General features: G+C 50.8%; 83 protein-coding genes and 2 tRNA genes (1 of these 85 cut by a window edge). 20 read left to right on the top strand and 65 right to left on the bottom strand.

Annotated features, from left to right (window positions below; genetic code table 11):
- The 12 genes from DQG23_RS10175 to DQG23_RS10235 all read right to left on the bottom strand — a co-directional run.
- On the bottom strand, positions 1–265 hold the 5' end (the start) of the coding sequence (locus DQG23_RS10175; RefSeq protein ID WP_158560382.1) for an extracellular solute-binding protein. Its footprint begins 1,397 nt before the window's first position; only the first 265 of its 1,662 coding nucleotides appear in the window; the start codon lies at positions 263–265; its stop codon lies beyond the left edge, outside the window.
- A gap of 76 nt (positions 266–341) precedes the next feature.
- Positions 342–1,622 carry a response regulator transcription factor gene (locus DQG23_RS10180; protein ID WP_113030709.1) on the bottom strand — a complete coding sequence of 427 codons (1,281 nt, stop codon included), beginning with the start codon at positions 1,620–1,622 and terminating at the stop codon, positions 342–344.
- Complete coding sequence (locus tag DQG23_RS10185) at positions 1,616–3,400, bottom strand: sensor histidine kinase (RefSeq protein ID WP_113030710.1); 1,785 nt, start codon at positions 3,398–3,400, stop codon at positions 1,616–1,618. Before DQG23_RS10185 ends, DQG23_RS10180 begins: the two co-directional genes overlap by 7 nt.
- Before the next feature lie 106 nt (positions 3,401–3,506).
- The gene (locus tag DQG23_RS10190) at positions 3,507–5,186 is read right to left on the bottom strand and encodes a type 2 periplasmic-binding domain-containing protein (protein WP_113030711.1); all 1,680 of its coding nucleotides are present in this window, start codon (positions 5,184–5,186) and stop codon (positions 3,507–3,509) included.
- Between the two features lie 65 nt (positions 5,187–5,251).
- Positions 5,252–6,133, bottom strand: coding sequence for a carbohydrate ABC transporter permease (locus DQG23_RS10195; RefSeq protein ID WP_113030712.1), 882 nt, complete (start codon positions 6,131–6,133; stop codon positions 5,252–5,254).
- 21 nt (positions 6,134–6,154) lie between these two features.
- On the bottom strand, positions 6,155–7,072 hold the full coding sequence (locus DQG23_RS10200; protein ID WP_113030713.1) for an ABC transporter permease: 918 nt from the start codon (positions 7,070–7,072) through the stop codon (positions 6,155–6,157).
- Between the two features lie 314 nt (positions 7,073–7,386).
- Positions 7,387–9,837, bottom strand: a complete 2,451-nt coding sequence (locus DQG23_RS10205) for an Ig-like domain-containing protein (protein WP_158560383.1) — start codon at positions 9,835–9,837, stop codon at positions 7,387–7,389.
- A gap of 20 nt (positions 9,838–9,857) precedes the next feature.
- Positions 9,858–10,898, bottom strand: coding sequence for a mannonate dehydratase (locus DQG23_RS10210; protein ID WP_202865897.1), 1,041 nt, complete (start codon positions 10,896–10,898; stop codon positions 9,858–9,860).
- A gap of 23 nt (positions 10,899–10,921) precedes the next feature.
- Complete coding sequence (locus DQG23_RS10215; RefSeq protein WP_158560384.1) at positions 10,922–11,779, bottom strand: NAD-dependent epimerase/dehydratase family protein; 858 nt, start codon at positions 11,777–11,779, stop codon at positions 10,922–10,924.
- 96 nt (positions 11,780–11,875) lie between these two features.
- Entirely contained in the window at positions 11,876–12,751 is an 876-nt protein-coding gene (locus DQG23_RS10220; RefSeq protein ID WP_113030716.1) for an SMP-30/gluconolactonase/LRE family protein, read from the bottom strand.
- Between the two features lie 173 nt (positions 12,752–12,924).
- On the bottom strand, positions 12,925–13,971 hold the full coding sequence (locus tag DQG23_RS10225) for a mannonate dehydratase (protein WP_113030814.1): 1,047 nt from the start codon (positions 13,969–13,971) through the stop codon (positions 12,925–12,927).
- A 1,223-nt stretch (positions 13,972–15,194) separates the two neighbouring features.
- A tRNA-Leu gene (locus DQG23_RS10235) sits at positions 15,195–15,281 on the bottom strand.
- A gap of 230 nt (positions 15,282–15,511) precedes the next feature.
- Between DQG23_RS10235 and DQG23_RS10240 the strand changes: the two genes are divergently transcribed.
- The 4 genes from DQG23_RS10240 to DQG23_RS10255 all read left to right on the top strand — a co-directional run bounded on the left by DQG23_RS10240 (position 15,512) and on the right by DQG23_RS10255 (position 20,585).
- A complete protein-coding gene (locus DQG23_RS10240; RefSeq protein ID WP_113030718.1) occupies positions 15,512–16,630 on the top strand; it encodes a glycosyltransferase family 4 protein in 1,119 nt (372 codons plus the stop codon).
- 76 nt (positions 16,631–16,706) lie between these two features.
- Positions 16,707–17,825, top strand: coding sequence for an ROK family transcriptional regulator (locus DQG23_RS10245; RefSeq protein ID WP_158560385.1), 1,119 nt, complete (start codon positions 16,707–16,709; stop codon positions 17,823–17,825).
- 277 nt (positions 17,826–18,102) lie between these two features.
- Positions 18,103–19,287: a hypothetical protein gene (locus tag DQG23_RS10250; protein ID WP_146762280.1), complete on the top strand. Its 1,185-nt coding sequence runs from the start codon at positions 18,103–18,105 to the stop codon at positions 19,285–19,287.
- Positions 19,288–19,331: 44 nt separating this feature from the next.
- Positions 19,332–20,585, top strand: coding sequence for a DegT/DnrJ/EryC1/StrS family aminotransferase (locus DQG23_RS10255; protein WP_113030721.1), 1,254 nt, complete (start codon positions 19,332–19,334; stop codon positions 20,583–20,585).
- Positions 20,586–20,782: 197 nt separating this feature from the next.
- On the opposite strand, the gene DQG23_RS10260 is transcribed toward DQG23_RS10255, so the two are convergent.
- The 27 genes from DQG23_RS10260 to DQG23_RS10390 all read right to left on the bottom strand — a co-directional run bounded on the left by DQG23_RS10260 (position 20,783) and on the right by DQG23_RS10390 (position 51,252).
- A complete protein-coding gene (locus DQG23_RS10260) occupies positions 20,783–21,022 on the bottom strand; it encodes a hypothetical protein (protein ID WP_113030722.1) in 240 nt (79 codons plus the stop codon).
- Positions 21,023–21,074: 52 nt separating this feature from the next.
- A complete protein-coding gene (locus DQG23_RS10265; RefSeq protein ID WP_146762281.1) occupies positions 21,075–21,749 on the bottom strand; it encodes a hypothetical protein in 675 nt (224 codons plus the stop codon).
- Positions 21,750–21,754: 5 nt separating this feature from the next.
- Positions 21,755–22,243 carry a VanZ family protein gene (locus DQG23_RS10270; protein ID WP_158560386.1) on the bottom strand — a complete coding sequence of 163 codons (489 nt, stop codon included), beginning with the start codon at positions 22,241–22,243 and terminating at the stop codon, positions 21,755–21,757.
- Between the two features lie 17 nt (positions 22,244–22,260).
- Positions 22,261–22,473 (bottom strand): hypothetical protein, encoded by a 213-nt coding sequence (locus DQG23_RS10275; RefSeq protein WP_113030725.1) that lies wholly within the window; start codon positions 22,471–22,473, stop codon positions 22,261–22,263.
- Positions 22,474–22,666: 193 nt separating this feature from the next.
- A complete protein-coding gene (locus DQG23_RS10280; protein WP_202865899.1) occupies positions 22,667–23,371 on the bottom strand; it encodes an acyltransferase in 705 nt (234 codons plus the stop codon).
- Between the two features lie 10 nt (positions 23,372–23,381).
- Positions 23,382–24,470, bottom strand: a complete 1,089-nt coding sequence (wecB, locus tag DQG23_RS10285) for a non-hydrolyzing UDP-N-acetylglucosamine 2-epimerase (RefSeq protein ID WP_113030815.1) — start codon at positions 24,468–24,470, stop codon at positions 23,382–23,384.
- A gap of 2 nt (positions 24,471–24,472) precedes the next feature.
- On the bottom strand, positions 24,473–25,594 hold the full coding sequence (locus tag DQG23_RS10290; RefSeq protein ID WP_113030727.1) for a DegT/DnrJ/EryC1/StrS family aminotransferase: 1,122 nt from the start codon (positions 25,592–25,594) through the stop codon (positions 24,473–24,475).
- Positions 25,566–26,207, bottom strand: coding sequence for a sugar transferase (locus tag DQG23_RS10295; protein WP_113030728.1), 642 nt, complete (start codon positions 26,205–26,207; stop codon positions 25,566–25,568). Before DQG23_RS10295 ends, DQG23_RS10290 begins: the two co-directional genes overlap by 29 nt.
- Positions 26,208–26,211: 4 nt before the next feature.
- Positions 26,212–27,384, bottom strand: a complete 1,173-nt coding sequence (locus DQG23_RS10300; protein WP_113030729.1) for a DegT/DnrJ/EryC1/StrS family aminotransferase — start codon at positions 27,382–27,384, stop codon at positions 26,212–26,214.
- Between the two features lie 33 nt (positions 27,385–27,417).
- The gene (locus tag DQG23_RS10305; RefSeq protein WP_158560387.1) at positions 27,418–28,005 is read right to left on the bottom strand and encodes a GNAT family N-acetyltransferase; all 588 of its coding nucleotides are present in this window, start codon (positions 28,003–28,005) and stop codon (positions 27,418–27,420) included.
- Positions 27,941–29,257 carry a glycosyltransferase family 4 protein gene (locus DQG23_RS10310; protein ID WP_113030731.1) on the bottom strand — a complete coding sequence of 439 codons (1,317 nt, stop codon included), beginning with the start codon at positions 29,255–29,257 and terminating at the stop codon, positions 27,941–27,943. Before DQG23_RS10310 ends, DQG23_RS10305 begins: the two co-directional genes overlap by 65 nt.
- Before the next feature lie 15 nt (positions 29,258–29,272).
- The gene (locus DQG23_RS10315) at positions 29,273–30,394 is read right to left on the bottom strand and encodes a glycosyltransferase family 4 protein (RefSeq protein WP_238177828.1); all 1,122 of its coding nucleotides are present in this window, start codon (positions 30,392–30,394) and stop codon (positions 29,273–29,275) included.
- A 28-nt stretch (positions 30,395–30,422) separates the two neighbouring features.
- A complete protein-coding gene (locus DQG23_RS10320) occupies positions 30,423–31,592 on the bottom strand; it encodes an O-antigen ligase family protein (protein WP_113030732.1) in 1,170 nt (389 codons plus the stop codon).
- Positions 31,589–32,875: a lipopolysaccharide biosynthesis protein gene (locus tag DQG23_RS10325; protein ID WP_146762282.1), complete on the bottom strand. Its 1,287-nt coding sequence runs from the start codon at positions 32,873–32,875 to the stop codon at positions 31,589–31,591. Before DQG23_RS10325 ends, DQG23_RS10320 begins: the two co-directional genes overlap by 4 nt.
- A gap of 192 nt (positions 32,876–33,067) precedes the next feature.
- Positions 33,068–34,144, bottom strand: a complete 1,077-nt coding sequence (locus DQG23_RS10330; RefSeq protein WP_146762283.1) for a hypothetical protein — start codon at positions 34,142–34,144, stop codon at positions 33,068–33,070.
- A 29-nt stretch (positions 34,145–34,173) separates the two neighbouring features.
- Complete coding sequence (locus tag DQG23_RS10335) at positions 34,174–35,514, bottom strand: nucleotide sugar dehydrogenase (RefSeq protein ID WP_113030735.1); 1,341 nt, start codon at positions 35,512–35,514, stop codon at positions 34,174–34,176.
- Positions 35,515–35,518: 4 nt separating this feature from the next.
- A complete protein-coding gene (locus tag DQG23_RS10340) occupies positions 35,519–36,538 on the bottom strand; it encodes a Gfo/Idh/MocA family protein (RefSeq protein ID WP_113030736.1) in 1,020 nt (339 codons plus the stop codon).
- A 34-nt stretch (positions 36,539–36,572) separates the two neighbouring features.
- The gene (locus tag DQG23_RS10345) at positions 36,573–38,444 is read right to left on the bottom strand and encodes a polysaccharide biosynthesis protein (RefSeq protein WP_113030737.1); all 1,872 of its coding nucleotides are present in this window, start codon (positions 38,442–38,444) and stop codon (positions 36,573–36,575) included.
- Positions 38,445–38,685: 241 nt separating this feature from the next.
- The gene (locus tag DQG23_RS10350) at positions 38,686–39,369 is read right to left on the bottom strand and encodes a CpsD/CapB family tyrosine-protein kinase (RefSeq protein ID WP_113030738.1); all 684 of its coding nucleotides are present in this window, start codon (positions 39,367–39,369) and stop codon (positions 38,686–38,688) included.
- Positions 39,350–40,105 (bottom strand): YveK family protein, encoded by a 756-nt coding sequence (locus DQG23_RS10355; protein ID WP_113030739.1) that lies wholly within the window; start codon positions 40,103–40,105, stop codon positions 39,350–39,352. The genes DQG23_RS10350 and DQG23_RS10355 overlap by 20 nt, the downstream gene beginning before the upstream one ends.
- A 79-nt stretch (positions 40,106–40,184) precedes the next feature.
- Positions 40,185–41,987: an S-layer homology domain-containing protein gene (locus DQG23_RS10360; protein ID WP_113030740.1), complete on the bottom strand. Its 1,803-nt coding sequence runs from the start codon at positions 41,985–41,987 to the stop codon at positions 40,185–40,187.
- 377 nt (positions 41,988–42,364) lie between these two features.
- Positions 42,365–44,587 carry a helix-turn-helix domain-containing protein gene (locus tag DQG23_RS43735; RefSeq protein ID WP_420330221.1) on the bottom strand — a complete coding sequence of 741 codons (2,223 nt, stop codon included), beginning with the start codon at positions 44,585–44,587 and terminating at the stop codon, positions 42,365–42,367.
- Between the two features lie 1,054 nt (positions 44,588–45,641).
- Complete coding sequence (locus DQG23_RS10370) at positions 45,642–45,899, bottom strand: DUF3951 domain-containing protein (RefSeq protein ID WP_113030741.1); 258 nt, start codon at positions 45,897–45,899, stop codon at positions 45,642–45,644.
- Between the two features lie 527 nt (positions 45,900–46,426).
- Complete coding sequence (locus tag DQG23_RS10375) at positions 46,427–47,509, bottom strand: Gfo/Idh/MocA family protein (protein ID WP_158560388.1); 1,083 nt, start codon at positions 47,507–47,509, stop codon at positions 46,427–46,429.
- Between the two features lie 316 nt (positions 47,510–47,825).
- Positions 47,826–48,089: a hypothetical protein gene (locus DQG23_RS10380; protein WP_113030743.1), complete on the bottom strand. Its 264-nt coding sequence runs from the start codon at positions 48,087–48,089 to the stop codon at positions 47,826–47,828.
- A 728-nt stretch (positions 48,090–48,817) separates the two neighbouring features.
- Positions 48,818–50,578, bottom strand: a complete 1,761-nt coding sequence (locus DQG23_RS10385; RefSeq protein ID WP_113030744.1) for a sensor histidine kinase — start codon at positions 50,576–50,578, stop codon at positions 48,818–48,820.
- Positions 50,575–51,252 carry a response regulator transcription factor gene (locus tag DQG23_RS10390; RefSeq protein ID WP_113030745.1) on the bottom strand — a complete coding sequence of 226 codons (678 nt, stop codon included), beginning with the start codon at positions 51,250–51,252 and terminating at the stop codon, positions 50,575–50,577. Before DQG23_RS10390 ends, DQG23_RS10385 begins: the two co-directional genes overlap by 4 nt.
- Positions 51,253–51,423: 171 nt before the next feature.
- Here DQG23_RS10390 and DQG23_RS10395 point away from each other — a divergent pair, with 171 nt between their 5' ends.
- From DQG23_RS10395 to DQG23_RS10420, 6 genes are all read left to right on the top strand, one after another.
- On the top strand, positions 51,424–52,461 hold the full coding sequence (locus DQG23_RS10395; RefSeq protein ID WP_113030746.1) for an AI-2E family transporter: 1,038 nt from the start codon (positions 51,424–51,426) through the stop codon (positions 52,459–52,461).
- A gap of 5 nt (positions 52,462–52,466) precedes the next feature.
- Positions 52,467–53,012, top strand: a complete 546-nt coding sequence (locus DQG23_RS10400) for a CDP-alcohol phosphatidyltransferase family protein (RefSeq protein WP_146762284.1) — start codon at positions 52,467–52,469, stop codon at positions 53,010–53,012.
- A 645-nt stretch (positions 53,013–53,657) separates the two neighbouring features.
- Positions 53,658–55,943: a helix-turn-helix domain-containing protein gene (locus tag DQG23_RS10405; RefSeq protein ID WP_113030748.1), complete on the top strand. Its 2,286-nt coding sequence runs from the start codon at positions 53,658–53,660 to the stop codon at positions 55,941–55,943.
- A gap of 342 nt (positions 55,944–56,285) precedes the next feature.
- Positions 56,286–57,200, top strand: a complete 915-nt coding sequence (locus tag DQG23_RS10410; protein ID WP_113030749.1) for an ABC transporter permease — start codon at positions 56,286–56,288, stop codon at positions 57,198–57,200.
- A gap of 32 nt (positions 57,201–57,232) precedes the next feature.
- A complete protein-coding gene (locus DQG23_RS10415) occupies positions 57,233–58,102 on the top strand; it encodes a carbohydrate ABC transporter permease (protein WP_113030750.1) in 870 nt (289 codons plus the stop codon).
- A gap of 107 nt (positions 58,103–58,209) precedes the next feature.
- Positions 58,210–59,793 carry an extracellular solute-binding protein gene (locus DQG23_RS10420; RefSeq protein ID WP_113030751.1) on the top strand — a complete coding sequence of 528 codons (1,584 nt, stop codon included), beginning with the start codon at positions 58,210–58,212 and terminating at the stop codon, positions 59,791–59,793.
- A gap of 168 nt (positions 59,794–59,961) precedes the next feature.
- On the opposite strand, the gene DQG23_RS10425 is transcribed toward DQG23_RS10420, so the two are convergent.
- The 12 genes from DQG23_RS10425 to DQG23_RS10480 all read right to left on the bottom strand — a co-directional run bounded on the left by DQG23_RS10425 (position 59,962) and on the right by DQG23_RS10480 (position 79,646).
- On the bottom strand, positions 59,962–61,956 hold the full coding sequence (locus tag DQG23_RS10425; protein ID WP_113030752.1) for an AraC family transcriptional regulator: 1,995 nt from the start codon (positions 61,954–61,956) through the stop codon (positions 59,962–59,964).
- Between the two features lie 29 nt (positions 61,957–61,985).
- The gene (locus DQG23_RS10430) at positions 61,986–62,471 is read right to left on the bottom strand and encodes a Fur family transcriptional regulator (RefSeq protein ID WP_113030753.1); all 486 of its coding nucleotides are present in this window, start codon (positions 62,469–62,471) and stop codon (positions 61,986–61,988) included.
- A gap of 104 nt (positions 62,472–62,575) precedes the next feature.
- A complete protein-coding gene (locus DQG23_RS10435; protein ID WP_113030754.1) occupies positions 62,576–63,601 on the bottom strand; it encodes an NAD(P)/FAD-dependent oxidoreductase in 1,026 nt (341 codons plus the stop codon).
- Positions 63,602–63,816: 215 nt separating this feature from the next.
- A complete protein-coding gene (locus DQG23_RS10440; RefSeq protein WP_113030755.1) occupies positions 63,817–64,797 on the bottom strand; it encodes an AraC family transcriptional regulator in 981 nt (326 codons plus the stop codon).
- 390 nt (positions 64,798–65,187) lie between these two features.
- Complete coding sequence (locus tag DQG23_RS10445) at positions 65,188–65,982, bottom strand: sugar phosphate isomerase/epimerase family protein (RefSeq protein ID WP_113030756.1); 795 nt, start codon at positions 65,980–65,982, stop codon at positions 65,188–65,190.
- A 94-nt stretch (positions 65,983–66,076) separates the two neighbouring features.
- Entirely contained in the window at positions 66,077–67,846 is a 1,770-nt protein-coding gene (locus DQG23_RS10450; RefSeq protein ID WP_146762285.1) for a hypothetical protein, read from the bottom strand.
- A gap of 425 nt (positions 67,847–68,271) precedes the next feature.
- Positions 68,272–72,693: a DUF4838 domain-containing protein gene (locus tag DQG23_RS10455; RefSeq protein ID WP_113030758.1), complete on the bottom strand. Its 4,422-nt coding sequence runs from the start codon at positions 72,691–72,693 to the stop codon at positions 68,272–68,274.
- 78 nt (positions 72,694–72,771) lie between these two features.
- Positions 72,772–75,099, bottom strand: a complete 2,328-nt coding sequence (locus DQG23_RS10460) for a DUF4838 domain-containing protein (protein WP_158560389.1) — start codon at positions 75,097–75,099, stop codon at positions 72,772–72,774.
- A 178-nt stretch (positions 75,100–75,277) separates the two neighbouring features.
- Positions 75,278–76,171 carry a carbohydrate ABC transporter permease gene (locus DQG23_RS10465; RefSeq protein WP_113030760.1) on the bottom strand — a complete coding sequence of 298 codons (894 nt, stop codon included), beginning with the start codon at positions 76,169–76,171 and terminating at the stop codon, positions 75,278–75,280.
- Positions 76,172–76,181: 10 nt separating this feature from the next.
- A complete protein-coding gene (locus tag DQG23_RS10470) occupies positions 76,182–77,081 on the bottom strand; it encodes an ABC transporter permease (protein WP_238177829.1) in 900 nt (299 codons plus the stop codon).
- A gap of 86 nt (positions 77,082–77,167) precedes the next feature.
- Positions 77,168–78,841 carry an extracellular solute-binding protein gene (locus tag DQG23_RS10475; protein WP_158560390.1) on the bottom strand — a complete coding sequence of 558 codons (1,674 nt, stop codon included), beginning with the start codon at positions 78,839–78,841 and terminating at the stop codon, positions 77,168–77,170.
- 43 nt (positions 78,842–78,884) lie between these two features.
- A complete protein-coding gene (locus DQG23_RS10480) occupies positions 78,885–79,646 on the bottom strand; it encodes an SDR family NAD(P)-dependent oxidoreductase (protein ID WP_113030763.1) in 762 nt (253 codons plus the stop codon).
- Between the two features lie 253 nt (positions 79,647–79,899).
- Here DQG23_RS10480 and DQG23_RS10485 point away from each other — a divergent pair, with 253 nt between their 5' ends.
- On the top strand, positions 79,900–80,784 hold the full coding sequence (locus DQG23_RS10485) for an AraC family transcriptional regulator (RefSeq protein ID WP_158560391.1): 885 nt from the start codon (positions 79,900–79,902) through the stop codon (positions 80,782–80,784).
- Positions 80,785–80,832: 48 nt separating this feature from the next.
- Complete coding sequence (locus DQG23_RS10490) at positions 80,833–81,243, top strand: helix-turn-helix domain-containing protein (RefSeq protein ID WP_113030765.1); 411 nt, start codon at positions 80,833–80,835, stop codon at positions 81,241–81,243.
- A 113-nt stretch (positions 81,244–81,356) separates the two neighbouring features.
- Here DQG23_RS10490 and DQG23_RS10495 read toward each other — a convergent pair.
- From DQG23_RS10495 to DQG23_RS10505, 3 genes are all read right to left on the bottom strand, one after another.
- Positions 81,357–81,443: transfer RNA gene (locus tag DQG23_RS10495), tRNA-Leu, on the bottom strand.
- A gap of 102 nt (positions 81,444–81,545) precedes the next feature.
- Complete coding sequence (locus DQG23_RS10500) at positions 81,546–82,304, bottom strand: adenosylcobinamide amidohydrolase (RefSeq protein ID WP_113030766.1); 759 nt, start codon at positions 82,302–82,304, stop codon at positions 81,546–81,548.
- Complete coding sequence (locus DQG23_RS10505) at positions 82,301–82,501, bottom strand: hypothetical protein (protein WP_113030767.1); 201 nt, start codon at positions 82,499–82,501, stop codon at positions 82,301–82,303. Before DQG23_RS10505 ends, DQG23_RS10500 begins: the two co-directional genes overlap by 4 nt.
- Before the next feature lie 155 nt (positions 82,502–82,656).
- Between DQG23_RS10505 and DQG23_RS10510 the strand changes: the two genes are divergently transcribed.
- The gene (locus tag DQG23_RS10510) at positions 82,657–83,337 is read left to right on the top strand and encodes a FadR/GntR family transcriptional regulator (RefSeq protein WP_113030768.1); all 681 of its coding nucleotides are present in this window, start codon (positions 82,657–82,659) and stop codon (positions 83,335–83,337) included.
- A 175-nt stretch (positions 83,338–83,512) separates the two neighbouring features.
- Here DQG23_RS10510 and DQG23_RS10515 read toward each other — a convergent pair whose 3' ends face one another.
- Positions 83,513–84,685, bottom strand: a complete 1,173-nt coding sequence (locus DQG23_RS10515) for a trans-sulfuration enzyme family protein (protein WP_238177830.1) — start codon at positions 84,683–84,685, stop codon at positions 83,513–83,515.
- A 194-nt stretch (positions 84,686–84,879) separates the two neighbouring features.
- Between DQG23_RS10515 and DQG23_RS10520 the strand changes: the two genes are divergently transcribed.
- On the top strand, positions 84,880–85,197 hold the full coding sequence (locus DQG23_RS10520) for a hypothetical protein (protein WP_113030770.1): 318 nt from the start codon (positions 84,880–84,882) through the stop codon (positions 85,195–85,197).
- Between the two features lie 145 nt (positions 85,198–85,342).
- On the opposite strand, the gene DQG23_RS10525 is transcribed toward DQG23_RS10520, so the two are convergent.
- The gene (locus DQG23_RS10525) at positions 85,343–85,669 is read right to left on the bottom strand and encodes a hypothetical protein (protein WP_113030771.1); all 327 of its coding nucleotides are present in this window, start codon (positions 85,667–85,669) and stop codon (positions 85,343–85,345) included.
- A gap of 140 nt (positions 85,670–85,809) precedes the next feature.
- Positions 85,810–86,379, bottom strand: a complete 570-nt coding sequence (locus DQG23_RS10530) for a xanthine phosphoribosyltransferase (RefSeq protein ID WP_113030772.1) — start codon at positions 86,377–86,379, stop codon at positions 85,810–85,812.
- 437 nt (positions 86,380–86,816) lie between these two features.
- On the opposite strand from DQG23_RS10530, the gene DQG23_RS10535 reads away from it, so the two are divergent.
- Positions 86,817–87,530, top strand: coding sequence for a DUF4309 domain-containing protein (locus DQG23_RS10535; protein ID WP_113030773.1), 714 nt, complete (start codon positions 86,817–86,819; stop codon positions 87,528–87,530).
- Positions 87,531–87,950: 420 nt separating this feature from the next.
- On the opposite strand, the gene DQG23_RS10540 is transcribed toward DQG23_RS10535, so the two are convergent.
- The 5 genes from DQG23_RS10540 to DQG23_RS10560 form a co-directional block, all read right to left on the bottom strand.
- Positions 87,951–88,709, bottom strand: coding sequence for a DeoR/GlpR family DNA-binding transcription regulator (locus tag DQG23_RS10540; protein WP_113030774.1), 759 nt, complete (start codon positions 88,707–88,709; stop codon positions 87,951–87,953).
- 94 nt (positions 88,710–88,803) lie between these two features.
- On the bottom strand, positions 88,804–90,357 hold the full coding sequence (locus DQG23_RS10545; RefSeq protein ID WP_238177831.1) for a rhamnulokinase: 1,554 nt from the start codon (positions 90,355–90,357) through the stop codon (positions 88,804–88,806).
- Positions 90,354–91,574 (bottom strand): L-rhamnose isomerase, encoded by a 1,221-nt coding sequence (rhaI, locus tag DQG23_RS10550; RefSeq protein ID WP_113030776.1) that lies wholly within the window; start codon positions 91,572–91,574, stop codon positions 90,354–90,356. Before rhaI ends, DQG23_RS10545 begins: the two co-directional genes overlap by 4 nt.
- Before the next feature lie 8 nt (positions 91,575–91,582).
- The gene (locus DQG23_RS10555) at positions 91,583–91,972 is read right to left on the bottom strand and encodes a sensory rhodopsin transducer (RefSeq protein ID WP_113030777.1); all 390 of its coding nucleotides are present in this window, start codon (positions 91,970–91,972) and stop codon (positions 91,583–91,585) included.
- Positions 91,973–91,985: 13 nt separating this feature from the next.
- Complete coding sequence (locus tag DQG23_RS10560; RefSeq protein ID WP_113030778.1) at positions 91,986–94,055, bottom strand: bifunctional aldolase/short-chain dehydrogenase; 2,070 nt, start codon at positions 94,053–94,055, stop codon at positions 91,986–91,988.
- Between the two features lie 241 nt (positions 94,056–94,296).
- Between DQG23_RS10560 and DQG23_RS10565 the strand changes: the two genes are divergently transcribed.
- The 3 genes from DQG23_RS10565 (at position 94,297) to DQG23_RS10575 (ending at position 98,733) form a co-directional block, all read left to right on the top strand.
- Complete coding sequence (locus tag DQG23_RS10565) at positions 94,297–96,096, top strand: ABC transporter ATP-binding protein (protein WP_158560392.1); 1,800 nt, start codon at positions 94,297–94,299, stop codon at positions 96,094–96,096.
- Positions 96,096–97,826 carry an ABC transporter ATP-binding protein gene (locus DQG23_RS10570; protein ID WP_113030780.1) on the top strand — a complete coding sequence of 577 codons (1,731 nt, stop codon included), beginning with the start codon at positions 96,096–96,098 and terminating at the stop codon, positions 97,824–97,826. Before DQG23_RS10565 ends, DQG23_RS10570 begins: the two co-directional genes overlap by 1 nt.
- Before the next feature lie 118 nt (positions 97,827–97,944).
- Positions 97,945–98,733 (top strand): SIMPL domain-containing protein, encoded by a 789-nt coding sequence (locus DQG23_RS10575; protein WP_113030781.1) that lies wholly within the window; start codon positions 97,945–97,947, stop codon positions 98,731–98,733.
- Positions 98,734–98,858: 125 nt separating this feature from the next.
- Here the strand turns inward: DQG23_RS10575 and DQG23_RS10580 are convergent, their stop codons facing one another.
- Positions 98,859–99,416: a DedA family protein gene (locus tag DQG23_RS10580; protein ID WP_113030818.1), complete on the bottom strand. Its 558-nt coding sequence runs from the start codon at positions 99,414–99,416 to the stop codon at positions 98,859–98,861.
- 485 nt (positions 99,417–99,901) lie between these two features.
- Between DQG23_RS10580 and DQG23_RS10585 the strand changes: the two genes are divergently transcribed.
- Complete coding sequence (locus DQG23_RS10585) at positions 99,902–100,954, top strand: YkvI family membrane protein (RefSeq protein ID WP_337589396.1); 1,053 nt, start codon at positions 99,902–99,904, stop codon at positions 100,952–100,954.
- Here DQG23_RS10585 and DQG23_RS10590 read toward each other — a convergent pair.
- Together DQG23_RS10590 and DQG23_RS10595 are read right to left on the bottom strand one after the other, a co-directional pair.
- The gene (locus DQG23_RS10590) at positions 100,877–101,314 is read right to left on the bottom strand and encodes a hypothetical protein (RefSeq protein ID WP_113030782.1); all 438 of its coding nucleotides are present in this window, start codon (positions 101,312–101,314) and stop codon (positions 100,877–100,879) included. The two genes, DQG23_RS10585 and DQG23_RS10590, sit on opposite strands and share 78 nt — an antisense overlap.
- 25 nt (positions 101,315–101,339) lie before the next feature.
- Entirely contained in the window at positions 101,340–101,621 is a 282-nt protein-coding gene (locus tag DQG23_RS10595; protein WP_113030783.1) for a hypothetical protein, read from the bottom strand.
- 1,866 nt (positions 101,622–103,487) lie between these two features.
- On the opposite strand from DQG23_RS10595, the gene DQG23_RS10605 reads away from it, so the two are divergent.
- Entirely contained in the window at positions 103,488–107,027 is a 3,540-nt protein-coding gene (locus DQG23_RS10605) for an Ig-like domain-containing protein (RefSeq protein ID WP_113030785.1), read from the top strand.
- Positions 107,028–107,553: the final 526 nt, after the last annotated feature.

Consider the following 107,553-nt stretch of genomic DNA (forward strand, 5'->3'; position numbering starts at 1 on the left):
GATCCTTGATATAGGTGCGCCACCGGTTAGCGTTCATATCCTCCCCTTCGGCGAACGAGACGGATCCGTACGACTGGTTGACCATCGTAACCTCGATCGGGGGATCGTATTTCGCTTCCTTCCCGCCGACTGCGCTCCTGATCGCCGCATCCGGATTCGGCGGGCTTGAAGCCGCGTTGTAAGCCGTGCAGCCCGTCATTCCGCCCGCTCCCAGCATAATCGATATAACCGCCAAGCAGAACCGCTTCATATATTTAGCCGGCACAACATTCCCCCCTCCCATTGTTCAGCGGCAGTCCCTTGCCTGAAACGGTCCGATACGAAAAGCCGGGCGGGAAACGCTACCATTTGGTTCGTTTGATTGCGCTGCCATCCCGGTATTCCATCGGCGACATCCCCGTATGCTTTTTGAAAACGGTGCTGAAATGGGCGATATTTTTGTACCCGACGCTTTCCGCCACCCTGGAAATAACGGCATCCGTCCCCTGCAGCAGCTCAGCCGCCTTCGCGACCCTGACCTCGATCAAAAACTTATGCATGTTTACCCGTTTGATCTTCTTGAATATGGCGTTCAAATAATTCGGAGACATGTATACTTCCTGAGCGATTTCGTCCAGGGTAATAGGCTCCATGTACCGTTTTCTGATAATCGACTCAGCCGACTTGACGATTTTATCCATCCGTGTGAATGCTTCGATCCCGTTCATATCCTCGTAGAAAAGAATGGGCTCCTTGCCCACCCCCTCGCCGAGCTTCAGCGTTTCGAGCGTCTGCATGTAACAATCGGCCAGCTGGCGTAGGTCGCCGACCGGACAACTCGCAGCGATTACCGCTTCCGCTTTCATCCTGCTCCGGATCCACTCCAGAAGCTGCAAGCCGATCCGGCCCATCGTTTCCTTGTCGCAAAGCGCGTGCCGCTCGTCGTTCAACAAGAGAAGAAGCTCCCCTTCCCGGTTCGAGAACAGCTTTCCTCCGGCCATTTCCGCTTCGCGCTTTTTCAATAATTCACGGAGTATCAGGCTGCTGCGCTGTTTCGCGAGCTCGTCGTTCCCCCCGTCGTCCGTTTGCGGTTCAATACGCGCCAGCATTAAGGCAAACGCCGGCTTCGGATCAAGCAAGCCGAGCTCCTCTAGCGCGAACTCGCCTTGGTGAAGGCCGTACAGCAGCGTTTTGAACGTCTTCTCCTCCCGGTAAAACCGACTCTCGTCCCACACCATGTCCCTATCCTTCTTCAGCTTGCGCCGCTCCTCCAATGCCTGTTCGGCTGCTTTCCGTATGGCAGCGGTTATTTCGCCGAGCGTATAAGGCTTCAGAATATATTCGCACACCTTCGATTTGATCGCCTCGAGAGCGAAGTTGAAGTCCTCGTAGCCGGAGAAAAACAAAACCTTGGTCGACGGATATCGTTCTCTCACCAGCTTAGCGAGCTCAATGCCGTCCATCAGCGGCATCTTGATGTCCGTCAGCAATAAATCCGGCCGATGCTTCTCGACAAGCTCCCATGCCTGTCTGCCGTCCTCCGCGGCCCCTGTCAGCTCCAGTCCCAAGCCGGTCCAATCGATGCTCCTTACCAAGCCTTCCCGCTCGATCGCGGCGTCCTCGGCAATGACGATTTTCAGCATAGGCTCGCCTCATTTCGGTTGAAAGTTGCCGGTATGACGATGAAAATTTTCGTTCCTTCCCCCGGCTTGCTTTCGATTTGCAGGCCGAACCGTTCCCCGAAGTACAGCTTGATTTTGCTGTCGATATTATACAAGCCGTATCCGGAAGAAAGCGTGTGATCGGAGAGAAGCCCCGTCTGCGTATCTCTGTCCATGCCGCAGCCGTCGTCCTTCACCTCGAATACGATCAGATCGCCTTTTTTTAGAACGGATATGGCAATGACGCCCGTTTTGTTATGCTTCTCGATGCCGTGAATGATGGCGTTTTCCACAATCGGCTGTAAAATCATTTTGACCGTTTCATAGCCCAGTACTTCGTCGTCCACTTGAAAGTTGAATGCGATGTTGTCTTTGATGCGAATCTGCTGAATGTAGACGTAATACCGGACTTGATCCAGCTCTTCCTTCACGGTAATGATCTCCCTGCCGTTGCTCAGCGCGATCCGGTAATACCGGGCTAGCGCGTTAACCGCCCGCGAAATGTCCTCGGCACCGATTCCCATCGCCATCCAATTGATGGTGGAGAGCGTATTATACAGGAAGTGCGGATTGATCTGAGCCTGCAGCGCCTTCATCCGGAAAGCGAATTCCCTTGATTTCATTTCGCTGATCTCGTCGATGTTTTTGTTCAATTTACGCATCATCCTCTGGAATACCTTGTTCATTTCACCGATTTCATCGTTGCTCTTCGTATCCAGCTGAACGTCGTCGAAAATACCTTTGCTTACCTTCAACATTTCGTCCGTCAATCGGCTCATCCGCTTCGTGAACAAATAAGAACATACGTAGATGACGATGATGCCAAGAGCCAGAAGAATGCCGGACAGCGCCAAAATATAGTCCCTGACCTCCTTGGAAAGCGGCAGCGCTCCCTCGACCGGCGTGACGCCCGCGATCGTCCAGCTTCCGTCGGAGTCCTTGTCGTACACGACCAGATGAGGCTCCCCTTCTATCGTTTCGGTAAAATACCCCGAGCTGCCGGACATTTTGGAGACGAAAGGAAGCGATTGACCGACCGAACCGTTCAGACGATCGCTTTGCCGGAACAGGATGGCGCCCCGCTCGTCAAGGACGTAAGCGTTGCCTTCCTTGAACAAATCCATGCTTTTGATTTGATTAAACAAATAGCCGGGATCGATCTCGAGCGAAACGATGCCGTACGCCTCTTTGTTGACCTTGTTGCGCAGCGCCTTCGCGGCTACAAGCCTGATCAGTTTCTCGCCGTGAAGGTCATAGCTGCGGATGCTCCATAAAATGCCGTTCGACGTTCCTGCCAGCACCTCTTCCTTCCACGATTGATCCTCGATGTCCGCCTCTCTGTAAATGATGCCCGAGAATGTTTTGGCGTTGAAATTGTACACCTTGACGAGCGGCACGTATTCATACGTGTTCAGCAGCGATTCGACGAAGTCTTTCAGCCGCTTGTTGTCCAAGTATTCCTCGAACTTGTCGCCGCCTTCCTTGGTGAGCAGCTCCTGGAACTCGTCGCTAATATAAAACGTATTGATAGCTCTTTCGTAATTTTTCATGCGGTATTCGAGCGTGGCGTTCGCCTGCTTCAAAACCTCTTTATAAGCGCCGCTGGACATCCGGTCCAAATAATCGCCCGCTTTTTCAGAAGAGAAATAGCTGATGCTGAAAATGAATATTGCGAGAATCAATCCGAAAATGACAAGCATCTTATTGCGCAGCTTCATCCGATCCCCGTCCTTGATTGCGCTTTCATAGTTTTTATGCAACTAGTATAGCAGAACCCTTGGCAAGCCGGGGGAATGTAGGAGAAAAAGTACCCGTTATTCCTGCCGAATAGCAATAGAAACGGGTACTTGCGATCTCACACCGATATTATTTGTATTTCTCTTTGACGGCCGTATATCTGCCGTAGTCCTCCTTCAAGATTTCGATAAAGCCGGCTTTTTTCGCCTGCTCCATCATCGCGTTATACATAGTTTCGACATCGGCGTCATCCTTGGCTTTCATGATGATTCTCGCTTCGGTTTCCTGGAATATTTTGTCGAGGTCGACCCCCTTCGCTTTTCGTATCGGTCCGGGCGGCGTATTCAGATAAATGTCGAGTATCGTGTCCATGTAGATTTCGCTGTCGTATTGCTTTTTGGCAAGCGCTCTTGTCTCGTTCATCTGCCGCGCTTGATCGAGAACCAAATCATGCGTGTACTTCAAAATGCCGGACAAGCCGTATGCCCACGCCCCGAGCACGTCCGCCCCCCATTTCGGATTTTCGGCCATTTTTTTCTGATCCAGCTCGAAATTGTCGATCAGCTTGCCGTCTTCCGCGATATACCATGCGCCGTTATCCTTCGAAGGCGGCCCCCACACCATCGTGGCCCAGCCTTCGTTCGTATTCATCCAGTCCATATATTTGAACAAACGTTCCGGATCCGACATCTTCTTGCTGATGACGATTGCGGAGGAGCCAAGCGTATTGATATGGCCGATCCGGCTGTTCGTAACGCCCGGCGCTTTCGGAAGCGGCATCGGCACGTATTTGGCGCCAGGTATGCTCTTTTCGAACCCTTTGTTGAATCCGGAAATATCGTTCGGCCACATGCTCGCGACGCCGACATAACCTTTGGGAATCATGTCGTTATAAGGCTGCTGCCATTTGAGCTTATATGCCTCCGGATCGATCAGCCCTTCGCGGAACAGCTTGGACGCGAATTTCAAGTATTGCAAATACTCGGGCTTCTCGTGCGCGTCGATCATTCTTTTTTCGTTATCGTCACGGGCGTCCGCATACCGGTGTATGCCGAACATGCCGCCGATATGATAATTGATTTCCCCGCCTTCGCTAAGCGGCACATAAGGAACGACCTGCTTGCCGTTCACCGGAGGCAGCGATTTGAAAGCCTTGAGCACCTCGTAAAACTCGTCCGGCGTCTTAGGCACCTGCAAATTCAGCTTGCTCAGCCAATCCTCCCGAATCATCAAGACGTCGTTGACGGCGATCGTCAACTGGTCCTTCAAATCCGGATTGACCGTAAAGCCGGGCAGCACGTACAGCTTCCCGTCAGTCGGATTGCGGTAGGCGTCGAGTATCGTCTTCGTAAAATATTTCGTAATATTCGGGGTATTTTTCAAATACGGCTCGATATCGAGCAGCATCCCGGCATCCGCCATCTGCTGGTAAATTTGCAGGGCCGAAGAATCGTTTCTGTATTGAATGATATCCGGCATTTCTCCGGATGCCGCGATCAGACTTATTTTTTTCTGACCGTCTTCGCCGGCCGGCCAGACGAAGCCGTCCACATTAATCTTGAACTTTTGCTTGATATACTTGGCGTATTCCGTAGTCGGTCCGTTGCTTGGCCCTGCGTACGCAGTACCCTGATAAGCCGTAATTTTCATCTCGTCCGCATATTCTTCCAGCTTTTTGTCGCTTCCCGGCTTACCGCTGCCAGAGGCGCTCCCTGCCGGTTCTTCCTTCGCGGTGCATGCGGCGAGCAAGGCCATGCTCAACGTTGCCGCTACCGCTCCCGAAATCCTCTTGACGGTTTTCCCCCTCATCGAATCGACTCTCCCTTGAATGTGGATTTAATATATAAGGCTTGCGGCCCCTATATCCGGGTGAATTACCCTTTGACCGAGCCGATCATGACGCCCTGCACGAAATATTTTTGCAGGAACGGATAAACGAGTATGATCGGAACGGTCGTGACGACGATCGCCGCCATCTTGATCGATTCGATCGCAGGCGATTTCGCGACGAACTCCATCGACATGCTTTGTTGAATCATCGCGCTCGCATTAACCTGCGTAATCATGCGCATCAGGATCGTTTGCACCGGAAGCAGCTTCGGATCCATGACGAACATCTCCCCGGAAACCCAATCGTTCCAATGACCGACTGCGGCGAACAAGAGCATGGTGGCGATGAGCGGCATGGACATGGGCACGATGATTTTGAAGAAAATGGTCAGGTCGTTCGCGCCGTCGACTTTAGCCGATTCCTCGATGCTTTCCGGCAAATTGGAAAAATAGGTTTTCATCAAGATGACGGTCCAGGCGTTGAGCAGCGACGGGATGATGTATACCCAGAACGTGTTGAGCAGCATCAGATTTTTCAGCAAAATGTAGAACGGAATGAGCCCTCCGCCGAAAAACATCGTGATGATGACGATATTGAGAAACAGCGTGCGTCCGATTAAATATTTTTTCGACAACCCGTAAGCCAGCAAGCCGCACATCAGAACGGACGAGAGCGCTCCGATCACCGTACGCAAAATCGTAATGACGAAGCCGTCGATAAGCGCGTTCGTCACGAAGACGATACGGAAATTATCCAGCGTAAACACTTTGGGCCAGAAATAGACGTCGAAATAGCTGGTGACGGCGCTGTCGTGGAAGGACAAGGCCACCACATACCAGAACGGGTATAAGGTTACGAAGCCGAGCACGAGCATCAAGCAAATATTTGCGGTATCAAACGCGATTTCACCGATCGATCGTTTCATGTTTTCACCTCCTCTTCCGCGTTAATAAAGCCCGTCTTCGCCCAGCATTTTGACGATCCGGTTCGTCAGCAAAACGAGGATCAGCGCTACGAACGACCGCAGCAGACCGGCCGCCGCCCCCGCGCTGTACTGCAGGTTCTGCAGGCCGTACCGGAAGATGTACGTGTCAATGACCTCGGTCTTGTCAAGCACCGGCGGCAGCCCCATAATGTACAGCTGTTCGAAATTCGCCGAGAAGATGCCGCCTACCGCAAGCACGAACAAGATGGCGATCGTCGAGCGAATGCCCGGAAGACTGATGTGGAACATCTTCGAAAATCTCCCCGCCCCGTCCATGGACGCCGCCTCGTACAACTCGGGATTGATCGACGACAGTGCGGCGAGAAATATAATGCTGCTGAAGCCGATGCTCTTCCAAATCTCGGTGACGACGGCAATGGGCCACATGTAGCCGGAGGTCAGCATGAAATTGATCGGCTCGCCGACGATGCCCAGACTGACGAGGAACCGGTTGACAATGCCTTCGTCGATCGACAGCATCCGGCCCCAGATGCCTAGCACGATGACCCACGAAACGAAGTGCGGCAAATAAGAAAGCGTTTGAATCGATCTCTTGAACAGCTTGCTTCGCAATTCGTTCAGCAATAACGCCAGCACGATCGGCGCCGGAAAGGCGAAAATCAGTTTCAGCAAGCTGATCGCTAGCGTGTTGACCAGAATGATCTTGAAATGATAACCGGTTACGAATTGCTTGAAATGGTCGAGACCCGCCCAGGGACTCCCCCAAATCCCTTTGGCGAACGTGTAGTCCTTGAAGGCGATGACGATACCGGCCATCGGGATGTAATTGAAAACGATAAACCAGACCAAGCACGGAACGACCATCAAATACAAATACTTCTGGCCTTTCATCTGCTGCAGCATTCTTTTTGCGCCCACTGGATTTTCCCCTCTTCATCAGCTGTTAAGCGTTTACAATAAGTATACATGCAGCCTGGCGGTACTTTAATATTCGAAAGCCACGATATGTTTCGTTATCCCACGCTGTTCCATTCGGCTCGGTGCTCACACCGCGCGCAGTTCCCGGCACACATGATGCGCTTCAAGACGGCGGCCGGGAAATCCCCTGCCTAAACGCGGAAAAACGCCGCCCGGCACTGCTGCCGGACGGCGCTCCCGAGCCGGCGGAACTCCGCTTAAGGCCCTACATAATCCGTTCTTGTTCATCTCCAGTTTGATTGAAACGCATTCCGTCAAGCGTGCTTCTTGATGACGATTTTGCTGACGTACAGCTTGTCGCCTTTGTCGGAAAGCCTGAAGTCGGCGAAGCCGTTCTGCAGCTTGTTGGCAAACTCCGCATTCGTAATATGGAACGTATGCGTCACCCATTGCTCCGTATTGGTCCGCAAAACCTCGATCGGAGTAGCCAAGCCGAAATAATTCGGCGCGTCGTCCGGCAAGGTCGAATTGTACTGCAGCTCGAAAGGCGACGTCCCCAGGTCGTAATAAGTAACTTCGACGTACACCTCCTCCTGCGTGCTTGGAATAAAGTCGTCGTCCGCATCAAAGTACATATGGTTGTTGTCGGCCCGTCCAGGATTGTTCACATTGCTCGGATCGGTAGCGTAGGCGGCCCTTCCGCCGATCGTTTCATTCACAACAGCGCCGTCATAGCCGGACAAGGGCTTCAATAGAATGCCTTGCTGAAGCGGATACTCCTTCAAAACAATGCTGATTTCGTCCTGATTGACGATCGGCTTGCTTGCTCTTACCAGACTGACGGACAACGGAACGCCCAGATCGGCCAGCCTGAAATCGGCCCCGCCGCTCAAGCCGCCTGCAAACCGGGCATCCGCAAGCTGGAACGTGCGAGTCAGCCATTTATTCGTGCCCGTTCTTGAAACCTGCAGCGAAACAGGGGCGCTCGACGCGGATTCATACTCAAGGGCGAACGACGTCGTGCCTTCGTCGAAATACGTGACCTCGATCGTTACGTCCCTGTCGTCCTCCGTCAAATAGTCGCGATCAACGGCAAAATACATGTATCCGCTCGGCACGGCGCCGGTGGTCGTCCTGCTCTGGCGTCCGCTTACCGCGCCTGCCGTAGTAAGTCCGTCCGCAAGCTCATGCTGCTGCAAGCCTTTCTCGGCGTTCGCCGCGCCCAGCGATATCTGCAAAGTCGAGTAATTCGCCGGAGGCTCGGGCACATATTCGGGATCTTCCGCCCCGTTGTTCAACAGCCCGTAGAAATAGGCCCACGCCGCCGTTTTTTTGCCGGACGGCTTCACCAGCCAAAATCCGCTGTATTGATCGTCGGGTTGATTCGGTCCTACGGAGTCGTCATACAGCTGCCAAAAGAGCGCATGGTCGATCTGCTTCTCTCTAGCCGTCTCGACGACCGTTTTCGCGGCTTCCAGCACCTGTTTGGTTCCCGATACGTTTTCCGCAAGGCTAAACTCTCCCACGAACACCCTGCTGCGGCCGTTGTTCAAGTTCTGCGCCACTTTGGCTTTCAGATAGTCCAGCGCATTGCCGAATACCTCCTTGCCGAGCGCCGGCGTATCGTACGCCGAATAGGAGTAGTAGTCGCAATACGTGTTCGGGATGACTTGATTGGTAACGGTTTTCCCGCCTTCCATCGCCTTCTTGACCAGATTGACTTCAAGCGCGTTGTAAATATGGACGTTGCGGCTTTTTACCGCTTCTCTCGCATCGTTGACCGCATTCTGGCGAATATTGATCCATTCCGTCATCCGTTTCAAGACGTCGTCATCCGGATCGGTGGCGATGTTCGGGGCAGCCATCGTCGACCAGTCCCCTTCCCAGTTTTGCAGGATGAACGTTTTGCCCGTTCCCCGGTACGTTTTCAGCAAGTAAACGGCGAGCTCGTAAATTTGGTCGTATTCTTTCTGCTTTTGTTCGTCGCTGAAGCCGGTGAACCAGTAGGTGGCGTATTTGGGCTCGGAAAATACGTAAGCGCCCAAGAAATACGTATTGAAATCCATATCGAAAATGCCTTTGAAGGAGTCGGATTCGGCGAGTTCTGCCGGGGAGGTGTAGGCGGTTCCGCTCCAGTCGTTAAACTGGTAAAAATTTTTGTAATTGGGGCTCAAGTACATTTTGATCGATTTGGTGTTTAATTGGCGAAGCCTTTCGCCGCCCTCCAGAATGGCGTCGGAGGTGCCGAAGCTATATTGGGGATTGATGAAATTGACGCCGAGAAAATCCTGAACGGTGTTCATGGAGCCGTCATTATGCTTCGGAAGCTTATCCTTGGAGGTATACGTGCTGCCGTTCGCGCCGACCTGGATCAGCACCGAGTCGGACTTGCCGCTCCCGTCCTTCGCCGTTGCCGTAACGGTCGTTTCCCCCGCCCCGAACACGATGACCTTGCCCTCGGCGTTCACGATCGCAACGTCCGTATTGCTGCTGGACCAGCTTACCGACTTGTCGGATGCGTTGGCAGGCTTGACGGCCGCTTTGAGAAGAATCGCCGTGCCGCCCAGCTCCGTCTGAATTGACGAAATGGATTTACTTCCGCGCTTGATGTCGACCGACTTCACCGCCACTTGACGGCCGCCGTGCCGATTATTCCCGTTCGCGTCCCCCGCTGCCTGCTCGGCGCTTGCGCTGGACTGCGCCAGCGCAAAAAACAGCATAATCAGCAAGACCATCATCCCTTTCACGCTCATTCGTTTCCTCATCGCTTTTTGGCTCCTTCCCGTTATCGGCTGGCTCCGGAGTCTGCAAGCTCCGTCATTTGCATCAAGCCTTGCATGTAACCGATTGCATGACTTCTCGAGCGGTGCTGCCATGGTGAATCGTTAACGATCAAAGGAACATGGTCGGTCGACATAAACCCGGTAAATCCGTTGCGCTTCAGCAAAAGCATTACTTCGGCCGGATTATAATTGCCTTCGCCGAGGAAGCATTCCTGAAACTTGGGCACCGTACCCTGAACGTCGCGGAAATGCACGTAAAAAATTTTCCCGCGCGGACCGAAATATTCGATCATTTGCTTCACGTTTTGCGCGCCGCCGGCCATCTCGGAGCAGCAGCCGAGGCACAGATCGAGCCCCCACGCTTCGCTGTCGGCGATTTCCATCGCCTTCTTGAAGTTTTCGAATTTATAGAAAAGCCTGCCGATGCCGCCCAGCTCGGGTACAGGCGGATCGTCGGGATGAAGCGCAAGGCGGACTCCCGCTTCTTCCGCGGTCGGAATAATCGCCTTGATAAAATATTCGTAATTGGACCACATCTCGTCTTCGGAAATAAACCGGTTGGGACCTTCGTCCATCAGACGCTGAACCGTTATATCCGGATCGGCGACGGTTGCCGCGTCCGCTTTCGGCTGAAACGGCTTCGTCAGCGACATATCGAAGGCGCTGACGGATGCTCCGCCGCGTCCGGGCTCGTTAGGCGTTCGCCAGACGGAATTGGGCATGAAATGGTAGCCGAGTATCGGAATGCCCGCTTTACCCATATTTCGAATCGTATTTTTGTAATGCTCGATCTGTTCGTCTCTTCCGTCCATGCCCAGCATCGGTTTTAAATACCAGTCGAAAGGAGTGTTTTCGAGCGCCTCCAGCTTCATACCGTATTTCTCGCATTCCAGCCGCAGCGCAAGCAGGTCTTCGTATTCCCACTGCGCCGTGCCCGGCAGAGCGGGCCAATTCAATTGGCAGCTCGTAATGCCGAGCTGTCTGCCGAACGTCATCGTTTCTTCGGTTACATGCGTAAATTGGCCGATCGCGATTCGCATCATCGTTTGCTAGCTCCCTCTCGTCGCTACAGCTGGTCCCGCCAATTATGGGTTACGGTCCAGCCGAGAAGCTCTTTGGCTTTGGCATTGCTGTAAAATGCTTCATGTCCGGTAAAAATCGACCTGACATCGGTCACATCAGGGAAGAACTCTTCCCATAAAGCTTGAGACGTTCGGTCGCTGCACGTATCGTCAGCCGTTATATTCAGCGCGGCGTATCCCAAACCGTCGCGTTCCAGCGCCAGCACGCACGCGGCAGCCGCATCCCGGCTATCCACGTAGCTCCATAACACCCTTCTCAGCTCCTCAGGCTTCTCCAGGCAGGATCGAAAATACCGATATGCCTCCTCGTCGCATAGCGTCGACAGCCTCAACGAGACGACCTGCATACCCGTTCTGCGGAAGAAGGATTCGCCCGTCAATTCGTTAACCGCCTTGGATGTTCCGTAGCAGTCATGGGGAATGAGCGGATGCCGCTCGTCCACGGGCAGGTATAACGGCGATAGAGGCCGATGAGACCAAGGAAAGCCGTATGCGGATTCGCTGGAAGCGATCGCCGCCTTCCGGTATCCCCATCGGGCTGCGGCTTCGAGCACATGGTACGTCGAGACGACGTTGTTCGCGTAAACGATGGGGGCCGAAGCCGATTTCGGGTCGGGAATCGCCGCCAGATGAAGGAGCGCATCTCCTCCTTCCATCGCTTGCTCGACTTCGCGGTAATCGTTCAGATCGACGATGAGCGTACGCGCGTTTCCGCCATGCTGCGAACCACCGGTTCCCGTCTGCCTGTCCAGAACGGTCACCTCATAACCCTTCTCGAGCATACAAGCGACTACCTGTCGCCCGAACCGGCCGCTGCCGCCGGTAACCACGATTTTTTTCATGATGTCGGCCCCTCCATTGCCAGTAATGATTGATGATCGTTGTAAGTTCATCGGCATGTGTAGACTTTACGACGCTTTGCCGCGCGCAATCCGTCCTCAACCTCCGTAAGCGAATGTCGGGAGGCCTCTTACATTCGTTTTCAGCCGGAAAACGCCGCCGGCGTGAGGATACTCGGCAAGCTCCTCATCGCTTAATCCTCCCCTTGCCGTCGTAATGTACAGCTCGTCGAGCGAAGCTCCGCCGAATGCGCAGGACGTCACGAAGCGGGCGGGGACCGGAATAACGTCCAGCAACTTGCCGGTATCCGGATTCAAGCGGGATACTTTGCAGCCGTCCCATTGCGCTATCCAGATCATCCCTTCCGCGTCGACGGCCATGCCGTCGGGCAACCCCTCTGCCTCCGGGAAAGAAACGCATACGCGGCCGCCGCTCAATTCGCCGGTATCCAAGCAGTAGTCGTAGCTCATCACTTCCCGCGCCGCCGAGTCGATATAATACATCCTTCCGTTATCCGGACTCCACCCGATCCCGTTCGAGATGCTCACGCCCGAAATGACCGGAGCGACGTTCCCGTCCGGATCGAGCCGGTACAGCGTTCCCGCATGCCGCACGCCGTTCGCGCTCATCGTGCCGGCCCAAAATCTGCCCGCCGCATCGCATTTCCCGTCGTTGAACCGGTTGCCGGGCAAATGGCTTTCCGGGTCGGCCAGCTGCGTAAGGACTTCCAGCTTCTCGTCCATCGTGTAGAAACCGTGCTCAAGCGCGAGCGCGACGCCCCCCGAACGCCTAGGGACGACGGCTCCGGCCGCTTGATCGAATGCGATCTCCCGGTCGGTTCCGGCTGCGGGATCGAATACGTGCAGCCTTCCTTTCGAAAGATCGACCCAATACAGCCGCTGCAGCGTACTGTCCCAGCTCGGCCCCTCGCCAAGCTCCGCTCTGGCGTTTATGACGAGCTCCAACTGATTCATACCCGTTCCCCCGTTTGTCTGGATTCAAAGCAACTTTAAGCGCTAGTATCTTGACAGCTTTTGATCCAAGGGTCGCTGCCCGGCCTGCCGTGAAAGAGCCCGCAATCAAACGGCGGATTCGTATACGGCACAGTTGCGCATGTACCTTGAATTTGATGCGGTCGAGATACTAGTCAACCAATCTTCTCAACCAAGTCAAGCGCGTCTATCATCCCTTGCAGGTATCCCGACTGATGAGCATGGCTCCGATGGCCCCATTCGTCGTCATAATCGGTCCATGGCACATGATCGTCGATCATGAAGCCGTTGAAGCCCGACTTTTTGAGCCTGAGCAGCATCTCGGCAGGGTTGAAGTTTCCGTCGCCAAGGAAGCATTCGTAGAAACTAGGCACCGTCCCGACGACATCACGGAAATGCACGTACAAAATTTTGCCCGCCGGACCGAAAGTATCGATCATACTCGCGACCGTTTCCGCCCCTCCCGCCATCGAGGAGCTTGTGCCCAAGCATAAATCGAGCCCCCAGGCTTCGCTGTCGGCTATGTCCATCGCACGCTTGAGGTCGTCGATGCCGTAAAACAGCCTGGCGATGCCTCCGACCATCGGCACGGGCGGGTCGTCCGGATGTAGGGCCAGTTTCACGCCCGCCTCCTCTGCGACGGGAACGACCGCACGAATGAAATATTCGTAGTTGGACCACATTTCCTCATGCGTCACGGTTCGCTTCACATGCTCCCGCAAAAAAGCGCTATGCACAGGATCGCGCTTTATGACCAAGTTGCCGTCCCTTTGTGAAATGTCGACGCTCACAAGACCAAGATCGAAGCCCATCCCGCGAGCTCCTCCGCGCAGCGGCACCGAATATGACGTTCTCCATGTCCCGTCGGCCATGAAATGATGACCGAGAATCGGAATGCCGGCCTTGCCCATATTGCGTATGATCTGCTGGTAGTTGCGGATTTGCTCGTCCCGGCCGTCCAATCCGAGCATGACTTTATGCAAGAAATGAACCGGCACGTTTTCGATCGCTTCCAGCTTCAAACCGTAAGACTCGCAGCGGAGCCTAAGCGCAAGCAAATCCTCGTAAGACCAGCAACCCACTCCGGGCAGCGCGGGCGTATTTAATTGAATGGAATCGAAGCCGAGCTGCTTGGCGAACTTCGCCTTCTCATCCGTCAGCTCGCTGAATTGGCCGAGCGCGACGCGTAAGCCGGACCTCATGAAGGCTAACCTCCTTTGACCGTTAATATGACCGGCTGCTGCATCGACCGGCGGCAGGCGGCCATTCATAGGGAAGTATAACAGCATACGGCAGCCGCCCGAATATACCGAAACCACGATTTGTTTCGTTTTTCGAAGAACCGTTACGCCTTTAGGAGCTGCTTGCGAGGCCGCCTTCCCCCTGATCAATCCGACTTCATTTTATAGGGACGCGCCGCATAAAAACAGAAACCGTTTCCGCCTAATCGCACGTTTTTTGCCATAACGCCTAAATCGTTTATTTTGGCCGAAATGGAATATCTTCCATGCAGCACCCCGATGTTATACTTAAGGTCGTCCTCCTGAACGAATTTGGCTATTCCTCGCATCCTAGCAGTTCGATCCCGTCAATCATGTAGTGGAGAACGTGAAACCGATCGCGGATAACGAACTGTTATTAGGGCGTGTCTGAAAACCCACTCAGGTGCATCTTTCACCGCCTTTTCGCCCCCTGCTTCGTTCCGCTTGCTTGACGTACCCCCGGTACGCCTTCACAAACGCGCCTTGCATGGAACGAAAATTCGGCAAAATCTGCTACCCTCGGAGTATTCAGTCACGCCCTAGTCGTTCACGAACAAAAATACCGGGATAAGCATGAGCTCATCCCGGTTGTATTCTATCATGATCCTGCCAATTCCATGCCGCTTTAGTATGTCAACCAAACCATATACCTACTGCCTCTTGTTCGCATTCGGTACTTTGTGTCACGTCTTTGACATTTCCCGGTTCTCCAGCCGGTATTCCTTCCCGCTTGCCCCTCCTCGTTCGTCGCTTCATGCGCTCCAGTCCGATTATGCCCACTTGGAATCGAGTTTGGCTTCCTTTCCCCGCCTGTAGTCCGAAAACGCCTGCTTGCAGCGGGGTTTTTGCTCGTCACGCCGGTGAATCCGTTCTCCTAGCCGGCAAAATCGGACTACAGCGTAAGGCGAACCCCGATTCCTTGCTCCAAGTGGGCGATTTCGGACTACAGTATTTCGAGGAGCCTTTATGGCAGCGTAAGGACGTCCATGCCCCTCGGTCACAGGCATGCGATGAAAACTCGGCCCGGGTGATTCGTGCATGCTCATAAAAAACGTCTTTGCCATTCTTAAAGGAACAGCGTGTTTACCCCGACATCATATAAATTATTTATCCATGAAAAAAAGCCCTTCAGAATAACTCTGAAGGGCTTGACTTATTAAGATTGGTGCGGTCGAGAGGACTCGAACCTCCACGGCTGTTACCCCACTAGAACCTGAATCTAGCGCGTCTGCCAATTCCGCCACGACCGCATTTCGTTAACGTTTGCCGCGTCAACGAAACCCATCTTAGCACGACGTCTCAGGTAGAGTCAAGCTTTTCTGCAATTTTTTTTCGAATCTACCATCTCACTGCCAGAGGCAGCCTATTCTTTCAAAATAATAGGTAGATACCGCTCCCGAATGCCAGATTATCCGCATATTATATGGAATGCTAGAATGCGACCGCTATCTCGGGTTTCACAAAGGAGAGTCTGCGTCCGATGAATGTTTTGATTATCGCCCCCTGGCAAAACCCCGTTCCTCCTATCGTTGGAAGCTCGGTGGAGAACTGCATCTATCAAATCGCCAAAAAGCTTGCGCAAAAACACAGCGTAACCATTCTCAGCCGCAAAACGAAGCATTACCCGAGCCGCAGTCAAGAAGGGAATATGACGATCATCCGCGTTTCGGCATCGGGAGCAACTGGATATGTAAGAGCCGCTTTGAACCATGTCAAAGGCCGTCATTTCGACATGATCCAGATCGATAACCGCCCAAGCTACGCGCCTGCAGTGAGAGCTTTTTTTCCGCATGCGAGGATATCCGTCTTCCTTCACTCCCTGACGTTTGTCTCCAGTCCGATGACGTCCCGCGGGAAAGCGTCCCGGGATTTATCGCACGCCAATTTGATCGTCGGCAACAGCCGCTCGCTGCAGAGTAATCTCCGTTCCATGTTTCCGAAGCTCGCAGCCCGGGTCCGTTACGTCCATCTCGGCGCCAACCTGAAGCAATTTCAGCCGCCGTCCGCAGGACAAAGAGCGGCCGTTCGCCGAAAGTACGGCGTATCCGAACGATTCGCGATCGTTTTTGCCGGCAGGCTTATTCCGCGCAAGGGCATCCCGGTGCTCATCAAAGCGGCCAAAATCGCCAAAAAATCCGTACCTGCCGTAAAGCTTGTCATCGCCGGAGGGACGGAAAAGGCTTCGTACAAGCGGCATTTGAAGCAGTTGGCGGAAAAACACGGCGTATCGACCCGTTTCCTCGGTTACGTTTCACGCAGCAGGATGCATGAAGTATACCGTATGGGCGACTGCATGGTTTGTCCCTCGCAAAAGCATGAAGCGTTCGGACTCGTTATCGTCGAATCGATGGCATGCGGGGTGCCGACGATCGGCTCGAAAATCGGGGGTATTCCGGAAATTATCCGTAACGGGGAGAACGGTCTGCTCGTTTCCGACTACCGGAACCCGCAAGCTTTTGCCCATGCGATCGTGAAGGTTTACAAGAACAAAACGCTCGCCCGCAAGTTATCCAGACAAGGCCGCCACGATGCGGTAAACAAATTCGGCTGGGGCGCCACGGCGAGCCGGCTGGAAGCGATCTACAGGAAAAACGGCTGATAACAGCCGTTTTTTTACTTAGTAAATTATATATGCTACAATGAAGCAAACCACGCACGGAAGGGACGAAACGCAAATGAACTTACATCCGTCGGAGATCGAGGTTTTGCAGGCGATCCGGCAAAGCGACGGGATATCGCGGAAGCTGCTGGCGGAGAAAACCGGATTTTCGCAGGCGTCCATCACGAAGCTCACCAAATCGCTTATGGATCAGGGCTACATTATGGAAGGGGAAAAAATCGGGCGCGGTCTCGGCAGGAAAGAGGTTTTGCTTTATCCCCACCCGGACAAATTCGCTTTTCTCGGCATCGATATAGGCGGCTACCGGATCCGGTTCGCGCTATCCAACAACAGGCTCGATATTAAGCACCACGCCGAATTTTTAATTAGCGAGCTGCTGCAAGCGGATGATTTGTCGGCCGAGCTCCTGATTAGGGTCGAAGCTTTCCTGCAGGCTGCCGGTACGGAAGCGGTCGATGCGATCGGCATCGGCGTTACGGGCATTATCGACAAGACGCAGAGGAAAATCATGAACATTCCGAATGCCCGCGGATGGGACGATCTGCCTATCGCCGACCAGTTCGAAGAACGGTTCGGTTGCCCGGTTTATTTGGAAGAGAGCGGCAGAGCGATGGCTTACGCCGAGAAAGTGGCGGGCAAGGCCAAAACCACCGACGATTTCATTACCGTTTACATCGCCTACGGAATCGCCGCAGGTATTTTTATTAACGGGAGACTGATGAGAGGCGTCAATAACGCGGCCGGCCTGCTCGGCCATATTACGGTCGACGAGAAAGCCGGCAGATGCAGCTGCGGAAATTACGGCTGTCTCGAAAACCTCGTTACGTACCCGATGCTCGCAAGCCGGTTCAAAAGCAGGAGCGGATCAACGCTTTCCTTTGCGGAAGCCTATCAAATGAACGACAAGGATGCGCTTGACGTTTGTTTGGAAGCGGGGGAAGCGATCGGCATCGCGATCAGCAATGTGATCAATTTATTCAATCCGGAAATTATTTATTTAGGCGGTCCTGTTTTCGAACGGTTTCCAATCGTATTCGAAGAAGTCAGGCGAACTGTTCTATTACGCGCAAACCGCTTCGCCACCTTGGGCATGCAGCTTGAAACGAACTCTTTCGGCGACCGCCAAGGCATCGTAGGCGCTCTTGCGCTGGCCAGCGCTTCATTTGTTTCCTGAGATTCCGCCATCTTCGAAGAAGATGGTTTTTTTGTTTTATCGGAAAGCATATCGTGGAAGCAGCTCTAAACCTCGGTAAACGCGCCAGTCCTAGGCTTATGCATACGAAGTCGCTTTCTTTGAAAGCGTTTAGGACGGCGAAGCCGTTTATCCTTGCGTCCAAAATAATCGTCCGACAGCCATAAAAAGCATTTACAACTTCATTGCGTGCATATATAATTTACTTATTGAATTAATACATCACCTTAATTTATTTTGAAGGAAAGGAAAGATGGTTATGGAGCAGGGCGTTTTAAAAGCCGCTTTTCGCAAAGTAAACATAACTCCCGAGGAAACGGCACCGCTGCAAGGGTATGACCCGGCATTATACATTGCCGATCCCGCCAAAGATATTCTGGACGACTTGTATGCGCGAGTGCTCGTGCTCGACGACGGAAACGAGCGTCAAGTCTTGATAAGCGTAGATTGCGGTCTGTCGAACGAGCAGCCGTTCCATGCCGCGATGAAAGATCGAGCCGAGTATAGAGTTCTTTGCGAAGCCTTCCCTTCCGGCTCCCGGCGCTTATGGAGCGAAGCCGCAGAAACGCGCGAATCGAACGTATCCGTTCACGCCACGCACACGCACAGCGCTCCTGCTCATTTCGGCGGCAAATATGTCGCACGAATCGATCAGGCGGTTCGCGAAGCGGTCTCCGGACTGCAGCCCATCCGGGTCAAAGCGTGTTGCGGAGAGACGGCCGTTTCGGTGAACCGGCGCCCGCACCTTAGGCACAACGACGCGTTACCGATCGATAAGACGCTAAGCGTAGCCGTTCTGGAGAGCCTGGACGGACAGCCGATCGGCGCGATCGTCAATTGCGCCGTTCATCCCACCCTGCTGATCAATCCGTACAACCGGGTTTCCGCCGAATTTGTCGGGCTGGCCATGAGCGAATGGGAAAACAAGCTGGGCGGCGGTTTTACAGCGATGTTCCTGCAGGGCTTTTGCGGCGATGTCGGACCTTACGGCCACATGCGGGACGAGAAAGAAGATACGTATCCATGGGTGCGGCGGCTGGCGCTCCAGTTTTACGCGGAGGCCGCAGAGCTGGCCGAGCGCGCAGTCCCTCTCGAAGCGGGGGTTGTAAAACGCGCGGTCAAAACGATAAGCCTTCCGGCCTACGACGGCTATTTAACCCCGTCGATCGAATCGGAAATAAGCGCGCTGCGGATCGGCGAAACGCTGATCTTCTCCGCCTCTCACGAGGTGTTCAGCGGGTATGCCGCTCTCTTGAGACCGCATTCACCTGCCGCCTATCCCATGTTCTGCGGCGTAGCGAACGGTTATGCCGGCTACCTGCCTACCCCCGAAGCCTTCCGTGACGGGCTCGGCGGCTATGAGCTCAATACCACGCCCTACTGCGAGGAAGCGGGGAAACGGTTCGTCGAAGAAGCGACCGCTCTTCTTCGGCAGCTGGATTAAACACATGATTTTATCCTATTTTTTTTGAGAGAGGACGTATAAACATGATAAACGGCGAACATACACCCGTTAGAACAAAACCTTGGAATTTCGGTCTGCACAGCACCGAGGAATTTGGAGAATTGGAGAAGGAATTGGTGCTGGGCGTTATCGACAAGAAAAGAGTGTTCCGCTACTCCGGAGGGGACCGCGCGCAATCCGAAGCATACAGGCTTGAAGAACTGTACCGGAGCCGTACCGGCGCCAACCACGCTCTTGCCCTTAATGCCGGGACATCGGCGCTTGTGACCGCTTTGATCGGGGCCGGCATCGGTCCCGGCGACGAAGTAATCGTCCCGGCTTATACGTATATCGCGACTGCCGCCGCAGTGCTCATAGCGAGAGCCGTCCCCGTCATCGTAGAGATCGACGACTCGCTGACGCTCGATCCCAAGGCGTTCGAGGCGGCCATTACTCCTTATACGAAAGCGGTCATCCCCGTACATATGCGGGGCGTGCCTTGCCGGATGGATGAAATCATGACGATCGCAAACAAACACGGTCTTATCGTCATCGAAGACGTGGCGCAAGCGAACGGAGGCTCCTATAAGGGCAAGCCGCTAGGCTCCTTCGGTCGCGCGGGCTGCTTCAGCTTTCAGCAATATAAGCTCGTTACGGCAGGAGAAGGCGGCATGCTTGTGACGAACGACGATACGGTTTACGCGCGGGCCAACATTTATCATGATTCGGCGTTCGTGTATTGGGACCAGAACGTGGCGAACAGCCACCCTCCATTCCCCGGCGAAAACTATAGGCTCAGCGAAATCAACGCGGCGCTCGCCCTTGCCCAATCGCAGCGGATCGACGAGCTCATTGTTAAGCTGCAGCAAATCAAACAAACGATTACGGCAGGGATCGAAGACTTGAGTCAAATCCGTTTGCAAACGATCCCCGACTCGGAAGGCGACGTTTCGTACAGCCTCGTCTTTTATTTGCCGACCGCCGAGCAAGCGCAAGCTTTCTCCGCCCGTTTGGCCAAAGAAGGCATTCCGAACGGAACGATCAACAATAACGGCTTCGCCGACCGCCATATTTACAAAAATTGGTCCTACGTCATGGAGAAACGCGGAGCATCCGAGCACGATACGCCTTGGAACTGCCAAAGCTACAAAGGCAATGTCAGCTATTCGCCGGATATGTGTCCGAAATCGCTTGACTGGCTCAACCGCGCGATCGGGATCGGCCTGCATCAGCGGATGACGGAAGAGGATTGCCAAGACGTGATACAAGCGATTCGCGTAACGGCTGCGTCTATGTAAGTCTAATATCAAGGATAAACGGCTTCCCCGTCCTAAACGCTTTCAAAGAAAGTGACTTCGTAAGCATAAGCTAAGGACAGGCGTGTTTACCGTTGAATATTAGCACTTGATACATGAAACATATAAATTCCTTATATTAAAAAAAGAGCCCCTCGCACGCGACCTGCCGTCGCATGCGAGGGGCTTGATTTTGCCGCTTAAGATTCGGCCGAATTATCGGCAAACATTTGTTTAATGAGCGTCGCTTTACGCCGCTTGCCTTTGATCCATGCAAAGAAGTCCGGGTCTTTCCTGATATTGTCCAGAAACCGGTCTACGACCTCATCCTCGGAAAACCCCGTATATTCGGCATAATATTTCACAACCATTCTCGTACGTTCGGATACTTGCCAATCCACTTTGCTGGCAAGCTTTTGAACGGGCTTGAGAAACTGCATCCTTGTACCCCCAATGGATTCTTGATGATCGCACCGTAAGCGAAAGCGGCATTTATTGATGTTTACCTTGGCTAAGGCCGTACTTAGCCGCGATATCGATCAGCCGGTTATATTCCTCCGCCGTCAGCTTTTTCATGATGATTTTTTTGGCTTCGCCCTTTTCTTCATTCGATAGGCCGCCGCCCGCCAACTTCTTCAACGTATCGATGTCGCTCGCGTTCAGTTTCTTGAGCAAGGTCGACAAAACGGCCGTTTTCTCCTTTATCGTGATCTTTTCCTCAACCGCTTCGGCCTTATCCTGAGAAATATCCGGCTTAAACGTGGCATGCGGCTGTTCAGTCTGCGATGCCGGCAGCCCTTTCGGCTGACCGGTTCCTGACGGACCCGGAGAATCCGCTGGTGTTTTCGTTTGTCCATGGGACGCATCCGGTACGAGAGACGGCTCGGGGGAACCGGGCGGCCGGCTTGCTGGAGGAGATGTCCGGCTGCCTTCGGGATCGGATGAAGCACCGTCTTCCGGTTTCGCTTCAGACGGTTTCGGTCTTTCGTCGGCTTGCGAAGCGCCTGCAGCCGAAACCTGCAGTTGGTCGGCAGGAAGCTCCGCATGGATGGCAATCGATTTCAAGAACCGGTCGACCGCATAATCCATCAGAAGGTAACCGGAGATCGCCAAAATGATGAGCAGCGCCCCGGACCATAAGAGCAGCTTCCTCACATTGATTTTCATCCTTTTCACCTGCTTTGCTTCTTCTTCTGAATAACAAGAATAAGAGAAACAGCGGCCAGCCCCATCGCCGCTCCCATCATATCGATCCCTACGTCTTGTATCGCTCCGGTACGCTGGACGGCGCGGGTCTGGTTCCATTCATCCGTCATCGCGACCATTGCTGCGAACAATAAGACGACGGCAAACGTTACGGCCCGATTCAGCGAAAGAGGCTTCAGTGCGACATAACACCAAATCGCCAACATGCCGTACATAAACATGTGCGCGCACTTGCGGAAAATAAATTCAAGGAAACGTAACGGTTCCTTCTTCGCGGGAATAACCGAATTCCGATAACGAATCGTCCAATCCGGAATTCGGGCGCTCAGTTTTACGGATGAGACATGGCTTGTCAGAAACGGCTGCACGCTTTGCTCCGTATATGACTGGGACGACAAACCGAAAATCAGCGCCAGCCATAACAGCAGCGGAACGGAATACGCTGTTTTTACCAAAATTGTCCGTTCGCCCATTACTCCACTGCAGAGGAAGGAAGCGGAGAATGCTCCCGCTTCTTTCTTGCCCGCGCCCTTGCTCCGCCATTGCCCGACAACTGTTCCATCCGCCTGCTGATCATACCCGTGAATACCGACTCCATCGCCACAATCTGCTCGATCGTCGCTTCTTGTTTGATGTAACGCACTGTTTTCTTGAACGCGCGCGGAAAGTCGTCGAATGTTTTCATTTCGCACTCTCCCTGCTAAAATCAAAATGATTCAAAAGGATGATTTTCAAATTTTCGATACACGGTCTAACTGCAATAGCGCGATCCTTCTGTGCCTCCGATATGAAACGCTGCAAATCCCGGCGAAAGCTCTCGCTTTCCTCCGTCGTCTTCACCATCATCACACCGCCTTATATAGGATATCGAGCCTCGATTATTGGTTTCGCAGCAGCTGCGCCTCGGGTACTTTGCGGAAAGGCCGTGCGGGTGTGCCCGCTACGATATCCTCCGCTTCCACATCCTTCGTTACGATGCTGCCTGCGGCAACGACGCCGTCGCAGCCGATCGTTTTACCCGGCAAAATCGTCACGTTCGCTCCGACCCGGCCGCCGGTTCGGATCGTTACGCCTTTGAATTTATCGAAGCGCTCTTTCGTACGGGCCATAAAATTGTCGTTCGTCGTCACTACGCAAGGAGCGATGAATACATAATCCTCCAAAGTGGAGTAAGCCGTTATGTAACAATTCGTTTCCAGCTTGCACTTCGTGCCGATCGTGCAATCGTTCTCGACCGCGGCGCCCCGCCCGATAATCGTTCCTGCGCCGACGGTAACCCGCTCGCGGATTGTGGCCAAGTCGGCGACGAAAACGTCGTTCCCGAGCTGCGCATGCGCGTAGATGACGGCCGAAGTGCCGATCGTGCAGCCGTCGCCGATAACGGCGGGCTGAGCCAAGCTTAAAGGCGTCTTTAATGCCGAGTTTTTCGCCCGCATCGGCTGTTTGCCGATCACCGCATTATCGTGGATGGTCACATTGCTACCGATGCAGGTCCCTTCATAAATAACGACGTTATTTCCGATGGTAATGTTGCTGCCGAAGTTGACGTTCTCGTGAATACTTACGTTTTTTCCAATTGTCAGCGTCTCCAAGCTACCCTCTCCTTTCGGCTAAAAACTTCATCATGCAATCGACGATTTTGGAAGCTGCATTGCCGTCCCCGTACAAATTTTCGATATAGGGGACATCCGTTCTCCGCTGCACGGCATCCGCCAAATTCGCGTTCAACGGATTGACAAGGGTGTTCCAGCCTGACTCGACCGTCTCTACCCATTCGGTTTCATCACGCAGCGTATAGCAAGGAACCCGCGCAAAATACGCTTCCTTCTGCACGCCGCCGGAATCGGTTATGATGCCTTTCGCCCCGCTCTCCAGCAGCAGCATTTCCAAATAAGAAACCGGCTCGATAATCCGGATGGCCGGCGAGCTCGCAATCAAGTCCCCGAAGCCGTAATCGGCGATCATCTTTTGCGTGCGCGGATGCAGCGGCAGCACAACCGGAGCGGACATCCGGCTTAACGCCTCCAGTATCGCCTTCAGTCTTTGCCGATCGTCCGTATTGTCGGCGCGGTGAATCGTTGCCAGATAATAGTCCCTTTCCGCCAATCCGAACGTCTCCAAGCGGTGGTTTCGTTTGGCCAGCTCGATATTGTACAGCACCGCATCGAGCATGACGTCGCCGACCATAAACACATGATCGGCAAACCCTTCCCGCTGAAGATTGCGGACAGCCGTTTCGGTCGGCGGGAAGAGCAGATCGGAGACGTGATCGGTTGCGATCCGGTTGATTTCCTCCGGCATCCGTTTGTTAAAGCTGCGCAAGCCCGCTTCGACGTGAAAGATCGGAATATGCAGCTTGCTTGCAGCGAGCGCTCCGGCAAGCGTCGAATTCGTATCGCCGTAAACCAGGACGGCATCCGGCGTCTCGCGCAGAAGCACTTCCTCGATTTTGTTCAGCATCTCGCCTGTTTGCTTCCCATGATTGCCCGAGCCGACGCCCAAATCGTAATCCGGCTTCGGGATGCTCAATTCCTCGAAAAAAACGCCTGCCATCTTATAATCGTAATGCTGTCCGGTGTTGACCAGCACTTCACGGCAATGCGTCCGAAGAACCCGCGAAACGGGGGCGACTTTAACGAACTGCGGTCTCGCTCCGACAATCGTCACTATTTTTCGCCCCATCGTCATACCGCACCTTCATAAAAGGCTTGAATTTTGCCGACGACTTCCTGCTGCTGTTCGATCGAAAGCTCCGGAAACATCGGAAGCGAGATGGCTTCTTTGCAAGCAAGCTCCGTCTCCGGCAAGTCCCCTTCGCTGTAGCCCAAATATTCGAATACCGGCTGAAGATGAAGCGGTTTCGGATAATACACCATCGTTTCGATATCGTTCTCCTTCAAAAATTGCTGAAGAGCATCCCGATTTTTAACGCGCAGCGTATATTGATGGAACGTATGCTCGTCATGCTTTCCGACCAAAGGAGCTTTCACATGTTCCTCGGATAACCGTTCCCGGATCAACTGCGAGTAGATGCCCGCTTTGTCCCTGCGCAGCTCGTTCCAGCGCTCCAAATGGGGGAATTTCACATTTAGTATCGCCGCCTGGAGCTCGTCCAGCCTGCTGTTATACCCGAGCACGTGATGATAATATTTCGGCTTGCTGCCATGTACGCGCAGAACGCGCATTTTCTCGGCCAGCTCCTCGCTGTCGGTTACGATCATACCGGCATCCCCGTATGCGCCTAAATTTTTCGTAGGAAAAAAGCTAAAACACGCGGCCGTGCCCAGCTGACCGGTTTTACGCTCCTTATACTGCGAGCCGATCGCTTGCGCGGCATCTTCGATAATATGCAGCTTGTATTTATGGGCAAGCGCGATAATCGGATCCATATCCGCCGTCTGCCCGTACAAATGCACCGGTATGATTGCTTTCGTCCGATCCGTCAGCGCCGAAACGATCTGACCGGCGTCGATATTAAACGTCAGCGGATCGATATCGACAAATACCGGAGTAGCTCCCGCTCTGGCGATAGCTCCCGCCGTGGCAAAAAAGGTGAAGGCTGGCGCGATCACCTCGTCGCCCGGTCCGACGCCGCAAGCCAGTAAAGCGATATGCAAAGCGTCGCTGCCGTTGGCGACCCCGATGCCGTAACGGACGTTGCTGTAGGAAGCGACATCGGCTTCCAGCTTTCGCACATTTTCGCCCAGTATAAAATGCGAGGATCCCATCACTTCATCCAGCGCTTTTACGATATCCGGTTTTAACGATTGATATTGTTCAGTAAGATCGAGCATGGGTATTTTCATTCGTTTCGGTCTCCTTTTTGCGCCAAACGACTCGGAATATGGTCAAGATGATAATTTTGATGTCTTCCCATAGCGACATGCGCTGCAAATATTCCAGGTTGATCTTGATCTTGTCGGCCATCACCTGGTGAACGTACGTGTATTCGGGATCCTTGCTTGCGGACAATACGAGATTTTCGTCGATATATTTGAGCGAAGCATAGTCGGTTATGCCCGGCAGTACGGAGAGCACCATTTGCTGCTCCTTCGTATAAAACGAAACATAATGAGGAACCTCGGGCCGCGGCCCGACAAAGCTCATATCGCCCTTCAGCACGTTGAACAATTGCGGCAATTCGTCAAGCTTGAGCTTGCGCAGAAACATGCCCGCTCTGGAAATTCGGGGATCCTTGCCGACCGTAATCTGTTTGCCGAGCTTCTCGGCATCCTTCACCATCGTCCGGAATTTGTAGATTTGAAACGCGTTGCCGTTCCTGCCGACTCTTTTCTGCTTGAAAAATACCGGTCCGGAGGAATCCAGCTTGATCCAAAGCGATACGACTATAAGCAGAGGCGAAATAACCGCTATGCCCAGCAAAGCGAATACAAAGTCGAATATTCTTTTGGCAGCCATAACTTCACCGGTGCTCCACGAACGTCTTCGCATATTTCCGGTAAACCTCGGTAACGGCATCGATCACTCTATCCGCTTGCTCCACTGTCATCTTCGGGTAAAGCGGCAGCGAAACCGCGCCTTCGTATACGCTTTCCGCCTGCGGATAATCGCCGGGGCGGAAACCGAGCGAGCGATAATAGGGATGCAGATGGACGGGAATAAAGTGGACGCTCGTCCCGATGCCCCGTTCTTTCAATTCTTCGATAAACCGGGCCCGGTCGATCGTCAAAAACCCCGGCTGCAGCCTGATGACATAAAGATGCCAAGCATGCCGGTGGCGCGAATCGTCGTGCGGGAGGATAAGCCCCTCCAATGAGGAAAGCGCCCGATTGTAACGGTCCGCATATTGAGCCCGGATCTCCTGCATCATGTTCAGCTTGTCCAACTGCCTCAAGCCCATCGCCGCTTGAATGTCCGTCATATTGTATTTGAAGCCCGGATACTCGACCTCATAAAACCAGCTTCCCTTGTCGGAATAACGGTTCCAGGCGTTTTTGCTCATGCCGTGCAGCCCCATCACCCGAATGCGGTCGGCCAGCTCGGCATTATTCGTCGTCACCATTCCGCCTTCGCCGGTGACCAAATTTTTGGTCGCGTAAAAGCTGAAGCACGTGATGTCGCCGATGCTTCCGATCATCCTGCCGTTATGCTGCGTATACACGGCATGCGCGGCGTCCTCGATGACGATCAGGTTATATGTTCTTGCTATTGCCATAATGGCGTCCATGTCGCATGGGAATCCCGCAAAGTGAACCGGAATGACCGCTTTGGTCCGCGGCGTTATTTTTTCCACGATTCGTGCGGCATCGATATTAAGCGTCCTCGGATCGATGTCGACAAAAACCGGCTTGGCTCCGGCATGAATGATCGTGTTCGCCGTTGCGACGAACGTATACGGCGTAGTAATTACTTCATCCCCGGGACCGACGCCCGCCGCCAGCAGCGAAAGATGCAAACCCGCAGTACAAGAATTCAGTCCCACCGCGTACTCGGAACCGGCATATGCCGCGAACCGTTTTTCGAACTCTACGGTTTTCGGCCCTTTCGACAACCAGTTGGATTTGAGCGCATCCACAACCTCTTGAATTTCCTCTTCATCGATCAGCGGCAAAGCGTATGGGATAGTCGGATTCATCATTACAGCTCCTTTTCGTTATGAGAATAGTCGTTAGCCGAGTTTTTTGACGAAATAATAACAGTCGGGTTGTTCCACCTCCACTTCAAATCCCATTTTGTGATAAAACCCGATGGCGCGTTCATTTGTTTTTTTGACGGAAAGTCCGTAAGCGGTCAAGGACGCAATTTCATTTTCGAACGCTTGAACGAGCTTTTCGGCAACCCCTCTCCCCTTGGCATGCGAGGAAACCGAGATGGATAGCAGCCGGAAAGGGATTTTACTCGGGGAAACGGACTCTTCCTTCGATTTGGTCAGATTCTTCGACACCCGCTGGATGACAGGCAAATATAAGCCGGGTGTCGTCAGCGTCTCCGCTACGTACTGACGTTTGTTTGCCGACAGAAAACGCTGTTTGGCCAACTCCAGATCCCGATTCATTCCTCCCAGCACGAATCCGTTAATGACTCCCGCCGTTTCGCTTACCATAAACACGGTGTCCTGCATAAAGCTCAAATAAAATTTTTCAATCAATGAAATCGAATACTTGCCCAAGAAATGAGTGCCGAACTGTTCTTTATGTATCTTGGATATTTGTTGGATATCGGTAGGCAGCGCTGTTCTGATCAACGGAACGGACATGATTCGGTCCCCCTTTCGACGGTTCGTTTGCAAGCACATCCAAAAAGTTTTGGGCCAGCACTTTATAATCGTGGTTTTGAATGATGAACGACCTGCCTCGGCTTCCCATCTCCTCCCGTTCGGCGTAATTCATATTTGCCAACCGGACGATCGCATCCGCTATGGCCTTCGGGTTTTCCGGCGGAACGGAATAACCGCAGCCGCATTCCGCCACCATGTCGTTGCCCGCTTCGATCGATTGAACAACAGGTTTGGCCGCCATCATATAATCGATCAGCTTGTTGGGACTGATGCCGAAACGGAAAAGCGGCTCGCTTTTTAACCCTATGTACAAAGCATCCATATAGCCCAGCAAATCGGGGATAGAGGACTTCGGCACAGGCGGGAGAAAATAAACGTTTTCCAGTCCGTTCTCCTTCGCCTCTTGCATCAGCCGTTTTTTATCCGGCCCTTTGCCGATTAGAACGCAGCTGATTTTCATCCCTTTGGTCAGCTTTGCAGCCTCTATCAAAGAATTTAAGCTGTTTGCCAAACCGTGCGTTCCGGCATATCCGATCAGAAATTCGCCGCGCTCCTTCAGTTTCATAAGAAGGCTGCGATGCTCGTCGGGAATTCTCATCACATTTTCCTGCCATTCCATCGTATCGATACCGTTCGGAACATAACGGAATTTGCGCGGACTCATTCCGTGCTCGATCATATGGGTGTCTGCCTTCGGCAGCAGCGAAACGACATGATCGGATTTTGCATACGCGAAATTTTCCGCCCACTGCATAACCATGATAAAAGGATGGCGGCGGGACATATTGCCCAGCTCGATCGGCGAAAGCGGCCATAAATCATGGACTTCGAATACGAGCTTCGCTTTAGATCTGCCGGAAATCACAGCGGCGGGAACAATGTCGAGCGGATAGGTAGAAGACGCGATGACGAGATCGGGCTGCACTTTGCGTGCGATTTTGCCGGAGAACCGGAGCAATTTCGCGACGAAGGAAAACATATTGAGCGCTCGTTTGGCCCCGTTTCCGTCATAAGCATGCGTCTTGATCCACATATACCGGATTCCTTCGACCATTTCTTCTTGCAGTTGACTGCCGACCGCCGGCTGCTTGCTTCTCACATGCGAAAAGGACGAGGCCACAATCGTTACTTGATGCCCGAGCTTCGCCCACTCTTTCGCCATGTAATAGGGACGGTATTCCATACCGTATTCGATCGAGCCCGCATAATGATTGATAAGTAAAATGTTCATCTTCATACCCCGTTATCAAGAAGTCGCACTTAATAGCTGCTTGTATAACTGATCCAGCTTCACGCTTTCCCGCTGCCAATTAAATGTTTCCAATATCATCTTGCGGCCGTTATTTCCCATCCGCTCCGCTTCCGCCGGGTGGTCGACGATCCACTGTATGGCGTTGGCAATCTCGTCAGGATCCAGCGGATTGACGCAGATGCCGCAATCGTAAGCTTCGATAATTTCCCGCCAAAGCGGAAAATTCGAGCCGATGACAGGGATTCCCGCAGACATATATTCGAACATTTTATTCGGCTGCGAGTTGATATGGTTCCGTTCCGGATGGAACAAAACGAGACCCGCCATACACCCTGCCATGGCTGACGCAAGCCGGCTCCGCTCGATTTCGCCCAAAAATTCGATTCGCGGCCAGTTCGGATCGTTCATCAATTGAGCCTTCAACGATTCGGGCGCCATTCTCCCTGCCAATACAAGATTGGCGTCGGTTTGGCCGATCGCTTTCACCATTTCCTCGATGCCGCGAATTCTCGTAATTCCTCCTAAGTAGCAAACTTTCTTTTCTTTCCTGCTCCAATCGTTTTCGGAGACATACAGTTCTTCTAATATTGGGAAATTATTGATATTACATCCCACTCTCGATATGCCGTCGAACCTCTTGCCGATTTCCGGAGTAGCCGTAATAACCGCATCGATTTTGCGCGCAACAAAATTTTCGAATTTCCGCAAAGCCCATGAGACTGTTTTACGCTGCCATGCTGGAATGTAGTATTTGGACATAATTTGGCTCGGCAAATCTTCATGCGCGTCGTAAACGACGATTTTCCCTCTCATCTTCAAGAGCAGTCCATAGGGCAGCAGCTCCGGATCGTGAAAATGGTATAGGTCCGCATTCAGCGACTTGGCCTTTTTGTACACCTGATACGCGGTTTGCGTCATTCTGGCAAGTCTATGCGTACTCTTTTTAGCGATATCATGAAAAAAAACACCTTGAAGGTGTTTTTGCGCGGGGCTCGGAACGGTTATATGGGTTTCATAGCCTAATGAAGACAAGGTTCTGCATTCCTTGACGAAAATCCGGACATCCTGCGATTGATGCGCGGAGGTGAAATGGCAAACTTTAATATAAGCGCTCAATGATTACTCCCACTTTCATAAAAGCTGGTTACACCGCCGATTCTAATTTTTTGAAACTTCCCTGCGCCGGTTCCGTCATTACCTCTGCCGTTTGTCCGGCTTCAGATTTTCTTTTCGCAGTACCGAGATAAATTAATATCACGATCACCCAGAACAAAATGCTTAATCTCCCTCTGACGATATTATTGAAGGTAAACGCTTGTGTAACAAAAACCAATAACACGAATAACTCCGGATAATGCTTTCGTTTAAAAGATTCAATAATAAACGAAAAGTAAAACAAAGTAAGAGCAGCAACTCCGATGATCCCCCCTGAAACCATAAACAACAAGTAGTCGCTATGAGGGACCGTATCAAAAATAGGCGAAATCTTAGCAAAAGAACCTAAACCATGTCCGAATATCGGACTTTGTTTAAACAATCGGAAAGCTTCGACAAAAAGTCCGTCACGCTCGGACGCATTACTCCTGACTTCGTTAAATTTAAGCATAAGCGCATCAAAGTATTGATTGTAGAAAAACCAAACGATGAGCGAGTATGCCCCAAGAAGAATCATTTTTCTTCTTGAATTAAACAAAGTACTGCAAACGAAAACCAATGCAATCCCTAACAGACTTAACAAAGCGCCTCTTGAAAAACTTGAATAAATTAATGGGATAAGTACACTGCCGGAAACTAGGAGTTTGATAAAGGAATATTGCTTTTCCAGATAAAGACCCAGAATCAAGGCAAAAATCATGACATAGAATCCTGCCGACTCATTCGGACCGTCAAAACCGCCAACCCATCTCGATCCCGCATATGGCGGATCGATGAAGAGCGGGTTATACCAAGACAAAAAGCTGGCGAGCAAGTTTATTATTGCCCCAAGGCTTCCCGCCAGTGCAATTTTTTTTAGCACATCCAGCCTTTTAACCGATTCAGCGGTTGCGATAAATATAAAACATATGCTCCCTAGCGACAGCCAAAGTACTTCAATAACGGTTTCTATTGACAATGCGAAGCTGCTTCTCAACATAATAAAAATCATTAATGTCCAGACATAAAACATCAATATATCTTTCTTCTTTATTTCTCTTGAATTTTTCAATGCTTTTGCTAATGAGAGGGAAGCCAGAATAAAAATGCAAGCATAAGATAAAAGCTGCGTAGACTGGAACTGGACAAACAAAACCGCCAGAAAAAATAACCAAATCATTTGATCAGCAACCTTTTATTTTGGCCAAATGATTTAACCAAAAGAAATATTTTTTTCACTTCGGCATCAACAAAAATCCATACTCCCGCCATAATACCTATAAATAGTAAACACAACATCAACCCGTAATTGTAACTAATCAAAATAGCTCCGACCAATACGAAAAGGTAAAACGCAATAAGCCGCATTAGATTGTTTGGATCTATCTTAATCCGATACAACTTTACGCAAAAATATTGAGACAAAATCCCCATCGATAAAAAGGAAGCAAATATCGATAGTTTTATCGTAGCCATATAAGAAAGAAACGTTAAACATACGGCGGCTGTTCCCAGTCCCGACAACAGACTGTATATCACGACAAACGTAGAGTAAGCTTTACTGCTTGATGCATCTATCGGGTTTCTCAACAAGTTGTAATAAACCAACATCAATCCGCTGCCCAATAAAAACCAATCCAGAAATGCAATGTTCATTTCCTGATTCGTTATTAATGAGAGGATCGGATGAAAGAAAGCTAATAAAAATACGCTGCAAACCGCTCCGGCTCTCCCGAAAAGCGATAAAATGGCCGCTACGATCTTTTGGGCCCCGGCATGATCTTGATTAGCAAGCCTGGCAGACAGATGCGGAAGGAGTACGATTCCCAACGAGTTTATGGGCAGACTCAAAATAGAAATGAACTGCATAATGAAACTGAACACGCCGACATCAGCCTGACTTGCAAACCTGTTCATTAATAATGCAGGGAACGTATAAATAACGCTTGCGCCTATTAAACCCGGCAGTCTGTTAAAGCCGTATCGAAAAAGAAATACGGTATTCCCGGCAAATGTTTTCTTTACGTTCGCGAAGTTCTTCCTTATTTCCGGCAGCAAGTATACCGAACTGATGTATAGCCAAATAAGGCCGGATACGGATAAGAACAAATAGCTATACATGGTTACATATTCCAAGATGTTGCCCGAAAACCAAACGGTTACTAGCGGAACGAACACAAAACCGATCAATTGTATGACATTGGCATGGTTGTATTTCATGCTTGCTCTAAAATACGCATACGAAATGCCTTGGAGTATGTTCGATACCACGAGAATGACAAACAACCATTTATATTCGGCACTCCATTGACCCAGCATCATTTTGGACATGAATGGTCCGATAATAAAACTGATAGCAGCAAGTAAAGGAACCGAAAGAAGTAAAATGAATTCGACCGAGCCTTTATCCTTTTTATCCAAAAAAGGCTTATTTCGCGGAACGCTTACCGTTAATCCGATCAACAGCGGCACCCATAAAAAATCGACGCCTCGTTTGATCACATATAACATCCCGTTGCTCTCGATTCCGAATTTGCGCGTAATCAGAACGACCAATAAAAAACCGCTAAGACCGATGATCGCCTGTGTTATTGCGACAAGCCCCAAGTTTTTGATCAATTTGTATAACAAAACAGCTCTCCCGTTTACATGAGTTTACTTGCTTGAAAGAGCAATAGCCAGGCGCCCAAGCCCCTGGCGTACGAATGCTCTATTCGATTTAATTTTCCTTTTCCTTTCCCCTACAAACCAGATTCTTTGAATGATTTGTCCGGAATCGTCAACAAAGTCTTGAAGCATCTTCCTGTAAATCTTGTTATACGTCTCTTCCTGATTCAACATGCCGTACAATCTTAATGCTTCCGATGTCGGCTGCAAATCGATAATTTTTTTCGTGTTGAACAAATACACGGTTCCCGTATCTTTGTTCATCAAGTTGTTCTCCAAATAAATTAACATCCGTTTGAACCAAACATTCGCCTCTTCATTTGATTCTTTCAAGTAATAGAGAGCTCTGATCGAAAATATTTGATGATAGGTGTCAACGGTATCCTCGGTCCCGCCGATTCGATAAGGCACCCAACCGTCCGTATGCAATTTGCTGACGCAGCCGTGTACGATTTTTCTCGAAGCGTCAACCAGGGTTGAATCGGCCAATAATTCTCCTGAAACACCGAGCGCCGCAGCTACTAACAAATTAGCGTTATGCACTTTATAAGTGTCAAACGGCGTATAACTTAATAACAAACAATCCGGCGATTCGCTGACGCGGTTCAAACCGTTCAATAAGTTGTACGCGGCGGCTCTTATTACATCGTCCTCCACAACATTTCGCCGTTTCTTGGCTAATTCATAAAAAAACAAGATCGTTTCCGAGGTTGTCGTTGACATCATCGTTCCTCTCGGGAACGTTAACTTTCCTGAAAACCAATCGACAGGCAAGCCCCAATACAATTTATCCTTGTCTGCCGTTAATTTTTGATACATCTGGACCGCGGCATCCAACTCGTTGCAATTTACGGCAGCCATCCCGATTAAGGTATAATTTTCATGCCATTTCTGAAACTTCACGATCTTGGTCCTATGAAGAATTCCAGGGACGAAATACATTAACCGTTTGATGACGCCTCTGATGTATCGATTGCGAAATATTTCCCCGTCGTAGTAATCCGTCCAGCGCTCAGAGCTGTTTAACAATTGAAACATCAGTCTTCTGCCCTCTAATGATTTCAAATCGATCACCTTGGTATCTATAAAATGGATTACAATTTATGAAATTTCGAATGTTTCTTAGTCTGTACTTTGTTTCTTGTATCAAACAGCACTTTCGAATGGTCTTCGATCAAGTTATAGTCAAATGCCTTATGATCCGTCGTGAGGACTACGATATCGGCATTTTGCAAGTTTTCCGCATTGAGTTCGACCCCATGATAGATCGATCCTCCGCTTTTGAAGCTCGGCACGTGAGGATCGCTGAACATAACATGAGCTCCTTTATTTTGTAACAGTTGGATGATATTCAAAACCGGCGACTCCCGATAATCGTCGATATCCTTCTTATAAGCTACGCCGAGCAAATATATCGTAGAGCCGTTAATCGGCTTCCCCTCATTGTTCAGAATTTCGCCGATACGCTCAACGACAAAATCCGGCATGTAATTGTTGATCTCGCCGGCCGTCTCGATCAGTCTCGTGTGATAATTATATTCCCGGGCTTTCCACGTCAAGTAAAAAGGATCGATCGGAATGCAGTGTCCGCCCAGCCCCGGACCGGGATAAAAAGCCATAAACCCGTATGGCTTAGTCTTGGCTGCGTCGATCACTTCCCAAACGTCAATCCCCATTTTATGGCACAAAATCGCCATTTCGTTCGCAAGCGCGATGTTGATGTTGCGAAACGTGTTTTCGAGAATTTTTTCCATCTCCGCCACGGACGGCGTGGAAACTTCATGCACTTCGCCCTCCAGAACGTTCCGGTACATGGACGATGCCACCTTCGTGCAGACCGGCGTCATCCCGCCGACGACCTTCGGCGTATTTTTCGTATTGAACGATTTATTGCCCGGATCCACGCGTTCAGGCGAATACGCCAGGAAAAAATCATGGCCGCAGCGGAGTCCGGACTGCTCCAAGATCGGTTTGACCACTTCTTCGGTCGTGCCCGGATATGTCGTGCTCTCCAGCACGACAAGCATGCCCGGATGCAAATATTTGGCGATCTCTTTTGCGGACGATTCCACATAGGTTATATCGGGCTGCTGATGAACGTCGAGCGGCGTAGGGACACAAATCGTGACGGCGTCCACATCCAGAATATAGGAATAATCGATCGTCGCTCTCATTCTGCCGGAGGCGGTCATTGCGATCAAATCTTCATCGACGACGTCCCCGATATAGTTGATTCCGCCATTGACCTGCCGCACGCGCTCTTCCTGCACGTCGAAACCGATGACTTTGTAGCCTACCTTCGCTTTCTCGACAGCCAAAGGGAGACCGACATATCCCAATCCGACAACCCCGATTTTTGCAGTTTTCATTTCCAGCTTTTTAATCAGTGCGGCGGAAAGCTTTTCCGCCTCGAGCGTATTTTCGATAATCGACATCGTATCATCCTCTCAGAGTGGTTACTTGTTTGCAATCCGAAGCTTCACACATATCTAAAATCAATTTCAAAGCGGCTCTGCCGTCTTCGCCGCTAACAACAGGTGTGCGATCGTCAAGAATCGCCTGCACCATATCCTCGATCAAACATTGATGTCCCGGTTTGCCAAGCGGATCCGCATTCACCTTCTCGATCAGCTCGTTCGTCTCTTCTTCGCTCACTCCCGCCATTCTCCAATACTCGATACGGTTGGCTGAGGTGCCGCTTATTTTAACCGAAGCCTTCTCGCCGAAAATCGCGATCGACTCCTCGATATTGGAGGGATATACCGTTACGGCCGCCTCGATGATGCCCAAAGCCCCGTTCGCGAACCGCACGATACCGGCCGAAACGTCCTCCGACTCGATATTGCGCAGGCGCGTCTCATTAAACGCGGAAAGCTCCGCCGCCTCGCCCATCAGCCAAGTTAGCAGGTCCAGGTTATGAATGGCCTGATTCAGCAGAACGCCGCCGTCCAGCGCTTTGGTGCCTCTCCAAGCCGCCTGATCGTAATATTCCTGATTCCGGTTCCAGCGTACCGTCGCGTTGGCATGGCTCAGCTTGCCGAATTGCTGTTCGTCAAGCGCTTTCTTCAATTCGACGATAGCGGGGCGAAATCGATTGGGATGAACGACCGCCAGTTTCACCTTGTTTCGCTTGCATGCAGCGATAATACGATCCGCATCCTCCAGCGTCAGTGCAATCGGCTTTTCGACGACGACATGCTTGCCCGCGTCGGCGCCGGCAACTGCCAGCGGAGCGTGCAAACCGCTCGGCGTACAAACGTTCACTACATGAATGTCAGGATTTTTCAGCATATCCGACAAATCCGTATACCCTTGGACGCCATACTCGCGAACGTACTCCTCCACTCTTTGCGGATTCGTATCGCATACGGCGATAAGCGCGGCACCCGGCGTATTCCGAATGGCTTCGACATGTTTTTTGGCTATATGTCCGCAGCCGATAATCGCAAAATGAATCATTGTCTAAATCCTCTCGGCAGTTAGTATGTATTCGCTATACGTGGGAAAGCACTCTGCGAGTCTCTTTCGGCGCATGGTCCAATTGATCCGGGGCTCCCGTAAAAGTAGGGACGATATGCTTCAGCACGTCGCGGATCACATGAGGCTCTTCTTTCAGGACCTTCTCCAGCTTCATGATTTCAAATTCCAGGCTGGCCCGTTTCATTTCCGAAGGCTTGCCGATGAAAATTCGGTTGTGCTTAGTAGTACCGATCCCTTCTTCGTCAGTTAACAACTCCTCGTACAATTTTTCGCCGGGCCTCATGCCGGTAAATTCGATATCGATGTCGACATTCGCTTCGAACCCGGACAACCGGATCAGCTGCTTGGCCAAATCGACGATTTTTACCGGCTCCCCCATATCAAGTATGAATACCTCACCCCCTTTAGCTAATGAACCCGCTTGGATGACAAGCTGTACGGCTTCCGGTATCGTCATGAAATAACGGATCATTTTCGGATCGGTAACCGTAACGGGGCCGCCGCTCGCAATCTGCTCCTTGAATCGCGGAATAACGCTTCCCCTGCTGCCCAGAACGTTGCCGAAGCGGACGGCTGTAAACTTGGTTCGGCTATGCGCGTTCATGCTTTGAATAACCATCTCGGCGATCCGTTTCGTCGTTCCCATGACGCTGCTCGGATTAACGGCCTTGTCCGTCGAAATGAGTACGAAACGCTCCGCTCCGTATTTATCCGCGCATTCCGCGGTATTTTTCGTGCCCAGCACATTATTTTTAATCGCTTCCGCAGGATTTCGCTCCATTAGCGGAACATGTTTATGAGCCGCAGCATGAAAAACAACTTGAGGCTTAAATCGCTCAAAAAGCTGCTCCAGCCGAAAACGGTCCTGCACATCTGCGATGATCGTTTCGTACGTCAGGTTGGGAAACAGCTTCTTCAATTCCATTTCGATGGAGTAAATGCTGTTCTCGCCATGCCCCAGGAGCAGTAGCTGCCGCGGACGAAAAGGAGCGATCTGCCTGCACAGCTCGGAGCCGATCGAGCCTCCCGCTCCTGTCACGAGCACCGTTTTGCCTTCCACATAATCGGCGATCCCCTGCAAATCCGTGTGGACCGGTTCCCTTCCCAGCAGGTCTTCAACCTCGACATCCCTTATTTCTTTGATCGATATTTTACCGTGAATAAGATCGCCTAGCTTCGGAATGATCTTCAATTTGGCACCGGTCGCGTTGCATATCCGAATGATGTTCGCCGTCGTCTTCTTCGAGACAGACGGCATCGCGATAACGATGTCGTCGACTTGATATTTGGCGACTATTTCCGGAATATCGCCGATCCCGCCCTCCACTTGAAGCCCCATGATCTGCCGGTCGCGTTTCGCCGGGTCGTCGTCAACGAACGCCACCGGATACATTTGCGAGCATTTGTTAAGCTTCAGCAGCTTCGCAACCAGCGTTCCGCAGCCTCCGGCTCCGACGATCAATGCCCTCCGCTGCTCCCGCTTTTGCTTGTACGCATGTCCCCTGAACATCCGCCATACAAAGCGCACGCCGCCTACAAGCAGCAGAATCGATTCATAGGAGAGTATGATCACCGACAAAGGGATCGCCTGAGGCAGCAAAATTGCGCTCAACCCCCAAGAAATCGCGCAGCTTACGGTAACCGACAAGACGATCGATATTAATTCCTCGACGCTTGCATACCGCCATATTCGCTTGTACTGCTTGAACAAAATCATAAACGGCAAAAAAACGAATGTGGATATGGTGCCGTAAGAAAAAATCTGGCTCACATATTGTTCCGGAATTTCGCCTATAAACCGAAAGTAATAAGAAGAAAAAATGGCTAACCAAATAATAAGAACATCGATCACGATCAACGCCGTCATTTTAGCCTTGGCACTCATAGCCGGCTCCTTTCTAACGAAAAAGTGATGTGTTGGAAATAAAAACCTTAGTTATGCCGTTTTACTGCCGATTACAAAACAACATAACTCAGGTCTTTATCCCCCTTGTTGCATAAGGGCATCAAACCCGTCCTCACGTCACACCATCGACAATTGATGTCTAAGGTCGCCAAACCCACAGCATGACCGAGTGCCTGCAGTGATAAAGGTGCAGCAGACATTACCTACCGGATTTTACCGATTACGATTCGCTGAAGTAGTAATAATAAGACTCCGCATCTTTCCGGTTTAAATTATTCAGGACGACGCCAAGTACCCGGGCGTTGACATGCTTCAAATTGCTTAACGTTTTTATGGCCAAGTCGCGCTTCACTTTGCAGGAATCGATCACAAGCAAGACGCCGTCGCTTTTGCTCGACATGATTTGCGAATCGGTGACGGCCAGCGTAGGAGGCGTATCGATCACGATAATGTCATATTCCCGTCTCAGCTTCTCAAGCAGCGCATCCATTTTTCTTGAACCGAGTACCTCGGATGGATTAGGCGGCAGTAAGCCTGATGTCAAGACTGATAAGCCTTCGACGTCCGTTTCCATGATCGCTTTCTGCTTGACGGATTCGTCCGTTAACAAGCCTGTAAGCCCGACGCGGTTCGATTTCATAAAATAATGATGCAAGGTCGGTTTTCGCAAATCCGCATCGATAACCAACACCTTCTTATCCGCTTGCGCAAAAGCTGCCGCTAGATTGACGCTGGTCGTCGACTTTCCTTCTCCAGGCTGGGTCGAAGTAACCATGATAACCTTGATTTCACGGTAAATGCCCGAATACTCGATATTCGTTCTTAACGTTCGGTAAGCCTCGGATACGGGCGATTTCGGGTTTGCGTGCGTAATGATCGTTCTGTTAGGTGTTTGTTGTGGCATACGGTTTCTCACCTGCTTCCTGTTGTGACAATCCCTTTGTTACCCGATGCGGTTTCGACTCCTCCTCCGTCATCGTCATAATGACGGCCAAAGTCGGCAACTCCAAAAATTGGCGTACATCTTCCTCCGTTTTGATCGTGTCGTCCAAATATTCCAGCAGGAATGCGATCCCGATCGCCGCCATCAGCGAAACCACGAACGATATGGCCATGTTTAGCTTCGGGTTCGGCTTCACCGGTACCGGATTAGCAAGAACTTTCGCCTCATCCAGAATGACGACGTTATCAAGCTTGTATATCGCCGGGATTTGTTCCTGAAATACTTTGGATATGGCGTTCACCATCTCCGCAGCCCGCTGCTGGGAAGCGTCTTGAATGGTGATGGTCAGCAGCTGCGAGTTGTTTACGGCACTTACCCGCGTCTTGCCGATTAACTGCTGGGGGGTCATATTGAACTCCGGATACTGCTCAATCACTTTATCCATAATCGCTAACGTTCGAATGATCTCTTTATAAGAATCGATGAGACGCAAGCTCATATTGACTGCATTCAGGTCCAGCGGCTGAACCGTAGAAAGATCGTTCCCCCTCGAAACGACTAATTTTGTCGACGCTTCATACACCGGTTTCAAATAAAAGTAACTTGCCAAACCTGCTGCCGTAGTAACCAGCACTACAATGCTTGTTATGAGCCATATCCGTTTGCGGACGATATTCAAATATTCCTTCAATTCCATGGTTAGCCTCCACTTCACCGACCAGCGTGACTGTTAGCCCCCCTCCAGCCTGGACACGGAGGGGGGACAGCCGCATACCCTATTGCATGGCCAGTAATCTGTACATCATCACTGCTGCTTGTGCCCGTGTAGCTTTGCCATTCGGCTCGAGACGACTGTTTTCAAAGCCCTGTATGATGCCTTGGCTCACCGCCAATGCAAGATCATCTTTCAATGTCATTTCAACGGAGCCGGCATCAGCGAAGGAGCTCAATACGGCGTCAGCTTGATTAACGCTTACCTCATCATCGTTTATTTTCAAAGAGCGGACGATCATAGCCGCCATTTCGGCACGCGTAATAAACGCATCCGGCATAAATTCGTTCGTCGAACGGCCGTTGATGATACCCTTTTTCACCGCAGAGGCTACGTAAGGCGAGAACCAGTCGTCGCTTTTCACATCCGCGAAGTTCATTTCAGCCTGGTTGTTTTCTAGACCGAACGTTTTTACGATAATTTTGGCGAACTCGGCTCGGGTGATCGGGTCGTCAGGGAAGAACAGATTCTCACTGCGTCCTTCAAAAATGCCTTTGGCAGCCATTTCTCCGATTTGACTGCCCGCCCAATCCTTCACGCTGTCCAGGTCGCTGAAGCGATGGCTATTCCCCTTTCCATTACCATGGCCATTGCCATTACCATTACCATTACCATGGCCATTGCCATTGCCATTTCCGTTACCATTGCCGTTTCCATTGCCATTGCCATTGCCATTTCCGTTTCCATTGCCATTGCCATTGCCATTGCCATTGCCGTTACCATTGCCGTTTCCGTTACCATTGCCGTTACCATTGCCGTTACCATTGCCGTTTCCGTTACCATTGCCCGGATCTTCCAGCGCAGTAATCGTCACCGTTCCCGAGTAAATCAATTTGTCGATTATCCGGACATGGGCCTCTACCTTGATCGTAGCTTTGTTTCCCTTCACAAGCGTAAATCGGCCGTTATCGTCGACGGTGACGTGCGGATTGCCGGTTTCTTTCGTCCATTCCAGAAGGCCGTTCGGAATGTCTTTGCCGAGAACAGTAAGCTTCGGCGTTACCGTTCTTCCGTCACTCGATTTCGTCTCGCTGTAGCTGACCTGCGTCCGCAAGAAAGCGAAGGCTAACGCATTCCTTGCACGAACGCCGGTTGGCGCCGCTGCTTCGATCTTCCTCACCGAATTGACGAGACCCTGTGCGTTAATACCGAGACCCGTCAATACTTTGCCGGCCTTCAGACTCGGATTCGATATCGTATCCTGCGCAACATTCGTCAATAACTCATAAATCTTGGCGCTGCTGGATGTGAGCAAGACGAGTTCTTCCATCGACAAGTTTTTCAATTTGCCGGTGAAACTTTGCTCCAGCGCTTTAAAGAAATCGGTAACATCGGCGACGCCGAGGCCGCCGCTTACGCCCCCAAGCTTGGAAAGCTGGTTAAGCAACGGCGTGTAATCTTCCTTCAGAGCATACAAATCTTGCTCATTAGGAAAGAAATGGAGTCGGGGATCCGACAACAGCTTCGCCAGCTCGGCCTCGGTGACCAAATTGTATACGGAAGGATCCGGAGCGGCATGTTTCTTGGCGATAATCGGGTCGATAACATCCGAAATCAGATCCGGGCGGGAAGACAAGTTTTTTTGTATCCAATTATTCGCTTTTTGAATATCCCCCATATCACCCGGCTCTAAATTTTTGCGGATCGCATTTACCATTTCCAGCGCCTCTTGAACGTTCTGAGGCAATGCTTCGGCATGCGCCACGCCGCTTTGAAACGGCATACCGCCCGATAACGGCAGCAGCGCCGGCGTGCTAAGTACCATGCTTGCAGCAATTGTCGATACGAATATTTTTTTCTTAAGCACCGTTCAGTCTCTCCTCGCTTTTTTTAATCGTTCTTCTTGCTTTGAATGGAATTCCGTTCTGGAATTGCACCATTGCGCAATCGTTTTGCGCGTTTCACCAAATTTCAACTTCATTCTACTTTTTTTTCGAAAAGATAAACTATCATCAGCTATTCTCATTTTCACTATGCTCCATAAAGTATAGAAACCTTTCCTATTGGCCCATATCCGGGAGATTCTTGATTGAAATAGGATTTCCGATAGGCGGGTGCATCATAGTTTTGTCCTTATCGATACAAACAAAAGGACCTCCAAGCTGCACCTGCCGGTGAGTTGAAGGTCCGATTGCATAATAGGAGAATCAATAGTCCGAAACAATAATAGGACGCTAAGCCAGTCTAAGAGTCAAACGACGATTTAACCATAGTTTCCTGAAAGTTATCCTGCGCCCGTTCGATATGAGCGGATTTATACACTTTCGCCAGTGCGGAAGCCCGATCCGTAACCTCCATCTTTAGAAATATTTTCGTAATATGATTTTTGACGGTATGCTCGCTGATCACCAATCTTTCTCCGATTTCGCGGTTGCTCAATCCGTCCATCAACAAGCCAAGCACTTCGAGTTCCCTATGCGACAAGGGCGGAAGATCCGGATTCGTCTGAAGCTGGTGAAACTCCGTTTTCGGTTCCGCCGCTTTCACAAGATCCGAGGATACGAGAATCGTTTTTTCGACAACCTGTCTTTTGGCCAAAAATGCGCTGAATCTTTCGATCCATTCGTCGTTAACACCTTTCGCGTGTTTTTTCCATTCCATAACCGAATGCTCTTGATAGCGCAAATACAGAAAAACGACGGCCACGATTTGGGCGTAATCGGCATACAGGGAATCGGTAACATGCTCCTCCACGCCTTCTTCGCCCTCATTCAGTCTGCATATCGAATCGAATGCCTTCGTAATTTCCAGCAAAATCGAATTCTCCAAAACTTCTCCCAACAAGCTTCGGGGATAGTCCGCTACCTTGCAGGCCATAACGAGAATGTGCAGCCGGTCTTCACAAAAGGTGCCGCAGGCAGCCGCAAATTCGATGACCAAATCGATGGCTTGCACCGAACGATCGTAGCTTTCCGGATCCCACCGCTGCAAGCACTTGTGCAAAATAGTCACCTGTTCGTCGCCGGGACGCATCGACTCGTACATACGCTTCAACGCCGATCCTCCGATAGCCGCCAAACAAGTCAAGTACCCTTTGTACAGCTCAAAATCTTCTTCCCTAGGCAGCGCGATGCTTAAAATTCCGTAAAATTGTTTACCGTGCATGAGCAGACATTCCGCAATAAACAAGTTTTCGTCAAAACGCTCCAAAGAAACAGTAACCTCAGTTAAATTTTCCTTGGCCTTGTTCCTATAACGGATCGACAGCTCCTGTGCATAACGCTCGGTAAACGCATTGGAAAGCCCGCGGGAAATGACTTGCATCTTCTCTTTGCATTGTTGGCTTATAACGGCAATCGCAAATGCCCCCTGCATCAGGTTCATGCTCATATCGATCATCGGGAATAGGAGCTGACGTATATTGTCTGCTTTCGAAGCCACCGAGCACACTTCCTGCAGCGTAGTCAAACTGAGCAAATGGCGGGCGCTTTCATCCTGCAAATATTGCTGATTCGCTTGAATCCCGATCAGCAAAGCCATCGTACGGCTCACGTTAAGCCAGCTTTGCCTGATCGAGGTGGAGCTTACGCTGCCGCCGAACAGCAAGCCGATGACTTCATGATTTTGTATAACCGGGCTGCAAAACAAGAAATGCGGTACGATATTTTGCCGGATAAAAAACATCGATCGCGGATCGCGGGAAATTTTCGACCATGAGCAAAATTGCCTGCTGCTCACCCCCAGTCCAAGAAAGCCTTCGCCGAACGAGAATGTTTTGTTCAGCAATCCGCTGCCGATTCCGTCGGAGGTGTACAAAACCTGAAAGGTATCGTCATCTATTTTTTTGGCATATCCCGAAAACTCCATTACCTCATTGCATGAGCAAAACAGTTCAAGCAGGTGGTCCAGCTCCGCTTCCGAATTGTTGATATAATCAACCGCTTGCCGAAGCAGCTCGGTCCGAGTTTGGATCCCCTCGTTTTCGTTGAACACATCCACCAGCACGGTAACATTTTCTGCAAAAACGGTCGCCATATGAAGGATTCCTTGCTTTTCGTCAAGCTTAATCATATTGCTCTTCTTGGAAATTTGTTCCCATTTATCGAATTTGCTTTGGCTATCCTGAAAGTAACGTTCCACCAGCTCCAAACTGTCCCGCTCGATAAAAGTGCCTGCAATGACAAAACTTCTGACTCGCTCGTTCAAATGAATGGGAACCGCAACCGCTTGGATGCCGGGAAACACATCGAAAAAAATCGGTTTGGCGACTCCGCCGAGAAAGCTGGCGATCGATTCCAAACTTGCGCACTCTTGATCGTCTTCAATCGGCTGCTCATCCAGTACTCTCCACATTCCGTTTTCTTTTAAAGGCATCAACGGTTTGCCTTGCAAGTCAATGACGGCAATATCGATATTTTTGTAGCTTGAGAAGCATAGCTGCATCTCTTCAATAATTCGAATTAGCATTTCATCCCACCATCTCGTCATAATTACAGGTCATCATGATATAAGTGCTTATTCGGAATTTTTGAGTTTGGAAGCAAACCGGAGCGATATTACCGCAAGTTTCCTGAATTCCCACGTCAGAGCAATTCGTTTAGATTAATGTAATAGTAATTCGAACGCCTCCCTCCTATTTCAGTCCTATTTCACAAATTCTTAATGTTTTATTTTTCCACGGCGTATTTGACCAACGGTTGTTTATGCGCAGCAATCGCCGTTAGTAGGCATTTTTGTATCGTTTTTATGTGATTTATTTTTTACCTCTGCCATCATACTTTCCACATCATCTACCGTATTATGTATATCGTTTAGCGAAATAAAATCGGATTGATTTGCATGCCGTATGCTACGGGACGTCATGATATGTTTAACTGCCTAACGGTAAACTAGCTATCACTTTCCTATTCGTTCCCCCCTCTCTCAAAGAAATGCCGACTAGTCCGAACTTCCGTTATTCACCTCCTTCACCTGATATAAGAAAATATTCCATTATCCTTCCTTCCTAGACAATCACCTAATCTTCTCTATTTCCAATCCCTAATATGCATCGCGGTAAAGAGAGACTATTCCTATTGTGATGATTTCAATTGGCTTCCTATATGTGAAAAACCCTTTGGGAGGCGATAATACGGCACTTGCGGGGTTTCGGTTTTATCCATTGTTATGCATCGTTCGGTAGTAAATCGACTGGCGAGCTTTTTTAAAATTTGTCGAAAAATTCTTATTTTTGAAATAATTTATTTGGTTTTGTCGATTCGTTAACCTGAATCTAATGATAAATCATTTAAATTTTGTCGAAAAGAATGCCGTTATCCTCATTCCAGTAGGAATAATTTCCTCTTATTCTCTTATCGCCGGCTCTATCCATTCCATTAGTATTAGGATGTCGGACTATACGACACATATAAATTCCGTTTTATAAACAAAACCTCCAAAACCGCCGGCAGCGGTATTGGAGGTTTATTTTGGTACGATCCGTCTTTCGAAATCAGCGCCACCCGGGCTCCGCCACAACAATTCAAATGAATTTGTGCGGCTTTTTGGCACTTTTTTTGCTTTTTAAGTACTTGTTTTTGTCGTCGCCCTGCTCGTCTTCATCCTCTTTCTCTTCTTTTTCTTCATGATATTCCACGTTCGTTTGACCCGTAGCATAATCGAACGGCGTATAGCGGCTATCGGGCAGCGCCTTCAGCTTAATCATCTTCGCCACGATAATCGCGAGCAAAATAAAGATCGGCCCAAATATCCCAATAAGAAAGTACATCGTCAAATCCATAAACATCCCCGCTTTCCGGCAGTTTTTACCCGTTCTACGTCTCAGCTGTCGGCACGTTTCAGTAATTTTCTCTATTTCCAATCATACACAAAAACTCCATATACCTCAAACCTTTAACTACTGCAAGCCGGAGTAATCCTTACTACCGCGGCGCTTCCGGCTACAAGCCGTATAAAAAAAACCGTCCGGAAATCGCGGACGGTCCATTGGTGCATGGCTATACGTTTGCACGTGGGGGAGGTAGTGGGTAGGGGCTTTCAACCAATCTTGAAATCGTGTGATCTGGAATTGGTTTTGCGGGTATCACACGATTTCAAAGGCGGCCCATAGCGAAGCTCCTTTGTAGCCCTTCCCTACCCACTACCTCTGCTCTTCTTTGCTGCTTTCCCATTACGTCTTTTCCAAACCGCCCCCCGATCGATCACGGACGTTTCAACCCTCGTACTTCTTACGGTTCTCTCCGCGATATACTTGCTGATGAAACAAAAAAAGAGGCGCCGCTTATCGGCACCCCCGCATTTCTAGACTTATCTGACCTGCGGCACGTCCAGCCATACGCCGCCCTTCTCCACAGCTTGATGGGCAACGATGCCCGGAAGCGTATATTCCATGGCGCGAAACACGTCGATCGGCGGGGTTGTCCCCCGATTTAAAGCATCGATAAAGTCGCGGATCAAATAATATTCCGACGTGCCGTGGCCGCCTTTAGTCGCTTCCGCCGGAGCGTCCGGATCGATCGTTTTGCAGCTGAGGCTTTTAGCCCCGTTCGCGTATTCCTCGCTGCCCTCCAGATAAATCCATCCGTCGCTGTCATACCCGGCTCTGCCGCTCTCCATTTGCCCTTTCGACCCGTAGAGCGAATAAAAATGCGCGAACCCCGGGTTCCTCGGCGCTACCGAGCTCCGCAGAAGCTTGATCGTCGCGCCTTTGGCCGTTTCGAACAAGGCCACCTGCATATCGATGCAGCCGTCGCCGCCAGCCGGAATAATCGTTTTGGAACGCCCCGCTCCGGTTGCCCGCACGATCCTGTCGTCCAATATTTCCAAGATCGGCCCGATGGAATGGGAGCAATAATGCAGAGGAGGACGCTGATTTCGCCAATAGGCTTTGCCTGTCGCGGAATCGATGATTCGATCCCTGATTTCATGCACATACTCGCATTCCGCATAAAATACAGTCCCCAGCATGCCGCTCTGCACTTGCCGTTTCCAGCCTCTCAAATAGTGAAAATATACCGTATTCTCCGCCATCATGTAGGTCATGCCGGTTTTTTGCACAGCATCTATAACGCGAAAGCAGTCTTCGATCGTAGACGCAGCCGTTACTTCGCATAACACATGCTTGCCCGCTTCGAGCGCATCGATCGTTAATTGCGCATGAGAAGGCACCGGCGTTCCGATCATGACAAAATCGGTATCCTCGTTCAAAAAATCCTCATACCGTTCGAATCTTCCGGAATCCGGAACCCCAAGCTCGCAGCCTGCTTTCTCCAAAACGGCGGAATCCTGATCGCAGATCGCAACCACTTCGATTTGCGGATGATGCATATAAGCTGCCGAGCGTCTGGAACCGCCCAAGCCGACCAGCCCCATTTTCCATTTCTTATCCATGATCGCCTTATCCCCTCTCGACTTTACTCGCATGTTTGTTCGATTCCAATCGTAGTACCACTATAGCAATCGGGCTGACGGAATCGTAGGTTTACGGTATTTAACCTGTTGGATTATATGCTCATATTTGTAGCATGTATTCGAAAGCAACTAGGCGACATATAAAGTCTTGTATTTTGAAAAAAACGCCTTGCGGCGTCTTTGGTGTACCTTATATGTTTGCGTTCGTGAGAGTACCGTCGTACCGCCCCGCCATGGCAGCAGCAATACGTGTGAACTCATACTCTCTATGTAGTTCTTTTTACTTAAGGATTGTCTACTTGACCCCGTACTCGTCCTCATTAACTTCCGACTGGTTTTCCGGGAATATTTGTTTGATGATATGGGCTTTGCGGCGTTTGTTATGAATCCATGCATAAAATTCAGGATCCCTCCTGATGTTATCCAGAAAACGGTCTACCACCTCGTCCTCCGACAGCCCCGTATACTCGGCATAATATTTGACGACCGTTTTCGTACGGTTGGATATTTGCCACTCCACCTTGCTTTTCAGCTTCTGAATAGGCTTAATAAACTCCATACTCTGTTCCCCCATTTGGCTTTATCTTAATCGAAAATATCCGCTCTATCGGCATAACGGTCTTCGTCCGAGCCCAGGCTGCTCATGGCTGCGCTTGCGATCAACCAGGTATTTGTCCCGGCTGAAACCGGGGGAGCGCAGACGGCGGACCCGATTGTCCCCAGCTAGCAGATCGTATTCTCGATGATCATCATTTTAACCTACGGCTCTGAACAATATTTGAACAAAAAATCGGAGTTTCTATGATAAAACCTATACAGTACTTTCGGAGCAGTTTTTCGGTTATTCAAAATAATGTTTTGCATAATAAATTGGCGTACATAACAAAAAAACTCCAATCCCATTGGAGTTTACATGATTAGGTCCGAGCACCTGAAAAAACGAAAAACATTCGCTTTCCTGAAAATGTACACCGGCACTTCCCCCAGCACGAGATATGCCTTCACGAATGACTAAAAGAAGGGACTGTCCCAAGGGTAAAACGAGGATTGACCGCCGACGTGTGACCGGGCACCGTGCGCCAGGAGGCGCACAGTGCGGAAAGCCAGTCCCAAAATGTAAACCTTTAAACGATGCGTCCGCCAATCCGAATCCCCCGAGACCGCATTTTGTCTCCGTTTACCGATTCAATAAGCTTTTACCCATTAAGTCCTATTCCTATGGCGTCCAACGCTGCATGCCATTTTTTTTCAATCGGCACCTTCCTTCTGAAGCCGCCTTCCCATTCGTTAAATCGGCAATTCAAAATAAAACCGGACGCCTCGTTCCGTATTTTTCACGCCATAGCGGCTTTCGTGTAAATCCAAAATATGTTTGACGATCGCAAGTCCAAGCCCCGTTCCCCCGGTTTTTCGGCTTCTGGAACGCTCCACTCGATAAAACCGTTCCCAAATGCTGCCCAACTGCTCGTCAGGAATCGCTTCCCCTTCGTTTTCGATCGCAATGCGCACATGCTCCCCGTTTTTATCGATCCGCAGCGTTATCTCGCTGCCGGGAACCGCGTGCCGGATGGCGTTCATCAAAAGATTAAACAACACCTGCTCGATTTTGGAACGGTCCGCATAAACGGGAAATTCTTCGCCGGATACGATCGCTACCGTCAATTGCTTATCGCTTAATTGATTGGTCAGCTTATCGACGATATCCTCGGCCAGCTCGCTTACCGTAAAATGGCTCTGTTTCAGCTTAATCGTCTTCGATTCCAGCTTTGTCAGTTCGAGCATGTCCTTCACGAGCTCTTCCATCTTCTCCGTTTCATCCAAAATAACATCGAGATACCTCTCGCGTTTGCTTTCGCTGATCCTGTCCCGGAGCCCCTCGACGAACCCTCTGACGATGCTCAGCGGCGTTTTTAATTCATGGGAAGCATTCGAAATAAACTCCTTCTGCATCTGCTCCATCCTCTGCTTGTGCTCCACATCGGCCCGCAATCGTTCGTTCGCCTGATGAAGCTCTTTCAGCGTATCGTCGAGCGTCTCGGACAGCCTGTTCAAGCTTCGGGACAAGCTGCCGAACTCATCATGTCCCCCAATCTGCGATTTGGCCGAAAAATCGAGCTTTGCCATACGTAGAGCGATTTGGTTGAGCGCGAGCAGCGGCTTGGCCACGATCTTCGAAAAAATAAGCGAGAGCAGCAAAATTAACGCGACGCCGCCGGCTCCGATATAGAAATAGAATAGTTTGAGCGCATCGTAGGCTTCGCTGATCTGCTGCAAGGAAACGATCATGAAGATCAATTCGTTCACCTTGCCGTCCTGCATTATCGGCTGAACCGCTACGTAGCCGCGCATGCCGCTGAGCGACTCCGTCCATTCCTCCCGGATCATCTCTCCGTTATCGAGCGTTTCCTTATGGGCGTCCGACAGTGGAAACCATTCGTTAAGCGCAAGGTAGAGCAACCCCTGTCTCATGTTCCACTGATTCGGATGAGGCAGCAGCGAGTCCGTGATAACGCCGGAAATCGATTCCAGCTGCTCCGCCTCCGAGCCGCTCGGCAAGCTGCCGATGTCCTTGGCGCCCTCTCTATGAATGATCACCGGATAAAACAAATCCTTGGTCGCCTCATCTTCGTAATAGCCCTCCACCACGATCCGTTCGCCCCGCTTCAAATTCGCCTGCAGCAAATCGTTTTTCTCGGAATCGAACAAGAAAAACAGCGAGATTTTGACCTTAAGGCCGTTATCGTCCTGGATCACGATACGGAATAAATTATCGTATTTGAGCTTTCCTTCGGGATTCAGGATCGCCAGCTGGGCCTTATTTTGACTGATAAAAGCAGCCATTTCTTGGGAGATGCGCTGTTCGCTCCACTTTCTTTGCTCATACTTCTGCCCGAAGGCGGACAGTTTTTTTTGCATGCCCCCTATTTTCTGATGCTGATAAAACGATTCGAAAAAGAGCAGCTGACCCAGCAAAACAATGGCATAAAACAATAGAAAAAAAAGCGCCGTAATCGCGAACAGCTTGAACGTCACTCCGCGTTTGCTCATCGGTCCTCCTCTAGCTTGTAGCCCGACCGGATAACGGTACGGATATGGCGGGCTTCATTGCCGAGCTTCCCCCGCAATTTCTTGATATGCGTATCCACGACCCGCAAATCCCCGAAATAATCGAAGCCCCATACATGATCCAGTATCGTTTCTCTGGAAAGCACGATATTTTCGTTCTTGATCAAATACAGCAGCAGTTCATACTCTTTGGGAGCAAGCTCGACAGGCTGCCCGTCGATGTCTACGCGATGCGATCGCGTGTTGATCGAGATCCGGCCAACGGTGAGGCTCTTCTCTTTGCCGACGGTTCCTTCGACGCGCTTCATCAAGCTTTTGGCACGGGCTACGAGCACCTTAGGGCTAAAAGGCTTCGTCACGTAATCGTCGGCGCCCAGCTCAAAACCGAGCATTTTATCGTCGTCTTCCGATTTGGCTGTCAGCATAATGATCGGCACGGCCGAACGTTCCCGTATTCGCTTGCAAACCGTCCAACCGTCCAATTCAGGCATGAGAATATCCAGAACGACAAGATCCGCGTTTAACGTTTCCAGCATCTCCAGCGCCTGCCATCCGGTTTCCGCTTCATAAACGATCCACTGCTCCCGCTGGAAATAGTCGGCCGTAATCTCGCGGATCAAGCTCTCGTCTTCGACGAGCAGTACTTTTCGTTCCATAAACGCGACAACTCCTCCGAAATACGCATTCAGATGTAAGTATAACCGCGAACTGTGTTTTTTGTGTGTACCTTTTTGCTTTAAAAGCGGATACAGACACATAAAGTACACAAGGCGGCCTTATAATGAGCCTATCATGTTATCGCACCTCCCGACCGAAAGGATGTTTTTATGAATGTTTGGGCTCTGCTGAATAAAAAAGACGTTCGCCGCTTCGCCGTTTTGGCGCTGTTCTGCCTGCTCTTATTCGGGCTCCGCAGCATGCTGAATCTTCTTCTGCTCACCTTCCTGGCGACCTTTCTCATGAATCAGCTGCATATGCACGTGAAGCGCGCTCTCGATAAAATCGTCAAGATCGACTCCAAGCTAGTGCTTGCCTTGCTCTACATCATGCTCGTTGCGGTCATCGCTTTCGCAGGCGTCAAACTATTTCCTGCGATGATCCGTCAAGCCGAACAAGTAATCGACCTCGTGAAGCAGGTGTATGAAGACCCGCACGACGAGATGGCAAGTTATTTGCTGTCGCTGCTCGATCAAATCGACATGCCCAGTATCGTGAAGCCCGGTCTTGATATGATGATGAAGCTCGGCAATCTGGGTTTGCAAGCTTTTCTTGCGCTGATCCTGAGCCTGTTCCTGTTGCTCGGCAAAGCCAACGTCATTCGGTTTACGGTACAATTCCGCACCAGCAAACTCGGCTGGTTCGTCTCGGAGGTCGAATATTTCGGCCGGAAATTTCTGCAAACATTCGGTAAAGTAATCGAAGCGCAGCTGATGATTGCGTTCATCAACTGCTTGCTGACGACAGCGGCCCTCTGGATCATGGGTTTCCCGAACCTGTTCGGCTTGGCGCTGCTCGTTTTCGTGCTTGGGCTCATACCGGTGGCGGGCGTGTTCTTTTCCCTCATACCGCTTAGCGCCATCGCCTTCAGCATCGGCGGCTTTCCTTACGTTATTTATCTGATCGTGACCATCACCGCCATTCATGCGATCGAGGCTTACGTGCTCAACCCGCGGCTGATGGCCTCCAAAACGCATTTGCCGGTGTTTTATACATTTCTCGTGCTTCTCTTCTCCGAACATTTTTTCGGGATCTGGGGGCTTATTGTCGGCATTCCGACCTTTGTGTTTTTGCTCGATATTTTGGAGGTGCAATCGCTTGGGCAGCCCGCCCAAACCTTGCCCTTACCTAAGGAACAGGAGGAGTGATGGCGATGTCCGGAAAGTTGATTCCCGTTTGGCTTACGGCAGCCTGCCTGGGAGCGGGGATGGTTTCGCTTCTATTTACCTTTCACGGCCAACCGTTTCAAGCAGCGCTTTCCGTTCTCGTTGCGGCGCTATTGAACGTTATAAGCGGCTTATTCGCGCTAAGACGGGAGCCGTCTAATATATTCTGCAAGGAGCTGCGATCGCTATGCGAGCTCATATCGTTCGGCGCGGCTCCCTCTTTTCTAGTTTATGCAGGCATTCTGCAGGAGCTTCGCACAGCCGGCATCTTGCTGATGGCGCTCTTCCTCATATGCGGAGCGCTGGCGCTGGCGCGCTTCAACGTCAGCCCTTACATGCCCCGTTATCATACCGGACTGCCGATCACCGGCGCAGGCTGCATCTTGTCCGTTTTTGCGCTTTGGAGCCCCGAGCCCTATCTCCAGGAAGAGGCAATCGCGCTCATCGTGCTGCTATCTTGCCTGATGGTAAGCAAGATCAAATTTCCGGCAGTAGTCCGGCCCGGCCTTCAAGCCGAATCGAGAAATTCGTAGGGACTGCCGTAATTTGACCACTGACTGTTGCTGCAAGTCGATTTTGCCCAACTATTTGCATACTTTTCAAGGCGTCTGCTGCAATAGTCCGACTTTGCCCGCTTGCAGCGCCTTTTTTGCATAGCCGGCCTCTAAAACCGTGCTGCAAGCACGCTAAATCGGACTACGGAGCGGATCGTCCGGTACACGACTCATGCAAGTGTGTTTTTTCGGACTACAGCAACGTTTAGGAGGAGTGTGACATTTTCCATTCTCAAAAGATCTAATACGACTTCAATTCTAAAACTAAGGAACGTTAACCTGGTTACGAAAGCAAACACGAATATCGTATTGGTTATGCACGGACCGTGCGCTTAGTGGAGAAAACCTCACCAAAACACGGTTTTCGGCGTGCAATAGTGAAGTTTGCCTCACGAATAGTAACATTTTTCCTCATTATGCCGATCAGATCTGTTGCACGATCACATGCCTTACATCAACGTGTAGCCAATTTACTTACCGGTGACCGACATATCAAGTAGAATTTTTCGAAGTTCCCCTCCCCGACTCCATAATTCCTTCACCCCCATCCCAGCACATGGAAACAGGAGTTGTAAGCCTGTCAAAGAAAGTGGTAGAATCGGGGAACATAGGGGGAATATCTTCATGAGCAACTTTACCTTTTGGCGTAAAATCAACCTCTCGTACAAGCAGCAGCTGTTCGTTTATTCCCTGTTGCTCAGCATTATCCCGGTTCTGCTGGTCGGGTTCGCTTCCTCTTATATATCTACGAAAATCGTGCGGGAAGAGGTTAATAACAACCAGCAAATGACTTTGCAGCAGCTGCAATATCAAGTCGACACGTTTCTTTACAATATCGAGCGTACCTCCCAGCAGATTGCCGGCGACCTGACCGTCGAAAAATCGCTGCGGATCGGCATCTCCATGGATAATCCCGAGGCTCTCGATACAACGCTGGACCTTCGCGAACGCATCCGGAATTACCGCAGCTTCTCGGATATCAGCTTCGATCTATCCCTCGTTTACCTCAAGCATCACTACGTGTACTCGAATCGGGACGGCATCATGAAAGAAGAGGAATTCCCGTTCTACCAGCTGCTGCAAAAAGAGAAACTTCCATCGGTCGGTTCGCTTGTCATTTCTCCAAACGTTTATCCGAACCAGAAGGATCTCCTGCTGATCAAACCGATCCAGAGCAGCGCGGCGCCGCCTGAAGGCATGCTCGTCATGGAAATCGATGCCAAACGCTTTTATGAATTTTTCCTTTCGCTGCAGATCGGTAATAACAGCAAGGTGATGATCGTCGACAACCTCGGGCGAATCGTTATGAGCCAGAATCAAAATGAAAGCGGTTCACAGATCAATTCGCTTTCGGCGCTTTACCCGTTGTGGACCGGAGACGTAACGAATCCGCAGCCGGTTACGATCCAGGACACGAAATATAAAGTATCCGTACAGAAGTCCTCCTTCAACCAGTGGACTTACATTGCCATGACGCCGATCACGGTGCTGAACGCGAAATCGGATGTCATCAGCAAAATCACATGGATCGTAGTAGCGGCCCTCGCCGTGTTATGGAGCGGGATTTCCTTCTTTGGCTCGAAGCGCTTGTATTTCCCTATCCAGCGCTTGGCGGTAAAGTTTCTCGGCGCAAATAAAAGCGGTGACGGCTTGCAGGACATCGACTATTATATCGACGATACGCTGAAGACCACTCAGCAATTGAAAGATCAAATAAACGACCACCTGCCCGATCTGAAGGGAACGATTCTACTGCAGCTGCTGCGGGGCGATATTTCGGAGCAGGAATTCCACAATAAGTCGAGGCATTACGACTTTCCGCTCCGCGGCCGTTGGTTTTATGTTTGCGCGGTGCAAATCGATCAATACGACGCCTTCAAACAGAAATATGTGGGCAGAGACAGACCGCTTATGATGTTCGCCCTCGCCAAGCTCATTCAGGAAATATGCGAGGTTTTCCACCCTTGTCTGACCGTCGTTCCGCAGCCCGGCCAGGTCGCTTTTATTATGGGCCTGGAGGAAGCGGATACGGATACGGACGCACAATTAAGCGAAGTATGCGACGCCATACGCAGCAAGGTGTCGGAATATTTCAACCTGTCCGTCACCGTAGCGATGAGCCGGCCCCACCGCGACCTGCGCAACATAAGCGAAAGCTACAACGAAGCGTTGGAGCTGCTGCAGTACCGGTTTTGGCTGGGCGAGAACCGGACGGTTTCCGCCCAAAACACGGAGAACCTCGGCTCCATTCAGCAAACGAGCAGGCAGCTCGGCAAATGGGAAAAGCTGATTGTCAAAAGCATTTCGGAAGGCGAGCTCGCCAAGGCCGAAGAGCAGCTTGACGATATGATTCGAACGATTCCAAAGACGGAATCGAACTCGACGTTTGCCATCGGTTACTTTGCCCGCCTGATCGGAGAAATCGACGGCCTTCTTGAAGAATCAGGCGCCGAGCTTGGCTCGATGTTCGATTACGATCTCTACAAACGGCTTTACGCCTGCGACTCATTAGCCGAGCTGCAGGACTGGTTCGGATCGGAATTTTTTCCTACGCTTCGCACGCATATGGGGCAATTAAACGGTTCCCATCGAAAATGGCTCGTTCAGCAAGCGATCGGGTTCATCCACGAGCGTTTCGAAACCGATTTGTCGCTGCAGCAAATTGCCGACCATCTTGAGGTCCCTGCATATCAACTTAGCCGATTGTTTAAAGACGAGACCGAAATGAACTTTGTCGATTACGTCATTCATTACCGGATATCCAAGGCGAAGGAGTGGCTGGCGCTTACCGATATGTCCATCAAGGAAATTACCGAGAGACTTCGCTATGCGACTACCCAAAACTTCACCCGCGTGTTTAAACAAATCACGGGGGTACCGCCTGGCAAATACCGCACCGAGCGGCGCTGAATCAAAACGGCATTATTCGTAAAATCCTCTACGGACGCGGGTCCGCAGGGGATTTTTCTTTGTGCGGCAGGCTTTGTATCCCCTTTTGCAAACCTGTTTCCTGAGCCAAATATCCTTTGCATAAACGGAGCCTTCCTGTTTATTCGTCTTGTCGGTATAGTTAGCCCCATAACATCACGGAAAGGAGAAAGCAGCATGATAACAAGTGCTTGTCCGCTTCTTGCAAACGGAAAGGCTTTCAACAAAAGGTTGCTTCAGATGCCCGGCTACATATATGTGATCAGCTCGCGAAGAGCAGACTTACGCCTAAGGAAACAGAGCATCGGGTAAGGAGTGAAACCAATGATCAACACTGCCGGACTTGGCAAAAAGCTTTGGAAAAGCCGTTATATGTACTTGTTCGTGCTTCCGGGAACGCTGTATTTTCTTATATACAAATATATCCCGCTGCTGGGATCGGTGATCGCGTTCCAAAATTACAACCCGTTCGAAGGCATGCTCCATAGCGAGTGGGTCGGATTGGATCATTTTTATCGTATTTTCGACAATACGGAAGTGATCCGCGTGCTCTATAATACGTTGACCCTCTCCTTCCTTCAGATCGCGTTTGCGTTCCCCGTGCCGGTTTTATTGGCTGTCATGCTGAATGAAGTGCGGGGCGAATTTTTCAAAAGACTGATCCAGTCGATCATCTACTTGCCGCACTTCCTGTCATGGGTCGTCGTCGTCGGCATCGTCACCCTATTTTTGCGAAGCGACGGGCTGATCAATTCGATGCTGCACGAATGGTTCGGCATGCAGCCTATCGCTTTCCTCCAATCCGAAGCCTTTTTTAAGCCGCTGCTTGTGCTGGAAGTAATCTGGAAGGAAGCGGGCTGGGGGACGATCATCTTTTTGGCGGCGCTTTCAGGCGTGAATCCGGAATTGTATGAGGCTTCCGTGGTTGACGGGGCCAACCGGATGAGAAGAATATGGCATATCACGCTGCCCGCCATTCGGAGCACCGTCATTATTCTGCTTATTTTACGGCTCGGCCAAGTGCTGGACAATGGCTTCGAGCAAGTGTTTCTGATGCTTAATCCGTATGTCGATCAAGTCGGCAACGTGCTTGATACCTATGTGTATTACAAGGGCATCCAACAATCCGACTTCAGCTTCGCCACCGCCGTAGGGTTATTCAAATCCGTCGTCGGGATGATCCTCGTCATCGCAGCCAACCGCTTGGCCAAACGATTCGGCGAGGAAGGCATTTATTAGCTGCCGATCCAGAAACGAGGTGTGAATCAACGATGCTCCACAAAACGTTAGGCGACCGGGTCATGGACGGCATTAACGCCCTGCTGCTCGTTATTATTGCGGCGGCGATGGTTGTACCGTTCCTGTACATCTTCTCGGTGTCGTTCTCGTCCATGGAAACGTTCCTGCAGAACGACATTATACTGTGGCCGAAGGAATGGGCCTTGGATTCCTACCGCTACATTTTATCGAACGACCGCTTTATACACTCAATCTATACGACGATTTTCATTACGGTTCTGGGCACCTTATGCAATCTCGCTTTTACGTCGACGATGGCTTACGGCTTATCGCGGCCGTTCTTCGGCAGGAACGTCATACTGTTTCTCGTGCTGTTCACGTTCCTGTTCAGCGCCGGCATTATTCCGACGTATTTGATCGTCAAAGCGACCGGCCTGATCGATTCCGTGTGGGCGCTTATTATTCCGGTTTTGATCAGCCCGTGGAATTTGATCGTGTTCCGGCAATTTTTCCGCAGTATCCCGGAGGAGCTGAATGAAGCGGCGTTAATTGACGGGGCCGGAGAGTTCAAAATCTTCTACCAAATCATTTTGCCGCTCTCCAAGCCGGCGCTGGCCACCTTCGGACTTTTTTATGCGGTCGCTCATTGGAATTCTTACTTTACCGGGATTTTATATTTGAACGACCCTTCCCGGTGGCCGATTCAAGTGCTGCTGCGGCAAATTGTCGTCGTCAACGATTCGAGCACCCTGCAGGCCCAGCAAATGCTGACCGCTCCACCGCCTGCGGAAACCGTGCAAATGGCCGCCATTTTGCTTGCTACCGTGCCGATTCTCATTTTGTATCCGTTTCTGCAAAAGCATTTCGCTAAGGGGGTGATGCTCGGATCGGTTAAAGGCTGACAGCCCGAATTCGAGATAGAAAGATCGGATGCTCGGGCATAGGATCGGTTGTCCGGTTCCGGCATTTTTGTTAAGCTTATTATTCCATATGGAGGTGCAGGGTCAAGATGAGAAAAGGACTTATCGTTCTAATGACGGGATGCTTCTCGCTTACGGCAGTTGCGTGTTCGGGTGGAGGAAACAGCAGCAGCAGTCCCGCTGCAAGCGCCGGCCCGAAGGATTCTCCGGCAGCCACTGCGGCGAGCAAAAAGCCCTATGAAATCAGCTTCATGAATTTTGCTTATACGATTTTCCCGCCGGCCCAAGGCAAAGCACTAGATGCGATCAAAGAAAAGTTTAACGCAGACGTAAAATCGCAGTTCGTGCTTGCCGCAGATTATAACAATAAGCTGAGCGTCGTCATGGCTTCCGGCAATATGCCGGATGTCGTCTCCATCATGAACGCCGATTCGAACTATTACAAATGGGCCAAGCAAGGAGCCTTCCTGCCGCTGAACGACTATATCGACAAATATGAGTCGCTCAAGGCTGTCCCTGAGTCCATCTACAACCAGTTCAAGGTGGACGGCAAAATATACAGCATTCCGATGTACGCTCCGACCTATTCCTTTAGCGGTTTGATCCGTCAGGACTGGCTCGACAAGCTCGGGCTCAAAATGCCGACGAACTACGAGGAACTGAAAAACGTAGCGATCGCCTTCACCAAGAACGATCCGGACGGGAACGGCAAAGACGATACGTACGGCTTCGCGCTTAGCGAAAATTTCGGACAAGGCTACGATATGGGCGCCTACTGGTCCAGCGGCTGGTACCACAAAAACAAAGACGGGCAATATATACCCGGCATTATCGGACCCGGAGAGAAAGAAATCATCCAAACGCTTGCGGACGCTTATGCGCAAGGTGCGGTTACGAAAGACTTTGCCGTTCTGAACTGGGCTCAAGGAAATAAAGAGTTTTATTCCGGTAAAGCGGGCATTTTCATCGGCACTCCGGTAGGGATGGTTGAAGATTATTACCTTGGCTTGTTGAAAGTAAATCCGAATGCGAAGCTGGCTTCCATTCCGTTCTTCGTTTCGCCCGACGGCAGACAAGGCAGCTTGAAAGCGCCCGGATATTTCGGCTTAACGACGCTTTCCTCCAAGCTGAAGAGCGATCCGGATAAAGTGACCCGTATTCTGGATATGCTTGATTACGGCCGCCAATTCATCCCGATGAGCGAGCGGAATCCTCAGAACGAGCGTTTCGACTGGCTGATGGGCAAAGAAGGCGTCGGCTACGACATGAAGGACGGCAAAGTCGTCATGAAGCAGGGATCCGAAGCGGTCACCCCTGTCCAATATTTGATGCAGAGACATGAGTTCTGGAAGCCTTGGTCTCCTAACAATGAAGCGAACGAGTACCCGAAAACGTACAATTCGCCGGAAATGCAGCAGATGATACAAGGCATCGTCGATATGGAGAAAACGTACAACAAGCAGCCGTACGACGACCCGAGCCTCGGCATTTATTCCGAAACCAAAGCGCAAAAAGGCGCGGAGCTGGATAAATTCATCTACGGCGAGCTGACGAAAATGGTTGCCGGCCAGCGTCCCGTCTCCGATTGGGACAAAATGGTTCAGGAATGGATGGACCGCGGAGGCGCGCAGGTTATTAAAGAAGTGAACGATGGCATTAACGCGCGCAAGTAAAAGCGTCAATAATAGATACCTACCGCATCTTTGACGACTGAGTTTACCGAAAACATCGAACTATCAGCTCAGCTGAGATCACCTTTCTAAGGTTATTAGAAAAAGACACGTTCGCCGATCGCTTTCGGCTGACGTGTCTTTTTTGAACGAGTTCCACTTTGGGATCAATCATGATGTCCCTGTGCTTTTTGCCGATTTCAATATCCAATCCGCCAAACTATTTATTTGTCCTTTCACGGCAATCGGATCGCGAAACCATGACTGATTTTCATTCCACAGGTACACTTTGCCATCCCGAACCGCAGGCAATTTGCCCCAAATCGGATCGGCCTGCAATTGCTCCAACGTCGATGCTGTTGTCAGAATCAAATAATCTCCGGTATATTCAGGCAGCATCTCCAGCGAAAATTCATAATACGACTCCGTCAGCATATGCTCTGGAATTGCCGAAGGCGGGTTTGCGCCTAATATTTCATACATGATTCGGCCGCCGCGCCCCGACTTCGGTCCGAACAAAAATACAGTGCCGTCGTATTCCTGCATGACGGATACGGTCTCCCCCTTACCGAGCGCCGCCTGTACCGCATCGCGCAATTTGCCGGCTTGACTCTCAAAATCGGCAATCCATCGTTCGGCCGCATCCTTTTTGTTCAACAAATCGCCGAAATAACGCATTTCCTCCTGAATGGAAGGAAAGCTATTGTAAGGCATGGCCACCGTCGGCGCAATCTTCGAGTACTTATCCACCGTTTCTTGTTTGTTAATTTGCGTAATGATTAAATCGGGTTCCAATGTAAGCATGGCTTCCAGCGAATCGGCCACATCCGTCACACCGTTAAGCATCCCTTCCAAATATGGACTTTTCATCAAAAAAGTTTCCGATGCAACGGGTTGAACGCCAAGCGCCAACACGGTTCCCAAATATGCCGGGGCTGCCACACGCTGCGGACGTTCAGGCACTTCCACATCGCCGATCACGGTCGTAACGGTTCGTTTTTTGCCGTTCGGCACCTCCGTCTCGACTTGTGCCGAATTCGATGCTTGCTTTGCAGGATTATTTGCCGCATCGTTACTTCCTCCTGAGCCTTGCGAGGAAGTCCCGCATGCCGACGCCGCCATCGTCAGACACAACAGCGCAGTCGCTAACAGATTTCTTTTCAGCCTTGCCATATCATTTCCTCCACCTGATAGTTGTTGATAATGATTATCATTACTAACAACATGATACATTGCCGGATGAGAGGCAACAAGGGACAAATCCGCCCAATTTATTGCACTTTTCGAACCTGCATAACGATTGTCCTTGCGGTATTGCACCGGAGTACTGCCTGTCTGTTTCTTAAACATCCGGTTAAAATAAGCGGTGTCCGGATAACCGACATAAGCCGCGACTTCCTGCACCGTCGCTGCGGTATCGCGCAGCAGCTTTCGTGCCAGGTCCATACGCAGCCGAATCACATAATCGAGCGGGCTGCACCCCATCTGCTCTTTGAATTTTCTCGAAATATATTGCGGCGTATAATTCATTTGCCGAGCCAAACGTTCCACGGAAATCATCTCACGATAATTCCTTATCGTATAACGGATCACTTGCTCGGCCAACGACGGAACGCACACATGCTCCGTCCGCTCCTGTAACGCCGCATGCGCGAAACGGATGAATTCCCCTTTGGCCATCAGACGCCTTAATCCGTCTGCCTTCCCGCCGTTTTTTTCTGAGCCGGGCCGCCCGTCGTCCCATCCGCCTCCCCGCTGCCAGTTTTCAAACATGGTTTCGAGCATCTCGAGCAAAGCGAGCGGTTCGGACGGCGACAACCCCCAGTTTTCCATAAACGGATTGTCCGTTTGCATCATCATATGAAACTCCTGTAACGCCGAAGCCGGCAGCGAAGCTTTATATAAAATCATATAAACGTCAAGCAAGCCGTCAGATTGAACGGTTACCCGTTTCCCTTTGCCGATATGCAGCAAATGAAAACGTTCGGACAGCCATACATCGCCGTCGGCCCACAGTTCCGCACGTTCATTTGCCGCAACTATAAACATGCTTGCCGGCGTTACATAATCGCGAATTTCGTCGCCGCGCCCGATTCGTTTCATCCGAATATCCAGCACCCGAACGATAACTTGATTCCACAGCTGAATTTGCTCGCTAATGTTCATCACAATGCCGCTTGACGGACGTTATACTCTTATCCGCCAATTCGCTCCTCCCACCGTTTGCACTTTTTCTCATGACAGGTTGCGTATGTGCCGATAAAATCAAGCTGTTGATCCAAAACTTGAAAACCGAGCTCGCGGCTTACATGGCGTTCCAATTCCGATAACCAAGCCTCGTTCACCTTCTCTACCGAACCGCAATCCTTGCAAATCAAATGAGAGGGTGAATGCTCCGATTCCTCGCCGCGGAACCCGAATCGGGTCGACTTGTCGTTAAAAGCGAATTTCCGTACGATACGCAGCTCGCTAAACAAATCCAACGTGCGATAAACGGTGGCTAATCCGATGGAAGAATAGTTGCGTTTGATCTTCATAAAAATTTCCTCCGCCGTCACATAACCCGTATCTTCTTCTACCAATACTTCCAAAGTCATTGCACGCTGCTTTGTCAACTTGTACCCGTGCAATTGAAGCTTGTGAGCGACCTGATTCAACTGGTCCGACGATAATTCCATCATTCTGACGCCTCCTTCCCATCCATTCCATGATAAAACGCAAACCAACCGTTTCTGTCAAATGACGAAGGTGGACATAACGCCTGACGTTGCGCTTACGGGTGTTGTTAAGACTCGTTGTGAATCGCCAGGAGCTTGGCATGATCCGTAGACCAGATCGGCCTTACTTCTTGACGAGGGTTCAAATACGCTTTGATGCGATTGATAGCTGCCGGCCCCTCCGTGAAGCCGCCCGCAATTAGTCCCGGCAATTTGCCCGGATAATCAACGACATCGCCTGCCGCAAAGATGCCCTCCGCCGAAGTTTGCATCCAAGCGTCTACTACGATGCGATCCCGTTCGATTTTCAGACCCCATTTTTTGATTTCGCCCAAATCCGGCTTTGCGCCGTGACAAACCACGATCTCGTCCACATCCAGCGAAGTAATGCCCTTCTTATCCAGATGTTCTATCGTCACACTTTCCATTTGCCCGTCGCTCCCATGAATCTCCTTGATCCGGGAAGAAGTCATGAGATGAACGGCCGTATTCCGAAGTTGAGCGACATTTCCCTCATGAGCGCGAAATTCATCTCGGCGATGGACAAGCCCGACGTATTTTGCAATCGAAGCCAAAGCAAGAGCCCAGTCCACAGCCGAATCGCCGCCGCCGGATACAAGCACTCTTTTTCCGCGAAACCGATCCACGCTTTTTGCCCCATAATGCAGATGACTGCCTTCATACCGCTCTGCATTCGGCACTTCCAACTTGTTGGAAACCAGCGTGCCGTAACCGATCGCGAGTAAAATCGTACGCGTCGAGTGCGTTTCCCCGGTGTTGCTTATTAGATGAAAGGTTCCGTCTTCTAAACGCTCCATTTTTTCAATCAACTGCGAATATGCTATGGCCGGCTCGAACGTGCGCGCCTGCTTCTCCAGCTGCATCGTTAAATCTCTCGCCGTAATCGCCTCGATTCCGCCAACGTCATACAGAACCTTCTCCGAATAATAAGGCAGCTTCCCGCCAAGAAACGGAGCCGCTTCGATAATTTTCGTTTTCAAATCCCGCATGCCTGCATAGAAAGCTGCAAATAGTCCAGTCGGACCGCCGCCGATTATCGTTACATCAAAATAGGAATTCGTTTCGCCAGCCATTCCTAACGCCTCCTCTGATTCCTTGATAGGACGCAATTGATTTCTTGCACCAGCCCTATGGTAATGATTATCATTCTTATTAATACGAATCTCCACCTATCGGCGGATTGTTTTCGGCTGCGAACGTATTTTTTTATCTGCGATCCGCTTTCCGGTAAACAAAAAAACGCCGGTTTGAACGGCGTTTTTACTCTGCATACTATTAAATCGTTCCTTCATACCGGATTCGACCGCATATAGTGCCCCGGTTTGCAACCGTATTTTTTATAAAACGCTGCGGAGAAATTGCTTGGATTGCTGTAGCCTACCGCCGCCGCTGCTTCTCCGATGTTCAACTGTTCATATTGCATTAGAAATAAGCCTTTTTCCAATCGCAAATCGCGAATATATTCAAAAACAGTCATACCAAACAGCTCTTTGAACCCTTTTTTTAGCTTAAGCTCGTTTAATTCCGTAGCGCGGGCCAATTGTTTCAAAGTCAGCGGATTTTCGAGCCGGTCTTGAATGATTTGTTTGGCGGCATAAAGCCTTTCTACATCCGTTTTTTTGATAAAATACGCTGCCGTTGAACGCTGCTCGCCCATATATTTCTCCAAAACGAGCAAAACGATCTCCATGATTTTAGATTCCATATGCAATCTCTTCAATGCACCCATATAAGTGGAATGAACCATCTCGTATGCGGCGCGTTTGAGTGTGACAAAGTTGTTCAACGGGCTTATTTGTCCGCTCTGGCTTTTTAGCCACTTCTCCACTTTACGATGATCGTCAGCATATTCAAAATAGCGAAGCACCTGTTCAGGCAGCAACCTGATTTCGAGAAATTGGTATCTCTGCTTCGATCTCTTGAACAAATGAATTTCGCTATCTTCTATCGCATACATATTGCCGGATTGTCCTTGAGTCGAAGAGCGGTTGCCTTTAAAGTAACAGTCCACACTGCCGCTAAAACAATAATTGATCTCAAAAACCCGATCTTCGTGGATGTACTGATTCCAATCCTCTTCCAACGTCATATCGGTGATGACTACTTCTATTCCTTGTCTGATTTTCAAGCGGGAAATGCTTCCCATCCCCAAAAGAGGCGGTAGGACGATCTGTTGTTCTCGCCCCTGTTCCGTTTCGTTTACGGTTAAGTAATCGGAAAGACCGTCAAAATACCCATGTATATTGTTCGATCGAATGATCTGCTCCATATGAAAACACCTCGTCTATCAAGAAGCTATCTAAGTCAGGCGGCAACCGTAACCGATAATATTAACCGTATTGTATCACCATTGAGAATCATTATCAAACGATAGGAGGTGCGCCAATATGATGCAGCGGTGAAACGAAATCGGACGTGTGCCCAGGGCCACAGTTAAGGCTAAATCTAGACTTGCAGCTGTACTCCGCATCATTTGTCCTGTTTCTTGTTTTCAACGACCAAGGCCGTACTGGTCCACAGGCGCACCGGGTGGCAGGTCCCCAATGAACATGAAGAAAACACCAGAAGTATCCGGTCCTCCTGGTGCTGTTCTTAATCGTGATAAGACGGCTGCAGATTCAGTTACCATCCCATCGATATGTGATTATGGTAAATAACTTCATTGTTGTGAAGCCTTGTTCCCAACTATTGCATCTATTGCTCTCGATGCATTGTAAATTGCTTGCTCCGGGTAGCGGGCATAGGAAGGCACTTCCGCGGTTACATATCCGTCATAGCTGACATTATGCAATTGTTCCATTACTACCGGGTAATTTACATCACCGGCCAGCAGATCAACAAATCCGTGGATGCTGTTGGTCTGGCGGCGGTAATCTTTGAAGTGCACTTTACGGATTCTATTGTTCAGGATTGGAATCCATTGTTCGGGGTAACCCGTAGCCAGAACGTTGCCGACATCAAAATAGGAGCCGACATACTCACTGGAAATCGTATCAATAAATGTCCTGAATTCAAGCGGCGACAATAGAAACTTATTCCAGACGTTTTTCAGCCCGATATGAACGCGATGCTGCTCGGCAATCTCAGCTAATCGTCCAATCCCTTCCAGCGCATAATGATAAGCAGCATCATAGGGGGCGTTTTCCTGATCAGGCAAGAAATCCGCTCCCACCATACCCGGCATGATTGCTACGGTGTCAATCCCCAGACATGCCGCCAATTCAATATGCTTTTGCGCCACCTGAAAGGCTTGCTTACGATTTTCCAAACGGCTCGAAGTAAACGAATACGTCCAATACAAGCTGCTGTTTAGACTGACAAGATCAATTCCGATATCCTCAGCCGCCTGCTTCAAAGCGTTGATCTCCTTCATTCCGCTGCCAGGCTTTAACTCTCCCGTTTCCTCCATTGCCAATTCGATGCCGTCAAACCCCGCTTCCTTGGCCAGACGCATACAATCAGCCGCCAGNACCCCGCTTCCTTGGCCAGACGCATACAATCAGCCGCCAGTTCTCCTTGGCCGAATGACCAAATATTAATCCCCTTTTTCATCGCTCAGCCCGTCCAACTTCCTTCTGCGTACGAAAAAAACGAACGGAAAGCGGATCCATCCGCAGCTCCTGTATTTCCTCACCTGTAAAGAGATCGAACAATTGCAAATCGGTATGAAGCTTGACCTCCATCACATCCAGATTGCCGCTTATGATTCCAAGAAGCCCTTCGCCATTTGCACCTTCATAGTAAATGGGCCCGATATTCGGACAATCCTCGATCCAAACCGGGAGAGGCTCACGCATTAGCCACTGTGCAACTTTCGCGACCATATAAGCGCGGCACCTGTGGAGAAATTGAAAGGATGAAATCGGGACGGTAAACACAGCCACTCTGCCGCCAAGTTCATTCTCAAACAGCACGACGCCCGGTGACAATTCGTTCCGGTCATCATCCAGCAGCATCGAAATTGCTTCCGCACCGGGATCGATACGAAGCTGCAGCGGAAGTTTCCCTTGCTTTTTACTTTCTGCCCAGTTTGTCGTTTGCAGATTGCCAGCAAAAGGTCCAGTAAACGGATTAAATCCGAACTGTTCTACCGTAAAGCCGTCAACAACCCCACTCCCCGCCGGCTCACAACCCAAATACCGGCCAAAGCCTCGGTTGTACAGGTTTGTAAAAGCGAGGCCATCAAGCAAAATCCCCCTTGAAAGCAGCTCTATCACTTCGTCATCGTCATAGCATTGCACGGCATCACCGAAAATAAGATTCGCCTTCCCTAACTGAAACTGGACGGGAATCCCAAACTGCGGCAAATAGTTGTCCGGATCTCTGTTTGGCATGATATCATCCAGCCATCCGCGTCGGCTTAGCTGCTTCAGTGCCGTGTCCTTCTTCCACGGATGGCCGAAACCGACCAGCTTTTTCCCCTTCCTTGCCGCCTGAATCATCTCCAGACGCTCCCTTTCATCAATAAGCAGATGCAGAAAATCTGGCTCCTGCTCGTACGGAGTACCAAGATAATCATAGAGATTAAGCGTAAAATCTTCAGCTCCTGCCAATGCGTGAAGCTCAAGCTGCAGCCTCGTTATACGGATACTCTTGGAAAAACGTGTGTGCGGGTAATTTTCCACTTCACTCACGATTTGAACATCTTCGCCGACCACACTCTTGCTAAGTGCTGTAACCTGGTGAATCTCGAACAGCTCACCGTGGATTGAATCGCTGTAACTGCAGCCAGCCGGGCGAGACAGCGGCCTTCGACTGCCGGAAAACTCCCGCAGCAGCACATCCATATCCCGCCCCTGAAAGGAATGGGCCGGCTCGCCTGAATTCATCAAACCAAGACGTGTCGCTGGGCTTACTCGCTCCACAGCCAAACGGATACGATTTGCCGCTTCGAGCTGGCCTTCGAAATTGATTTGCATCCATGCTTGCTTAATAGCCATATGCTCCGTACTTGCTCCGCTCACCGCATGCATCAAAGTCTCAGCAGTCAATGCAATCCCGCATCTCTCCGCTGTTCGGCTTACATGAATCGGACAAAAGCAGCCATACTGCACGCCGTGATTCAAGCTTCTGAAATCGTCGTCAATGAACAGTTTGTCCGGCCGGGTTCCGGCGTACAAGGCACATACTTCCGCTGCATAAGCTTGCCAAGCTTCATCTAATAAACAATAAGTAGCATGCAATTCACGCAAATCTTCACCAACAAATTTTTGATAGGGAAGTACATATTTTGCCTCCACTTCCCCATCCGAATGACCGGCCAGCATAATAATATTAATACTGAACACTATATTTTCTTCATGGAACGCTTTGGCCATCTGACTATAGATTTTTGCCATTTTGTAATGTTTATCAATGAGAAACGGGACCGGAATAATATGCGAAGACAGCTCCTTAAGCAGCACTTCCTCAATATTGGCCGTCTTGCATAGTCTGATGATGTCTTGAAGCTGCCTCTCCCAGGTTTGTTCCAAAATTACGGTTCTTAACATATAACTCATTATGTTATCCTCTTCCCTTCTTCTATGGTCATACCATCATACTGTCCTTGCTGTCCTTGCTATCTTGCTGTCCAAGCTGCTATGCCTAAATCATGAATAAAGTCCTTACTACACTATGGAGCCTGAAGCAAAGCGTGGAGTGAGGAGTGAGTTGAGGCAGAGAGCAGAGAGAGGAGAGAGAGGAAGCAGGAGTGCGCCTATAAAAACGTCTCCATTATCCTCCTTCTCCCACCTCTCGTCACTTAAGGACTCAACCGAAAAAAACTGAAATCGTCCAAATAAATCTGCTGGCTGTCATCCATATTTTCCAACAGGGCATATATGGTGACTCGGCTAACGTTGGCAGGCAGCTGCCCCTCCCACTCCAGCGTCGTCCACTCTCCTGCGGTATTGGCAATCTGCTTCGAAGTTGGAGTGATATTGTACAAGTGATTGTTTTGTGCATCATAGAGATCCAGCTGCAGTCTAATCGTACCGGGGCCCGCGCTGCTCTGAGGCGAATAATAACTGGCAGATATTCCGTGAACACCTGGTTGTACCGCCGCCTCCTGAATAACTCCCCCGAATTTGACACCTGCAGCTTTAAGACTGAAATCGCCACTTTTCTTGAATTCGCCGCTTCTCTCCATCAAGAGACCGTTGTACAACCATTCATTCCAATACTCTGCATTTGCCGGTGTATCTCCCGCAATTTCGAAGGAGGGATTCAGGTTAAGCGGCGTTTTAGGATTATTCGCATAGGGATCCGGGCTCAAGCGGTTAAGATAGAAATCGTCGATATAGACCTCCTGATCGGCATTTAATCCTTCCAGCAAAGCGTAAGCCTCAATTCTAACGATTCCCTCTGGGAACTCTCCGGCCCAGTACATGCCCGACCATTCACCTGCAGTGTCCGCGATGCGTTTCGTTTCCAGATAAGGCCTTACGGTCCCGATATGATTGTTTTGCGCATCCCAAAAATCGATCTGAAGTCGAATGGTTCCTTTGCCTGCAGAACCGGCTGGTGAATAATAAGCAAATGACAACTCGTGAACCCCTGCTTGAACGGGGAGGTCCTGAATGATTCCGCCAAACTGAATGCCCTTGGCTTTAATACTATAATTCCCGCTCTTCTTCACCTCTCCGGTTCGTTTCATCTCGAGACCGTTATAGAGCCACAAGTTCCAAGAATCGGCTTTGTCGGCTGTCGCTCCCGCGAATTCGAACGACGGATTACTATTCAGCAGCTTTCTGGCTTCGGGATCAGAACTTCGCAGCAAGATATAAGCCTGTTTGCGAACAGCAGCCACAGGATCGCTGGCGCTTAAGTTCTCTAACAGCGTATGAACCGCTCCTCCGGGAGCTTCCTGCTCCAGCCAGATCACAATTGCATCCATCTCTCCCTTGGTCATCCCTGACCAAATACGGGTATACCCTCCCAAAGTTTTATCGCCGACATAATAGGGGCTGAAGGTTTGCTGCAAGAAGGAATCATCATGGAATGCCTCAATCAGATCCCGGCGCTTCTCTGCAAATCTGATTTGACCGATTACGCTCTGCACCAGTGCAAGCGCTGTCGGTTCGTCCGCTGGCACCGTAACGGCGCCTTCCATCGTGTGACTCAATGCGGATGCCTCGTAATATTCAAATGAACGGACCAGCGCTTCGGCACGTTTCTTTTGTTTCACCGTATTCGCTTTTGCAACGACTGATTCCAGCAAGCTTCGGCTCTGGGCTATTTCTGCATCCGTAACTGCCCCAAGATAACTGTCATCAAGAAAGTTCATATAGTTCATACGGGAATCCGATTGTGCCCAATCGGCATACCAATCTGTGTTGAACATGCGGTTTTCCCAGAAGTCCCGCCATATTTCGTAGTAAGCTGCCAAATCTGCAGCCGCATCGGTACCGACCGCGCGTGTATACCATTCATTAAGCAAGGTTTCGGCATTTTGATCCGGATTCCATTGCAATTTGGTGGAGAGCCACGGTTTAGGCCCCTCTCCAAAATTCGGCACCATTTCGGCATACTGCACAGTAACTCCAGCATTCTTAGCGTATTTGTAATTTTCATCCATAATATTAAAATAAGTTCTTGGCACGGTATAGGGCGTTCCCCACAAGTATTCATAATAGGCCAGCCCAGGCGCGGCCTCCGCCCAGCTTTCCGTCAAGCTATGCCCTGCAGCCTTCATAGCCGGATCGCCCCAGGACAGACGATCGTCTGTAATATATACAATTACTCGCGGATCGAGCACAATATTGCTCGGCGGATCATAGACCTCCACATAAGCCAGCAGCCCCAAATATTTATCAGGATGCTCGGCGAAAACACCCTCTGCTACTTCATTTACCCAATTGTAATAAATATCGGACATATCCGTGAACCCCAGTGAATTGACTTTGTCCGGGTAATCCGGGTGGCTTGGATTGTCTTCGCAGTACCCGCTGCCATTAGCCATACCGTCGTTTACACCCAATGAATAGGATGTTTCCTCAGGATTGGCATCGAAATAGGCATTGATGTTCTTGACAGCTTCCTCAACAATGCCGTCTGCTGTAAAACATGGCTGCCAGCCGCCATGAACGTCCAAATTGGCTCCTTGCGGAAAATATTCCGGATTGGTCATCTTATATTTAGAAGGCGGGAACAAATTGAATAAATTATGTTTGAACTCGACGCGGCCATGCATTCGATTGTTTCGTACCCATGCTTGTCGGGCAGCTGTATTGCTCGCATGAACATCAAATTCGCGCGAGAAAAACCCAGGTTCTTGACGCACATAATCACTGACTGGTACGCTAAGCTCCGTATGGCTGGGCACATCTTCCCAATCCTCTCCCGGCGCCAGCCAGCGTACACCGACATAACGTTCCAGAAATTCATCCACTCCGAATTCCGTCCCCCACGAGGTTGGACCAGCTATCACCAGCCGCTTGCCTGAAGAATGAATGACGAATCCGTCTCCGTCCATACCTTCCAGCAAGTCGGCTTCTCCATTTTCTGTGGGCAAGCCTTCTCCTCCAATATATATTTGTACTGGCCCGCTGGACGGCGCACTGCTGCCAGCTGCTGAATGATCCGTCACAATCGGCAGTTCGACTCCTGTCGATTTCTTCAAATATCCGATTAATTTATGTGCCGCATCTACAGTCTGTTGATCCGCATAAACGGATACGACGACGGAAGCTGCCGCTTGGCTGCCGCTCACGATTTGGAGGACATCATCTACATGTTCCGGAAGTGGTGTCGGCGTTGGTGTTGGTGTTGGTGTTGGTGTTGGTGTTGGTGTCGGTGTCGGTGTCGGTGTCGGTGTCGGTGTCGGTGTCGGTGTCGGTGTTGGTGTTGGTGTCGGTGTCGCAGGCGGCCCATCTTGTACTAGAGATGACGGCTTGGCGCGATTGTCTTCCGTCACTGTCTGTGCTGCAATGGTGGCCGAAATCCCTTGCGCAAACTTTACCTGCTCCGGCCACTTGCTCATCACCACACCATATGTGTTCAAGTTTGCCAGTCTGACCGTTCCTTCCCCCCATACCTTTGCAGCCGCATTAAACGTCGAAGTGTTGAAAACCGTACCGGACCGCAGCTCATAACTCACACTTCCAGTGGAGTGCAACAGATGCCCGAACCGGCCGAGCAATACGACATTAACGTTTGATGACGAGTTTTTCCCTGATAAGATCATTTCGAGATCACCAAATCCGCCCGTGGGGACGGTAGTCTCTTCTTCCTCCAATACGCCGCCGGATAACAGGATCGTTTTCGGTATTACAGTCGTTCCCTCGGCAACGATGCGAATTTCCGAGTTCCATTTGTCGACAATAAGGTCTCCTACGAGGGTCGTATCCCTAACCCGCAAACTGTCTTTGCCGCCAAGTATGTAGGTTTTCCCTTTTACCGTAACGCCGTTCAAAGTAATGTCTCCTTCCCCGATGCCCGGGGCGATGTACAGGTCGCCCGATACAGTAAGCCCTTGCAGCGTCACGCCAGCGGTATTCACAACCAGGTTTCTTGATCCGTTACGAGTGAAAGTACCCTGTTCATTGACAAGCGTACCCATTACATTATCGATCAGCCTGACAGACTCCGCTCTGGATATGTCGGCTTTTGGGACAAACTGCTTGTTGCCCCTGCCTTGCATATATCCTCTTTCCTGCAAAGCCGCTACAGCCTTAGCCGCATGAGCTGAAATGAGCCCGGCGTCGGTAAAATCGCTCTTCCCTTGTTCGCTTTCCACTATTCGAAATGCACGCCAGACGATTACTGCTGCATCTTCCCGTGAAATAAACGCTTCCGGCTTGAATAGGCCTTCGTCAACGCCTTGAATAATACCTGCGGCATATCCTTTTAAAACAGGATCCGCATACCAGGAACTGCTGCTTACATCCCGAAAAGGATTATCCGACTTCTCGGTGAACTGAAATACTTGATTAATCAACGCCATAAATTCCGCTCTGGTTGCCGGCCGTTCAGGGTAATAGCGGTGATCTCCGCTTCCTTTAAGCAGTCCTTGACTGATCCATTTGCTCATAACCGGTTCAGACCAATGGCCGGAAAGATCAGATGAAGTTTTATCGTTCAAAGCAGCACCATACGCCGCGTGAAGAGGCAGCGCCGTGAGCATTGTAAATACTAGAGATACGATGATCGTCAATGACGGCAATTTTTTGAAACTCATTCTCATGGGATTTCAGCTCCTTGGTTCCGAATGACTTTCTAATCAAACTTTAATCGGACACTGCTACACATTTAATTACGAATCTTACCTATCCAGTTGATAAAATGCGGCATCATCCAAATGAATTTCCTGTTCATCCTCGAATTTTTCCAGAATGATTTTGACTGTGACGCTTTCAACCCCTTCAGACAGTTCTCCAGCCCAGTGAATATTCGACCACCTGCCTGCTGTCTGAGCGGCATGCTTCTCTCCCAAGTAAGGCTTTATGACCTCTATTTCATTCCCTTGTGAATCATACAGCTCAAACTGAAGCCGAATCGTTCCTTTGCCGCTCTGCCCCGGCGGAGTGTAATAGGCAGCGTACATCCCATAAACACCAGGTTGAGCCGCCAAGCTTTGATACATCCCTCCCTGTTTCACGCCTTTCGCCACCACGCTATAGCTTCCGCGCCTAGCCGCTTCATCTGACCTGTGCATGGCAATGCCATCCGCCAGCCAAAAGTCCCACAAATCGGCTCCTTCTGGAATTGCCTCGGCACTTTCGTGAGACATATTTTCTTTGGCTTGCGAAAGCGATAAGGCGAGCCGGACACTGTTCTGAATGGCAAACACTGCGCCATCATCTGCCAGTTGCTGCAGTAAGGAATGAACCGCCCCCCCGCTCCCTTCTTGCTCTAACCATGAGACAATTGCGTCCAGCTCACCGCTTGTCATCCCCGTCCAAATCCGTCCATAGCCGCCAAGCGTTTGACCGTAACCGTAATACGGGCTGAAATTATGCCGCAAAACGATGTCTCCAGCAAATTGTTCCACCAGCGCCCGCCGTTTTTCCGCATACTTCATCTTCAGCACTACCGACTGTACTAGAGTGCCGGCTTCAGTCTCATTCACCGGATGCGGCACGATCTTTTCCTCCGGATAGCTCAATACAGATGCTTCATAGTACTCGAAGGCACGCAGCAGATCTGCAGCACGTTTCTTCTGCTTTGCCGTAGCCGCCTTGTTCACTACCGCTTCCAGCAGAATTCGGCTTTGCGCAATATCTGCGGATGTAACTGCCTCTAAATAACTGTCGTCGAGAAAGTTCATATAATTGATACGCGGGTTTGAATACGCCCACTCCGAATACCACCTTGTTCGAAAAATCCGGTTTTCCCAGAAGTCTCGCCACAATTCATAGTAAGCGGCCAAATCAGCGGCTGCATCGACACCTACAGCACGCTCATACCAATCTTTCAGCAATAATTCAACATCCTGATCCGGATTCCATTGCAGTCTTGTAGAGAGCCAGGGCCTTGGACCTTCACCGAAATTGGGAGTCAGTTCAGCGTAATGCGCTGCCACCCCGGCAGCTTTGGCGTATTTATAGGATTCCGCCATCAAATTGAAGTGCGCTCGCGGAAGCAGATAGGGCGTACCAAACGAATACTCGTAAAAGGCGGTTCCCGGCGCTGCTTGCAGCCAACGGCTCGTCAATGCATGCCCGGCATCTCTCAGCTCCGAGTCTCCCCATGACAGCCGTTCATCTGTGACAAATACAATTACACGAGGATCGAGCTTAACATTCGCCGGCGGGTCATACAAATTCAGATACGATAACGTACCCAAAAACTTATCCGGATGTTTGGCAAATACGCCTTCCGATACCTGTCTCACCCAATCATAGTAAATATCAGACATATGAGGATAACCGATCGAGTTGTCCTGATTCGGGTAATTCGGGTGGCGCGGGTCCGCTTCACAAAAGTTGCGACCATCATTCATGCCCAGCGAATAAGAAGTCGCTTCAGGATGCGCATCGAAATAGGCAATAATGTTAGCAACCGCTTCTTCTACAATTCCGGGCGCCGAAAAGCAAGGCTGCCACCCGTGTATGTCATTTAAATCAGCTCCGGACGGGTAGTACTGCGGATGAGTAAATTTATACTTGCCGGGCGGGAACAAGTTGAATAAATGGTGCTTGAATTCTACACGTCCATGCATCCGGTTGTTCCGCGTCCATGCTTCACGCTCCGGTGAATTGCTGGTATGGACATCAAATTCGCGGGAAAAGAATGCCGGTTCCTGACGAACCTGATCATTCAGCGGCACCGACAGTTCCTTCTGTTCCGGAACGTCCTCCCAATCCTCCCCAGGCGCCAGCCAGCGTACACCGGCATAACGTTCCAAAAATTCATTAACCCCAAATTCCGTCCCCCACGAAGTTGGACCGGCAATGGTGAGTCGCCTCCGCTCTCCATCCTGATGGATAACGAAGCCGTCGCCATCCATGCCTTCCAGCGGATCAGGCTCACCCGCCGGTAACCCTTCCGCTCCTATATAAATTTGCACTTTGCCTGCTAAAGACTGGCAGTGCGCAGCTGCTGCGTCTTCCGTCCATATCGTCAGCTCTGCAGCGGTCGATTTCTTCACATACGCAGCCAGCTTGATGGCTGAATTCCGCGTCTGCTCATCCGCATTCGAAGAAATCATTATGATTGCTGCCGGTTGGCCGCCTGCAACAATTTGCAGCGCATGCTTTGATTTGAGGCTCATGAGACTTCATCTCCTAATAGATAGTGACGCATTTGGGAGCAAAAGATGCTCTGCCCTACTCCTTTACGCTTCCGAGTACAATCCCTTTAATAAAAAAGCGCTGCAAGAACGGATAGACGAGCAAGATAGGGAATGACGCCACAAAGATTTGGGCTGCTGTGCTTGTGCGGTCAGATATCAACCGGAGCAATTCCACATCTTCCGAGCTAATGTACCGCATGTCTTTCATAATGATGATCGTTTGCAAAAAGGTTTGCAGCGGGTAATGTTCCGGCCGATTCATCAGTACAAGCCCGTCAAACCAGCTGTTCCAGTGCGCGACCATCGTGAACAAGCCGACAGTTGCAAGGGCCGGTTTTGACAAAGGTGCATAAATGCTCCACAAAGCGCGCAAATGGCCGGCACCGTCCATACGTGCCGATTCGTCAAGCTCCTTGGGCAAACCCCGATAAAAATTGAGGAGCAAAATAATATTAAACACTGAAAGTGCAGACGGAAGTACAAGCGCCCAAATGGTATCCATCAAGCCGATGGCCTTGATTGTCATATACCAGGGAATCAGGCCGCCGCCAAACAGAATGGTGAATACAAAAAACCAGGTATATCCTGTTCGCCATTGAAAAGCGCTAGCCTCTTTCGATAGCGGATAAGCGGTTGTAATTGTAAGCACAAGACTAATCAATGTGCCGAGAAAAAGCCGTTTGACAGAAATCCAGAACGCCAGCAAATATTCTTTTTTGCTCATAATATTTTCATAAGCAGCCGTATTAAAATCTACCGGCCACAGACTGACTTCCCCTGCCGCAGCAGCTGCACCGGAACTGAATGACAGAGCCAGAATATGAATCAAGGGAAGAATGCAAAGCAGAGAAAGACAAGTAAGAAACGTATAGTTGAAGACTGTAAAAATTGTTCCGCTTATGCGAGACTGGTGTGATGTCAATGTCATTTCTCCTTCCTCAAAAAATGCGATATCCCGCAAAACGGTAAGCCATCATATAAGACAAAGAAATAAGAATAAAGGAAATGACCGACTTCAACAAACCTACGGCAGTGGCCAAACCATATTGAACTTGCTCAAACCCCATGCGATAGACGAAGGTATCGATAATATCCCCGCTCTCGTAGACCGGCGCGCTGTACAAATTAAAAATTTGCTCAAAGCCAGCGTTTAATATATTGCCGATACTCAGTGTCATCATGAGCACGATGATCGGCATCATACCGGGCAGGGTAATATGCCAGGTCTGCTTCCAGCGGTTCGCCCCGTCCATCACAGCCGCTTCATATAGTGATGGGTTAATCCCTGTAAGCGCTGCCAAGTATACGATTGTACTAAAGCCGAATTCCTTCCAGATGTCCGAAATCACGATGGTAATCGGAAACCATGTGTTGCTGCCAAGGAAAAAAATTGGTTCGAACCCCAGCCATGCGATCAATTGATTCACCATTCCTGTTGAAGGTGACAGCAAATCAATTAATATCCCGCCTAGAAGCACCCATGATAAAAAATGAGGCAAATATACGAGCGTCTGCACTGTCCGTTTAAACACTTCTTTGCGAACTTCATTGAGAAGAATCGCGATTGTGATGGGTACCAATAGTCCGCCGACTATTTTCATCGAGGCAATGTACACCGTGTTCATCAAGATCCGTTTAATGTCAGGGTTGGCAAACATGAATCTGAAATTGTCCCATCCCACCCATGGTGAACCGAATATCCCCCGCGTTGGAATAAACCGTTCAAAGGCAATCAGAATGCCGGTCATCGGGATGTAACTGAAAACAATGGCGAACAGGACACCTGGGACCAGCAATAGATGCAGCGACCATTCTTTTGAAAATCTTTTGAAGATCACAGTAAACGTCCTTTCGAATAGATTTCGGAAGGGAATGCAGCGCAGCATAGGTACAGGCGTTGCTGAGTCCCTTCCTTCAAGCATCGTTATCTTTGCGCAGTTTCGGCATACCATTTATTGACTTCGGCTGTCATGGCGTCTCCGCCGAGTTTTTTCCACTGTTCAACAAGTACGTCGAACTGGTCAATCGGAAGCTGGTTCATAATGATTTTAATAAATGTTTCATGCAGCTTCGTGTCAAGAACCGCTTTCTTTTCTGTCATAACCGGGCCAGGAGCTCCGTAAAAAGCATTCATATGATAACGATCCTGCTGTAAATATTGATACATAATGGAGAATGCTCCTCCTGATCCGGAGATCGGCCATTCCGCCCATTGAGAAACGTCGCCATTCAAATATTTCATTACTTTGTCATAACGGTTAGGTGCTTCCACTCCTTTAAGCGAGGATGGATCTTTCGCTTCTAATGCAGCGGGGATGACTTCTCCTAAAGTTACATTATGCTTCTGGGAAAATACACGAATCGGGTTCAGCTTATAATAGTTTTTCGCCTCGTCGTTATGGAGCAAATAGACTTTATCCGATTCCCCGGGATTTTCATAAGCCTGAATCCACTTGTTAAGCAGCTTGATAACGGCTTCCGGATTTTTTGTATTTTTCGAAACGACCCAATAACCGTCAACACCCAGCTCAACCTGCGTCTTGGCCGGCTCGGCATCATGGGATACGATTGGGTACGGCCACCAATCCTGCACCAATACCCCGTCCTTGACCGCATTGTCCATTAACGGATACGCGCTAAGCCAGAAAGGACCGTAAATGACGCCAATTTTGTTCGAGGCAACCAGTTCATTTTCCTTAACGACGTCTTTAACAGCGAATTCCGGATCGATTTCACCGTTCTTATACATATCCTGCAGTTGTTTCAAAGCAAGCTTCATCTCCGGCTGTATACTCCCGAATACGAGCCGCCCGGACGTATCCTTGATCCATTGCCCCGGATAGGCGTGATAGCCGTTGAAGAAACCCGTGATCATGAAAGCACCGTCAGACAGCAAATCTTTCGTGAGTGCAAACCCGTGTGACTTACCTGTTCCGCCCGGATCTTGTTTTGTGAATGCCTGGGATATTTGCAGCACATCCTGCATCGTCTTCGGTTCAGGCAAGCTTAGCTGCTTCAGCCAATCCCTTCTTATCCATACATGGGATGCGGCATTATAAGGACTATTCGTCGAAGGGATCGCCATCAGCTTCCCTTGGCGAATGGCTGAGTTCATTTGATTCCCGCCATCGGCAGTCAAATAGGCCTTCGTCTCAGCAGTAGCCGTCTGTTCATAGATATCGGTTAAATCCATGATCATACTGGCTTCAAGAAGCTGCTGCAGCTGCGGCTGGCTTACAAACATTAAATCAGGAATATCGTTTGAGGAAATGCTCATTTGAAGCTTTTGCTGGTATTGTGAGCTGTCCGCTATCCATAAGTTTTTAATCTTTATCCCTAAATCCTTCTCATAGGCTGCAGTCACGGCATTGGAATCCAATGACTCGCCTGGAATAAACTTGACATCACCATAATTTTCGCGAACCATCGTAATGACGACCGTTTCGTTGTTTTCTTTTTCTGCACCTGCCTTTGCAGGCTGGTTGGCTGCTGGTTTTGATCCCTCATTATTTGTACCGCTGCTGATGCTGCAAGCGCTCAATCCTGCAACTGCGGTGATGAATAGACAAGCTGCTGCCCATCTGTTTTTACGCCTCATGCTTGTATCCCCCTTAATATGGTGTGGATTTGAAACGCTGCAGTTAAATGGATGGCATAACGTGGCCGCCGCAGACGGGAATGTACGCGCCTGTAATAAATGCGGCCTGATCAGAAGCAAGGAATGTAACCGCATTGGCAATATCTTGATCTTCCCCTCTTCTCTTTAGCGGCACGTCCTTTTCATAGGATGGTATACGCTCTGTTCCATTTTCTCGGTCTTTGTCGCTAATCGTCCAGCCGGGAGCCACTTGATTAACCGTAATTTGATGCTCGCCAATCTCTCTGGCAAGCACGCGATATAAGCCATCCATCCCGCGCTTCCCCGCTACATAAGCAGATTGCTGAGGGAGGTTTAACATCGAGCATTCCGTATTGATCCCGATGATTCGGCCGTATTTGCGTTCTATCATTTGTGGTACGAACGCTTTGGCCAAATAAACATTTTGCATGACGCATGATTCAAATTGACTGATATAATCCTCCGGCGCTTGTTCCAGTATATGGGTCCATTCATATTGAATAACCGCATTAGCCACGACGATATCTACCTTCCTGTACGCAGCCAAAATATGGTCCCGCATCTTGATTACAGATTTGTAATCGGTTACATCCGCTTGTGCCAGTAATGCCCTTCCTCCTGCCGCTTCGGCTTCTTCTTTTAATTCCAGAGCCCTTGCTTCATTGTGATTGTAATGAATCACCAGTTCCGCACCACACCTTGCCAGCGATCTTCCTAGTACCCTTCCCAATTGACCAGTGGCTCCAGTTACTAGCGCCGTTTTGCCTGACAAATCGATTTGAATGTCTATCTCCTCCTTTCGGCATGCTTGCCGCTGCCTTGTAGCTGAAATGCTGTCCTAAAAATATCGGCCTTCTGCTTCGGACATCCACATGCTTCATATCCATATGACAATTTTTATTTTACAAGGTTTCCGAATTTTATATTTAGCATCTCAACCGATGATTGTACATCTCCTATTGCATTATAGAACGGAATATTTATACTATTAGTTAAATGAAGGCGATTACATTCCCTTATGGGAAGGAATGAAGACAATGTTGTATGAGCATTACCAGCTCAAAGAACATATTACGATCAGCAGTCTTGTTACCTGTTATTACTTCGAACTTTCCAAAACCTATCAGTATTCTGGAGAGAGACACGATTTCTGGGAGATTATTTATATTGACAAGGGCGAGGTAGAAGCTGAAACCGATTCTGGCTGCTATAAACTTAATCAGGGTGATTTGCTGTTTCATGAACCTAATGACTTCCACAAGATTGGAAGCAACGGAAAAATTGCCCCTAATGTATTTATCGTATCGTTCGTATGCCACTCGTCTTCCATGCTTTTTTTCACAAAAAACAAACGGTTTCATCTCAATAATGAGGAGCGTTTTCTCCTTGTCCAGCTAATGAAAGAAGGCCTCAATGCCTTTGGTCCCAACCCGATTGACAGTTCTCCCCGAACGCTTTCGTTTCTAGAGAACTCACCGTTTGCCTGCGAACAAATGTTCAAAATGTATTTGGAAATGCTGCTAATCCGCTTTATCCGCAACGGACAACCGCTGAATCCAAACAGACCTTTGTCTTCGACAAGAGAAAATCAGGCAGCTGATCTATCCGATAAAATCATTGCTTACTTAAAAAACAATCTGGACCAAAGATTAACACTTGATCATTTATCTGCCGTATTCAATATGGGCCGAACGCAGCTCAACCTTTTATTCAAAAAAGCAACCGGTACAGGAATCATCAGTTATGCAAACGAATTAAAGCTTGGACAGGCCAAAATTTATATCCGGGAAGAAGCCTACAACATGTCAGAAATCGCAGAGCTGCTTGGATTTAGCAGTGTGCATCATTTTTCGCGCCATTTTAAGAAAGAGACCGGCATGGCTCCGACCGAGTATGCGAATACGATAAAAGCACATCTGTAGACGTACCCGCCCGCTATTTTCCCTAAAATATGAGCCAATCCCGAGCAATTGGCCAATCAGTGGACGCGACCCAATGCGCTGAGCGTGAAGCCGTTCGCAACTGACCGATTCAAGCAACAGACATTATTCCAACAGATTTTGGACCACCTCATGAAGGACGAGCCGCGCGCAGACGCCGGCAGCCATCACTTTCACATCGCCGAGAAAGCAGTCACCTATCTCCGCAGTCGATATGCAGAGCCGATCTCTTACGCCGCACTCTCCGAAGCGGTTCACTATCATCCCAATTACATCGCGCGTTGCATGAAAACTGTCTATGGTTGCACGCCGCTCGAATATTTGACCTTCTTTCGGATCGAACAAGCGCGAAGAAGGCTCATCCATACGGAAGAGCCTGTAAGCCAATCGCCGAGCAGTGCGGCTTCGGATCGACAGCATATTTTATTCGATGCTTTGTGAAGCATAAGATTTCGTCGGCGCAGGTCATGAGCAAAATGTTGCAAATCCAGATTAATGTAAAAAGCTCCTGAACCGCCACAAGGGCAAATTCAAGAGCTTATTCATTGTTAGGATGGTGCGGTCGAGAGGACTCGAACCTCCACGGCTGTTACCCCACTAGAACCTGAATCTAGCGCGTCTGCCAATTCCGCCACGACCGCATATGCTGTTTGTCCTAGCCGCTTGTTGCGGCCCTTTTAAGGGGACGAATAGTAATATAACATGTTTATAAAGCCATGTCAAACATTTATATAATAAAAATTTCAACCTTTGCCCGCGTTTCGTGCAGCCATATATGCCAAGTACCGTTCGGTCGACTTCACTGCGGCGTCATAAACGGTTTTGCCGATCATGCTTCCGAGCTTGGTGGCCGTACCTGCGTACATATAGGTTTCCCCGCGCTGCGTCGCGGCAATGACAATCGCATCCGTCGTCGTTCCGGTGGCAGGCAGGTTCGAGTCCTGCAGCCGAATGTCAAGATCCAACAAAGCAGCCGCCTTCGCTTCGGTTGCCGTTATGACCGCGTTAACCATAGCCGCTTCCGTCATTATCGCATCGATCACGACAATGATATTGATCGTTCCGGGATACAGTTCTTCCTCCGGCCGTTCCAATCCGGCTCTCGCCTTATTGCTGAGCCCCGCGGTCACCCAAGCCGACACCTGCAAAGGCTGCTCGTTCCTTCCCGACATTCGCATCGTGGCGCAGCCGAGATCGCATACGTTAGCCGATGTTAGCAACCCCGCCGTTCGCGAGGCGTCGACTTGAATGCCTTGAAGAAAAGCCTGCATTTCAGAGGACGGATCGTCGGAAGAATACGTTTTGGGAACCTGACGGTTGATGATTTGCGTACGTTCGCCGAAGCCCCCGCCCCAGATTGATGAGTTTAAAGCATATAACGGAAAATCCGAGCCGATGGACAACCATCGTTCGTCCCCTTTTTCCTCTATCGCCCAGGAAAGTCCTTCGGGCAGCGCAGCCGTTTCGCCAGATGCGCTCTTTATCGTCCGATCCCTCTTCATCTTGGCTCTCCCAGCGGTTTATATGTATATGCCCGATCAAGCTTCAGGACGCGCCGATTCTGCTTGCGGATCAACACCGACCGTTCGTCCCAAGCTACCACAAAGCCTTTGACATCGTTCGCCTCGTCGGCATCCCGGATGATGCGTACTTTCGTGTTCTCCAGACGAAACTTGTCCAGTTCCTCGTCGGTTATCATAGGATCGCCTCCCGAATACGTTTTTTCTCCAGTGCAAACCGATTATACCACAGCCTTGTCTCGACTTGACAACTTTTGGCCGCCACCCTATGATCGAACTAACGAAATGAGCGGTTCCGTAATGAGTATGCGTTTAGAAAGCGGGAAATCGACCGATGCGTAAAATTCAAAAAATGCAAATGCACGAAATGGCTGCCGAAGAAATCAAACGATATATTTTGGACAACGATTTGCAAAAGGGAGACAAGCTTCCGCCACTCGATCAAATTTCCGAGATGCTCGGCGTAAGCCGTACTTCGCTGCGCGAGGCGCTACGTTCGCTGGATGCGATGGACATCATTAAAATTTATAACGGAAAAGGCGTCTACGTTCATGATGCCCGTGCTTATCATTTCTCCTCCAAGATCGACATCGAAGACGAAAAAACGGCGCTTCTCCAAACCTGCGAAGTGCGCCGGGCATTGGAGGGGCTTGCCGTGGAGCTGGCGGCCGAACGCGCTACGGCGGAGCATGCGGCGGAATTATTGCGCATTTGCGATGAGCTGGAGCGTCACGAGCTTCCGCAGAGCACGCTTGCCGATATGGCTTTTCACCAGACGATCTACCGCGCCGCGGACAATCCGATTTTGCAAAGCATCGTCGAATCGGTATGGGAAATGTTCCGTAAGTTCTGGAGCTACGCTCCGCTCGGCAACAGCCAGCTGTTCGCCGATTCGTTTCCGTTCCACCGCACGCTTGCCGAAGCCATTGCCGCCGGCGATAAAGCGAAAGCGCGCGAGGAATTCGATAATCTCATGGATGCCATCGAGCAGGCGATACGCCGCGAACAAGGATAAACGGCTTTGCCGTCCTAGACGCATTCAAAGAAAGCGACTTTGTAAGCATAAGCTAGGAACCGGCGCGTTTACCCGGTGAAATATCAGGCTTAAGTAATTGTGAAACATACAAATGCAGATAGTAAAATAACGGCCCTAACGGGCCGTCATTGTCGAACGGACCTTCAGCGGTCCGTTATTTTTTTGCGATTCGGGCAAATGCATCGCGCATGTTGCGAATAATATCCTCCGGGTCTTCGAGCCCGATATACAGGCGAATGAGCACGTTCTCGCCGGCTTCCGTGTCCGGCGATTGGATCGGCATATAAAGCAAGCTTTCATAGCCGCCCCAGCTGAAGCCTTTGCGGAAATATTCGAGACTGTCGGCCCAAGTTCTTGCTTGATCGACCGTTACGGCGAGCTCGACCGAAAATAAGCTGCCGCCGCCTTTCATTTGCCGGTTAAAAAGCTCATGCTGCGGATGCGAAGGCAGTCCGGGATGATTCACTTTGGCTACCGAAGCCTCCGTTTCCAAAAATCGCGCCACCGCGAGCCCGTTCTGTTGAAGCTTCTCCATGCGAAGCGGCAGCGTCCGCAAGCCACGCATCACCTGCGCAGCCGTTGACGGCTGCATAATGCCGCCTAGCAGCACCAATTCGCAGCCGTTTATTTTATGAAGCAGCTGTTTCGAACCGATGATGACTCCGCCAACCAAATCGCTATGCCCGCCAATGTATTTCGTTACGGAATGAACGACAAGATCGATGCCCAGCTGCAGCGGATTTTGATAGATCGGACTTGCCCAAGTGTTGTCGATGACCGTGTAAGCGCCGATTTGTTTCGCCAGCTCCGCGCAGCGCGGCAAATCCTGCAGCTCGAAGCGCATGCTGGTCGGGCTCTCCAAATATAACAGCTTCGTATTCGGCTTCACTGCCTCAGCGATCCGCTCGAACGAAGCGCCGTTCACATATGTCGTTTCTACGCCGAAGCGCGTCAAAATCGATGTCATCAAATCTTTGGCAGGTCCGTACGCTTGATCTACGCAAATAATATGATCACCTGACCGAACGAGCGAGATAACGGCCGTCGAGATCGCAGCCATGCCTGAAGCGAAGCAGCGCGCTTGCTCGCCGCCCTCCAGACGCGCAAGTCTTTCCTCGAGCTGGCGCACGGACGGATTGTTCCCGCGGGTGTACATAAAATGATCCCGGTTGTCCAACATCGCCTCCTCGAAGCTTTGTTGCGTCGGAAACGTAAACACGCTGTTCTGATAAATCGGCATAGCTACCGCTCCGTAATGACGATCGTCCTGAGCGTCGTGCACGACGATTGTTTCCGTGCTTCGCGATGCTTTTTCATGTTCGTTCAATGTGACCAACCTCTCTTGTAAGTAATAAAACGGCAATACCCATCAACCTATCATACAGCTTTATAGTAGTATACGATTGAAAGGACTGTCAATCCTGTTTTTCAGCGTTTTAAAGCCCATTTTCTGCAAACCTCTTCATAAAATAAGCGTTGCCGGGCATCCTAAGATCGGAATGGAAAAGGAGCGATCGAGCCATGAACAAAAAAACATACTACGTCACAGTCGGTTCAGGTGAAATTGTACAGGATCCGACGGTGACATCGTTCGAATTTGAAATTGAAGCTACAGACGACGAGCTGAATAAACTGCAGGAGCTGTTCGAGGATACTGCAGAAGCCGAGCTAAGCACAGCAAGGCGGGCCATAACGCCTTACGTGGAATATTCGTTCGACAAGGAGAACGATCTGTACGATTACAAGCTGCGAGAAATATACCAAATGCTTCACGCATTAGGCTCGCAGCGTACACGCGAGCATATCGAGTCGATGCATGTCCTTTCATCGGCGGAATGAATCCGCGAACAGCGCAAAAGGACGGTAACCGGCAGTTTGATGCCGCCGTTTACACTACGCCTGCTCCGATAGAGCCGAACAACAAAAGACCTAATCGTCATTTGACAATTAGGTCGATTTGGCGTGGCATCGCTTCTGTCTTGAATTAGCCGACATGCTCCTTCGAGTCGTTCGTTTCGAACCAGCAGTCCAGCACCTTGCTCGACATCACGCGCTTCTCGATATATTCCTTCTGCTGCTGGGAGAACTGTTCATCCCACGTTACGCTCAATTCCGTACAAAGCTTGACGATTGTCAAGAGTTCGGACCAAGCGACATACCTTTTGTACCAGAAAAATTGCGGATGCTCTATCATGTAAGGATACAAGTCATCAAATTCGGTATGCTTGCAATCGAGGGCACGCTCGAAATGAACTTTCGCTTCAGCCAATTTCGTCTTCAAAAAATCCACCGACATGGTTTCGTTCCCCATGGCCCTGCCTCCTCTCTTGAATCCAACGCTTTTACGTCCATTATAATGGAAAACGGAGTCGTAGGGAAGAAGGGTTTCGCTGGCATTGCCATATTGCTTGTCCGAATTTCAGCCGGCGGAGCCTCGGAAAAGGCCTCGTTTTACTCGAAAATAATGCTGCCGTTTTGGAGAGCGGCGATTTTGGCCAGCGACTCCACGCGGATCCCCTGCTCCCGGATCGTTCTGGCTCCCGCCTGGAACGTTTTCTCCACGACGACGCCCATGCCGACTAAATGCGCCCCCGCCTGCTCGATAATCCGGATAATGCCTCTTGCCGCATCGCCGTTCGCAATAATATCATCGATCAACAGCACGCGGTCGTTAGCCGTCAAATATTTTTTGGACACCATAATATCCGTCACGATGCCTTTCGTAAATGACGGTACGCGCTCGCAGAACGTCTCGGCGTCCGTCGTCAGCGTCTTCTTGCGCCGTGCGAACACCATCGGTACCCCAAGCTCCAGCGCGGTCGCGAATGCTACCGAAATGCCGGACGATTCGATCGTCAGCACCTTTGTCACGTTCTGTTCGCGGAATAAACGGGCGAATTGCTTGCCCATCTCCATAATCAATTGAGGATCTACCTGATGATTCAGGATGGCGTCCAGCTTCAGCACGTCATGCGTGTGAACGACCCCTTCCTCCAAGATGCGCTGTTTCAAAATCTCCATATGCGATCCCCCTGTATTTGTTCTTTTCGATTTTGTTTTTCACCTTATCATACAGATAAAGCTCTTTTCAAGTGGGTAATGCTCACTTTTGACCTGTATGTTAGTATTTTTTATAAACTTGGAAATAATATTCTCCCTGATTGTTCGATTTCCCTGTAATCGTGCCTGCTCTAAGCTTGTCTTTCGAAGCCGCATTCTCCGTAAGCGTTAGGACGGCATAACGATCAACCTTGCGCAGTTATGTAAATTATTCATAAAAGTGAAACTTTTTGCCCCTAAAATACGTCTATAATAGTATAGAATCCATTACTGAATCCATTACTGAATCCATTACTGAATCCATTACTGTTTCGATTACCTTGAACGGTACCGCCTTCAGACGCATGTTGGAAGCGCGTTTCTGCAAGGCCGGAGTAAACCGAAAGGAAAGATGAATCATGTCGTACAGGAAAAGCAGCTGCGCTCCCGCCTCCGTGCTAGTTGTGCTTGCGCTTATGCTCACAGCTTGTCAACAAGGCAGCCCGCAGGCAGCCGCTCCAACTGCCGATAACACCCCGCAGGGCGTTCACACGGACGGGAATCATACTGTCGAGCCGCAGCCTTCCGATTCGGGAGCCGGGCAAGAGCAGGCCGTTGTGACGCAGCCCAAAACCGCCCAGTCGCTTGACAATGGAACGACCGTCGCTGCGAATGCAAGCGCCAGTCCGAAGCCTGAAAGCTCAGCGAATGCCAAGCAGGAACAGGCAGAAGCGAATCCCTACAGCGCTCAAAACCCGACCTTGATGGGATTGTCGCTCCAAATGTCTAAGGATAAAGTAACCGCAGCTTACGGCAAGCCTTCCGACCAGTTCAAAATGGACGACGAGACGGAACCTCTCACCGTATTCGATTATGATGATTTTTCCGTCGGCTTCGATAACGGCAACCGCCTGCAATTCGTCGACGTATCCGGCTCCGACGTGAATCCGGGCTTAAACGGATTGCGAATCGGACAGAAATCTTCGCAAGCGATCGAGGCGTTAGGCAAGCCCGATACGCAGACGAATTATGTGCTGACCTACAAGTCGAAAACAACCGTCCTGAAGCTCGATATCGATCCGAAAACGACGGTCATTCGTTCCATCAAGCTGTTTGCAAGAGCGGATTCGTAACAGGATCTAAAAACGCCTCCATCCCACGTGCTTAGTGGTTTGGAGGCGTTTTTTACGTTTTCACTCTTTCATTGATCCCTGTTCAGGGACAACCCCGGTCAGCTAGGAATGGCTTTGACTTAATCCGTCATCTTATGCAAAGAGATATGATCGATATACACCTTACTGGTGGAGTCGAACCCCCACACGGTTGGTCCCACGAGCAATTCATCAGGCACGGTTCCATCGTAATCGGATGGGATCGAGAAACGCCAAATGCTATTCGAACGCTGCTAGTGGAACGGTTATACGTAAGGGGAATATCAATTAAGTGAAGGTATGGGAGTGATCGATATCAATTCCGGGAGGTTCAAAAAAAAAACGGAGGAACCTTTGCCCCTCCGTCTTTTTGACTAGATGCCGATCCGCATTCGCTTCCCGCTACGCGCGAATAACGTCAATGCCCGCTTCCTTCAAGGCAAGCAAATCATCGCCGTCCGCTCTTGAATCGGTAATCAGATGTTTCACATTGTCCCAGCCGGATACGTGCGTGAACGCTTGAACGCCGAATTTGCTATAGTCCGCAAGCAAATAAGCGTTTTCTGCGATAGCGATCATTTTTTGCTTGATCTGCGCTTGAGCTTCGTTCGTCTCGCTGATTCCCCGATGCACATGAACCCCTTTGCACGAGAAAAACAGCTTGTCGACATAATAATGCTCGAGCGAGCGCTCCGCGAGCGGTCCGATGTAGGATAACGAACGATGCGTAAGCCGTCCCCCCGTCGAGATGACCTGGATGTTCTCCTTCGCGCTTAGCTCCAGTGCAACCTTGAGCGAATTCGTTAAGACGGTAAGCGGCATGTCGGGCAGCAGACGGGCCATATACCAAGCGGTTGTGCTCGCATCCAGAATGATCCGTTCCCCCGCTTCGATATGCTTGATGGCTTCCGCCGCGATGCGCGACTTCTCTTCCATGTTCATCACTTCGCGCACGGTATAAGGCATTTCCGCCTGCGTGTCGCGAACGCTGACGGCCCCGCCGTGGCTGCGCAGCAGCTTCCCTTCCCCTTCGAGCTTGTCGAGGTCGCGGCGGATCGTCTCCTCCGTCACGCCCAGAAGATCGCTAAGCTCCGAAACGCGGATGCTCCCCCGTTCGTTTACCATTTCGACGATTTTAAGCAGTCGTTCCGCTGCAAGCATACGCCGCCCTCCTTTTCTTCTAAGAAGGAATTCTCCTGCGGAACGTAACGTACGCGCAGGCCAGACCGTGATCCCGATCTTGTCCTTATCCGTTCTATTGTACCAGCTTTAGGAACGAAACATAAGCCTGCCGCCATTCTTCGGATTGTTTCGGCTCATACTCCTCAATCGGGAACGAATTTCGGACGATCGCACGGCCCTCCTGCAGGTTTGCGATTTCGCCGAGCGCCATAAGCTGCACCAAAACGTTGCCGATCGCGCTGGCCTCGACGGGACCTGCCCAAACCGGCCTGCCGATTGCGTTCGATGTAAACTGGCAAAGCATCTTGTTATTGATGCCGCCGCCGACCATGTGCAATCCCGAGTAGGAAGCGCCTGCCAAGCTTTCCGTACGCTCAAGAACGCGTCTGTAAGTCAAGGCCAGACTTTCCATAATGCAGCGTACGATTTCCCCTTCGGTTTGCGGGACATATTGGCCCGTCTGCCGGCAGAACGCTTGAATGCGCTCAGGTATATCGCCGGGCGGCAGGAACATGTCGTCATCCGGGTTGATCAGGCAGCGGAAAGGCTCCGCCTGTTCCGCCAGCCGCACGAGCTCCTCGAAGGAGCGGCTCGACCCGCTGTTGTCCCAGTGACGCTTGCTTTCCTGCAGCAGCCACAGCCCCATAATATTGCGCAGCAGCCTGTATGTGCCGCCTACGCCGCCTTCATTCGTGAAATTCCATTCCAGCGCCTGAGGACCGAGCACCGGCTCGCTCACTTCCGTTCCGAGCAGCGACCATGTGCCGCATATCAAATAAGCGAACGGCTCGCCGCCTGCCGGAACCGCCGCTACCGCCGATGCGGTATCATGCTCGCCTACTGCAATTACCGGAATCTCCGGAACGTCCAGCTCATCCGTAACTTCCGGAGAAAGCTTGCCGACGACGGTGCCCGGCTGTACCGGAGGCAGCATCAGTTCGGCAGGCACTCCGAGCTCCTTAAGCGTTTGAGCATTCCACTCCTTGCGAACCGGATGAAGAAGCTGCGTCGTCGAAGCGTTCGTAAACTCGCACACTTTCTCGCCTGTAAGAAAATAAATAAGCAAATCCGGTATCATGAGCAGCGTCTCCGCTTGCTTAAGCAGCGGCGAGTCCGCTTTCTTGAGCGCATACAGCTGATAAATCGTATTAAACGGCAAAAACTGAATGCCCGATTCCGCGAAAATCCGCTCCCTGCCGAGCAGCTCGCCCAGCTCTTCGATCATGCCGTCGGTATGGCGGTCGCGGTAATGGTACGGATTGCCGAGCAGCTCGCCGTTTTTGTCGAGTAGGCCGAAATCGACCGCCCACGAATCGATGCCGATGCTCGCTATGCTTGTTGAATCCGCTTGCAGACTGACGGTCACCTCTTCGGCGATAGGACTGCCGGTGCCGTACTGGAGCTGAGCTTTACGGATTCCTTGCTTGATTTCGTGCAGCAGACGCAGGATATCCCAGTGCAGCCGCCCGCCGGCCTGCACCGGATCGTTCGGGAACCGGTGCACCTCGCTGACGGAAATCAGGGGCCGCTCGGCCCCTGTTTCGTTTCCTTTCGTCAGCCGGCCGATGACAGCACGTCCGCTCCCTGCGCCCAAATCGAACGCGAGTACAGTCGTAGTCCGGCTCACCAGCTCGCACCGCCTTTGCCGCGGGCTGCGATTTTCTCGCCGTAACCGCTGGCGCGGTACGCTTTCAGCGGCTCGACCGGTACGCCCATCTCTTCGCGTACGGCATAAAGCAGAGGCGTTACATCCATCTCATGCGCGCTGCGAACCGCTTCTTCCGCGCCAAGGACGTCCTGCCGCTCCTGTGCGTCTTTCACTTCATCGAGATTGATGAGAAGCGCTTTGGCATATTGCGTCTGCACGTTCATAACGGAACGCAGCATCGCCGGAATTTTTTCCTCGATATTATGGCTTTGGTCGATCATGTAGGCGATGCCTTCCGCCGTTTGGCGAACCTTCGCATCGCTGTCCGCAATCGCATCCAGAATTTGATAGAAGATAAGGAACAGCTCGTACGGGTTGACCGAGCCGACGATCAGATCGTCATCCGCATATTTGCGGCTGTTGAAATGGAAGCCTCCGAGCTTGTACTCGCCGATCAAATAAGCGACGATATGCTCGATGTTCGTCCCTTGCGCGTGATGGCCCGTGTCGACGAGCACCTGCGCCTGCGGTCCGAGCTTATTCGCCATATTAAACGCCATGCCCCAATCGGCCAGATCGGTATGGTAGAATGCCGGCTCGAAAAACTTGTACTCGATCAGCATCCGCATATCCGAATCCAATGCGCCGTACATTTCTTTCAGCGACTCGTGCATCCAATGAACTCTTTTGCGGATATCCGCTTGGCCCGGATAATTCGTTCCGTCTGCAAACCACATGCTGATATCCTTCGAGCCGACCGTTCTCGCGATTTCTACGCATTCGAGCAGATGATCGGTCGCCTTGCGGCGGACCGCCGCATTCGAATTCGTCACGCTGCCGAGCATGTAGTCGTCGTCCTGGAACAAGTTCGGGTTGATCGCGCCGATCGTAATGCCAAGGTCGCTTACATGCCGCTTCAGCACGGAGTAGTCGTCGACTTTATCCCACGGAATATGAATGGCGACGGCCGGACAAATGCCGGTATATTTATGAACCTGCGCCGCGTCTTCCATTTTCTCGAACGTATTGCGCGGAACGCCTACCTTCTGGAACGTCTTGAACCGTGTGCCTTGGTCCGCGTAGCCCCAGGACGGCGTCTCCACTTTCAGCGCTTTCAGCTTCGCTTTTACGGCTTCCACATCGATCCCTCTTGCTTTTTGCTGCTCTTCGAATAAGGCGTATGCGCGATCTTGCATCGTACTCATCATCCTTTCGAGATATTCGTTATGGGATAGCCGAGCGTCGTCATTAACGCGTTGGCGGGTTGTGTCGTATCGAGTCTGCTGTACTGCACGATAACCGGAATGTCGCTTTCGACTTCAATGGCGTAAGGAACGCCAAGCGGAATCTTCTCCTCGCCGCTTCGAAGCGAGCTTGTGCGCACATGAATCGTCCGGCGTCCCGGAATGACGGCTTCGATATTTTCGAGCGGCGGACGGTCTTCAAAATAGATCGTTATCCGCAGGTGCGCATCTTCGTCACCCGTATTCAGCACGCATATCGATTCATGGCTCTCGAGATCCCCCGTACTGAGCGGCGGAATATAGCCATCGGGAAAATACCAAGTCGTATGGCCTTTTGGAGCGTTTGCCATTTCGGTTCGCCTCCTATCTTGTAAAAGCAGCCGGTACGCCGCCGTCTACGGTCAGCATGCAGCCTGTCGTTTTGGACGCCTTCGAGGAAGAGAAATAAATGATCGCATCGGCGATATCCTGCGGATAAATGTTGACGAGCAGGGTCGTCCGCTTCCGGTAATATTCTTCAAGCTGGTCGGGCTCGATGCCGTAGGCTGCAGCGCGTTCGTTGCGCCAGTTCGAATTCCAGATCGCCGATCCTTGCAAAATGGCGTCGGGCAGCACCGTATTGACGCGGATGCCGTATTCGCCTCCCTCTGCCGCGATGCAGCGGGCAAGATGCGCTTCCGCAGCTTTGGCCGTGCTGTAAGCAGTGGCGTTCTTGCCTGCGTAAACGGAGTTTTTGGAGCCGATAAATACCATGCCGCCGCCGGTCCGCTGCTTCTTCATCAGCTTAAACGCCTCGCGCGCTACAAGGAAGTAGCCGGTGCCGAGCACGTTCATGTTCAGGTTCCATTCCTTCAGCGACGTTTCGTCGAACGGGCTCGATGTTGCGAGACCGGCGTTGTTGACGAGGATGTCGACGCCGCCGTAAGCAAGGGAAGCTTCCGCGAATGCCGCTTCGACGTCTTCTTCCTTCGTGACGTCCATTTTGACCGCGATCGCGCGGCCTTCGCCGTAAGTCTCGTTAATTTCGGCGGCGACCTTCTGCGCGCCCTCGAGATTCAGGTCGGCGATGACGACATGTGCGCCGTCCTTGGCAAATTGACGACATGTGACGCTGCCGATTCCGCCCGCTCCGCCGGTTACGAACGCCACTTGGCGGGAGAACTCCGCTTCTGCAGGCGCCAGCGTCAGCTTATAAAGCTCAAGCGGCCAATACTCGACGTTGTACGATTCGTTCTCGCTCAGCGAAACGAACGCGCCGAGTGCGGTCGCCCCCCGCATGACGGCGATCGCACGGTGATATAAAGCGCCGCTCACCTTGGACATCGCATGGCTTTTGCCGGTGTTGATCATCCCGATGCCCGGGATCAGAATGACGCGCGGAGCCGCTTCGAACATTAAATCGCCTTCATTGCGGTTGCGCTCGAAATAAGCGCGGTATTCCGACTTGTAGGCTTCGATGCCTTCGACAACCGCTTGCTGCAGGGCGTCGATATCTTGGCCCGCCGGGTTCCAGTTGACGAACAGCGGCTTCATTTTGGTGTGCACAAGATGGTCCGGACAAGCGGCGCCCACTTGCGAAAGCGCGTACGAATCCCGTCCGTTTACGAATTGCAGCACGTCCGCTTCGTCGTCGAACGTCAAAATCATTCTTTTCTCCGTGCCTACCGCACCGCGAACGGCCGGCATGATGCGGGCTACGGCGCTGCGCCGTTCTTCCGGAGTCAGCGGCTCGGACGATGCGCCTCCATAAAGCTGGCTCTCGTTCACGCGAGCCTCGATGAACGCTTCAGCCTCGCCGATGATATCGAGCGTTTTGCGGTAGCATGCCTCGGACGTTTCGCCCCAGGTGACAAGCCCGTGCTTCTCCATCAGGACAAGCTCCGCATTAGGGTTGCTGCGAACGCCTTCCGCGATCATTTTGGACAGTGTGAAGCCCGGTCTTACATAAGGCACCCAAACGAACCGGTCGCCGTAAATTTCCTTCGCCAGCTGCTTGCCGTTATCCGCGCAGCACAGGCTGATAATGGCGTCCGGATGCGTATGGTCGACGTGGCTGAACGGCAGGAAAGCGTGCAGCAGCGTCTCGATCGAGGCCCGCGGATGCTTGCCGTCGATCATGCAGTTCGCCAGATAGGCAACCATTTCCTCATCGCTCATCGCATCGCGTTCGAACAATGGACGAATATCGTCCATGCGCAGGCCGGTGAAATTTTTCGCTTTCATCGTCCCCAAGTCCGAGCCGCTTCCTTTGACATACATCACTTCGACATCGCGCCCGCGAAAATCCTTCTCGACCGTCTTCATCGACGTGTTTCCGCCGCCCCAATTGCAGACGGAACGGTCCGTTCCGATCAGATTCGAGCGGTAAACCAGCTCGTCTAGCCCTTTGGTTAATGCAGCCGCTTTTCCGTTATCCCATAAAAACGATGCCATCATTTCCCCTCCATGTTGTTTTTCGTCTGTATTTGATTGAACGTTTCTGTTTTTATCTTAACACAGCTTTGTATTTTTTTGAATATTTATTTTTATGTTTGTTTTTCTTCGTAAATTTCATCTTTTTCGGACTTTTTCATTAAAACCGAACTATCCGGCCTTCCCTTATTGACAGCAAAGGGCGAATTCCATAAGATATTTGTCTACGCTTCCATAAATTTGAATGCAGGCAGGTGTACCGTTGCTAACCGATCTCCTAACGAAACGCAGCCGGCGCCGGCGAACGGAACAAGGCGGGGTCAAGCTTTGGCCGGTTTACGTCTGGTCGCTATCTTTCCTCAAGCCTTACATCGGACTTCTTCTTCTTTTCATCGCCGTCATGATCGTACTTTCAATTTCCGAGCTCGTCATTCCCAAATTCATTCAATATTTTATCGATACCTTGCTGCCGGAACGGGATTTCCAAACTTTCTACCTGTCAATTGCCGCGCTGGCCGGCATGGTTGCCGTTATTCTAGTCATGCACATGCTGTACAACTTGCTGCAGCGCCATCTCCAAGAGAAAGCGGGCCGCGATTTGCAGCTCTCGATTTTCCGGCATTTGAGAAAGCTTGGCTTTGCTTACTACGAGCAAAATCCCGTCGGTCAAACGCTTTCGTTTCTCAATACGGAAGTCGGCGCTCTGCAAAACCTATACCGGCAAAGCTTTCCATGGATGATCCACGAAATCATGTTCTCCGTTATCGCCGTCACTGTCATGGTTATCACAAGCCCACAGCTATCCGTCGTCGTCCTGCCCTGCTTCCTGATTTATTACCTATTCGGACCGACTTTGGAACGCAAGGCATCCGTTGCCGGTAAAATCATGTCGCAAAACCGCGTGGAGGAAAACCGGAAGAGCTACGAGAGCGTATCGGCGCTCGCCGAGCTTCGCGCTTCCGCGGCGGAGGCATGGGATACCGCCCTTTATCTGGACAAAGTACGGATATACAATGCGAGTATGATCCGAACGTATTGGTTCGCCTTTTGGAGGGGAACGAACAGAAGATTGACCTATCAGCTCGGCGCGATCGCAATTTTCATATACGGGTATTACCTGCTGCAGCATGACCGGTTGTCCGTCGGGGCGTTCGTCGCGTTTCTACTATATTACTTTACGGCGATGCACCGGCTTACCGCGGTCGTTACGAACATTACGGAGCAAAAGGTGCAGATGTATCAAGCGGAACGGCTGTACCGATTCGTGCAGACCGCTCCTCAAGTAGATGAAGCCGCGCAGCCGCTCCCGCTGCCCCAAGTTCGCGGCGACATTCGATTCGAGAACGTAAGCTTTTCTTATGGACAAGCCAAGCCTGTGCTTAAAGAATTCGATTTGACGATTCGCGCAGGCGAACGAGTCGCGCTTGTCGGAACTAGCGGGAACGGGAAGTCGACGGCCTTAAAGCTCATCGGGAGATTTTACGATCCTCAGGAGGGACGAATACTGCTTGACGGCATTCCTGTCGAGAAGCTTTCCTTCGCTTCTTTAAGGCAATCGCTGGGCTACGTGTTTCAGGAGACGTACATGTTCGGCACGACTATTCTGGGTAACATCCGCTTCGGCAATCCGGAAGCTTCGGACGAGCAAGTACGAGCCGCTGCGCGCATGGCGTATGCCCATGATTTCATCATGCAGCTGCCTGACGGGTACGATACCGTTGTTGGCGAGAGGGGCGTCAAGCTTTCCGGCGGCCAAAAACAGCGGATTGCCATCGCCCGTATGTTTATACGCAATCCGGCGGTCGTTTTGCTGGACGAGGCGACTTCAGCGCTTGACAATGCCAGCGAAGCCGAAGTGCAGAAAGCGTTCGACACGCTGCTTCCCGGCCGCACGGTCATCGCCGTGGCTCATCGGCTGTCTACGGTCAAGGACTTCGATAAAATTGCCGTTATCGAGAACGGTCGCATCGCGGAACTCGGCACGTATGACGAACTGTCGCATGCAGGCGGCGTTTTCTCTCAACTGATTCGTGGACAAGAACAAGCAAAGGAGTCCGTCTGATGGCTAATGTGAAATGGTTATGGTCTCATATGCGGCATGCTAAAGTACTGCTGCTCGCCGCCACGCTGCTCATGGCGATGGAATCGTTGTCCAACCTAGCCTCCATCGCGCTAGTGCAGAAAATGACGGACGACGTGCTGCTCGGCGGACAATCCGGCAGGTTTTGGCCGCTGCTGCTCCAAATATCCGCCGCCTATTTCGCCTATTCGCTGCTGTTCACGTTCGGGCCTCATGCCATCCACCTGACTAACGCCAAAGTCCGTACTTCCATGTGCGGAGAACTCATGCGGCATATGCACAGTATTCCGATCGGGATCCTGCAAAAGGAACGAACGGCAAGTTATGTCTATTTATTCACGAACGACCTGCAAACCTGCGCCGGTTTAGGCGCAAATGAGATACCGCGGCTCATGCAACAGTTGGCCGCAGCCGCAGCCATCGTCGCGGTCATGGGGTCGGCGAGCCCGATCATGCTCGGTGTCATGAGCGTTTTCGTCTTGCTTTACGTTGTTCTGGGCAAAACGTTCGCCCCGGCCCGCAAACGGGCTGCCGGAGAAGTGAACCGCCGCAAATCGGAGCTGCTCGTCCATCTTGAGGAAGGCGTGTCCTCGACAAGGGAGGTCGTCGCTTTTCACCGCCAGGATTGGGAGACTAACGAGTATAAAAGCAAGTTCCAATCGTATTTTTCCAGCGTTATGAAGGAAGGCAAGCTGATCAACAAGCAGATGCTGCTCAGCGATCCGTTGAAATGGGGAGCCGTCTTATTCGTGTTGGCGTATGGCGGCATGCTCGTACTCGATGGGAAGCTGTCAATCGGCATGTTCGTCATTACATACCAGCTCACAAACCGGATGATGGAGTCGCTAAACGCGATTTATGATTTTGCTATGGGGCTTTCAGGCAAAATGGCTTCGGTCGAACGGGTTCGCGCCGTATTCGAAGGAGACAAAACTCCGGACGGAACGGTTGACCTTCGCGAGCCGATTCGCTCGATCCGGCTGGAGAAGTTGTCTTTCCAATATGGCGAGCAGCCTGTTTTGAAGCGTCTCGATTTGACTATAGAAGCGGGGCAAAAGACAGCCTTCGTAGGCTCGAGCGGCGGCGGGAAATCGACGGTCGCCAGCTTGCTGGTCCGCTTTTTCGAGCCGTCGTTTGGCCAAATTCTGATCAATGACGTCGCGCTAACGGACATTCGAAGGTCGGCTTGGATGGAGCGCGTGACGATCGTGTTTCAGGAACCGTATTTATTTCCGGATACGATTCGCATGAATTTGCTGCTCGGACGCGAAAACGTGCCCGAATCAACAATTGTTGAAGCATGCCGGGCAGCGCTTATTCACGATTTTATCGCCGGGCTCCCGGAAGGCTATGATACGGTAATCGGCGAACGCGGCATCACGCTGTCAGGAGGACAGAGACAAAGGCTTGCACTCGCCAGGGCCGTTTTAAGAGACACCGATGTGCTAATACTGGATGAAGCGACCTCGTCATTGGACTTGGAGACGGAAAGGCTCGTTCAAGAAAACCTGGATAAGCTCCGATCTGGACGGATTACGATCGTTATCGCCCATCGCCTCTCTACAATTCGTAACGCCGATCTTATTGCGGTTATGGATAAAGGGGTCGTGAAGGAACATGGCACGCACATCCAGCTTTTGTCAAACGGATCCGTTTACCGCAGCCTGGTACAGAAGCAGAATGAAGAGTCGGAAAGCCCAGTCGCAGGGTGAGCCGTTCATAATAAATAAAACATGAAAAATATTTTGTGGACCGGCCGCAACAATTGCCAATACTTGCACGTTAATAAGGCTAGAACAACCGAATCCATATTGAAGAAAAGAGGAATGTATGATGGGTCAACAACTGAACAGGTCCAAAAAATGGCTGATCGGAAGCGTGGCGGCGGGTGCTTTGGTGCTTGCGGCTCCATTCTACTCGTCGACGGCGGCTGAATTTATCAAGCCGGCAACGGCGGAAGCGGCGGGTGAGCAATCGATGGAACGCAATACGATTGTCGTTTCGGGGCAAGGCGAGTTTTCGGTGACGCCGGATGTAGCTTATGTGACGCTCGGCATTCAAACGCAAGGCAAAACGGCGAACGAAGCGCAAAAAGGCAATGCCGAAGCGTTTGCGAAGCTGGAGAAGGTGCTCTTCGAAACTTTTAAGCTCGACAAGAAGGATGTAAAATCTTCCGGCTTCAACGTTCAGCCCGAATACAGCTATGAAGACAAGAGCGGTCCGAAAATTACCGGATATTCCGCCAACCATTCGGTTACCGTCACGTACCGCGATCTTGCCAAAATCGGCGATCTGCTCGACGCGGCCTCCGCAGCCGGCGTAAACCGCGTGAACGGGGTTCAATTCGGAACGGAGAAAGGCGAGGAATACGAGCTTCAAGTCATCGAGAAAGCGATGGCAAATGCCGAGACCAAAGCGAAATCGATCGCCAAATACGCCGGCAAAACGCTGAAAGGCATTATCCACGTCGAGCAAAGCAGCACTGCGAACTATCCGCGTCCGCTCGAAGGCGGCTTCGCGATGGCCAAGGCGGAGGCGATGGATGCGGCGGGCACTTCCATACAAGCCGGCGAGCTGAAATTATCCGGTTCCGTCCAAGTAACGTTCGAATTCCAATGATCCGCCCAATCGGCAAAAAACCTCCCAAACCGGCTTCAACGACCGGGATTGGGAGGTTTTTTTGTTTCTCGTATACTCGTCGCCAACCAGCGTCACGAGCGTGTCGGTTCGTTATTCGTTATCCGTTATTGCACCGCACGTTTTTTCTTCTTAAGGACGACCAGCAGTACGGCTCCCGCCACGATGGCGAGCAGCAGCACGCATTGTCCCACATAATGATGGACGGCGGGCATCAGCGCAAGCAGACTGGCTCCGATAAAATGTCCGAGCGTAATGAACGTCGTGCACCAAAGCAGCGCCCCCGTACCCGCGTAAAGCAAATACCGCCAAAACTTGACCGCGCTGACGCCGGCCAAATAACAAGTAAAGTGTCTGACACCCGGCACGAAATAGCCGAAGCTTACCGTCCACAGGCCGTATTTGTGAAACCAGCCTTCCGCTTTTTCCAGCCGTTCGGGCGTCAATTTGATCCATTTGCCGTAACGCCATAAAAACGGTTTCCCTACTCGTCTTCCCAGCGTATAACTGACGATCATCCCGGTCATCGCGCCTGCGAAGCTTACGAGGATCGATAATGTATATGAAAAAGTACCGACCGAAGTCCAATAACCGACGAACGTCATCAATATTTCATCAGGAACCGGTATCCCTACTATACCCACTGCGAGCAAACCGAATAACATCGCATAGCCGTAATGCAAAAGCAATTGTTCCAGCGCTTCCTGCACGCCTTACACCCCCACGAAAATAAAACCGACATCCTTAACCAGACGTCGGATAATCCCATTCGATCCAACAAAAATCAATCATTCAAACTCTTTCGGGTCACAGGCCTATTTGCAAATTTTGCCCGACTATGCGCATTTTGGTCCAAACGGATTCCGGCGCCTTAGAGGCCGGCGATTCTGTAGGTCTAAAGCCGCTTCGATGTTGTTCGTTCCAGGCGATTCAATAAATAGCAAAATCGCTCGATATTTGTCGATCCCTTTCGAGCCTTTCTCATTGTATCAGAAAGTCGCGCGATACCCAAGCGATTTTGTCATGCCTCCGGACAAACCGTCATAGGTTGTACTATCGCCATTATTCTGCCTGCGGATTCCTTCTTCCTATTTCGAGGAACGATCGAGTCGGCCGCTGCGAAATATCGGTACGAGGGGCGGGAAGCAAATTGATCCGAAAGGTTGTACAAATCGTACAGGTGGCCTTTACGTATATCGGTACGGTCGTCGGCGCAGGCTTTGCGAGCGGACAGGAAATTCTCCAGTTTTTCACCAAATACGGCTGGATGGCAACGGCGACGATCGCATTCGCGACGCTGCTTTTCACTTGGCTCGGCATCAAGCTGATGCTGCTCGCTAACGAATTAAACGCCAAATCGTACGAGGACTTGATCAAGGAGCTTTTCGGGGCGAGGCTTGGCGGATGGATCGGCCTGTTTATGCTCGTTATTTTATTCGGTGTGAGTACGGTTATGCTGGCCGGCGCGGGGTCGCTGTTTTCGGAGCATCTTCATTTATCGTATCAAACCGGCTTGATTATTACGATGATTCTTGCCTATTTCATCATTGCCAAAGGCATGCAAGCGATCGTGGCCGTCAATTCGCTCGTCGTACCGGTCATGCTCGTCTTTACAGCCGCGATCGTTTGGGCAACCTGGGAGCTTCCGGGCGCGCAAAATTGGCTCGTGCTCGAAAGCGATTATCCGCTTCATCGCATCTGGTTCTCTCCGCTGCTTTACGCCGCTTTTAACATGGCGTCAGCGCAAGCCGTGCTCGTACCGCTGGGCTCTGCGATACGCGACCGCTCGGCTATTTTTTGGGGAGGCTTGCTAGGAGGTCTCGGCATCGGCATTATGCTGCTTGCCTGCCATTTTGCCTTATCCGCGCAAATGCCGGGTATCATGCAGTTTGAAATTCCGATGGGGCATATCATATATCCGCTCGGAACGACGGTTGTGTTTATGTACATCGCCGTCATCTACGGAGAAATATTCACGACGCTTGTAGCGGACGTTTACGGCCTGTCTCTCCAGCTCGAGCAGCGGACGAAGTGGAATCAGAAAGCGATCATCGCGATCATTTTGGCTGCCGCCTATTCGGTCAGTCAGATCGGCTTCAGCAAGCTGTTGTCCACCTTGTATCCTTTATTCGGCGTGGTGAGTCTCATTTGGTTTGTGTCCATCGTTTGGCGCAGGGAGAACCGGCTTCCGCGCAATACGTAGGACGACAAGCAGGCGGGCCAGCAAAAACAGCATGCCAAGAAACGCGAATGCGGCGCCTGAAAGCAAATAACCGTAATGATAATCCGGATAGCTGGCCCTGTCTCTCATGACGCCGAGAACGTCGACAAGCAAGAACAGCATGCCGGCACCCATCAATACCAAAACCGCATAATCGACTACCGTCCAGCGCAGCAGCAGCGCTCCCGCCGTATCCGATAAAGTCGGCCTGTCTTTGCCGTCCATTGCGGCGTCTTGCTGCTTTTTCCATTGCTCGAGCATGTACCAGACCGTATAAAAAACGGCGGCTGTTACGGCGATGCCGATCAAGCCCGCTATGACAGCCAATGCTAACGTATTCAATTCGAGATCATTCCTTTCGTTTCGTTCAGCGCGACAGCTGATAAACTAACCAAAGCGTAACGGTAAAACTGATAACAGGCAGCGCAATAAACAGCGCAACGCTCATGAAAGCCGGCATAATCGGTACCGGACGCCAAATCATGCGAAGCAGCCTGCCGCCGCTGTCCTCCAATAGAAGCACGTGGGCTTTCACGCCCGGTTTGGCATGGATTTGCGCCCCGCCTTCCGGAACGACAATTTTCCCGCGCTTCCAGCCGACATGATAAGTAATCTCGCGCTCACCCGTCGTCTTTTTCCTATCGCCCATCGTAACCTCCGCTCAACTCTCTTTTTTATTATAGTAGTCGAAACGATTGAAAAATCAAAGGAATAAATCATTCAAAGCGGCAAACCTTTCTAAAGCTTTCCTTTTTAAAGGATTTAAAATGATTTTTTAAAACTATTTCGGACCCCTCCTAAATCCTCCCCTTCCCCAAGGGGAGGACCCATATTGCTTCAATTCGGAATTCGAAGGTTGAAGCAATGAGGCTACGCCCCTGGACCCCGTAACAACCGTCCGCCAAACCGGGCCGTCTTCGATGATCAATTTCGCCTCCCCCCCGCTAACAACCTCAGTGACGCGCTCGCTTACGAGCACCTTTCGTACTGCGGTCACACTCTCCTTCAGCTTCCTTCCCCAACGTTTCGCCTATCGGTGCCTAGCATCACGCTCCCCCATTCCACCAACTACCTGCTAAGAATCGCGCCACGACTTCGTCGCGAAGCTCCATTCTAATTAAAGACTTCGCCGTTTTAGCGAACTGTCGTACCCAAGTGATTGCCAAAATGAAACAATTTAAACGCCCCGCACGTTTATAACATGCAAGGCCTTCCAGCCGCGGCTTCAATTATACGGCGCAAAAGCCGATGTATAACATAGACGACCGCCCTATTGTGGTCGTCATCTGCGCAAACGCTGCATATCCAAACGACTACTTATCAGCCGATGCCCAAGTATTAATGAGGCAGGCAAAGACAACTATTCGTGAGGCTAGCCTTACTATTTATCGCCGAAAACCCATGTTCCGACGAGTTAATGAGGCAAACACAATTATTCGTGAGGCTAGCCTTACTATTTATCGCCAAAAACCCGTGTTCCGACGAGTTAGTGAGGAAAACGCAATTATTCGTGAGGCTAGCCTTATTATTTATCGCCGAAAACCCGTGTTCCGACGGGTTAGTGAGGCAAACGCAATTTTTCGTGAGGCTAGCCACACTATTTCTCGCCAAAAACCCGTGTTCCGACGAGTTAATGAGGCAAACACAATTAATCGTGAGGCTAGCCTTACTATTTATCGTCAAAAACCCGTGTTCCGACGAGTTAATGAGGCAAACGCAATTATTAGTGAGGCAAACGCAATTGATAATTGCGTTTGCCTCACTAACGAGCGAAAACGAGCATTTTACAGGTGAAATAGTGAGGACAGCCTCATTAACAATAAGGTTTTCTCCACTATGCGCACGATCCATGCATGACAATTACGATTCCCGTATTTGCTTTCATAACCAGTAACCAGGTCTTCATCGATCCCAGCTTTAGACTTGATCTCGTACTAGTAGGTTGACCGCGTATGATATTAGGTTTACTACCTGACTTGTCGTCAAGAGCTCGCGGTCAAACGTCGGATTCGTATGATGCATATCAGTACCCAAACCTTGCATTTAACGCGGTCAACCTACTAGTACGTTGATCGGTTTGGGTGCTCGTGGCCTTATACGAACCCGCCCATTCCACTGCGGATTCTCTCATGAAAAGCGCGGGCAGAAAACCTTAGATCATACGCGGTCAAGGTTTCCGCACCGCGCGCCTCCCGGCGCGCGGTGCCGTCGCGGCACGCGGTGCTCGGTCACGTCGGCGGTCAAACCTCGTGCGGGTGCTATTGTGCCTCATAAGAACCATCGCTTTGTGGACGGCATTTTCATGACATGTGTGGGCGGCAAAACTTAGATCATATGCGGTCAAGGTTCTAGCAACTCTAATTGTCCGAAAACGTCTGCTTTGTGCGAACTCATACCGTTTCATGAACGGAGCTTCCGGCCCAAACACCTTGTCAGCCCGTTATTTCGCTGTGGAATACGCACATTGATCACTTAGCATTCCAAACAAACAAAAAAATCACAGGAGGAAGATCGGATGAAAAAAAGATTGCTAATTATTGCGACGCTGATCGCATTAACTGCTTCCTATACGAGCGTCCATGCCGCAGATCGGGTCGATCCGACGACGCGGAAGTACGATATTTTGCAAAATGCCGGTATTTTCAACGGCTTTGAGGACGGGTCGGCCAGGCTCGACCTGTCGATGACGCGCGAACAATTCGCCGCTGTCATCACCCGTCTGTGGAAGCTCGACGAAACAACCGCCAGAGACTATAACGATGTGGACCCGAACCGCTGGTCGAGCGGCGCTATCGGGGCGGTAACGAAAGCCGGTTTTATGAACGGTGTCGACGAAGGCGTGTTCGGCCCCGAACAAACGGTAACGATCGAGCAGCTGGCAACGATTCTCGTGCGGGCGCTGGGTTATGACGACAGCGACAAAATTCCGCCTAACGTTAACAAAGGAACGATGAGCGATTGGGCGATCCCCTACATCGATAAAGCGGTGGCGAGCGGGTATATTTCTTTTTATGGAGACTACCGGAAAATTGCCACCAGGGCGGAGCTTGTCGAGTCGTCTTTCGTCGCGTACAACAAGCTCAAAGGCGATAACGTACCGAATCCGAACGAATCGCTCACCGTCGTTTCGTCGCGGGCGGTAAACGATCGCCGGATTGAAGTGACATTCAGCGACAACGTTACTCAGCAGTACGATCTTAACTTTTTGCTGATTGCCGGAAAACCTTCCGAAGTCGATATTATGTACAAAGATAAACCTTTCCGGATTACCGTAACCTTGAGCTCTTCGGGAAACGGAAACACGGGCTCCCAGCCGGGGAACGCGGCAAAAACACTCTGGATCGAAAGCGCGGAGCCGCTGACGAACAACAAGGTAAAGCTTGTTTTGCTCGAGCCGGTCGAAGCGGCGGAGCTGTCCTCTATTTCGATCGTATCGGCGGGCGGCTCCCGGCTACCCGTGCGCGACATGCTCGTAGGCAAAGACCGCTCAACCGTCATCGCCGTAACCGACGAAATGACGGAAGGCGTCAAATACACGTTGACATCCGGCGGCCGCTCGTTTACGTATACGGGCCTCGGCGTTGACAAAACGAAACCGCTCATCGAATCCGTACAGGTCAATCCGAATGCAACCGTAACGGTCAAGTTTAACGAACCCGTAGATGAAGCGACGGCAACCGACCCGGCCAAATATGCAATTCGAGATCTGAGCGTACAGCAGGCCGAGCTGTCGAAAGACGGTAAGACAGTCACCTTAATAACGCTCCCGCAAAAAGAAAATTACCGTTATTATTTGACCGTTTCGGGGATTAGCGACTTATCCGGCAATGTCATGACTCCTCGCGCCGGCCTGTTTTTCAACGGGATCGTCGATCGTGTCAAGCCCGAGTTCCTTACGGTAGCCAACTTCAGCCAGACGGAAATATCGTTGTTCTTCAGCGAACGTTTAAGCCCGAACGGGATCGGCAATTTAGCCAACTATGCGATCGATAACGGACTCCAAGTAACGAGTGCAAGACTTTCGGAGGACGGAAACTGGGTGCATCTTACGACAACGAAGCAAACGCGCGAAACGGCGTACAACATTACCGTCAAACAGCTGCAAGATATAAACGGCAATATGATGTCGGAAAAATCCAATATGTTCATCGGCATTACGGATAACGAGCCGCCGAAGGTTCAATCCGCAGTCGTGATGCCGGATCAGTCGATCAGGTTGACGTTTAACGAAAAGGTAACGAGAGCCTCGGCGGAAAACCTGGCCAACTATACCGTTTCTAACGGGGTAACCGTACAAAAAGCATTGCTCGATAGAGACAGTCAGTCGCTTACCTTGTTCACTTCCCGTACGACGGCTGGAACCATCTATCAATTGTCGGTTTCTGGCGTTGCCGATTTGGCGGGGAATGTTTTGCATACCGATAACGCGCTGACATTTGCGGGCAACCCCGATATCGAGCCGCCCGTTCTGCAATCGGCCAGCTTTTATGCTTCGACGGTGCTGTTGACCTTCAGCGAGGAGCTTGATCCCGTCTCGGCGGAAACCTTAGCGAATTACCGGTTCGACAAGGGACTTGGGCAAGCGATCAACGCAACCTACAATGATATCGCCAAAACGGTGACGCTTACGACTAACGCGCCGTCGCCGGGCACTCCCTACTCGCTTTCCATTTCCGGCGTCAAGGACCGTGCGGGCAATACGATCGTCCCTGTTAATCACTCCTTCACGGCAAAGCAGTCATTATCGGTGCTTTCGGCAACCGGAATCAGTCACAATTCCGTCTGGCTCGAGTTCAACCGCGACATCAAGCCCGAGGAGCTCGTTCTGCTGCGCGCCGAATTGATGAACAGCGATTACGACCGTTTCGGAAGCTCGAAGCCGCTCATTACGAGCATTATTACGCCTGTTACCGACAAGCGCAAGGTGAACGTCCGTTTTCAATTGAGCGGCAACCCGAATCCGTATTTATTCCGCAGCGGCACGTCCTACCAGCTGAAAATAAGCGGACCGCAGGAGCTTGTTACGTCGAACAACGCCAATATTGTTTCGTTCACAGGCGTACAGACGACCAACACGAATCCTTATGTGACAGCGATTAAAGCAGCCGATAACGCGACCGTGCATATGACTTTCAGCCAGCCGGTCAAAAACGTGCGCCACGGGTTGTTTACGATCGTCGATGCCAAAGGCAATCAACTGCCCGTCCTCGGCGACAACATAAACGATCCTAGCGCTATCGTCAGCGAGGCCGTTCTCTATCTTGGGGCAACGCCTGCAGCCGGAGCCGTCTATACGCTATCGTTCGCGCCGGGCATAACGGATGCATCCGGTCTCACGCCGTTCCGGACGATCGATCCGGACAACCGGAAAGCGTATAAGGTCATGTTCGGCGGCATCGGCGAAGCGAATAAACCGCCGAGAATGTTGACGGCCGGAGCTACCGACGCCCATACGTTCGATATTCATTTCAGCGAAGCGGTTCTGAATGCCGAAAGGGCGACGTATACGATAACCGACACGACGGACGGTACGGTCACGACGATTACGCCGGGCGTCAATGCCAAAATCGTCGCATCCAAAAATATGAGCAGCGTGACTGTTTTCCTGAAATCGTCGCTGCCGTCGCCGATGAAAAACGGCCGCATTTACAAGGTCGGTTACAATCCTGCGTCGGGAACGATAACGGATAAGCAGTCGCTGCGCCTCGAAGCCGCAAACGGGGCGAACGAAGCGTTGATGGCCGGTAATGAAAACACGCACAGCGCACCGGCCATCGAAGCGGCAGCCGCTTCGGGAACGACCGTGACCGTGTTGTTGAGCAGGCCGCTTGACGCCGCTGTCCCGCTGAACAATGCGATGGAAATTTGGATAGACGGCGCACGGACGATGCCAAGCGCAGTGTTCGCGGAAGACCGGATTCTGACATTTACGGTTCCAAGCCTAAAATCCGGCAAAAGCGGCGAAATCCGCATCGCCGAAGGGAATGCGGCGCTTCTTACCGACTACAATGGCAAAGCGATCGCACCTGTTAGCTTCAAATTTATGACGAACTGAACGACTGCAGCAGCTAACCACAAAGAACTTTCCCTCATTATGAAGGAGGGTTCTTTGTTTTTCGGCATAACACCAAAAGCATGCGCTTAATTTTAGGCTCGACATAAAATCGTGTATGCGGCAGTCGAGGATGACTCACCGCATATGCGAGGTGATGCAAGCTCTCAACCGAATGTAGCTGAAATATCATATACATTGGCTCCTTACGCGGCTGTTCAACTGAAATGTAGCTGAAAATTCATATACATTGGTACCTTACGCAGCTGTTCGACCGAATGTAGCTGAAAATTCATATACATTGGTACCTTACGCGGCTGTTCAACCGAATGTAGCTGAAATATCATATACGTTGGCTCCTTACGCAGCTGTTCAACCGAATGTAGCTGAAATATCATATACGTTCGCTCCTTATGCGGCTGTTCAACCGAATGTAGCTGAAATATCATATACGTTGGCTCCTGACGCGGCTGTTCGACCGATTCCAGTCTGAAAAATCAAATTCCCCCCCCCCCCCCCCCCCCCCCCC

This window comes from Paenibacillus contaminans, from assembly GCF_003285015.1.
GTDB lineage: Bacteria > Bacillota > Bacilli > Paenibacillales > NBRC-103111 > Paenibacillus_V > Paenibacillus_V contaminans.

Excerpts from the sequence above, each read along its gene's own strand:
- DQG23_RS10180 (WP_113030709.1), bottom strand. The coding sequence starts at position 1,622 with ATGCTGAAAATCGTCATTGCCGAGGACGCCGCGATCGAGCGGGAAGGC.
- DQG23_RS10190 (WP_113030711.1), bottom strand. The coding sequence starts at position 5,186 with ATGAGGGGGAAAACCGTCAAGAGGATTTCGGGAGCGGTAGCGGCAACG.
- DQG23_RS10195 (WP_113030712.1), bottom strand. The coding sequence starts at position 6,133 with ATGAAACGATCGATCGGTGAAATCGCGTTTGATACCGCAAATATTTGC.
- DQG23_RS10205 (WP_158560383.1), bottom strand. The coding sequence starts at position 9,837 with ATGAGGAAACGAATGAGCGTGAAAGGGATGATGGTCTTGCTGATTATG.
- DQG23_RS10210 (WP_202865897.1), bottom strand. The coding sequence starts at position 10,898 with ATGATGCGAATCGCGATCGGCCAATTTACGCATGTAACCGAAGAAACG.
- DQG23_RS10215 (WP_158560384.1), bottom strand. The coding sequence starts at position 11,779 with ATGAAAAAAATCGTGGTTACCGGCGGCAGCGGCCGGTTCGGGCGACAG.
- DQG23_RS10220 (WP_113030716.1), bottom strand. The coding sequence starts at position 12,751 with ATGAATCAGTTGGAGCTCGTCATAAACGCCAGAGCGGAGCTTGGCGAG.
- DQG23_RS10225 (WP_113030814.1), bottom strand. The coding sequence starts at position 13,971 with ATGAGGTCCGGCTTACGCGTCGCGCTCGGCCAATTCAGCGAGCTGACG.
- DQG23_RS10240 (WP_113030718.1), top strand. The coding sequence starts at position 15,512 with ATGAATGTTTTGATTATCGCCCCCTGGCAAAACCCCGTTCCTCCTATC.
- DQG23_RS10245 (WP_158560385.1), top strand. The coding sequence starts at position 16,707 with ATGAACTTACATCCGTCGGAGATCGAGGTTTTGCAGGCGATCCGGCAA.
- DQG23_RS10250 (WP_146762280.1), top strand. The coding sequence starts at position 18,103 with ATGGAGCAGGGCGTTTTAAAAGCCGCTTTTCGCAAAGTAAACATAACT.
- DQG23_RS10255 (WP_113030721.1), top strand. The coding sequence starts at position 19,332 with ATGATAAACGGCGAACATACACCCGTTAGAACAAAACCTTGGAATTTC.
- DQG23_RS10260 (WP_113030722.1), bottom strand. The coding sequence starts at position 21,022 with ATGCAGTTTCTCAAGCCCGTTCAAAAGCTTGCCAGCAAAGTGGATTGG.
- DQG23_RS10265 (WP_146762281.1), bottom strand. The coding sequence starts at position 21,749 with ATGAAAATCAATGTGAGGAAGCTGCTCTTATGGTCCGGGGCGCTGCTC.
- DQG23_RS10275 (WP_113030725.1), bottom strand. The coding sequence starts at position 22,473 with ATGAAAACATTCGACGACTTTCCGCGCGCGTTCAAGAAAACAGTGCGT.
- wecB (WP_113030815.1), bottom strand. The coding sequence starts at position 24,470 with ATGGGGCGAAAAATAGTGACGATTGTCGGAGCGAGACCGCAGTTCGTT.
- DQG23_RS10290 (WP_113030727.1), bottom strand. The coding sequence starts at position 25,594 with ATGAAAATACCCATGCTCGATCTTACTGAACAATATCAATCGTTAAAA.
- DQG23_RS10295 (WP_113030728.1), bottom strand. The coding sequence starts at position 26,207 with ATGGCTGCCAAAAGAATATTCGACTTTGTATTCGCTTTGCTGGGCATA.
- DQG23_RS10300 (WP_113030729.1), bottom strand. The coding sequence starts at position 27,384 with ATGAATCCGACTATCCCATACGCTTTGCCGCTGATCGATGAAGAGGAA.
- DQG23_RS10305 (WP_158560387.1), bottom strand. The coding sequence starts at position 28,005 with ATGTCCGTTCCGTTGATCAGAACAGCGCTGCCTACCGATATCCAACAA.
- DQG23_RS10310 (WP_113030731.1), bottom strand. The coding sequence starts at position 29,257 with ATGAACATTTTACTTATCAATCATTATGCGGGCTCGATCGAATACGGT.
- DQG23_RS10320 (WP_113030732.1), bottom strand. The coding sequence starts at position 31,592 with ATGATTTGGTTATTTTTTCTGGCGGTTTTGTTTGTCCAGTTCCAGTCT.
- DQG23_RS10335 (WP_113030735.1), bottom strand. The coding sequence starts at position 35,514 with ATGTCGATTATCGAAAATACGCTCGAGGCGGAAAAGCTTTCCGCCGCA.
- DQG23_RS10340 (WP_113030736.1), bottom strand. The coding sequence starts at position 36,538 with ATGATTCATTTTGCGATTATCGGCTGCGGACATATAGCCAAAAAACAT.
- DQG23_RS10345 (WP_113030737.1), bottom strand. The coding sequence starts at position 38,444 with ATGAGTGCCAAGGCTAAAATGACGGCGTTGATCGTGATCGATGTTCTT.
- DQG23_RS10350 (WP_113030738.1), bottom strand. The coding sequence starts at position 39,369 with ATGCCACAACAAACACCTAACAGAACGATCATTACGCACGCAAACCCG.
- DQG23_RS10355 (WP_113030739.1), bottom strand. The coding sequence starts at position 40,105 with ATGGAATTGAAGGAATATTTGAATATCGTCCGCAAACGGATATGGCTC.
- DQG23_RS43735 (WP_420330221.1), bottom strand. The coding sequence starts at position 44,587 with ATGCTAATTCGAATTATTGAAGAGATGCAGCTATGCTTCTCAAGCTAC.
- DQG23_RS10370 (WP_113030741.1), bottom strand. The coding sequence starts at position 45,899 with ATGGATTTGACGATGTACTTTCTTATTGGGATATTTGGGCCGATCTTT.
- DQG23_RS10375 (WP_158560388.1), bottom strand. The coding sequence starts at position 47,509 with ATGGATAAGAAATGGAAAATGGGGCTGGTCGGCTTGGGCGGTTCCAGA.
- DQG23_RS10380 (WP_113030743.1), bottom strand. The coding sequence starts at position 48,089 with ATGGAGTTTATTAAGCCTATTCAGAAGCTGAAAAGCAAGGTGGAGTGG.
- DQG23_RS10385 (WP_113030744.1), bottom strand. The coding sequence starts at position 50,578 with ATGAGCAAACGCGGAGTGACGTTCAAGCTGTTCGCGATTACGGCGCTT.
- DQG23_RS10390 (WP_113030745.1), bottom strand. The coding sequence starts at position 51,252 with ATGGAACGAAAAGTACTGCTCGTCGAAGACGAGAGCTTGATCCGCGAG.
- DQG23_RS10395 (WP_113030746.1), top strand. The coding sequence starts at position 51,424 with ATGAATGTTTGGGCTCTGCTGAATAAAAAAGACGTTCGCCGCTTCGCC.
- DQG23_RS10400 (WP_146762284.1), top strand. The coding sequence starts at position 52,467 with ATGTCCGGAAAGTTGATTCCCGTTTGGCTTACGGCAGCCTGCCTGGGA.
- DQG23_RS10405 (WP_113030748.1), top strand. The coding sequence starts at position 53,658 with ATGAGCAACTTTACCTTTTGGCGTAAAATCAACCTCTCGTACAAGCAG.
- DQG23_RS10410 (WP_113030749.1), top strand. The coding sequence starts at position 56,286 with ATGATCAACACTGCCGGACTTGGCAAAAAGCTTTGGAAAAGCCGTTAT.
- DQG23_RS10415 (WP_113030750.1), top strand. The coding sequence starts at position 57,233 with ATGCTCCACAAAACGTTAGGCGACCGGGTCATGGACGGCATTAACGCC.
- DQG23_RS10420 (WP_113030751.1), top strand. The coding sequence starts at position 58,210 with ATGAGAAAAGGACTTATCGTTCTAATGACGGGATGCTTCTCGCTTACG.
- DQG23_RS10425 (WP_113030752.1), bottom strand. The coding sequence starts at position 61,956 with ATGAACATTAGCGAGCAAATTCAGCTGTGGAATCAAGTTATCGTTCGG.
- DQG23_RS10430 (WP_113030753.1), bottom strand. The coding sequence starts at position 62,471 with ATGATGGAATTATCGTCGGACCAGTTGAATCAGGTCGCTCACAAGCTT.
- DQG23_RS10435 (WP_113030754.1), bottom strand. The coding sequence starts at position 63,601 with ATGGCTGGCGAAACGAATTCCTATTTTGATGTAACGATAATCGGCGGC.
- DQG23_RS10440 (WP_113030755.1), bottom strand. The coding sequence starts at position 64,797 with ATGGAGCAGATCATTCGATCGAACAATATACATGGGTATTTTGACGGT.
- DQG23_RS10445 (WP_113030756.1), bottom strand. The coding sequence starts at position 65,982 with ATGCGTCTGGCCAAGGAAGCGGGGTTTGACGGCATCGAATTGGCAATG.
- DQG23_RS10450 (WP_146762285.1), bottom strand. The coding sequence starts at position 67,846 with ATGGCCAAAGCGTTCCATGAAGAAAATATAGTGTTCAGTATTAATATT.
- DQG23_RS10455 (WP_113030758.1), bottom strand. The coding sequence starts at position 72,693 with ATGAGAATGAGTTTCAAAAAATTGCCGTCATTGACGATCATCGTATCT.
- DQG23_RS10465 (WP_113030760.1), bottom strand. The coding sequence starts at position 76,171 with ATGACATTGACATCACACCAGTCTCGCATAAGCGGAACAATTTTTACA.
- DQG23_RS10475 (WP_158560390.1), bottom strand. The coding sequence starts at position 78,841 with ATGAGGCGTAAAAACAGATGGGCAGCAGCTTGTCTATTCATCACCGCA.
- DQG23_RS10485 (WP_158560391.1), top strand. The coding sequence starts at position 79,900 with ATGTTGTATGAGCATTACCAGCTCAAAGAACATATTACGATCAGCAGT.
- DQG23_RS10500 (WP_113030766.1), bottom strand. The coding sequence starts at position 82,304 with ATGAAGAGGGATCGGACGATAAAGAGCGCATCTGGCGAAACGGCTGCG.
- DQG23_RS10505 (WP_113030767.1), bottom strand. The coding sequence starts at position 82,501 with ATGATAACCGACGAGGAACTGGACAAGTTTCGTCTGGAGAACACGAAA.
- DQG23_RS10510 (WP_113030768.1), top strand. The coding sequence starts at position 82,657 with ATGCGTAAAATTCAAAAAATGCAAATGCACGAAATGGCTGCCGAAGAA.
- DQG23_RS10520 (WP_113030770.1), top strand. The coding sequence starts at position 84,880 with ATGAACAAAAAAACATACTACGTCACAGTCGGTTCAGGTGAAATTGTA.
- DQG23_RS10525 (WP_113030771.1), bottom strand. The coding sequence starts at position 85,669 with ATGGGGAACGAAACCATGTCGGTGGATTTTTTGAAGACGAAATTGGCT.
- DQG23_RS10530 (WP_113030772.1), bottom strand. The coding sequence starts at position 86,379 with ATGGAGATTTTGAAACAGCGCATCTTGGAGGAAGGGGTCGTTCACACG.
- DQG23_RS10535 (WP_113030773.1), top strand. The coding sequence starts at position 86,817 with ATGTCGTACAGGAAAAGCAGCTGCGCTCCCGCCTCCGTGCTAGTTGTG.
- DQG23_RS10540 (WP_113030774.1), bottom strand. The coding sequence starts at position 88,709 with ATGCTTGCAGCGGAACGACTGCTTAAAATCGTCGAAATGGTAAACGAA.
- rhaI (WP_113030776.1), bottom strand. The coding sequence starts at position 91,574 with ATGCAAGATCGCGCATACGCCTTATTCGAAGAGCAGCAAAAAGCAAGA.
- DQG23_RS10555 (WP_113030777.1), bottom strand. The coding sequence starts at position 91,972 with ATGGCAAACGCTCCAAAAGGCCATACGACTTGGTATTTTCCCGATGGC.
- DQG23_RS10560 (WP_113030778.1), bottom strand. The coding sequence starts at position 94,055 with ATGGCATCGTTTTTATGGGATAACGGAAAAGCGGCTGCATTAACCAAA.
- DQG23_RS10570 (WP_113030780.1), top strand. The coding sequence starts at position 96,096 with ATGGCTAATGTGAAATGGTTATGGTCTCATATGCGGCATGCTAAAGTA.
- DQG23_RS10575 (WP_113030781.1), top strand. The coding sequence starts at position 97,945 with ATGATGGGTCAACAACTGAACAGGTCCAAAAAATGGCTGATCGGAAGC.
- DQG23_RS10580 (WP_113030818.1), bottom strand. The coding sequence starts at position 99,416 with ATGTTATTCGGTTTGCTCGCAGTGGGTATAGTAGGGATACCGGTTCCT.
- DQG23_RS10595 (WP_113030783.1), bottom strand. The coding sequence starts at position 101,621 with ATGGGCGATAGGAAAAAGACGACGGGTGAGCGCGAGATTACTTATCAT.
- DQG23_RS10605 (WP_113030785.1), top strand. The coding sequence starts at position 103,488 with ATGAAAAAAAGATTGCTAATTATTGCGACGCTGATCGCATTAACTGCT.